Here is a 115,343-nt window from a genome sequence, read left to right on the forward strand (position 1 = left end):
CTCCAATTGAATAACCTTTTTAAGGTATTCAAAACCAGTCATAGACGCATCAAACTCAAATGGTTTCACTAAAATATCCCCATAGAACGTACCAATTAGGGCTTTTTGAGTGAATTTCGCTGCATCAATCGCCACCATCAACAAATTTTCAGTCCCTGTTTCTCGTACAAACTCTGCCCATCGACTTCCATTTTTACCTTGAATATGGTTAAATAATGAATATGCCATCGTTTTCAACTCCTTGGTGGGGGTAGTAAATTAGAAGTTCTGTGATAGGTACTTCCATTTTACAATGAAAACGGTGGCCTTTTTCTATTTATTTGACCTATTTACTATACTAGGCACCATGGATACCATTAACATGTAAACAAACAATAATCATATAAGCGGCGTTGCAATTAATTTACTAGTCTTTATTGATCGACAGACTGGTTAATTAATAAAGGCATGCCATTACTTTTGTCAGTTTAGCACACCTTTTTTTAATCTTCCTTCTATTTTGCAAATACGTGATCACCGATTGTCTCTACTGTTTTACGAGAACGAATCCAATTATCTGTGGCAATTTCCGGGTTATAGAAATAAAAAGAATCATCTAAAGTATCTTCTCTTTTTAGTGATTCTTCTACTGCCTTAATGGACTCTTTTGATGCTGAATTATTAATTGCGCCATTTTGAACAGGTGAAAAGGCATAGGCATGCCCGACTACTTGATTAATTACTTTTGTCACTGTATCTGGAAAATGAGGAGATTCCACTCGATTTAACACAACGGTTGCAACGGCTACTTTTCCTTGATAGGTCTCGCCTTTTGCCTCAGCTTCTACTAATCTGGCTAATAAGTCTTTTTCTTTATCTGAAATAGAAATTGCAGGTTTTGCAATCTCTTTAACTGGAACTTTCACTTCTGGGTCATTTGGTTGATCCGCTTTTTCTGCCTCTATTTTCAAATTATTAGTAGTCATAGCTTCTGAGTTTGATGGGTCTGCTAGTAATTTCTCTTCTTCGGCAGTTACATTTATCGCAGGTTTTGCTAATCGGATGGATACGCTCTGCGGTTGTAAGATTTCTTCAATAGAATTATTTTGTTTTACCACTTTATTCTTAATGGTTAAACTCTTTTGTATATCATGTATCGGAAGGCTGTGTTCATTTTGATTGAAAGTTTGGGTGATCGCCTCAGCCATATTATTGTGGACACTTAAGACAATTGTAGCTACACAAGCTACTACAATTGATTTAAAAGAATTCTTCATGCTGTGTGCTACCTCCTGTAAAATTCTTATGATATTACCCTAACACGGCATATACTTCATATACAGAACGATAGCATTACAATTCATTTTATTTAGATGAACAGCATTACAGTAAAAGAGGATTTATGACAATACTCCTCTAGAAATGTCATAAACTAGGAAAAAGTACGAAGTGGAGGAATAATTACCCATGATATTTGCTTAAAACCTATACACTTATGGGTACTGACAGGAAACTTTACCAAAGTGAGACTCCTGGTACATATGGCGGTCATAAAAAAACCAAAGTATACGGGCGAATGGATTGTCTTGCAGCTCTCCGCGCCATCGCTAAAGGCGGATATGTTAAAGAAAGAGTATTTTTTGCGGATGAGGAAACGGTTAATAAAGCAGGATTTAGACCCTTCGCCTCATGCCAGAGAGAGAAATATAAAATTTGGAAAACGTTGCAGGAAAAGGATTAAAACTAATTGGAAAATCTTCCTATTAGTTTTTTTTATGTGCTGAATTATACGAAATATTTAAAATAATCTATACTTGTAATTAGGATTTAGGGATGATGATTGTAGAATGTGCCTTCTGTTTAATTATAGATAAATAGATAAACAACAAAAGGGTGATAGAAATTGGAGCATTGGTTAATGAGCATTGTCGACATTTTAAAAGAAGGTGTGTTAGTGCTCGATCAAAATTTATCCTTTATTTATGCAAATAAAGCTGTAAAAACGATTGGCTTGGATCATGAAAAAATAATGGGACTTAATCTTTTTGAAGTTTTTCCAAACCTATCCTATGAAACTAGTGTATTTTGCCAAGTCATGAAAACGGGAAAACCCGTGATTGATCGGGAACAATCCTTTTTTACCTATCGCGGCGAAATGAAGACGACACTTACGTCTACTTATCCTCTATTTAATAATGGAAAGATAATCGGTGCGTTTGAAACATTTCAGGATATTTCGAATGTCCAAAATGTTACAGAACAACTTCATCAGCTTCAATTGAGACAGAAAAAAACGAATACCATAAAACCATACTCAAAAACATTTGCTGATCCTTTTGAAGATTTTATTGGCAATGATAAGACCATTCTGGATATCAAGTCAAAACTGTGTATCATCGCGAATAGCCCATCACCTATTTTTATTTATGGAGAAACGGGTACAGGAAAAGAAGTTCTTGTTCAATCGATCCATAAAGCATCCCATCATTCTATCATTCCTTTAGTCAGTCAGAATTGTGCTGCCATTCCAGAAAATCTTCTAGAATCTTATTTGTTTGGAACAACAAAAGGGAGTTATACAGGGGCGGAGGATCGTGAAGGGTTATTTGAGATTGCAGATGGCGGCATTCTATTTTTAGATGAAATTAATTCCCTGCCAAAAAATCTTCAAGCAAAACTACTACGTGTGCTTCAGGATCATAAAATAAGGAGAGTTGGCGGGACGAAGGAGATTTCCGTAAATGTTCGATTAATCGTCGCAACCAATACCCATCCGAAAAATCTTCTAATGAAGAACGAAATGAGGTCGGATTTGTATTATCGCCTAAATGTACTAAACATCGAGCTTCCTCCACTACGTGAACGAATGAATGATATTCCATTACTAGCGGAGTATTTTATTCTACATTATAATCAAATATTTGATAAGCAGATTACGGGTCTTACAGAAAAGGCTCTAGAAAAATTATTGAGCTACCCATGGCCTGGGAACATTAGAGAATTGAAGAATTGTATCGAAAGAATCATGAATCTAAAAACAAGTGGATGTATTGAAGAAAAGGATATTGATTTACAGGATCTTTATCAAATTTCAGGAACATTTCTAGATGCAACACATCCATTAATAGATGTTAATAACCATTTAAGCTTTAAAGAGATGATCGAAGAAACGGAGACGAAAATCATTAAACAGGAGCTTGCACGAACAGGTGGAAACATTTCACAGGCTTCTCGTAATCTAGACATTCCACAACAAACATTGAGCAATAAAATAAAAAAATATCATTTAGAGAATTATATCCTAAAAATCAAGTTACTCAAAAATGGGTAATTACCCGTTATACACATACTTTTTTGGGTGAATGGTAAAATGAGAACTCTCTGGACCTCTAATTATCTGACTTCTCAATATTGGCATATTTTTTGCAATATTATAAATAACAAATAAAGGAGGATGATGAAAATGTCCAAGTACGAATATACCATTTTACCAGAATACTCACCGTTATACCCAGCACTTCCTTATCATTATGAAGATTATCAAAAGGTTAGTGTGTATTGCCAAGGAGATATAGAAGCTTTACAAAGATTCCTTCCAAAAGAGTTTAAAGTAACATCGGATGTGTTTGAGGTTTTTGTTTTAACCAATATTAAAATTCAAGGGTTAGATTTATACAGTGAAGGCGGTATCGTAATTCCATGTTCCTTTAAAGATATCGAAGGAGCATGTGTTGCGTTTGAATATGTGGATACGGATGGCGCTCTTTGTGCAGGAAGGGAAATTTGGGGGTATCCTAAAAAATTAGCAGAGGTTCAATTTAAAAAGGATGAAACCTCCATTAGGGGTGTCATCACGAGAAAAGGAAAAAAAATTATCGATGTCACATTTGAAAAGGATCAGGGAAGTTTCTATGAACCACCTATTCTGTCACCTCGACTTCAAGTGAAACGTATGCCAAATCCAGAAGTGTATGGGACAGATACCAATTTCGTCATTAAAAATGTATTGCAGAATGCAGAAACGAAGAAAAAAGTATATGGTCAGGCAACAATAAACATCGAACCATCAGCTGAGGATCCATTGAGTGAGTTAGGGATAAAAAAAGTATTAGGCGCAATGTACATGGAAGGTGCCTTTACACTAACGTATGGAGAAATCGTTGAAAATCTAAATAAATAAAGGGGTGTGCCATATGGAAAATGCCTTTCTCATTTGGTTCTTATATGTGATTGTGCCCGTGTTGGGATTTGTTGCTACCTTCTTCCTTACAAAAACATTGAATAATAGGGGGGAGGAATAAAATGCTCATCGTTTTTGCCCTTTATTTAGTGGCTGTATTTGTTATTGGAGTAATGGCTGAGCGATACATTTCCAAAAGTGAAGAGGGCTTTTATTTAGGTGACAGAAATTTTGGTCCTTGGGCTACGGCAATCAGTGCGGGTGCAACCGATACAAGCGGATGGATTTTTATTGGTGCTGCAGGATACGCATATTCTGCAGGGGTCAGTACCATGTGGATGCTACCTGGGTTCATTATTGGCTATTTAATTAACTGGTTTGTCGTTGCGCCTAAATTAAGAAGGGAAGGAACTAAGCTTGGCGCATTAAGCCTACCCGATTATTTTAGTAAAAAGTTGAATGATAAAAAGAATGTAATAAAGATTATTTCTAGCATCGTTATTATAATATTTTTTGTCGCCTCGATGTCCTCTCAGCTGACAGCAGCCGGCAAAGCACTAGATGCTACCATTTCATTTGACTATAAACTCGGATTAATTCTTTCAGCTGCATTTGTCATTGGTTACTCCATTTTTGGCGGGTACAGATCTGTCGTATTTACCGATCTTACACAAGGAATTATTATGCTGGCCGTATTGATTATTTTTCCAGTTTACATGATCTTTTTTAAACTTGGAGGAGCTGCAACCTTTTTTAATACCCTTCATTCTATTGATCCCATCTTAACTTCTTCGCTAGGTGGTGCAACTGGTGCTGCGGCATTTGGTGTATTTGCCGGATTATTCTTTTTTGGATTTGGCGAGCCTGGTCAGCCCCATATTGTGCAAAGATTTTTAACAGCCAGGGATGATAAGACTATCACACAAGGTTCTTATATAGCCATGTTCTGGGTTATTGTTGTGATGACAGGGTCGAACCTGTTAGGGTTAATCGGAAGGATCATCTATCCAACCCTAAAAGATCCTGAGTATGTTTTTCCTAATTTATCCATTGATTTGTTACATCCTATTTTAACAGGTATTGTATTAGCTGCTATTTTTTCAGCCATCCAATCTACTTTTTCGTCACAGGTCATGGTGGCTACGCAATCATTTGCAAGCGATTTCTTAAAGGCAGTCGTGAAAAAACCTTTTACCGATAAACAAACGATGACCATTTCAAGGGTGACGATGGTTGTGTTAGGGCTTATTTCTACTGTTATTGCGCTTATGAACATCCAAACGGTGTTTCTTTTAGTCTTGTATTCTTGGGCAGGGCTGGGGGCGAGTTTTGGTCCTTTGTTAATTATGCTTCTCTATACAGATATGGTGACAAAAAAAGGAGCGATATGGGGGATCATTGTTGGTACTTTAGTGACGGTTATTTGGGTCAATACGCCTTGGGCCGCCTACTTGTATGAATTGATCCCAGCTACCGTTGCTTCTACGCTTACCATTTTCATAGTAAGTAAGTATACAAGAAAAGAAAAGGTATCATTGGAACCAACTATACCAATTAAATAATAAATAGGGGGGCTTTCAATTATGCGTTCCAGTGCTTATAATGTGCCGGTACATGCGCCATTATTTCCGGATCCGTTTGTCCCGTACCAGTGTAAAGATTAGAAAGCTAGTGCCTGACCCCCAGTGCATTAACGCTTTAACTCGCTGGGGGCCAGGCACTTAAATTCATCCGAATGAGCCCATTCGGATGCCTTTTCTTTGAGATTTGTTCATAAGAGCAGATCTTAGAACTATTCGACCTATTTTTTAAGTCATAGCATGGCTTTTTAAGTCCAGTTTGTTTAAATAGGAAGGAGTGCGGTTGATAGATATCTAGTAAAGTATTCAATCCGGAGATTTAAAAAGATTTAGTTGCAGGTTCTTCCAGTGCTTTATTTTATAAATTAAAAAAGAGGTAGATGCAACATATCTTATGTTGGTTTTACCTCTTTTTATTATTTTTCGGCCGGATTATTATCAATCGCAATGGGTCATCGTTCAAGAGGCTTTAAATCATAATAGCCAAGTATATTTTTTTGTTCTATATTGGCCAATGATAAAACATATGAATATAAAAAAATAGTTTTGGATGCGGAAACCTCTGAAAACGAATATCAGAAGGTAGTCGGAAAATTTCCAAACAAACGTATTAATCCAAATTGGAAGTAACGTACCTACATCGGGAGTCAGGTACTATTTTTTTGGGGGAAGTTCAAAATAATTTTCATATTTTGTTCACAACTTGTTCATATCATGGGGTTAAAATAAAAACATGAAAAGTACTTTTTCATGTTGACCCCCTATTTAATATATTTTTGTTTATCCGGCTCCTAGCTGGATAATTTTTTTTGTAATTAGGTACGAGTATGGTAAAAATAGTATTGATCGATTGGAGAGGAGTTTTAAAATGGGAAAGGCCGGACTACTTAAAAGATTCGAAAAGAGTCATATTATCTTTTTTGCTATAGCAGTAGTGTTATTTTGGATCAAGACCTATGCAGCCTATCAAATAGAATTTAAATTAGGCATAGATAATAATCTACAAAAGTTTTTGTTAGCTATTAATCCAATTAGTTCTGGATTATTCTTTATTGGATTAGGTTTACTTTCTAAAAAGCATACCAAAAAGATCATGATTACCGTCAATTTTGTATTGTCATTTCTTTTATATGCGAATATTGTTTATTATCGATTTTTCAATGACTTTATAACAGTCCCTGTCATTATGCAAGCGAAAACGAATGCTGGACAGTTGGGCGATAGCGCCAATTCCTTAATGTCCCCATTTGATATTTTTTATTTCACAGATACCCTTATTCTAATTGTTCTTGCTCTAACGATCTTTAAAAAAGCGATTGCGAAAAATCGTAAATCCTATAAAATTGTATTTTTATTTGCTGTCACTGTTTTTCTTTTTAACCTTGGATTAGCCGAAAAGGACCGTCCGCAATTATTAACACGTTCCTTTGATCGAAACTACCTTGTTAAATATTTAGGGGCATATAATTTTACCATTTTGGATGTCATTCAAAATATCAAAACTTCTAGTCAACGGGCACTCGCTAGCAGCAGTGATATCACCACTGTAGAAAATTATCGAAAAGCCCATTATACGGCACCAAATCCAACTTACTTTGGTAAAGCAAAAGGGATGAACGTTATTTACGTTTCCTTAGAATCATTTCAAAACTTTATGATTGATTATAAAATGCCAAATGGACAAGAAGTGACGCCATTTTTAAATTCATTGGCTCATGATGGCAACACCTTCTATTTTGATAATTTCTATCATCAAACGGGACAAGGTAAAACATCAGATGCTGAATTCTTGATGGAAAATTCACTCTATCCGTTAAATCAAGGGGCCGTTTTTATCAATAAAGCACAAAATACGTATCAAGCGACTCCTGCCATTTTAGGTCAAAAAGGCTATACTTCTGCAGTCTTTCATGGAAACTATAAAACTTTCTGGAATCGGAATGTAATGTATCGAGCATTAGGCTATGATCAATTTTTCGACGCAGAATACTATAATATGTCTCCTGAAAATATTAAGAACTACGGGATGAAAGATAAGCCCTATTTCCAAGAGTCCATGTCCATGCTTGAGGGTTTAAAACAACCTTTTTATACCAAATTTATTACGTTATCCAACCATTTCCCATTTGAAATGGACAAACAAGATACAAATTTTCCTGCCGGAGACTTTGGTGACTCAGTAGTAAACAATTACTTCCAGTCAGCACATTATATGGATGAAGCTCTTAAACAGTTTTTCGATGCTTTAAAAAAGGATGGACTATATGATAAAACGGTCATTGTCCTTTATGGAGATCACTATGGTCTATCCGAAAACCACAATAAGGCAATGGCAAAAGTTCTTGGCGTTCCAAAAATTACGCCAACCATTAATGCCAAATTGCAGGAAGTACCATTATATATACATGTTCCAGGTGTAAAAGGTGGGGTTCAGCACCAATTCGGCGGTGAAGTAGATGTTCGTCCAACCCTTCTACATTTATTAGGTGTGGATACAAAAGATTACATTGAGTTCGGTTCCGATTTATTATCTAAAAATCATCGCAACTGGGCATTGTTTAGAAATGGTGATTATGTATCGCCACAAGTAACGGAAGTAAGCGGGAAATTCTATAACCCTGTCACGGGTGAATTATTACCAAATCAAAGTGCCTATAAATCCATTAATGATAAGATCTCAACAGAACTTCAAATGTCCGATGCAGTGGTCAATAAAGATTTATTACGGTTCTATACCCCAAAGGGATTTAAACCGATTGATCCTAATAATTATCAATATCTAGGTCCTAATGGAAATACGAAACAGCCTAAGGTTCAAACAACAGGGGCTCAATAGAACATTTGTTCTATTCGAGTTATTCGCCGACTTATATTCCGTATCTCTTGGAAAATAAGTCGGCTTTTTTCTTAATCGTTCCCACTTTACCATTCCTTCTAATACCTACATAAATTCTCCGTTAAGAGTTTTTTGCTCTTGCTTTTTTTATTTTTTTCTACCATTTTGCAAAATCTTACGATATACCGGCATCACCTAGAATGACAAACCGACCACGAATGGGAAACGGTTCTATCGATTTATTTTTTTAACGCTGTTTTTGTAAATATTGCTGCTGAATTATAATAAAATATAATTGACTTCAATTAACTTACAATAAAATCCAATTAAGGGGGTATTTGAATGCTAAAGAAAACTTTTTGGATTCCAACCATTGTATTTATCGTTACAACGTCTGTATTATACTTTTGCGGTCATTTATATAATATTGAATCACTAAGTTGGTTCAATTTTGAGGAAATCTCAAATGGGGGATTTACTATTGGTGGTTCATTGAATCCAATTATTTTTGGTTTTGTTGTTGGATTTATTGCGGAATGGATATATAAAAGTAGGAAAAAAAATGCATGACTTAGTATAGCATTAGGTATAAGAACATCTAAACATATCACGGTTGTATCATTTGAATTAAGAACAGCACTAAACAAAAGTTGCTTTACATTATATTCATAAGCAACTTTTGTTGGTCCATATATCGGAACCAGTATTAATTCTACAAAAGGGAACATTTGTTCTATTTTTAGTTAAAATATGATAAACTATAAATGCAATAGAATTGGATTTTACAAGGGTGGCCGGCTCACTCCCAATAGAAAGGGGGTGATGCTGAATGACAGTTTATGAAACATTAATGATTGCGATTGCTTTTGCTAGTTTAATCGTAGCCATACTGTCATTTAAACAAAAATAATCCACCCTTGAGTTTTTAGAGGCTCGGGTGGATTATCACTCAACAATAGCCGACCCCATTAAGGGAACCTTCTATTGCTAGACCGGACATGTTACCGCATGTCTGGTCTTTTTTAATTTATTCGTATTTTAATTTATTATAACCGAATTCTTACTTCACCTTCAACTTTCGAATCATTTTTTATCCTAGAAATTGTGAAACAAGCAATTCTCAGTGTGTTTCTTAATGACTATGTGACATGCTCCTTCTTCTAATACCTATATGATTAATACTGTAAACCCATAATGCATTTAGCAATAATAAAGCACTTGTAGTGAAGAACACATAATGAATCCCGAAGAATGCTGCCATTTGCCCGCCTAATACAGATCCTCCGAGAGTACCAATATACTGTGCAGATTGATTATACCCGAAAATACGACCAACAATTTCGTCTGGCGCACTTTTTCGGACAAGGTTGTTAATGGATGGCAATAATCCAGCTGTCGCAAGTCCAAGACAGAAGCGCAGTCCCATGAGTTCCCATGGTGTTTTCACAAATGCTTGTGGAATAAAGATAATTCCTGCAGCAATAAGTGCTCCAATCAATATTTTTCTTGAACCGATACGGTCAGCAAGCTTACCTAATCGTGGAGCAGCGATTATATTGGCTAAACCGGCAGCCGCCACCACCATTCCCGCAATCATAGATAAATGGGTTGCATGTGGTGACAATTCTTTCACATAAACAGTAATTAATGGCTGAATGGACATATTGGCAATTTGCAAAATAAATGTGCTAGCAAACAATGAAATTAGCAATCTCGTATCAGGAACTAGCTTCCAAACTTGGCTAAAGGCTAAAGGTGTTTTATGAACAGGTGTAAATTCTTCTTTTATCAAAAATAAAACAGCAAAAAAGGCGATTAACAATAACACGCTTGTTACGACAAAACAGCTCCGAATTCCAGAGAATTCTGCAATAAATCCCCCCATTAAAGGACCTAGAAGTCCGCCGCTAACGGAGCCTGTTGAAAGTGTACCGAGTGCCCAGCCTGAATTTTTCTTTGGTGTTTGTGTTGCCACTAATGTAACCGATGCTGAAATGTAACCGGAAACAGCCCCCATTAACATCCGTAATGCGAGTAATTGATAAACGTTTTGTACAAATGCCATCACAAAAACGACAATGGCCATTCCAAGGCTCGCACGGAGTAACATTAGTTTTCTGCCCTTTTTATCTGCCAGTCTTCCCCAAATAGGCGAAACAATGGCTGAGATTAAAAAAGTGGAACCAAAAATCAATCCAGACCATTTTTCAATATCTGAAGTTGCGTGTACTCCTAGCTGATCGATATATAAAGGCAGCATAGGGGCTATTTGACTCATCCCCGCGGCCGTCACAAATGAACCGAACCAACAAACAAATAAATTTCTTTTCCAATTCTCCATATAAACACCTTTCTTATTATTTGGAATTTATTTCGACTTCCAAAGTAATTTATATCCTTAATCATACTCCATATAATTGATAATGACTAATATATGTATTACTATTTACTTATAGGTTGAGAGCTATCAATAGAGGTGGACAAATGGATTTCTTACAATTAAGGTATTTTCAAACCGTTGCCGAATTTGAACATATAACTAGGGCTGCCAAAGAGCTTAAAATTGCACAGCCGTCACTAAGTCAAACCATTTCTCGTTTAGAGGAAGAGCTGGGTGTTTCCCTTTTTGATCGAGAGGGAAGGAATATTAAACTAAATCAATTTGGGGAAATTTTTTTAAAAGGAGTAGATAAGGCTTTTTCTGAATTGGAATTTGCCAAGCTTGAGATGGCGGAACTCGCAGGAGAGAGCAAGAATCAAATTTCACTGTCTGTCATGCATACCCCATTATTACCGAATATTATTAGTCAATTTCGTAAAGCATATCCATCCGCCAATTTTCAAGTAAGTATGCATTCTCCCTTACGACTTGCGGAACAATTGGAAAAAGGAGAAATCGATTTATGTGTTACTTACTTTCCGATTGAAAAAGAAGGAATCAGCTGGATTAATCTTATGGAGGATGAAGTATTTATCATAGTCCCGGATACCCATCATTTGGCTGGGAGAGATAGCATACAGTTAAAGGAAGTGGCAGATGAACAATTTATTCACAGAGAGCCGACGAATCCCTTCAGAATGCTAACAGATGGTTTTTGTGAAAAAGCAGGATTCACACCGAAAATCGCCTTTGAACTCGAAGAACCGGGATCCATTCATAACTTTGTAGAAGAAGGATTGGGGGTATCCTTTTTAACTGAGCATACCCTTCGCTATTCACACTATGAAAAAATTGTTCCATTGCACATTGAACAGCCTGTCTGTACAAGAACAATAGGAATGGCATGGAAAACGGAGCGGTATACTTCAAAGGTCGTTCGGGAATTCCGGGAATTTATGATTGGGTATTTTAAGGAATTAAGCTAAATGAAGCATGAGTGCTTGTATAGAAACGATGGAGTTCTTGGCTATCTGAAGGAAATGTACCCTATAGAGTGGTAGGGTACATTTTAGATTCGGTTAGAGTTTTCTTTATAGCTCCTTTTTTTCTCTTAAATATCAAAATATACATAAATATATATAAGTGTTCATCACAATACATCAATCTTATGTTTTCAACAGTATAGTGGAGTAAACGTTTACAAGGTTGGGTATATACCCAACCATTACCTGTAGAAACGTTAAAAGAAGTACAATATAATAGAAAGAAACTTAATAAAAAATTCACCGGGCCTACTAGTAAAAGTGGCTCCTTTTTCATCTATTCATAGTCAAAAATGGTCAATGTCAAAGGGAGGTTGGAAATATGATTTGTCAAAACTGTCAAACATCGCCAGCGAGTTATCAGTTAAACTTCTCATTTAATCAGGGTCAAAGCCAAATTAGTTTGTGTGCAGATTGCTATGATATCGCAAAACAAAAATTGGAAAACGGCTCCATTAAACTTGACAACCAAATTTTCAATCTGTTGGATACAGATGGCAGCCAGCCTGAGCAAAACAAAAATGTCCAAGTAACCAAGACAAAGAAACGAAAAAAAAATAGCTTTCTTGATCAACATGGACGGAACTTGACGAATGAAGCAAAAGAAGGGCGAATTGATGGCGTGATCGGTAGGGATCAAGAAATTGAACGTATCCTTCAAATATTAAACCGTCGTACAAAAAATAATCCGGTCTTAATCGGTGAGGCTGGTGTCGGGAAAACAGCAATCGTTGAAGGTCTTGCCCTTCAAATCGTCAAAGGCAAAGTACCGGCGAAACTAAAAACGAAAGAAGTATATTTGCTGGACATCAGTTCACTTGTAGCAGGTACAGCCTACAGAGGACAATTTGAAGAAAAAATGAAAAAACTTGTTGCTGAATTACAACGACGTGAAAACGTCATCTTGTTCATTGATGAACTGCACATGATGGTTGGTGCTGGAGGTACCTCTGACGGTTCAATGGATGCAGGGAATATATTAAAACCAGCGTTAGCGCGCGGTGATATTCAAATTGTTGGCGCAACAACGATTAAAGAGTATCGCATGATTGAAATAGATCCTGCACTTGAGCGTCGTTTCCAATCGGTGATTGTGAAAGAACCGTCTTTGAATGAGGCGTTTGAAATTTTAAAAGGAATTAGGCCGGCATATGAAAAGTATCACGATGTAACGTATTCGGATGAAGTCCTAAAAGCATGTGTGACACTATCAAAACGCTATATTCAAGATCGCTTCTTACCAGATAAGGCCATCGATTTAATGGATGAGGCCGGTGCAATGCTAAACCTTGCTCAAGGAGAGCTAGATATTAACTATTTAAAACAGCGCTTAAAAGAAATTATTGAAGAAAAACAACAAGCAACGGAATTAGAGCACTACGAAAAAGCCGCGATTCTTCGTGATGAAGAGAGAGAAATGAAACAAATATTATCTGAATACTCAGATAATATAACGAAAGATATTACCGTAGAAATGGTCCAAGAGATTATTGAAAAAAGTACTGGAATCCCTGTACAAAAGCTACAAAAAGCAGAGCAACAAAAAATGAAGGACTTGAAAGAAAAGCTAGCAAGTAAAATTATTGGTCAGGATAAAGCTATTGAAAAAGTAGCCAATGCAATCTTAAGGGCAAGTGTTGGATTAAAACCGAAAACACGTCCAACCGCTTCATTTTTATTCTTAGGTCCAACAGGTACAGGTAAAACCGAGTTAACGAAAACTCTTGCAGCCGAATTATTCGGCAGTAAAGATGCGATGATTCGCTTAGATATGAGTGAATATATGGAAAAACATTCTGTCTCTAAGCTCATTGGTTCACCTCCTGGCTATGTCGGACATGAGGAAGCAGGTCAATTAACGGAACAAGTTCGCCGAAACCCTTATTCCATCATTCTATTGGATGAAATCGAAAAAGCACACCCAGATGTGATGAATGTGTTTCTTCAAATCATGGAAGATGGCAGGTTAACAGATAGCCAAGGAAGAGTTGTAAGCTTTACGGAAACAATTATTATCATGACTTCAAACGCAGGTGTAGGAATCAAAACTTTTGCGCCAATTGGTTTTGGCGGCGATGAACAGCAAGGAGCGGAATCAAATATTGTCGATAAAATCGGAAATCACTTTAAACTTGAATTCTTAAACCGTATTGATTCGATTATTGAGTTTAACCATTTACAAAAAGAGAACCTTGTGGAAATTATCGAGATTATGATGACCGAACTTAAAGAAACATTAGAAGACCAAGGGATTTCCATTGAAATCGATAAAGAAGCAAAAGTAAAGATTGCCGAATTAGGATATAGCAATGTGTTTGGTGCTCGTCCACTTCGACGCGTCATTCAAGAGCAACTTGAAGATAAAATCACTTCTTTAATTATTAATAGCGAAAACGTAACTGCGATCACTGTATCAGTAGAAAATAATAAAATTAACGTAGCATAAGGATAGATGATCTTCATCTATCCTTTTAGCTTGTAGGGAAACAATGTTGGAACAAAAAACGATTCCTATAAAGAGGATTGCAAACCAGCTCATACTTTAATTAAAGAAATGAACGTTTGTTTGGATTTACCTGATAAATCTGCTGAAACTCTCAAGAAGTAAAAATCTGATTCCGATATTCTTTAGGTGTTAAGCCATATGTTTTCTGAAACATTTTCGTGAAATATTTAGGGTCAGTATATCCCACTTGCTGGCTGATTTGATAATATTTAAGGTTCGGATTTTTCAACAGGTGACAAGCTTTTTCCATTCTTACTCGGGTAAGAAATTGATTGAAGGATTCGTTCGTTGTAGCTTTGAAAATTTGCCCGAAGTAATGCTCTGTTAGGTGAACGCGCTTCGCAACATCTTTTAAAGAAATCGGATTCATATAGTTTGCGTTTATGTGGGATTTGGCACTCAATACTAATCTTTCATGATAGGAAGCAGATTTTTCCTCATTCGAAGGAGAATCTTGACTTGGAATTTCTGTTTCCTTTTGAATCTTATCAATCACACCAAATAGTTCATCTGTATCGATTGGTTTTAAAATGTAACCTCTTGCATTATATTTCAGTGCATTATGAGCATAGGTAAATTCCTCATAACCACTCATAATAATAACCTGAATTCTAGGTGAATTTTCATAGATATGTTTGGTTAATTCAAGGCCGTCCATATTTGGCATTCGAATATCGGTTAAGATCATGTCTATTTTTTCGTTTTCCATCCAGTACAATGCTTCGGTTCCATTTTCTGCTGTTCCAATCACGTCAATATTCCGCTCATTCCATTCATCCATGGCCATTAAACTGCTAGAGATCAGCCAATCATCATCCACAATTAACATTTTTCTCATAATCTGTATTCACCTCTTTAGGGATTTTAACCTTAATGGTTGTACCTTTGTTGATTTTGCTTTCGATACTGATTCCATAGTTACTACCGTAATGGGATTGAATCCTGGTTTGAACATTGTATAAGCCAATTTTCTTTTTATACTTGGATAAATCCTCTGAATTATTTTTTAGGCGTTCCTGAATTTGCTGGAGATGGACAGGTTCTATGCCTTTTCCATTATCTGAAACAGTGAAGATGATATTCCCATCCACCTCTTTACCCTCAATAATTAGATTCCCAGAGGATCTTAAAGGGTCAATTCCGTGGATGATGGCATTCTCCACAATCGGTTGAAGAATCAGTTTTACTGTAAGACAGAATTTTATTTCATCATTCATTACTATTGAATAATCAAGGGGATAGCGCATTCTGATTTTTTGAATTTCTAAATAACTTTCGAGGTACATAACTTCTTGATGTATGGGGATTTTCTCTTCAAAAGAGCTGATACTTAAACGTAATAATCTTCCTAAAAGAACTATTAAATGACTAATTTCGTGTTCCTTCTTCATTCGTGCTAGTGAGTTTATCGATTCCAGTGTGTTATAAAGGAAATGGGGATTAATCTGCAGTTGAAGTGCGGTGATTTCTGCAGCTTTTTTTAATTTCTCTTCCTCAGCCACTGATTGGACTAACCTATTAATCTGGACAATCATTTCATTAAATCCTTGTCCGAGTTCACCAATTTCGTCCTTCGATTTAACGATAAATTTTTGATTAAGGTTACCGTTTTTAACCTTGGACATCACTCTTTGCAATATCTTAATCGGTTTGGATATTCTATGGGAGATGAACATAGCTGATAATAAACAAACGATTACACTTGTAATGATGATCATCCATACGATCCATTTCACTTGTGTGACTGGCTTATAAAAATCATTTGCTTCGAAATATTCTGCTACATACCACTTCGTTGTAGGATTATATTGTTTAAAAAGCAGATAGCTCTTATGGTCTTTGGTATGGATAGTTGACCCATTTTTTTGTTTTTGTACGGAGTCAAAGGAGATATGAGCTAAGCGTGCCGGTGCTAAGACAAAGCCTTGATTGTTATATATAAATGTTCCGGATGAAGTTTCGGAATCTAGTTCATTATTTAATATGTATTCGAGTAATTCAGGTTTAAAATCAATCACCATATAGCCGTAACTTCTTAGATTACGATCCCAAACCTTTTGAACATAGGAATATACCTTTTGATTTTTATCTAGATTGGAATAGCTTCTGGTGTGTAGATTCGTAATAAGAGGGTTCAGGTTATTTTTTTCTACATCTTTTAACCAGGGAAGTTTATTAAAATAGTCTTTTGTAAAATTCATATTAAGGGAATAACCGTAATTGTAAACAAAACCGTTATTACTAATAATGGTTATACCAACTGTTTCCGGGCGGATCGTTTGAATACTTTCCATCAGAGCATCAAGTCTTAAGTAGAACTGTGGATGCAGAGTAGGATCTTGGTTTGCTAGAAATTGTGAAAATACTGCGCTGTTCTTTATTCCAGATTGCATTCTTTCTAAATCAAATAAAAAAGTATTAAGCGCTTTCATTTTCTGACTTAAAATATAATTTGCATGATACTGCAAATTTTCATAGAGGCTTTGTGAATATTTTTTAAATGTAACCCATCCAACTAAAGAAAGTGGAATAACTGAGATGAGTATAAAGGAAATAATGAGTTTAAAGAAGATGGAGTTTAAAAACCTCATTTGGTCAAATTTTCCTCCCTTTTAATAGATTATTTTAGTTTTTTTGCTAGCCACTAAATGTCCCTTTTTTCCTACGATTTATCCCGTTGTTTAATTATTTAAAAAATTTATAATTATCAATAAGTTCAAGTTTACTATTTTTAGAATAACGAAGGGAGGAAAAAAAGTAAAATCCTTTTTATGTAAAATACTGAAAAATCAGTTAGTAGATGTTTGGGGAGGGTCAAAAGGTGAAAAATTACAGGAATTTTTTTACTTTAGTGCTAACAGTTGTTTTAGTGGTAACCCTGATCGTTGGTTGTCAGTCTCCTACAGCTAGTAATAACGCAAATAATTCAGGTAAACAGGATGAAAGTAATAGCGCAAAAGCCGAGAAGGGCAAAACGCTAGATCTTTATATTCCGAATTACTTTAACGATGTTGAAAAACAGCAATGGGCAGATGTTGTTAACAAATTTAAAGAACTGAACCCTGGTATTAACGTCAATATTGCTACCGGTGATGTACAAGTGGAATCTGGAAAACTGCCAACTCTTTTGCAGTCTGGAGTAAATCCGCCTGATGCGATTCTCATGAATGCAGGCCCCGGCAGGGTTTCTGTTTTATCAGATGTAAATTTAATTCAACCTTTAAATAAAATGTATGAAAGAAACGATTGGAAAGATAAACTGCGTCCATTTGCTTATAACCTTATCTCTGGTGAAAAAAATATTTATGAATTACCCCATATGATTGATGCCATTGGTATTTTCTATAACAAAGATATCTTCCAGAAAAACGGGCTAGAAGTCCCAAAAACAAAAGACGAATTCTTGAAAACACTTCAAAAATTAAAAGATACCGGAATCTCACCAATTACAGTAGGGGCACGTAATGGATACGCAATTGGATGGTTGTTTGGGGTTATGTTGGAATCTGTGGCTGGTACTGAAAAAGTAGAAAATCTATTATATGGAAACGGAAAGTGGAATGATCCAGAAATTGTGAAAGTAGCAGAAATGATGAACGATTGGGTGAAAAAGGGGTATATTGCTAAAGAATCTGTAACGCAAACACAAGCTGACTCGAAGTTTAGATTTTTAGGTAAAAAAGCAGCGATGGAGGCAGAAGGGACCTATTTAATTACGGACCTTGCGGCTCAAAGTTTACAAAAAAGCGTCAATATGTTTATGATGCCCTCCTTTATTGACGGAAAGACGGCTAAACCAGTTGGTGGAATTGGGTTAACCTGGGTGGTTCCGACAAAAGCGAAAGATGTTGATTTAGCTGAGAAATGGTTCAATTTTATCGTTTCAAAGGATTATAGCGATATTGTTTTACACAAGCCTGATTATAATTTTGTCCCAGCTTCAAAAGCTTCAGAAGGAATTGAACCAGTTGGCGATGTTTTAAAAACATCAATGAAAGAAATTGCGGATGGTTCTGGCTACAATCCAAGTGTATTTATTGGGGTGGAAGCAAAAGAAGCCTATTATCAAAATTTACAGGGTCTGGTTGGTGGCTTGATATCACCTAAGGAAGCTATGAATAATATTGAAGCAGCTGCAGAGAAGGATCGTGCTGCGGGATTCAAATTAAACAAGTAATTGAATATGAGGGGTTTAAAACTTTGAACCCCTCATGTAAAGGAGGGGTAAACATTGAATTTATCTGATTCTGCATCCTCTTTAAAGATTGATCAAAAGAATAGTCCCGCCATTATGAAGGGAAAAAGAAAAGTGAAGATCAAAAAGATCATTATGATTCTTTCCTTTCTATCACCAGCGCTCATTTTATACGCCATTTTTATTCTCTATCCGATGATCAATGCAATCAAACTAAGTTTTTTTGATTGGGATGGAGCAGCACCATCGATGAATTTCGTTGGTTTCGAAAACTATATAAAACTTACCGGTGACAAAATATTTTTAAAGGCACTGGGACACAATTTGTTATGGGTAGTCCTTAGTTTAATCCTAATGGTTATCCCAACCTTAATATTGGCTGTTTTAATTAGCCGGTTAAAAAAGGGAAAGACGTTCTTCCGGGCAGGCTTTTACCTGCCAAGTGTTCTATCTTTAGCCGTTGTTGGGATTTTATGGTCGAAAATTTATGACCCGAATATGGGACCCATCAACGTATTTTTAAGATCGATAGGCTTAGAAAATGCTGCGAAGAATTGGCTGGGTGAACCTCTCTTTGTTATTCCAGCATTAGTGGTCGCCAGTACTTGGGCCTTCTACGGTCTCTATTTGATTCTATTTCTAGCAGGTTTACAAAATATTAATCATGAACTATATGAGGCGGCCGACTTGGATGGAGCAGGTCCAATCAGAAAATTTTGGAGTATAACAATTCCAAGTTTACGGAATACCCTAAACGTTGTCATTAGTATGGTTATTATAAATGCGCTAAAGGGCTTTGCATTAATTTGGATTATGACCCAGGGTGGACCATTCTATATGAGTGAACTTGTTTCAACCTATGTCTATAAGGCGGCCTTTAGTATGAATAAGGTTAGCTATGCAACGGCGGGAAGTGTGGTATTGGGAATCATCGTAATCCTATTTACGGTTGCTTTTAACTATTACCGGGAAAGGAGTGAAAATTAGTGGAGTCTATTTTTAAAAGATGGAAGTCTTCACAAGTTGCCCTATGGGCGGTACTGCTCATTCTTCTCCTTTTTATTACGGCACCTATCTTTTATGCGATCATTGCAAGTTTTAAGACTAATATGGAAATTTTTGGTAGCCCTTTTTCGCTGCCAAAGTCGTGGGATTTTGATAATTATATCAATGCCTGGAATCTGGGGAACTTTAAAGTTTACTTCTTAAACAGTGCTTTTATTACGATAGGCGGGATGTTGATTGTTGCGTTGGTTGCCTGCCCTGCAGGATATGCCTTTGCCCAATTAAACTTTAAAGGAAATAACTTCATTTTCTATTTGGTGCTATTAGGGATGTCACTACCTGTACAGGCGATCATCATCCCCATCTTCTTTCAATTAAAATCGATGGGCTTAGTGAATACCTTGACAGGGGTTACTTTAGTTTCATCTGGGTTGGCGCTGCCGTTTTCCATATTCCTGATGAGAAATACTTTTCGGGATATTCCAAAGGAGCTTAAAGAATCCGCCGCCATTGATGGTGCCGGTGAATGGCGAACCTTTTGGTCTGTTATTCTGCCATTAGCCAAGCCCGGTTTAGTAGCCCTGCTGATTTTCACTTTTATGAACATCTGGAATGACTTTTTACTTCCATTAGTTTTATTGATTTCCCAAAACAAATTTACGATTTCTCTAGGATTATATTCTTTCCAGGGGGAACAGACTACAAATTTTGGATTAATCTTTGGCGGCACTGTGATTAGTATGATTCCAAGCATTATTATTTATATCATTTTCCAACGGTCATTTGTGGAAGGGATGACCGATGGGGCCAATAAGTAACTATACTTCTACGTATTTTTGAAAAATAACAAAGGAATGGAGAGATTTTTAAATGGCAACTATTACGGATTTGAATGCTGAAAAACACTTATTACCAATGGATTGGGGCGGAATTCAATGGCTCTGTGGCCAGGATATTGATCCAGAATGTGAAATGACATTTGGAATGGTATATATAAACGCCGGGGAAGCCAATGATCGTCACGTCCATCCAAATTGCGAAGAATTAATCTTTGTGTTATCCGGAGAGTGTGATCATACACTTGGGGATGAAACCTATCATCTTAAACCTGGAATGATGTTGCGTATCCCGAGAAATGTACCACATAATGCGACTGTTACTAGCTGGGAACCTTGTAGAATGATCATCGCCTATTCAGCACCAGACCGTCAGACAATCGGTGAATAATAGTTTAATAAAGGATGAAGAGGGGAGAAACAATGGAACCAATTAAATTTAATTACGAGTATTCCAATAAGATTAGGGTGGGATTTATTGGGTGCGGAGCTCATGCATTTCGAAATGTTTACCCAACGTTTGATTATGCACCAGTTGAATTAGTTGCTGTTTGTGATTTAAACCAAGAGCGAGCTGAAATTTATAAAAAAAGATTTGGAGCAGAAAAAGCTTATACAGATTATAAAGAAATGTTGAAAAAAGAGGATTTGGATGCTGTTTTTGTTGTCTTAAATTTTGATCAAAATGGTCATCCCCTGTATCCGAAAATTGTTCCAGATATTTTGAAGGCAGGGCTGCCTGCATGGATCGAAAAGCCAGTTTCCTATACTGCGAGAGAAGCAGAAGAATTAATCGAGTTGGAAGAAAAAACAGGTCAGTTTGTCCTTGTTTCAAATAAACGTTATTTTTATCCAACGTTTGTCAAAGCCAAAAAGATTCTTGAGAGTGAGCTATTTGGAGAGCCGGTCTCCATTTCAGGGAGATACCCGCTTACTTTGTCTCCATTTCAAGAGGAGCTTGGCGAACGAACTGGTTTACATTGGTTTTTAGATATTTGTCACCCAATGTCCGGCATTCATTATCTTATGGGTGAAGTAAAGGAAATGCTTTTCATTGAGCACCAACCGAGTGGGAACGTTCAGACACTTCTCTCATTTAAGTCAGGTGCAGTTGGAAATCTGGAGTTACCTTCCACTCAAGCAGATACGAGCCCTCTTGAAAGATATGAAGTGATAGGAAATAAGCAGAATGTCGTGATCGATAACGGAATGAGGCTGTCCTACTATAAGGGATCAAAAGGCAGTGGAGAATATGGGAAGGCCCCGTCCTATATTGGTGATGATCCGACGGATGGTCCAGTGCATTGGGAGCCGGAGTTTTCTTTAGGGCAAATTTATAATAAAAACCTTTTTCTGCAGGGAATGGTTCAAAGCGTCAATCACTTTTCCAATGCAGTATTAAAAGGCCGGAAAATTGAACGGGCCACATTGAAGGATTCCTTACATTTAACCAAAATCTTTGAGGCATACAAAAATAATCGCTCTGGAAAATGGATCACAATTGAATAACGGGAGGGTAAAAAATGAATTTGAGTATTTTTACGGATATGTTAGGCAGTGAGTCATTTGAAGAGGCACTTCAACATGCTAAGGATTTGGGGTTTGTCAACATTGATTTAAGAGGAAAGTTAGACGGTTCCACAATCGATAATATTCCCTTAGATAAAGCTAGAAAACTAAGTTTACAAATCGAAAATGAAAATCTAAAGGTTAGCTGTTTAAGTTCTTGGGCAGTCAACCCATGTACTTTCTCCGGGGAACCAACCTATCAGAACGATGATGAAAATCATCATAAACAAATGAGTACCGTTTTGAATCGATTATTTGATTTAGCTGATATTTTTAATACAACGTATATAAGAATTTATTCTTTATATCGCCAAGAGGATTTCAATCTCTTATCGGATGATGAAAAGCAAAGACAGTATAAACATAATGCAGAAGTTTTACTAAGACATGCAGAACATGCAAAAAATCGAGGAAAAATTTTATTGGTTGAAAATGAACCCCCTACCTTAACGAGTAATTGTGAAGAATTAGGAATTCTGATGAAATACACCAATCATCCTCATTTGAAAATTAATTGGGATATCGTCAATGGCTGGCGGGCAGGGGAATATCCAACCTTGGAAAAATATGAACTTATTAAAGGGTCTATCAATCAAACCCATTTAAAAGGAGCTTCACGCTTATCAAATTCAATCACAAAAGAAAACCCATATGGCTTGTTTGGTAATTTTGCTATTGCAGGCAAAGATGACTTTGATCATGAATCTATTATGAAGGCGCTCGCAGAATATGACCCACAGGCAATTTTAACGATTGATACCCATTATCCGTCCTTTTACCAGCAAGATAAACTCGGTGAGGTAGAAGTTGTTCGCCGTACCAAAGAATATTTCGAGATGGTTCTAAAAAAGGAGGGAGCTCATGAGTAAGAAAGTTGTTTTAGTTGGTTCTCTTGATACGAAGGAAAAAGAATTTTTATATGTGAAAGAGATTATTGAAGAATCGGGCCATGAAACCTTACTAATCAACACAGGTGTTTATGAGTCTTCTACTGTTGCTGACATTCTTAATAAGGAGGTTGCATTAGCTGGAGGTTCTTCAATTGAAGAACTAAGGAATAAAAATGATCGAGGATTTGCGGTTGCAGTTATGACAAAGGGAGCAAATGCAATTGTAAAGAAATTAGTAGATGAAGACCGTGTTTCAGGTGTTTTTGGAATGGGAGGAACGGCTGGAACAACTGTTGGAGCAGCTGCCATGAAAAATGTACCGGTTGGAATTCCAAAACTAATTGTTTCCACTGTTGCTTCAGGAAACACCAGGCCATATGTTGGTGAAAAAGATATTATGATGTTGTATTCGATTGTGGATATTGCAGGAATTAATAGTTTATCTGCTCGGATCCTACGGAATGCAGCAAATGCCCTCAGTGGGATGGTAAAAGGAAATTCCATTACTGCTGTGAATGAAGAAAAGCCAATGATAGGGGCTACCATGTTTGGAGTTACCACACCATGTGTGAACCAGACGAGAGAAATTTTAGAAAAGAATGGTTTTGACGTTCTTGTCTTTCATGCTACCGGCGCAGGTGGGGATGCGATGGAAAATTTAATAAACGATGGATTTATTCAGGGTGTGGTGGATATTACTACTACTGAGTTGGCCGATGGACTTGTTGGCGGAATTTTTTCTTCAAGTGAACAGCGTTTAGAAGTAGCTGGTGCTATGGGAATTCCTCAAGTTGTTTCAGTAGGCGCCCTTGATATGGTGAATTTCGGTCCTCCTGAAACAGTACCGGAAAAATTTAAAGATCGGAAATTCTATCAACATAATCCCACCACTACTCTTATGAGGACAACAGTGGAAGAAAACTATATATTAGGTGGAATACTAGCACGGAAATTAAGTAAGAGTCATTCATCAACAGTTGTTATCTTTCCAAAGGGCGGGGTGTCATTATTAGACAGGGCTGGTCAGCCATTTGATGGCATGGAAGAAAGGGAAGCTTTGTATACTGGTATTAAAGAGAACTTAGCACCACATATTACCTTATTAGAAGTGGAAGAGGATATCAATGATCCTCGTGTTTCTAGTTTAATAGCTAATCAATTATTGGATTTATTAAAAACAAAAATAGGTGGTGTCAAAAATGCGAATCTCTAGAGAGGAAGTATTATCTCGTTTAAATAAACAAATTGAAAACAATCAAGTCATTATCGGCGGGGGTGCAGGAACAGGTTTATCGGCAAAAAGTGCAGAAATGGGCGGAATTGATCTTATTATCATCTATAATTCAGGCCGCTATCGGATGGCTGGCCGTGGTTCGCTAGCAGGCTTAATGCCATATGGTGACGCCAACCAGATTGTGGTAGAAATGGGGCATGAAGTATTACCTGTTGTGAAAAATACTCCTGTTTTGGCGGGGGTTTGCGGCACAGATCCATTTAGAGACATGGATTACTTTTTAAAACAATTGAAGGAATTAGGATTTTCCGGTGTGCAAAACTTCCCAACCGTAGGATTATGTGATGGGCAGTTCCGCCAGAACTTAGAGGAAACCGGCATGGGCTATGATCTGGAAGTGGAAATGATTAAAAAGGCGCATGCTCTGGGATTAGTGACTTCCCCATACGTTTTTAATGAAGAGGATGCTGTGAAAATGGCAGAGGCAGGTGCTGATATATTAGTAGCCCATGTTGGTTTAACAACTAAAGGGGCCATTGGTGCGAAAACTGCTATTGATATTGATGGTGCCGTCGATTTAGTGCAGCGGATTCATGATGCTGGTAAGAGAGTGAATACAAATATTATTGTTTTGTGCCATGGTGGTCCTATCTCAGAACCAGAGGATGCTGAATATGTTTTAAGTAAAACCAATGGTGTTTCAGGATTTTTTGGAGCCTCCAGCATTGAACGTCTTCCGACTGAATTGGCTATTTCGGGGCAGGTTAAGAAGTTTAAGGAGATTAATAAGAATAAAATCTATTCATAAAAAAGAAGGCGGCAGGGTTACCTGTCGCTTTCTTTTTTAATAATTCAATTTAAAAAGCAAGAAAAGAGATTGGAGGAGACCTTTTTTATAAAATAACTTAAGAAAGAAAAGACCTCTTCAACTTGTAGGAAACTAAAATTCATAGAAGAAATATTGGACAGATGATTGCGTCATCTGTCCTTCTTTAATCGTATCTTTTTATTATAGTTTTATTTAGATAATAGGATCATACTGCTCATATCTCGGATTATAGTAATAAGGTGGCCTCGGTCCGATTTTTGGCATTTTAAAAGAATATGGATTCGCATTGTATATCAGTTCTACCTTTTCATCAGATTGTTCTACCAACAAGAGCATGACTTCCCGACTGAAATGATATGATTGCATGGCGATAGTCCTCCTTTAAACACTTCTTCTTTCCTTTGCATTATTCCATCTCATGTAATACTGAGCTCGTATGAACCATATTTTTTACATCTTAACAAGCACCCTATCAGCCCAAAAAAACGTTTGTTTACCTAGCCTCCAATGATTCCCGTTTTGTAACCGGTCAAACACTTCATGTCAACGGTGGGCAATTCATTGCATCTTAGAAAAGACCTAGGGAAGGACCAAGGGGGAACTTAGGGAACGGTTCTTTTGGCTTTTTTTGCTCAAAAGTGGCCGTAAGCACCGTCCTCATGGCACTTCGAATTGATATGACTATTGTGCACCCGCATGATTCATCTCGCTACATTTTGGGAATTGAGTGCGATGGAGCAATGTATCATAGTTCTAAGAATGCAAAGGAGCGGGACGTTTATCGTCAGCGCTTCCTAGAGAGCAGAGGCTGGACCATTGAGCGAATCTGGAGCCGGAACTGGTGGAAGAACTCTTCAGCAGAAATCGAGAGGATTGACCAGAAAGTGAAAGAATTGTTGCGGAGTGCTGGAGTTCGTGAGATGGTTAAATGAGACATAGGGGACGGTTCTAGTGGCTTTTTTAATTAAAAAGTGACCACAAGAACCGCCCCCTGGCCCACTTTTAATTTCTGAGAACACCGGAAGAGGACCTTTCAAGAAAAAAATCCGGCCCAAATAAGGAGCCGGATTTTTTAAGTCTGTTTTACTTCTAACCTTCGTGCAATGAGTGACAAAGAATAATTAACAATAAAGTACATCAACGCCAAAATGATAAAAACAGGGATCACATACGATCCTTTTTGGGCATAAATAATTTGTCCGTTGTGTAATAAATCTGGCAGAGCAATGACGACTGCTAGGGATGTATCTTTAAGCAGAGAAATAAATTGACTGACAATAGGGGGAACCATTCGTCTCAAAGCCTGGGGCATAATGATATAGCGTAATGTCTGGATATAGGTCAGTCCGGACGAACGTCCTGCTTCAATCTGGCCTTTTTCGATGGAGTTTAATCCGCTCCGGATAATTTCTGACAGCATGGCCGATTCAAAAACGGTCAATGCTGCAATCGCTGCAGTGGTTATTTCCATCTCAATTCCGATTTCGGGCAATGCAAAATAGGTAAAGAAAATGATCAGCAGCAAGGGAAGGTTACGAATCGTCTCGACAATGAAAGCAAGAACGGGTGAGACAACGGGAATCCGCGCATATCTGAGCGTACCAATAAGACCGCCAATAACAAAACTGAGGACAATTGAAATGGCAGCGACCTTAAGAGTGACCCCAAATCCTTCCAACAAAAATTTGAAATTGTCTAGTGTATATACTTCAGTGAACGGTGCCAGAAAATCCATCCTTTTACGCACCTCCTACATGGCTGCGAGCCATGCGTTTTTCTACATATCCTACACCAAGGCTTAAAGGAATGGTTAACAGTAAATAAAATAGGGCAACAAACACATAGGTATCAAAGGTTACGTAGGTTTTTGCTGAAATTAAATCCCCCTGATACATTAAATCCCCGCCAGCAACGACCGCTAACAACGATGAATTTTTAACTAAATTGATAAATTGGTTGCCAAGAGGAGGGATGACAATTTTAATCGCCTGGGGCAGGATCACCATTCTCATTGCTTGGCCGTAACTCAACCCAGTCGAGCGGGCCGCCTCCATTTGGCCTTTTGGAACCGACAAAATTCCAGCACGGATGGCTTCGGCAATGAAAGACGCCGTATAAATGGTCAATCCTATTGTTCCTGCCATCAACCCGCCAAAGTTTCCAACCAAATAGGTGAAAAAGATGATCACGAGTACCGGTATATTACGGATAAATTCAACATAGGCCGTACCGAGCCAGTTTAGTAGTTTAAACGGGCTAATTCGCATCACTGCGATCAGTGTTCCCAAAAGGAAGCTGCATAGTAAAGCAATTAAACTAGCAATAAGGGTTATTTTTAACCCTTGCAAAAATGAATCGATATTAGTGGTTAAAATCGAGAAATCCACAAGCGATCTCCTCCTAATAAATCAGGATGAGCTGGATTGTAAACATACAAACTTACAACTGCCCATCCCGACTAGAAACCTGTTAAATAGGGATTATTTTTTAATCCATTTATTCTTTATTTCATCGTACTTTCCTGAATCCTTCAGGCTTTTTAATGCTTTATTCAACGCATCGACAAGATCTTTATTGCCTTTTTTAACAGCGATACCATAGGGTTCTTTCGTGAACGTTCCACCAACCAGTTCATAAGATGGATCTTCTTCTGCCATTCCATAAAGGATTGAATCATCTGTGGTCAAGGCATCACCCTTACCTGCCTTTAAGGCTGTAAAGGCTTCCGCATAGTTTTCGAATTCTAGGACGGTTGTTTCAGGGGCTTTTTCACGAATATTGATCGTCGAGGTTGAGCCTTTAACAGCAAGCACTTTCGTCCCTTTTTTCAAATCTGCAATGCTATGAATCTTGCTGCCTTTTTTTACAAGTAAAGATTGTCCTGCATCAAAATAGACATCCGTAAAATCTACTTCTTTTTTCCGTTCATCCGTGATGGTCATAGTCGCGACAACGGCATCAACCTTGCCATTATTAAGGAGCCCAACCCTTGTTTTCGATGTAACCTCTACATACTCAGGTTTAACATCCTTTCCAAACATTTCTTCTGCAAGGGCTTTGGAGAGATCAATATCGAAACCTTCTACCTTTCCCGTCGAAGGATTTTTTAATCCAAATAAACGCGTGTCATATTTAACTCCAAATACGATTTTTTTATCTTCCTTAATTTTGGCAAGCACATCCTTGCTGCTGCCTTTCGAGTCCTTGTCCCCGCCGCAGCCGGCAAGAAGTAGGGCAGCCATTGTTGATACGACCACCATTTTTAATAATTTTTTTGTTTTGAACATTTCCTTTCCCCCTATTAATGATTTAATATACGGCTGAGAAATAAGCGAGCCCGTTCTTCACGCGGGTGCGCATAAAAATCAGCCGGAACTGCTTCTTCTAATATTCGTCCTTCATTCATAAATACGATTCGGTCTGCCACCTCTCTGGCAAAGCCCATTTCGTGAGTGACTACGACCATCGTCATACCTTCATTGGCAAGGGCCTTCATAACATCTAGAACCTCTCCAATCATTTCAGGATCAAGTGCCGAGGTTGGTTCATCGAAAAGCATGATTTCCGGTTTCATTGCAAGGCCGCGGGCTATTGCAACACGCTGCTGCTGGCCTCCGGAAAGCTGGGAAGGATAAGAGTGGGCCTTATCTAATATACCTACCTTATCGAGATAATGTTTTGCTGTATTCTTTGCTTCTTGTTCCGATAGGTTCAATACTTTCATAGGAGCAAGAGTGATATTTTCAAGCACTGTTTTGTGGGGATATAAGTTAAAATGCTGAAACACCATTCCAATATTGCGCCTAAGCGTATTGATATCTGTTTTTTTATCTCCTACAGATATCCCATTTACGGTGAGTGTACCGTCAGAGATTGTTTCAAGACGATTGATACAGCGCAGCAAAGTGCTTTTCCCTGAACCGGATGGACCTATGACTACCACAACTTCTCCTGGATTAATTGTGAGATTAATATCTTTTAAGACATGAAAATCACCATAAAACTTATTCACTTGTTTAAATTCAATCATTCTTGACCTCCTGTCCAAAATCTAAAAGCTATGCAAATTATTTTTTGGTAAATTTTAGAATCATTTAGATTATATTCTTAATTTGTTTTAATAAACTAGGACCATTTACTTGTTTTTCTAGGATTATAAACTAGTAGAACAGATAATCTAAAAGAGATTACTTAAGTATTACGCCAAGTATGGGCCAAATTAGCATAATTTCCCTGTGAATAAATAAAATGGATTGGAGAGTTTTATCCCGTTTTATTTAATTTGAACTTTTAACAGCTCTCAATTGTAAAAAACGATTTTGATTTTAATATAGGAAGGGGGATTTTATGGATGTCGTAAGTTTAGACCCGTATTTACATGTTCGTACTGCGAAAAATCCAGAATACGCTCCTGGTGGTAACAAGTTACGCTTTATTGCTGATTATACGGGTGTACCTCAAGTATGGGAGCTCAATCGAGGTGAAGGCTGGCCTGCCCAAGTCTCTTTTACACAGGATAGAATAACCCTTATTAAGTATGTAACTGGTACATCGAATGTAATTATTGGGATGGATATTAATGGGAATGAAAATGAGCAATTACACTTATTAAAGAAAGATAATAAACTAATAGCGCTAACAAACTCACCAGAACATATTCATCGTTATGGCGGAAGTTCCCCTGATGGAAAATGGATTGCCTGGTCTAGTAATCGCAGGCATCCAGCATATTTTGATCTATACATTCAAAATCTGGAAACACTAGAAATCCGCCTTGCTTATTCGGAGAATGGGCTTTTTTCATCTCTTAATTGGGCCCCGGCAGGGAATTCTCTATTAATTGAAAAAATAAATACACCGCTTGATAATGATTTAGGTATACTTGACCTTTCAACTGGGAGCGTGGACTGGATAACAAACCATTCAGGGGAAGCAAGCTTTATAGATGCCCAGTTTAATAAAGATGGAACTCATCTCTATCTATTATCCAATAAAGATAGAGAATTCTTTGGGCTTGCCTGTATTAACTTAAAAACAAAACATTTCGATTGGATGGAGCTTGGAGAGTGGGATTATGAAAATTTAGAAATGAGTCATGATAAAGAAAAGCTTGCCTATACGATAAATGAAGGGGGAATTTCCAAAGGGATCATTTTAGACCTTAACACAAGCGAACTTTATTCATGGAAGACACCAGTTGGTGTGATATCAAAAATGAAATTTTCTCCTGATAATCAAAAATTGGCATATGAATTTAATGGACCAGCCTATCCACCTGAAATATGGGAACTGGATCTTAAGACCATACAAGCTGAGAGGCTTACATATGTTTCCCGATCGCCAGTTCTGAAGGATAAATTGATTGAACCGGAAATCATAACCTTTCGATCTTTTGATAAACTTCAGATTCCAGCATTTTACTACCAACCGAAAAATATCACTAAAAAACTGCCTGTTGTCCTTTATATTCACGGAGGTCCTGAGAGCCAAAGCCGTGCTGTTTATAACTCGATCCAGCAATACTTATTAAATCAAGGGTTTGCTGTTTGTGCACCAAACGTTAGGGGCAGTACTGGCTACGGAAAAACGTACACTCATCTTGATGATGTTCAAAAAAGAATAGACGCTGTAACGGATCTGGTTTATTTAGTTAAGTGGCTAAAGACAAATCGGAACATAGATTCTGAAAGGGTTACCTTAATGGGCGGCAGCTATGGCGGGTTTATGGTTCTTGCTGCCATTAGCCATTTTCCTCAGTATTGGTCTGCTGCCATTGATATTGTAGGAATGTCAAGTCTTAGAACATTCCTCGAAACAACAAGCCCCTGGCGTAAGAAGCAGAGGGAGGCTGAATATGGAACAATAGAAAGAGATGGAAAATTTTTTGATAGAATTGATCCATTGAATCATGCAGATAGGATCACTTGCCCGCTAATGGTTCTCCATGGGGAAAATGATCCCCGTGTCCATATAAGAGAATCCGAGCAAATAGTGACGAAATTAAAGAATCGAAATCACCAAGTTGAATTTATTCGGTTTGAAGATGAAGGCCATAAATTCGGAAAACTTAAAAATAAAAGTACTGCCTATAAAGAAATGGTACAATTTCTCATTCGGCATATTGGTGAGTGATTTCTCAATGATGTTGTATGGACTAAGAGTGACCATCTACGAATGGAGCGGTCCTGATAGCAAAATAGGGAGCGGTCTTTGTGGCGACTTTAAATAAAAAAAACGCAAGAAGCGTCCCTATGGATTTCCAAGATAAAAAAATGTTAAAAAAGGGTTTAAACGATTGAAAAGGGGGTAAATCATAATCAAGGTTGCAACAATTGAGGGAGGTATAATCGATGGACTTCTTGAAAGAAACTGAAAATACCTCAATAGGCAGAAAATAAAATGAGCTTGCACAAGATTGTGCAAGCTCATTTGCAGTTAGAACCGGTTCTTTGGGACTATTGAATATATGCTATACTAAATGTATAGGTTTAGGAGGGATTGTAATGGAGCAGCCTGATTACATTATTGAATACATACGAACAAATCAGGAACAACTGGTTAAAGAATGGAAAGATAAACTGGCCAGCCTGAATGAGGAAAAAACGGACCAAAATTATGCGAGTTTTTGTAATGAATATATTAATATACTACTATCTCATTCCATGAACGATGAAGAAGGGAAAATAGCTGTGTTTGCTCAGAGATTAGTAGAATTTGGCTGGACATTAACTTCTATTATAGATAGTGTCTCTGAATTCGGAAAGATTATTTTCTTTCATATCACTGGGAATGCTTCAGAAAAGAAACAAGTTGAGTTTGTGTGGGGTTATGATCAGCGGATTAGTCCGATTAACAATCGATTGTTTAACCAATACGCATCCTCTTGGCAAAAAACAGTCTCTCAGCAGAAAATTGCCCTGCAAGAGTTATCCGCACCGCTGATTCCCGTTTTTGATAATATTTCCGTCATGCCTCTTGTCGGTACAATTGATACAGAGCGAGCGAAAAAGATTATGGAGAATTTGCTAGATGGTGTTGTCAAGTTTCGATCACAAGTGGTGTTAATTGATATAACAGGAGTCCCTGTTGTCGATACGATGGTAGCCCACCATATTATACAAGCTTCCGAAGCAGTAAGATTAGTAGGAGCTCAATGTATTATTGTAGGGATAAGAGCAGAGATTGCCCAAACGATTGTTACTTTAGGAATTAACTTAGATCAGGTTATGACAAAAAGCAGCCTGCAAAAGGGGATTTTAGCCGCATTAGAAATGACCAATCGAAAAATCGTATCAATGGAGGATTAAGAATGGCTGTCAATATACCAATTCTAAAATTATATAACTGCCTGCTTGTTTCCATTCAGTGGGAGCTAGATGATCAAACGGCATTACAGTTCCAAGAAAATTTGCTTCAAAAAATACATGAAACCGGCGCAGATGGTGTCGTAATTGATTTAACATCTGTCGATATGATCGATTCGTTTATTGCAAAAGTGCTCGGTGATGTCATTAACATGTCTAAACTGATGGGAGCAAGAGTCGTTTTGACCGGTATTCAACCGGCTGTAGCGATTACACTAGTTGAACTCGGAATACACCTTCAAGATGTCCGTACAGCATTGGATTTAGAAAAGGGGTTAGAAAGATTACAGCGGGAGTTGGAGGAGTGAGCATGGAGAACGAATCCTATGTAAAAATAATATCAGAATGGGATATCGTTGAAGCTAGGCAACTAGGAAGAAATATTGCCAAAGAGCTTGGATTTGGAACAGTTGATCAGGCAAGGATCACAACAGCGATTTCTGAGTTAGCACGAAACATCTATTTATATGCGGGAGAAGGAGAAATCCATATTGAATGTCTCCGTAAATTTGGAAGAATCGGTTTAAAAGTGACTGCCATGGATCAGGGGCCAGGTATTCGGGATATTCGAAAAGTGATGGAGGATGGATATTCCACATCAGGAGGCTTAGGGGCCGGATTACCGGGAGTGAGACGTTTAATGGACAACTTTGATCTCATCTCGTCACCCGGAAAAGGTACGACAATCCAGGTGGAGAAGTGGCTGCGTTAGGAGTGGGAGAATGGATTTTAAAGCGATTTTAGAAGCAAGTTATCGGGAAATGCTTCGAAGATACATAGAAGAATCGAGTGAAGTGGCCTTGTACCAAGGCCAAATGTTTAGCAGGAAATCTATTGAACATAAGGTATCGCCTGAGGAAATCATCCATATCCATTGTAATGTATTAAAGGATTTATTTCCTGATATTCAAAAGGAAATTCTATCCTCATTTGATTTCCTTATGGAGTTTATGATGGACTATGGCTTAGCCTATCAAGAACATCAAAGCTTAAGAAATCGACAGTTTGAAATCATTTCTGAAATTGAGACTGCGGCCAGCATTCAAGAAAACCTTTTAGAAACGCCAGTCCCGGATCATGATGAATTAGATATAGGTGCTATTAGCGTTCCGGCAAAGAAAATGAATGGAGATTTTCACCAATTTGTTCATGAGGGAGAAAGGATTAGTATTGCCATTGCTGATATCATTGGCAAAGGAATTCCTGCCGCACTTTGTATGTCTATGATCAAATATGCAATGGACAGTTTATCAGAGATCTCAAAAAATCCAAAAGATGTTCTAGAATATTTAAATAAAGTCGTAGAAGGAAATGTCGGTTCAAGTATGTTTATTACGATGTTTTATGGAATCTATGATTCCGTTAAGCATTTATTTACGTATGCTGCCGCTGGGCATGAGCAAGGGTTCTACTATCATTCTTTAACCGATACCTTTGAAGATCTTACAACAGAGGGTATCGTGTTAGGGGTAGATCAGGATGTTACATATAAGCAATATGAAAAAAGGGTGGAACCGGGGGACATGCTTGTTTTACTCTCGGATGGTGTGACGGAATCAAAGACAGACGAGGGGTTTATCGAACGCTCGGCGATCGCTGATTTAATTCAAACCTATATGCATTTATCCTCCCAAGAAATGGTGGAAAACATCTATCATGATATGGAGAGAATGCAGAATTTTGAGTTAAGGGATGATTTTACCTTAATTATTTTAAGAAGAAAGAAATAGGTAAGGAGAAATATGAATGAATTTAAAAGTAGAAAAGATTCTCGGGTGAAAAAATGCTAGAGCGTGAATCCAATCAGTATATGAAGGCTGTTGCCTATCAAATTCAAAAAAAGGGCAACGACGTTAATGGAGATAGTTTCTTTATGAAAGCAATCGATGAATATTTTATTTGCGCGGTTGCTGACGGTTTAGGGAGCGGACAGCATGCTCATGCCTCATCAAAGGCGATTTGTGAAGTGGTGGAACAACACCATGAAGAAGAGGTAGAAAGATTAATCGACTATTGTAATCAGGTTCTTAAAGATCGAAGAGGTGCAACCGTATCCATTTTAAAGATCGATTTTTCACAAAAGAAATTCACGTATGGCTCGGTGGGAAATATTGAATTTATTCTCCATAGCCCCTCAGGCCGATTCATTTATCCGATTCCAGTTATGGGGTTTTTATCAGGAAAGCCGCAAAAGTATCAATGTGAAACTTTTTCTTATGAAGAAGGTTCGAAATTTATCATTCATACGGATGGCCTTCAAATTAAAGGTATTAAATCATTAATAAGCAACTTTACGACGATTGAAGAAATTTCGAATCATTTAGAGGTCTATACACCAACAAGGAAAGATGACTTGACCTATGTGATTGGTCAACTGTTTTAACAGTTCGGATCCCCATATGCATGAGTACGTTTTTTTAAAGAAGGATCATTTTGATTATGAATGAAATCGTTGGGGAGATTCAAGATTATACTTTTACATAAGGAGGACTAACTTTGAAAACCTTTTATGACACAAGAAATATCTCAGAATATATTATCGCAAATAATGTGAAATTTCAGGAAAGGCTTTTATCAGAGGCTGTAAATGTGGCCTCTAATATTGAGGGAATTTTAAAAGCCGGAAACATTGATCTTTTGAAAAATGCTCAAAGAGTCGTTCTTTACGTTGTGGAAAATTCAATCGATGAACTCATTTCATTCGCAAAACAAGAAGGAGTTGCCTGGGCGAAACATTCATTAACGTTAGAGTTCAAACTAGAATGGGTACATGCAATAAGACGTACCTTATGGTATTTCATCGAACTTTATGATCGAGAAAATAAGAACTTTAATGATGCTGGCGTTTTTTTTGAATTGGAAAAGAGTGTAAATGATGGGATTGATGAATTTTTAAATACCTTTTTCATTAGCTATTCTCAGTATAAGGATGAATTAATTCTTTCTCAAAGGAAGTTAGTTGAACATTTATCGGCTCCAATTATACCAGTCAGTCCAACTGTCGCTGTACTGCCGTTGATTGGTCAGTTTGATTCGTATCGAATGGATATTATTGAAGAAAAAATTCTAAAGGAGATCGCAAGGTTAAAGATTCTTACATTGATTATTGATCTTTCTGGAATATCGGATATGGACGAAATGACGATTTCCCATTTTCAAAAAGTATTGATTGGCATAAACTTGATGGGGGCTAAATCAGTCATAACGGGATTACGCCCTGAACTAGTTAGACAAATGGTTAATTTAGGAATTGACCTTAAAGGTTTAACAGAAACAAAAGCAACGTTACAGCAAACACTAAATGAACATCTTGCTTAACCATCACCATTTTGAATGAATTATCGAAATGCTAAAAAGTGACCCTTCGTTCTGGTTGGTACGACGGGTACTTTTTATTTTTCCTATGGAAAACCATTTTTTTGCTTTAGTTCGATATCAAACAGTGGGAGGTGGGTTCTTATGAAAAATAATGAGTTATATCATTTTCTATTAAGGAAAACATGGCAGTTAACAGAACAATGGTATGAATCCTTGGATAAAAGCAACGCATCCGGAGTATATGCTTCCCAAGATCCTAAGGTAATTAACACGCTTAAGCAGCAAAATTATGAATTTCATTTGCAATTTTGCAATGCATTTAATGAAGAAATTTCTACTGAACAATTCTATAAAGAGTTTGAAGAATGGGTCATGACTGTTGCAGGGGACGAACAACATTTAAGGACACCTATCCCATTTATTTTAAAGGAATTTTTTAGAGTCCAAGAGCAATACTTAGACTTAGTTGAAGAATTTATTCAGTTACACGAAGATGAATATTCTGATGAACATATAAATACTTGGAATCGAACTATAGTGAAGAATTTCAATCTGATCATCGCATGGTTTACACAAGAAAGCTATCATTATGCAGAGTTAAAATTGAAATCCCAACAAGAATTAATAAATCAACTTAGTTCTCCAGTTATTTGTTTAAATGACGACGTTGCTTTACTTCCGTTGATCGGTGATATTGATCGTGAAAGAGCAACGTTTCTCCTTGAAAATACTTTAAAACAATGTACGAAACTTAACATTCATCACCTTTTGATTGATCTATCAGGGGTAGTAAAAGTGGATACCATGGTTGCCTTACAAATTTATCAATTGATTAAAGCACTGAGTTTAATAAACGTTGACAGTACCCTTTCAGGAATTAGACCTGAGATTGCAAAGACTGCTGTTCAACTTGGAATTGATTTTAATAAAATCCCGATTGTTTCTACACTTAAACGAGCGATTAAAGGTTTAGTCTAATCAAATATATTTTTTAAAAGAACTGACTTTAAAGATCGTTGAATGACGACTCGATTAAGTCAGTTTTTTATGTTTAAATCGGCAAAAGCGTTTAGGTCTCTTGGAAAGGGGTATTTAACATACCAAGGGTACCAAAGAAATAAGCAGCTGCCAATTCAGCAGAAAGCTAGAATGGAACAGCGGCTTTTTTTAAAAAAAAAGAGGAGGAGAGGAACATGGATAAAAATAAATATGATCAAAAGAATATGGAAGAAGCTGGTCTTAAAGAGGGATTACCTCCTTATTACCACCATGATAGAGAAGTTGAGAAAGGCAAAAACGATAATGATTCCGCGCAAGATCGCACTGAAAGGGATGTTAAGGCTTCGCTAGAACAGAATGGTTCGCGAGAAGGCGAAAAACAAAATAGTACATCCGGTTATCATATCGAATCCTTTAGTAGTGAGCGGAGTTAATGAACTTGTTCAAATAATTGAGCGAGAGACATGACAAGTCTCTCGCTGTTTTAGTCCATGAAAAAAATAGATACATAGACTTCCAATTAGAAAAGATGATGATGGAGGTAAACCGAGAATGGAAAGAAATCATACGATGATGCAATTCTTTGAATGGCATATTAAACCGGAGGGTACTCATTGGAATCATTTAAAAGAAGCAGCACCTCAACTAAAAGAGATCGGAATTGATTCGCTGTGGATTCCACCCGTAACAAAAGGGAAGTCAGCAGAGGATGTTGGTTATGCTGTATATGACTTATATGACATTGGTGAATTTAATCAAAAAGGAGCAATTCGTACAAAATATGGAACAAAACAAGAATTAGCAGATGCCGTTGCCGCCTGTCATAATCTAGGAATTCAAGTGATTGCAGACATCATTATGAATCATAAAGCAGGAGCAGATGATACCGAAGTATTTAAAGTCGTTGAAGTTGATCCGCAAGATCGAACGAAAGAAATTTCCGAGCCGTTTGAAATTGAGGGATGGACAAAATTCACATTCCCTGGACGAAAGGACAGATATTCCTCTTTTAAATGGAATTTTGAGCATTTTATTGGGATAGACTATGACGTTAAACAAGATAAATCGGGCATTTACCGAATAGTTGGAGAGAACAAAACGTGGAATGACAAGGTAGATGATGAATTTGGCAATTATGATTATTTAATGTTTGCTGATATTGACTATCATCATCCAGATGTACGAGACGAAATGATCCGCTGGGGAAAATGGCTGGCGAATACCTTACATTGCAATGGTTATCGATTAGACGCAATTAAACATATTAATTATGATTTTATTAAAAGTTTTGTAGAAGAGGTACGTGCGGATCTTGGTAAAAACTTTTATATGGTTGCTGAGTATTGGAACCGTAATCTCTCAGATTGTCAACAAATTTTAGAGGATGTCGATTATTCGATTCATTTATTTGACGTCCCGCTCCATTATAAATTACATGAAGCGTCAAAAGCCGGGGCTGATTTTGATTTAACGACCATTTTCAATGAAACGCTCGTGAGCACCAACCCGACTCATGCAGTAACATTTGTCGATAATCATGATACACAACCAAATCAATCTCTTGAATCTTGGGTAGATGACTGGTTTAAACAAAGCGCTTATGCTCTTATTTTACTCCGAAAGGATGGCTTTCCCTGTGTCTTTTATGGCGATTATTTTGGGATTGGCGGAGAAAATCCAATTGAAGGAAAAAAAGTAGCGATTGATCCTCTTGTTTATGCCCGGTACCATAAGGCATACGGAGAACAAGATGATTATTTTGATCACGCAAATCTAATTGGTTGGGTTCGAAGAGGGGTGAAGGAATTCGAACGGTCTGGCTGTGCAGTGGTAATCTCCAACCGTGATGGGGGAGAAAAAAGAATGTTTGTAGGTAAAGAGCGGGCAGGAGAAGTTTGGATAGACGTTACGGGAACAAGAGATGATACCATTACGATTGAAGAGGATGGATTTGCATCTTTCACGGTCAATGGAGGAAGTGTATCTGTATGGACACAGCAGCATGAATGATAGGAATCTCCACAAAAAAACACCTTTAACGTATTCCCTACGGGTTTCCTTGTAGGGTGAAAACGGTTAATCGCTGATCAAATCAAATATATTTCCCTGTCAAAAATGCTTAGGGAAGAAAAGCATTATTTTAATTTTCCTTTTTTACGAAACCACCCGTTAAGTTGTAAAAGTTCATTAGATGTTAAAGCGAGCTGGATAAATAAGCGGAGAAATTTCTGTTAATTAGGGAATAGCACTGAAAATTCCGTAAATAGGCGGAAAAATTCCGACTATTTACGGAAAAAACGCGAAAATGGGTAATTTTGCTTTGCTTAATCGGAAAATCTCCGCTTATATACCACGAACCGAGCTCTATTCTGCATTGTAACCGGAAAAACTCCTTTTATTTTAAAGATCACTGGTTACTCAATTAAGGAAAAGACTTCATATGTTTCAAAAAAAACAAGTAAACCTCATTTAGAGGTGTTGAGGGGACGGTTAAAGCAACTGCGGGTCAATCTCCTCGGCCCACTGATCCTGAATGTGTATACGTGCCCGTGTAAGTTACCTAAAAAAAATCCAACACAAAAGTTTCACACCCCTCCATTAATTATTTCATACCCTGTGATAATAATATTTAACGATATTAATTTATTGCAAAACAATAAATAATAATTTAAAATGAATTTGAATTTAATTATGTGAGGTGCTTTTATGAAACAAATTCAAGTTACGACACTCTTTTTAAAAATAACTGTTTTTATTATAGGAATCCTCGTTCTCGCCCTATGTATATTTTTAGTCCCCCATATGGCGAATTTCACAGCTAAATTGTATCCAACTATTGCCCCAATGAAATCTCTCGTTTTCATCGTGATGTATGGAGCGGCTGTGCCTTTTTACTTTGGTCTCTATCAGGCTTTTAATCTTTTACGGTACATTGACGAGAACACAGCGTTCTCGGAATTATCTGTAAAGGCGTTGAGGAACATAAAGGGCTGTGCGATTACAATCAGTGGTTTGTATATATTAGGTTTGCCACTCTTTCATTTTATAGCGAAGAAAGTTGACCCTCCTATTGGACTAATTGGATTCATCATCATTTTTGCTTCGTTGATTATCGCCGTTTTTGCTGCTATCCTCCAACGTCTTCTACAAGAAGCGATAAACATAAAATCAGAAAATGATTTGACGGTCTGAGGTGGGGGATATGCCAATTATTATTAATATTGATGTGATGTTAGCAAAACGGAAAATGAGCGTAACAGAGCTTTCAAATAGGGTTGGAATTACGATGGCGAATCTTTCCATTCTAAAAAATGGGAAAGCAAAAGCGGTTCGTTTTTCAACATTAGAAGCGATATGTAAGACTTTGGATTGTCAGCCAGGTGATATTTTGGAGTACAAAAGCGACGAAGAAACTCAATAAAAACGATAATTTAAGGGATAGCCATTAAGCTATCCCTTCTTTGCGTTTATGGATGTTATTTGCTCAAAGAATTGCATCAATTGCATTGATATTCGTGACAAAAAATAGGATGTGTATTGTTAGCACCTAAAAAGGGAACCCGATAGAGTATTCCAAAAGGCGTTTTTGTTAAGTGTTCTTGTTATTCTTAACTGGTAATAAATTGCCCGCCATTAATATGAATGATTTGTCCTGTCATATAGGAGGCATCGTTGGAAGCAAGTAAAACGTAACTTGGAGCCAGTTCTTCCGGTTGGCCTGGACGGCCCATTGGAGTGTTGCTTCCAAAGTTTTGAACCTTTTCTTCGGGAAAGGTGGATGGGATTAAAGGGGTCCATATTGGCCCAGGGGCTACACCATTTACTCGTATTCCTTTTTTAACAAGAGATTTGGCCAATGAACGAGTAAAGGAGACGATGGCCCCTTTCGTAGATGAATAATCGATTAACTGTTCGTTGCCCTCATAGGCTGTAACCGAGGCGGTATTAATAATAGCGCTCCCTTTTTTTAAATGTTCCAGTGCAGATTTGGTTAGATAAAACATCGAAAAAATATTGGTGCGGAATGTTTTTTCCAGCTGCTCTGAACTGATATCTTCTATCCTTTGCTGCGGATGCTGTTCTGCGGCATTGTTAACGAGAATATCTAAACTGCCAAGCTCATTAACTGTCTGGGAGATGGCTTCTTGACAGAAAGACTCATTTCCAATATCACCCTGAATGAGAAGGCAACGAACACCTTCCTCTTCTATTTGGGCCCGTGTTTCCTCTGCATCCCTATGTTCATCCAAATAAACAATCGCGACGTCAGCACCCTCTTTTGCATAAGCAATCGCAACTGCCTTACCGATTCCACTATCCCCGCCGGTAATAAGCGCGGTTTTCCCTTTTAATTTATAACTGCCTTTGTATGAGGAGTCCTGATCATGGGGTTTAGGATCCATTTGAGATTTTACTCCCGGCTGTTGATCTTGATGCTGGGCAGGTTGTCCATGTTGTTGGAGATTTTGGTCATTCATTTACATTTCCTCCTTTAAATTGTAATGATTCATAGACTATAACTACCCGAATATTCTAGGCATAAACATCTCCAAGAGGCCATAGGGGACGGTTCTTGTAGCTTTTTTAGTTCAAAAGTGGCCGTAGAACCGTCCAATGGTACTTGCGGAGAACTTTCCTTTTTGATGTCCATAGTGAAACCAATTGTCGAGGGCATTCTGTTTATAGCACTTATAAGTTGGTATATTAAGGAAGAAAATGAAAAATAGTATGTGTTGTACGATTTTTTTGTTAAGGAAGTGGATGGATGGATTTATTAACTTTTACTGAGGAATTTTTAAATTATATAAGGAAGTTTTTCCTTTTAAGATTTACCCTATTTGCTTTGGTTCTCTTGACCTTTTCCTTTGTCACAAACCGTATTTTAGATTGGTTCTTTAGGAAGTCAAATTTTTTTGATGAAGAAGTGGAACAAACGATTCAAAGTGTAATTCGATCCATTTTTAGGTATGGAATTGCGATCAGCCTTGTTATTTATCTAATTAGTCAATTTGTAGACATAAAAGGAATTCTTGCAGGAGCAGGTATTGCCGGAGTCGTCGTCGGTTTTGCTGCACAACAGATGCTAAAGGACGTTATTTTAGGGTTCGCGAGATTAACGGACAAAGAGTTTCGTGTCGGTGATTTTGTTACTTTCAACGGCACAATCTCAGGTACCATTGAGGAAATCAGTATTCGTTTTATGCAAATTCGTGAATGGTCGGGAAAACTCCTTACAATCCCACATGGAGAGATTAGAACTATACAAAATTTTAATAAAAGCTGGATGCGGGTTATTGAACGGATTACAGTAAGTTATCAGGAAGATCCTCAAAGAATAAAGGAATTATTAGAAAAAGTATGTGAAATCTGCAATGAAAAATTTGAACAAAACTTATTCAGACTAGAGAACGGGGCTGTTGAACCATTTCAATATATTGGTATTACAGACTTAAATCCAAACATCAAATATGTTGGGTACGAATTTTGTATTGTAGGCATGGTGAGACCGGAAGAATATTTTGAAACTTCCAGGCAAGTTAGGTTTGAACTTATGTCTTTTTTCCATAAGAATCAAGTAGAAATGCCCACTGCGAACATGTTCGTTCATACTGATAAATTACAGGAGATTCATGAAGAGCAGTCTTCACGAAGCAGGTAGAGAAAACTCGCTGATTGGAAGGCCTAGGGCGGTTCATGATGAGTGGTCTCAAGCCGATCCCTTCAAGGGAACCATCAATATTGCGCATTTTTGTAGAAGGTATTTTGCTCTTTGTTTATTTTTAGTGGTCATGATTATTGAATAAGGTTCATCGCGGAATTCATCCTAGATAACCGATAAGCTCTAATGTAATAACTAGGTCTTTTGGACTACCAAAATTTACAGCTGGCATCCAATTCGCAAAGATGATTTATTTCTTTTTGTAAGTTGTTCACGGAACATCACGATCAAGTTTTTATTACAGAGAAGTACTCAAGAGGCTGAAGAGGCGCCCCTGCTAAGGGTGTAGGTCGGGTAACCGGCGCGAGGGTTCAAATCCCTTCTTCTCTGCCATTCTATTATGGGAATGTCTTGGTATCGACAGGGATCGTTTGAGCTTATATTGCGAGTCGAGGGATTCGGCCTCGTTAAAACGATAAAGCCTAATAACTGGCAAACAAAACAACAACTTCGCTTTCGCTGCCTAAAAACAGACGTTAGCGGTTCCTCCTCCCATCGTCCATGTGGCAGGGTACGGGACTCATTCTAAGTGGACTACGCCGAAATCCACCGTCTGAGGATGAAGGAAGAGAATAATCAGACTAGCCGCTCCCATGTCTGTCAGTAGACTAAAGTAGCGGGCGAACTTAATTTTACTGACAACACTCGTAGATGTATAAGTGTCAAGATCTATGCACACGGGTTCAACTCCCGTCATTTCCACTAAGATTCATTTGATAAAGCAAATAACATAGCATTTTTCCGCAGTAGCTCAGTGGTAGAGCTATCGGCTGTTAACCGATCGGTCGTAGGTTCGAGTCCTACCTGCGGAGTTATAGTCCAACAAGGACACTAAGAACGGGTCAGGGCGGGAACGCAGCAGCCATCATTAGTGAAATTGTGTGGGCTATTACATAGTATATACAACCGAAATGATTGAATAAATAAAACGAAGGCTGACTTAGAAGGTCGTTGAATGACGATGCTTTTGAGTCAGTTTTTTATTTATTGGTAATTAATTTGACCTAAATACAACCTTTTAAAGCCTTCCTTTTTATATGATAATTATGCAAGTTTACCTTGGAACACAAAGCATCATATGAGTAAACTAAAGAAAGGAAACTAAAAATCCATTTGTAGTTTCCGGGGTGTCCAATGTTTCCAAATCAAAGGGGATCGCCTAGTGAGAAATAATCCACCTGAGCCGCTAATCAACCCCAGGATGGATTATTTTTTATGGTTAATCGTAATCATTCATTTCAAAAACTGTTCATTCAGCATCCCTATTTGATTCCACCAATTCATTGCGACATTAAGAGGTACATATCCCTCACAATATATTATTTTTCCCTCACAATGCTGGCTGATATCCAGCCTTTGATCCCGTTAGCGGTTTGAACTTTTAGCCACTTAATACCTTTAGAATCTACTTGTTCTTCATTCAAGAAGTGTATGATTTCCCCATTTTCAATCGTGTATAATCGATCCGCGCTTATTGTCGGAGCTACCCGAATATTTCCACCATCTTTATAGTATCTATTTAAAATCAATTCTTTTGCATTAGGAGAAGCAGTACCGGATACTTGTGTGTGTACCTGTTCATGGTTTAACCATGCCTCAGCTTTCTTCCAATTTTGTGTATACCACTCATTAGGATTGTTGATGGTTGCTGCAGAAAGTAAAATCGCTAAAGCTGTGGCAATATAGAAGGACCATCTTTTAATCCTTGCCTTATTCCTTTTCCGTTTCCTGAAAAGCTGAATCATTTTATTGAAAAATCGATCGAACAAGGCAAACATTCCTTCAATGATTTCAATCCAAACAGGTATGCCCGTTTTTCCTGCTTCTCTCCGGCTTTTTTGGATTGTGCAAATTCCTGCCATGATCGGATAAGAAAGGAGATAAACCATTTTTTTCAACAACCTGCACAATAAGTTGAAAAAGGGCGGAACAATGTATAACAAGATCATTCTTGCGAGCAGCAGGAGCACAAAGAGAACCAAAAGAATACGGAGCCATTCCGGAAGGAGAGAAAGCGGTGTCCACAACCAAAACAGCTGATTTATAATGGATTCCACAGTCACTACTCTCCTTTATTTAAATAGGATGGAAGTTCTCTCCTTGGATTAGAAATCTGTTTTTGCCCATTTCCTTTTTCCAGATCGATGGGAAGATAGGGGAATAGTTTCTTTAGTTTGGCTAATCTTTGTTCTGCCTGGAACTGGTCAATCGTATGATCGTTGATCAAGTTTAAAAGTTGTTTATTTACTTCAAATTTAAAGGTTTGATTTTGGATAAACTCTGATTCTACCAACCGCTTTGCCATTTCATTTTTTTCTCCAAGCTTCCCAGCCGTGATAAAATCACCTTCTTCAAGTGCTTCTTTAATCGAGGCAGAAATTCGGCGCGCTTCCTCCAAGTCATGAGCTTCTTGATAGGCAGATAGTTCTGCGTTCCGGTCTAGATCAGCGATCGTCTCATCATGGCGCTGGTCCCGAATTCCTTGCCGGATTAAAACACGAATATTTCGAACAACGATTCCAGCCTCTCTTAACACCTTGACTAATGGCGAACTCTGAAAAAATTCTTCAATATGCCTGGCAAATCTCAGTTCCTCTTCAATAGGAAAAAATCTTGCTTCTGATTCTACCCAGAAGGGCAGATTATTATTAATCATGGTGCGAAACTCTCCTGCATTTTGTTGGACCAAGCGTTCCGGGTGTTCGACGGCAATATCGATAAATAAATTGACAGAAAACCTTCTTCCTCTTGTTGCCGAAGAGACTTCCTCATTGTAGGTGATGGTTTGCTGCTGCATATTGACGGTATAAACCCTATTATATTTACCAACCCGTAATTCACTTCGTGACAAACGCTCACCATTTTTAACTGCATAGTATTCGTTGTTCTTATTTACATAAACAAATGCATAAGCCATAGACGACGCCGGCGGTTTTTCCAAAAAACTAAATTTCACGTCTTTAACATCTTCAATAAATTGCATTAGGTTATTCCCTCCAAGCTCACCTATTTTCATTGAGAGATCACTCACCCTTGTCTACATTCTATGCAGACAAGGGTAAGAAAAATCCCGATAACTTTGCAGAAATGGAGATGGAGGGAGGATTGTAGATCTCAAAAGAGAAAAGGCAACAAGGTAGTTAGTTTTTTACATCCCACATGGGGAGATTCGAACGATTCAAAATTTTGTTTAATGAGTTATAGTAAGTGCAATTTAAAAAATAACTAAAAGGGAATTAAAAATATGTTTGGGGAAATTGTAATAATATCACTATTACATATTTGAGAGGAAGTAGTATATAAGTGGAGAAAAAATTGTTAAACTTACTTACCGCACTATGCCTTGTTTCCTTCCCCTTCCTATTCAGAGGATCAAAAATGAGGGAAAATCTAGTTATTTTTTTCTCAAAAGGAGTACTTGCAACTCTAGTTGATGCTTATGTTGTGGGTACCAAAAGAATTGATTACCCCGTTCGCCCTTTTCCTAAAATTTTTAAAACCAATATTATTTATGACATGTTGTTTTTCCCAATTTTAAGTGTTATCTGGGTTAAAATATCTTATAATGACAATTTGGTTAAAATTCTTTTAAAGAGTTTAATTTTTAGTGTACCAATGAGTATCGGCCAATGGTACTTTGAAAAGAATTCCAGGTTATTCAAGTGGAAAAAATGGTCTCCATTCCATACCTTCGGAAGTGTAAACTTCACTTTATTTACAATTAGAGGATTTGTGGGATTAATAAAGAAATTGGATAATTTAAAAAGAACATAGGGGGAAGGTTCTTGTGGCTATTTTAGTCCAAAAGTGGCCGTAAGAACCTTCCAACCGTCCAAGCGGAATTCATTAATCGTTATTCTTAAATGTCAAATCATGCTTTTTCGCCAATTCCTTTAATGCGGTTTGATAATCTCTCATTAATTTTCTTGCTTCTGTTAATTTATTATTTGCTTCGTTGATTTTATTAAGATCTTGTTCTTCGATCGCACTGACAATCATAATAAAAGCGCTGTTTTGTAAATTGACCGCTTTCAGATATATTTCATGGATATCACGCACTTCTTTTGTTTCGGGTTGGATGCTTTCTACTTTGGAAATATAGTCGCGGTATTTGGGGATTACTTCTTTTACCATTGTGTTATAGGTGGTTTCGTCATTTGTATAATTTGCTCCCGTGACACTTTCATAAAGATTAATCACTTCTTTTTCTTTTTTCGCGAGCGGCTTTGTTTGCTTGTTTACATAATTTTGTAAATCATCCTTGACTGGATCATTCCCACAGGCAGTAAGAAGCATCCCTATCATTATAAAGAATAGAATGATGATGCTCTTTTTGTTCAATCTGATCACCCCCACGGACACTATATGCACCTGAAGAAATGTCCAATAACCATTTTCTGGATACAGCATGTTAAGTAGCGAAATGGATATAACAAGGGCGTGTGAGTCGGGTTCTACGAGGGAATTTATGTGGTTTGATAAAAAAGTGCCAGGTATTCCTTTAGCAGAAAGGTACCTGACACTTTTTTAGAAGGGGTTTGATGTTAATTTGTCCTAGCAAATTTATTATAGATAAAATAGTTTAACAAATTATGAACAAAGCATTGCAATCGTATTAAATATTTTTTTGCTATAATGTTCACTATATAGCATTTATTTTGGCTATCATAATGAACAATGTTGATTAGTAAACAAATTGGATGGAAGCGGAAAGCAACAACAGTTTTAACAAAGCCTTAATTTTTAATAAATAGGGGAGTGAAATATGGAAAATAACGTTTTTGAACAGATGGCAAGAAGATATGATACAGAGGAAAGAATCGAACTAGCTAAAGTGATTGTTAAGGAAGTAAGACCGGTATTACAAAATAGTAAATCAAAATCTTTACTAGACTATGGGAGCGGTACTGGACTGGTTAGTTTAGAATTATCAGATTTAGTAGATGATATTTTGTTGGTAGATTCATCAAAAGAAATGTTGGAGGTTGCGAAAGCAAAAATTTCTCACAAAGGAATTACCAACGCAAAATTGCTTTATTCCGACTTTACTCAAGAAACTCCTGAACGTAAGGCAGACATCGTTTTAATGTCACTCGTCCTTCTTCATATACCGGATACTAAAAAAATTTTACAGGAATTGTTCAACATTTTAAATAATGGTGGGATGCTGCTAATTATCGATTTTGACAAAAATGAAAAAATCTATCATCCGAGAGTTCATAACGGTTTTACGCATGTCGATCTGAAAAACAGATTATCTGAAGTTGGATTTATATCAACTGAAATTAAGACATTCTATCATGGCAATCGTATTTTTATGAATCAGGATGCCTCCATGTTTCTATCCAGTAGTATTAAGTGAGCCCTAGGGGACGGTTCTTTTGGCATTTTTTGTTCAAAAGTAGCCGCAAAAATCGTCCCATGGCACGCAGTTTGAAAATGCATATAGGGATATTACCCCTCAATGACTGGCTAAACGTTTTTCAAATTCCGCTTTAAACACCAGAATAGCATCAATATTTACAGCAAAATCGTGGTCACTGATATTAAAATTAGTTATAAACTCGTTAGACTTCTCACGAATCATAATTGTCGGAATAATATTGTCTCCAATAGCGTCCTGAGTTACACCACTTCCATAAATATACCAGTTAGTTTCAGTAGGCTTATTTGCTGCATTTTTAGATATGTCATTTTTTATTATTTCGCATAAAAGAGCCATAAAATCTTCATTAAGATTCATGACCTTTCCAAATTCACCATCAACAGATAGATTAGCATCTCCATACCAAATATTCCTGCTCGTACGCTTTCCGTCATTTGAAGTGTAAGTTTCATCAAACAAAATCTTCATTTTCATTACCACCCCGTTAAAATACAATTTCTTCAAACTATTATACATCAATTAGAAATTGTAAAATAGCGTGCTGTTCGTCTCACTAAACTTGAAAGAGTTAGGAAATCGACCTCATCGTAGGGTTCCGCCTAAGTTGTGAGTTAGAGTAGTGTCTACTCTCATATCTTACAAGGAGCCCTATTTTTTAAAAGTCGAAAAAATACCAATCTGCAGGAATGATATCGGGTGCAATTGTTAAAGAAGGGAATGCTACGGCGATACCTTTTGTTGTAATCTAAAGGGAGGTTAGTATAACAACCAAAAGTGATACACTATTAAAATAGGTCTTATTTTAAAGGAGGTAAAACATGGATTACATTTCACCGAAAGAAGCGGTATTAAAGGTGAAACGGTGGCCTAAAGATACCATAGCGGCGGGTCGTCGTCATACCGTTGGTCTTAAATCTGACGGTACGGTGACGGCTGTGGGTGATAATAAATATGGCCAATGTAATGTAAGCGGTTGGCTCGATATTGTGGCAGTCGCTGCTAGTAATGTTCATATGGCGACGAACACGGGTAATGCTCATACAATCGGTCTTAAATCTGACGGTACTGTGGAGGCTGCGGGTTGGAATAAGCATAACCAATGCGATGTAAAAGACTGGCGCGATATTGTAGCGATTGCAGCGGGTTGGCGTCGGACCGTTGGGCTAAACTCGGATGGAACGGTTACAGCTGTGGGCCGAAATAATGATGGTGAATGCAATGTAAGCGGATGGCGCGACATAGTGGCGGTTGAGGCGGGTGACTGGCATACCATTGGTCTCAAATTAGATGGCAGAGTGACGGCTGTGGGTAATAATCGGTATCGCCAATGCAATGTAAGCGACTGGAGAGGCATTGTAGCAGTTGCTGCAGGTTATCTTCATACTGTTGGGCTAAAATCGGATGGAACGGCGGTTGCTGTGGGTCAAAATAAGGTTGGTCAATGTGATGTAAGCGACTGGCGCGGTATTGTTGCGATCGCTGTGGGTAGTAATCATACTATCGGCCTTAAATCTGACGGTACTGTGGCGGCTGTGGGCTGGAATGCGTATGGTCAATGCAATGTAAGTGACTGGTGCGATATTGTACCAGTTGCGGCGGGTTGCGCTCACACCATCGGCCTTAAATCGGACGGCTCGGTGGTTGCTGCGGGTGATAATGAATATGGCCAAAGCGATGTAAGCGGCTGGCATGGCATCAAACTGTTCAGCCATTAGGTTTCGGGTAAAAAGGATACATTTCCTGCAACTAGTAAATCAAGTAAAGGATTAAACAGAAAAGGGGAAAATTCCCTTTTTAGCTAAAGTTGTAGAATCACTCTTAAGGGGGGACAAAAATGCTTCAGATATTGAAAAAATCAGGTAAATTGATTGTTGTGATACACGAAATCTATGGCATTAATCAACATATAATGGATTTTTGTGATTTATTATCAAAACAGGATTTTGATGTTATCTGTCCGGACTTATTAGAACGAGAACAACCATTTGACTATTCTGAAGAGGAAACTGCCTATCTCAATTTTATGGAGAATGTAGGGTTCTCTGCTGCTGTAGATAAAATAAAGGATTTATTATTAGTTGTGAAAAATAAATACCAAAAAATATATATTATTGGATTTAGTGTCGGGGCAACTGTTGCTTGGTTGTGTAGTGAGGAAGAGTGCCTTGATGGGGTTGTGGGATACTATGGTTCAAGAATTAGGAATTTCAATCAAATAGTACCACGATGTCCTACACTTTTATTCTTTCCTCAAGAGGAACAATCCTTTAGTGTGGATGAGTTAATTTCAAATTTAGATAAAAAGAATATAGAGATCTATAAATGTTTTGGAAAACACGGATTTAGTGACCCATACTCTACAAAATATAATGAAATATCATCCCAAAACGCTTTCAATGAAATGCTAAACTTCTTAAAGAAACATGGTGACGTTAAAGAATAATGCACCTTCCTGTGACATTTTTAGTTATAATAGAGGAATTTGTGAAGTATTACACTTAATCTTTAGGGTGCATTCTTTTTTATTTTAATCTTAATACGAGTTGATGAGATTTGTTATTTAAATATATAAATCTAATTGATGAAATATATAATTATTCAACTATATTCATATTTTGTCACTTTTCAATGTTTGTCCATGTCGTTAAGGTGATTTTTTCCATATACTTCTAGAAAGAATTTTTTCTGGAGTTGATGTTTATTATGAGTAAGACTGTACTAGTGATTGCGGCTCATCCCGATGATGAAATTCTTGGAAGCGGTGGGACGATAAAAAAATTAGTAAATAATGGGTACAGAGTCATTTCCGTCATTGCTGCCAAAGGACGAAAGGAAGAGGAGCATCACATTAAACCTCTAATGTTAAAAGCCAATAAACAAATGGGGGTGGAAGAGGTAATTTTTTTGGAGTTTCCTAATCTTTTATTAGAAACCGTACCCCTTCATGAAATCAATAAATCCATTGAAGCCTTATTGGATAAGTATGATCCATCTATTATTTTTACCCATCATTATGGTGACACCAATCGTGACCATCAAATTTTGTTTCAAGCGGTGTTAACCGCAGCACGTCCACTGCCTGGAAAAAGGCCAGTGGAAATTCTATGTTTTGAAACCGTATCCTCGAGTGAATGGAGTCAGCATACCAATGACAAAGAATTTAAACCAAATTATTTTGTCGATATAACAGACACAATTGAAGAAAAAATTAAGTCTCTAGAGCATTATGACATAGAAATGAGACCATTCCCTCATCCGCGCTCATATGAAGGTGTAAAATATTTATCTCGTGTACGAGGAATGACCGTCGGTGTAGAATATGCAGAAGCATTTGAAATCATTAGGAGAGTATGGAAATGACCAAAGCGAAAGTGAGTGATTTGCCCCCATTGCCTGCTCATTTCCCATATCTAATCAAAGCCATGGATCAATATTACGGTGTAGCTTCAAATTTTGTGGATGAACCAATTATAAAGAAAGAGAAGGCACCCGAAGAAAAAAAGGAAAAAAAAAATCTTCGAATTCTCATTACCACCTTTTGGGACTATCACGTTATCGGAGGTTTGCAAAACTATATTGCCAATCTTAAAGACGGATTCGAAAAACTAGGGTATCGGGTAGATATTTTTTCACCAGAGGAGTTTCCGGTCGAAGAAACAAAAGGGATCTATTCCGAAATGCTAAATGATTTCAAAAAATTTTTTCGAAAGCGTTACGGCACTGTAAGCAAAAAAATCCTTCACAATATATGCAATCTTTCTCTTTATAAAATGATGCTAATGAATGTGGATTTCAGTAAATATGATATCATTCATGCCCAGGATCGGTTCACTTGCAATGTGCTAGGAACAATAAAAGAGGCTTCTCAAAAACCGATTCTATTCACCCCACATGGATTTATGACTCATTCCAAACTAAAGTTTAATTTAATTGAAAAGGGGTCAATCGAAGAACGTTATTTTTCCACTATTGACGAACAAGCGATTAAAAATGCAAGTCACATGATTATTCTTTGTGATGCCTTTCGACCGATTTTTAAAAAATTAGGGGCCGATAACAGCTGCATGACCACGGTTTACACAGGAATCGATTTTGAGGTTAAGGAATTTCAGAAGGAACAAAAAAAAATCATTATAACCTGTGTTTCACGCCTTCGTCCGCGTAAAGGGCATAAGTATTTATTCGAAGCGCTATCTCTTCTTAAAGACGATTTATATAATGTAGAGGTGCGGATTGTTGGTGATGGAGAGATGCGAGAAGAGCTTGAAAATCAAATTAAGGAGCTTAAATTAAAGAATGTTTACTTTTTAGGGAGCAGAAACGATATACCCAAATTGCTTAGTCAATCCGACATATTCGTTCAGCCAACCCTTAGTGATACACTACCAATCTCGATTATTGAGGCAATGTTTGCTAGGCAGGCTATTCTGGCGACCAATGTGGGGGGAATACCGGAAATCATTCAAGACAATGATACCGGACTTATTATTGAACCTGCTAATCCTAAGCAGCTAGCCGAAAAATTGTTATTACTCGTGCAGAATCAATTGTTAAGAGTAGTACTTGCTAAGCAAGCCAAGAATTTTGCTGATGAACAATTGACGGTCACCAATATGGTTAAAGAAATAGATAAAATCTACCGATCATTATTATGAAAGGAGAAGAATCCATGCGAAATGACATTCCTGCTGTTGTATTAGATTTGAGTGCAACGGGTATTGGTATCGTTCGGAGTCTTGCAAAACAAGGAATTCAGGTTTATGCGTATGATACGGAGGGAAAATATAAAATTGGTAAAACTCGATATGCCCGCTGTGGTATATGTCCAAGTCCTGTTTCGGAGGAAGCTGATCTGCTGAAATTTTTAGCCAATTTGTCACGAAACCTGGGCAAAAAAGCAGTCTTGTATGCTGGTTCCGACGATTTTGTCTATTTTATATCTAAAAATAGATACGTCTTATCACAATACTATAAATTTCTGCTGCCAGAACATTCACTCGTTGAAGCAGTCCTAGATAAACGATTAACGTATGAACTAGCCGTCCAATCAAACCTCCCCTGTCCTAAAACCTTCACGATCCAGGATGAAGAGCAATTAATGCAAATCATCGACCAAATTACATTCCCTTGTATATTAAAGCCCGTTCGTTCTTCCTATTTTCGTTCACAAATTGATAACCGATTGTATAAAAAAGCGATTGTAGTGCAGCATGCCTCCAAACTATGGGAGGAGTATCTTTTTTACCGTTCCTTTGGGGAGTTAATGATTCAGGAGATCATTCCTGGAGAGGATAATAGCATTTATTCTATTAAAACGTTTTTTGATGATCAAATGAACTTAATTGGGTTATGGATGAACCAAAAATTACACCAATTTCCTCCGCACTATGGATCCTCCGCCCTTGTTCTAAGTAAACGAAACGAAGAAGTCATTCAGACAGCTATACCTTTTCTCAAAAAAATACAGTTTAAAGGCTTAGCGATTGCTGAGTTTAAAAGAGATCCAAGAGATGGTCAATTAAAATTTATTGAAATCAATCCAAGAATTGGACTAACCCAAGCATTATCGAGTTCTGTAGGTGTTAATTTGGCCTACTTGTACTATTTATCGCTTACCGACCAAAATCCATCTCCTGTTCTAAAACAAAAAGAAGGAATAAAGTGGGTTTATTTCGTCCGAGATTTCCTATCCTTCCGTCAAAATAAAAGAAATGGTGAGATAACGTTCTTTGGGTGGATGAAAAGTCTGTCCGGAAAGAAGGTAGAGGCCTTATTTTCCTTGTATGATCCACTTCCTTTTATTCGTAGTTTTATTTCCCACATTCGAAACCTATGGGGAAGACGCTGAAAAATCTAATCGTTAAAGGGGTAACGTACCATTGAACCTTCTAGAAGAAGTTGTGCTCCAATGGCAGGAATTCAAATGGGATAAAAAATTATCAAAAGCATTTGGTAAACCGGTCGATTTAATACAAGATCAAATTGAAAACCTAAAGAATTCACGGGAAAAGACAAGTATTTGGAAGCTGGTAATGACAGATGGTTCTAAGTACTTTCCAATTGTTCTAAAAATCTTCAAATTGCCGCTAAATGAAAATCATAGGGTAGAAATCAATATGTATACAAAGGCTTATCCTGTTTACCATGAATATATGCCTAAATTGTACTGGCTTGAACCAAATGAAAGTAGTAAAGAAATATGGATGGTTACTGAATTTGTTAATCCGCTAAGGGGACAAATAAAACTTGCCCCACATCATTTGGAACGAATTATTCCTACAATCGCAAAATTTCATGCCCAAACCTTTGGAAATCGATTTTTGCAGCACTCAGACCTGATTGATATTCCTTTGCCCCAATTTGATTCGCCAGATAAAAGAAAAGAGACAAAGGAATATTTGGAGAAAACGAGAAAGTACCTCGATCAAGCAATGATCGACCCAATATTAAAAGAATTAGTTGAACCAAAATATGATGCCATTCAAAAAATACTAAATAAAGGTCCTCTTTTCTTCCCAGAAATTATCGAAACCGGACAGTGTCTTATTCATGGTGATCTCCACGTTCATAATATTTGTTGTAAAAACGCAAGTGACGACGGAAAATGGGATATTCAATTAATCGATTGGGAGTCAGTAAAATACGCGCCATGCTGGTATGATCTGGTGATTCTTGTTGAATTATTAATTGATTTTCGCTGGGATTGGCAAAAAAAGGAGGAGGAAATCCGAACTCGTTGCGTACGATTATATGTTGAGGAAATGAAAAAGCATGGAATCTTTTTTAAGGAAGATCCAGTAATTCTTTTAAAAAAGGCGTATTTGCAAAGAACGTTAGAAAAAAAACTGGCAAAACATTTGCAAAGAGCTTTAAACGGAAAAAAGAGTGCGCTTTTAAAAAGATATCTGGAGAAAGTAGTGGTTTGGGGAGAAGAACTTGGCTTAGTTTAATTGCCCAAAAGTCCGCTTCTATCATGTTGACATTACCTCACCGCAAATAGAAGCAGTCTTTGAAAAGAAGAGGGGATAAGAATTGAACAATTTTAAGAAAATTGTTTCTAGAAACAATGGGTGGGTTTATATTGAAGACCTAATCGATTATAAAAAAATTGGGAAGGGGAGTGACGGGTCTATTTTTCAACTTACCCCTGAGAAATGTATAAAAATCTTTGAGAAGGAAGAAACGTGTAGAAATGAATTAGAAGCCTACCAGGCAGGAAAATCGTCTTCCGTTATTCCGACGCTTTATGAGTATGGTCGTAACTATATTGTGATCGAGTTTATTAACGGACCATCTCTCAGACATTATCTAAAAAAAGAAAACCAGCTATCCGAATCAACCGCCCAAAAACTTTTAGTGATGCTGGATGAATTCAAAGGAATTGGTTTTACTCGACTTGACACGCAAATTCGTCATATTTTCATCAATGAATTAAGGGAAATAAAGGTAATTGATCATAAAAGAGCATTTAATAGAAAAACGAATATCCCTGTAAGATTGCTAAAGGATTTAAGTAAAATTGGATATTTAGATGAATTTTTGAAGTATGTAAAAATTTTTCGTCCGTCTCTTTACAAAGAATGGAAGGACCTAACCGACTGAGGCTCTGTCTTATCACAAGTATGTTTTCAAGGATGGGTGGAATCTAGTATATTGTTTCTTTTACAAAAGCTTATTAACAAAATCCAAGGATTTCATTGAAAATTGCTTAATTGAAGGAAAAAATATAAAGTGCACTTTGTGGTTTAACTACATTTAATATCAGTTGTTAACTTTTGGCATGGGAAAATTTATAACTGAGTTTGTAAAGAGATGTAGTTAAACTATAGGGTGTAAGAGTTAAAGAAAGTGATCGCTGTGGCGGTCCTTTTTCTTGTTGCACTAACTGGATAGTTCAAAGACTTTTATTAATGAGATTACTGGTTAAACAAGTTATTAGGGTAATATAGTATTTTCATATAATTCTAAAAATTTAAAAATATCATTTACATAAATTTTTAAGTGTGCTATATTCTGAAGAGTGTATAACAGTTTTACACACAACCGTAGTATAAATGTATCGTTAAGAGTCATGAAGGGAGGATTAGCAGGCATTATTAAGGATTATATCTCCTAAAAAGTATATATCGTTAAATTAGTGAAACTTTTTAAAATTGTTATAAAATGAGGTGAGAGGATGCAACAAAAAATTCAAGAACTGCCTTTTCAAAAAAATATCTCTTACGAAGAATTAATTCAAACGAAAGAATTCAAAGAATTGGTCAAAAGGAAAAAAACATTTATCCTCCCAACAACAATCTTTTTTCTTATCTTTTATTTTACACTACCTTTATTAGCTGCCTACACGAAGGTCCTGCACACAGAAATTATTGGACCGATTACAGGTGCATGGATTTTTGCCGGATTACAATTCTTACTAGTCTGGGTATGCGGTTTTATTTATGTTAAAAAATCAGAAAAATATGACAATTTAGCGGAAGCTATTTTACATAAATATCGAGGGGAGCTTAGTGGATGAGTACACTTTCAATCTTGCTATTTATCGGAATTATTGCATTAACATTGGCCATTACTTATTTCTCTTCAAAGAAAACCAAAAGTACCAGTGATTTTTACACAGCTGGAGGAGGACTTACTGCAACACAAAATGGCCTAGCCATAGCTGGGGATTTTATGTCGGCAGCATCCTTTTTAGGAATAACCGGAGCGATTTCCTTAATTGGATTTGATGGATTTTATATGAGTATTGGAAATCTATTGGGTTTTCTTTTCTTGCTTTATTTAGTTGCGGAACCGATGCGCAATTTAGGAAAATACACATTGGCCGATATGATTACCGCACGTTTTAAATCCAATAAGGTTCGTGGTACGGCAGCAGCTAGTACCCTCGTTATTTCAATTTTTTATATGATTGCCCAATTGGTCGGCGGCGGCGGACTGATTAGTTTAATGCTGGGGATTGATTACTGGCTTGCAGTCGTGATTGTTGGAGTCTTAATGACTATATATGTCATTTTCGGCGGGATGACAGCAACGAGCTGGGTGCAAATTACAAAGGCCGTGCTTTTGCTTGGAGGCTCGTTGGTGTTAACCTTATTAGTATTTGCAAAGTTTGACTTCAGCATCATTCAAATGTTCCATCATATTAAATCAGCCAGTCCATTTGGTGCGGAATTGGCGAATCCGGGAAATAAATACAGTAATGGATTGGACATGATCTCTCTTAACATGGCACTTGTCCTTGGAGTCGCAGGGCTACCACATCTGCTGATTCGCTTTTTTACTGTAAAAGATGCAGCAACGGCAAGAAAATCGGTGGTTTATTCCACTTGGATTATTGGAGCGTTCTTTCTAATGGTTGTCTTCCTCGGATTTGGTGCAACAGTTTTTGTCGGCTGGGACAAAATTGTGGCCGCTAATCCTGCGGGGAATTTGGCCGCGCCAATGTTAGCGCTTTCTGTAGGTGGAGACTTTCTATTCGCTTTCATTTCAGCTGTTGCTTTTGCAACCATTCTTGCCGTTGTATCGGCTCTTGTTTTAACGTCTGCCTCCGCTTTTGCGCATGATATTTATGGACAAATTATTAAAAAGGGAAAAATAACCGAGAAGCAACAAATGAAAGTAGCCCGTATTTCTTCTATTATTGTAGCACTTGCCTCCATTCTTTTAGCATTAGTTGCAAAGAATTTAAATGTTGCGTTTTTATCCGTGCTGGCCTTAGGAATTGCGGCAAGCGCCAACCTGCCTGTCATGTTATGTACAATCTACTGGAGGCGATTTAATCAGACGGGTGCCGTAACAGGAATGGTAGTTGGATTAATTAGTTCGGTTGTGCTTGTTTTGTTAAGCCCAAATGTTTGGAACCCCGAAGCGGGAAAGGCGATTTTAACAGGAGCTCCGTTATTTCCATTAGCAAATCCGACGATTTTTACCGTTCCACTTGGTTTTATTGGTGCATATTTAGGAACCGTCTTATCATCTAGGAAGAAAACGGAAAAAGGATCCTTTGAAGAAGTGTTATTTAAATCAAACACTGGATTTGGAATTAGCGTACCAAAAGAACATTAAAGGTTAAATAGACTAAAGGTGCGTTAGTTAAATAAGAAGAATAGTGAATATTTTCAACAATTGGGTATGTTACTTTAACAGCCGGCTGCTATAGCCGGCTGTTTGATTCTCCAACATAAGGTGCAGGTAAATTAAATAAGGTCACCACTAAGATTGAAGGTCTTTAGCATCTTAGTTTCTTAATGAAGTAAATGTCTTAACTGTTCGGCATTTCTTTTAAACTAACAATGGGGGTGCTGCGGCTTCCCTTAGTTCAATTATCGAAGTTAAGAATGAGGAACAAGTCCCAAAACATATCGCAGAAGATCCCGCCGTTATCACATAAAAATGACATGATTGTAGGCTTTTTTTCATACAATATTTTTGGGGTGGAAAAATGCCAAGAGTAAATTACCGAAGCTCAGATGTTGATGTAATGGCAAGGATGATGAGAGCAGAAGCCGAAGGTGAAGGAAAACAGGGAATGTTATATGTTGGAAATGTAATTGTGAATCGTCTTGCAGCAAATTGTTTAGATTTTAAAGGTTTAAGAACAGTTCCCCAAGTTATTTTTCAAGTACAAGGAGGAAATTTTTCCTTTGAAGCCGTTCAAAAAGGGAATGTTTTTTATCAAAGATCAAGAACTGCTGAAAGAAGATTAGCAAAACAGAATTTGGATTATTGGAGAGATCACCCAGCGAAATATGCCCTATGGTATTTTAATCCACATGCTCCATGCCCTCCAACATGGTACGATCAACCTCAATCTGGTCAATTTAAACAACATTGTTTTTATGAACCAAAAGCTGGAACATGTGATAGTGTATATAGCGGTTAAGCTTACTCTTGAGTAAGCTTTTTTTCATGGTTAAAATATATACATAATAAAAATTTACTAGTCACTTAAGATTTTTTGTGTAATAAAATTACTATGAAATTCTGGCAAGGGGGTAAATAATGGAATTTTTAAAAGGATATAGAGAAAATGCGGCACTTAGGAATAGCTTCAATGAGTTGGCAATGAAAACCTTTGGGATTGAATTTGAGGATTGGTACCAGGAGGGTTATTGGACGGATAAATACATACCCTATTCACTGGTTGATCATGAGAAAGTGATTGCCAATGTTTCTGTTAACCTGCTTGAGTTGGATATTGTTGGCCAGAGGGTACCAGCTATTCAAATTGGTACCGTCATGACGGACAAAGAGTATCGAAATTGCGGGTATTCGAGGCTGCTCTTGGAAAAAGTAATCGAAGACTATAATCATATTGAAGTTATGTATTTATTTGCGAACGACACAGTCCTCGACTTTTATCCCAAATTCGGTTTTGCAAGAATGGAAGAAACCCTGTTTAGTTTAGAAGTTCAGCCCAACAGCAACACTTTTCCTACTAAAATCCGAGATTTAAAGTTTATTTATGAAGCCGCTGCAAAAAGAAAACCAGTTGATCAATTCGGAACAGCGGGAACTGAAGAATTGCTGATTTTTTATGCTATGAAGGTGTTTACAGAGGATATTTACTATCTTGAACAGGAACAGGCTCTTGTTATTTGCCAGCATGAGGGGGATACACTACACCTGTATGATGTCCTCTCCGATCGCGATTTAAATCTACTACATGTAATCAGCCGTTTGAGCAATGATGAAACTACAAAAGTCGTCTTTCACTATACCCCTGAAATCGCTGAGGTTCAAAGGGGAGAATGCCAAGGAGGGAATGCCCTGTTTGTCAGAAATACTGGCAATATCAGATTTCCTAAACACTTTAAACACCCAATCACCTCACAGGCGTAAGACCTAGGGGACGGTTCTTGTGGCTTTTTTATTTCTAAAAATGCTTTAGCAGTCTATGGACCGAACAGGCAGTAATAAAACTTCCACCAATTGGAATAATATACATCATTTTGAAACATACTTTAAAAAATGATGTAAAATGGGGGTTTGAGGTGTTTATTGTTAAAGAACCGTTAAGCTCATCTGAATTAGGGACACTCTGGCTTACATACCAAGAAAAAACAATGATCCTAAGAATTTTTGAATACTTTTTAGAAAAATCAGATGACCAAGAAGCTAAAAATATCATGGGTATGTTGTGGCAAGAATTGGATTATTATGTAGAGCTGATAAAAGGTGTTTTTGAAAGTGAAGGTGCAGTTGTACCTATAGGATTTACAAAAGAGGATGTCAACTTAGAAGCACCTAATTTATTTGATCACGGATTCGACATTATGTTCCTTCGCATCCTAAAAGAAATCAGCTTGGGCATGTATACCATTAATATGAATATGGCGTACCGAATAGATGTAATGACCATCTATGAAGGTCTGACTACAGTGACTCAAAAATGTTATAAATTGGCAACGGTGTATTTGCTGAAAAAAGGGATTCTTACACATCCTCCAACTATTACCATGCCAAAAAGAACTGAATTCATTGAGAGTAAACGCTATATGAGTGGGTATAAACCATTTAGTGAAAAAAGGTCATTAAATGCTATTGAATTAGGTTTTCTTCATTATGGTATTGAAACGAATAACATTGGAATGCAACTTATTACTGGATTTGCCCAATGTGCAAAGAACAAAGAGGTTAGACAATATTTTGAAAAAGGGAAAGAACTTGCCAAAAAGCATATAAAAACATATCAAGATTTACTTTTAGAAAATAATATTCAGTTTTCGGCTACGACAGGAAGTACGGTAACGACTTCAACAGTTGCTCCCTTTTCAGACAAACTCATGATGTTTTGTATCGACTTACTGAATGGGTTCTGCATTGTTGGGGGAAGTTTCGGAACCTTTTTCACCTTAAGAAATGATATTTCTTTAAAAACCGCATTACTTGCCAAAGATGTGTATTTTTATGGTCAAGAAGGGCTTGAAATTATGTTTAAACACGGATGGTATGAAGAACCGCCACAAACAGAAGATCGAAATCATTTAATAAATAGAAATGATTCATAAATAAAGGTCATCGGACAGATACTAACATTAGTGTTAAATTTAACACTAATTTTCAATGTGGAGGATATACGATGAATATTCTTTTAAGCTTATTATCAGCCTTAATTACTTTGTTAGTTAAAGCTACATTCATAATGGAAAAGATGGATTCTAAGTTAAAACCATTTTTAAGAATGCCCATCTTAACATAAGCATAAAGTTTTCATCAAGTATGATCTCATTCACATTGTGATATGAAAAAGGTAAGCATTTTTTTGATGCTTGCCTTTTTTATATGCTAGGGATAAAGAAATAGGTCATACCATTTGCGATTCTATCCTATCTACCATATCTAGCGTCTCCCTACGGAGGTCCTTCTGAAGAATTTTTAGACAAGAGAACCATCTCCGCAGCGGTTTTAATTCATCAAAGAAACCTATAAAATCCGCATTTTAACTGATTCACTTGTCCATTCAAAAGTTTTTCAAATTAATATGATAAATTATCAACATGATTTTAATAGATTTTTATACCAAAATATAAAAATATGTTTCAAACCAAATCTTGCATAATGAATAATAAGAGTTACCATTTTTGTAACTTTCTAAAGACTAGTAAGGATTAGTAAAGAATATTGCGAAGTAAAAGGAGGGTGACAATGTTAGCAACAAAAAATTTGGATCGTCGTATTTGTGATATTGAATCGGAGTCCCAAAATACACAAACCTACCGAGAATTTATTAAACAAAGTGAAGATGAGTTTGGTTTGAGACCAAGAAATTTAGATCATATGAGTAATGAACAATTGACTCAGTATTTAGATTTCCTGGATTTCTTGTGGGGAAAGTAATCTAAGTAATCATATCAGTAGGGATCCAGGTTCAGCTAACAAGTGCAGTTTAGTTCCACAAGAGTTTAAATTTATTTAATCGCTAATACTCGACCCAATTCTACTTCTAATTTTATTCGCACATTATAAAGGAATACGTAAAATTGAAAATATGAACTAAAAATGCCTTGCTTACTATGCGAGGCATTTGTCATTTTGTTTATAAATGTAATAACAGGAACTTGGAAATGAATGAATCACAATAAAGGTACATTTTCACATAAACGATTATTTCGTTAATTGATTCCGGTCCTCAATCTGTGGAGGTTCTTCCATCCAGCCATTTTTAATCATGATTTTCCCCCCAATTTGAGCAAAATCATAAATATCTTTTGAAAGGAGAGACATTTTTGCTGGCAAGTCATTTCGTAAACTAAATGCACCTCCTAATGCATTACTTCCAAGCCCAAATGTAGCTAACAAACTGGTGTTATACATCATCAATTTATCGGAAAATGGTGTGATTTTTGACGCAGTTGCTTTACCAGCATGAGTGGCTGGTGGTTCAATAAAACTTTGGCGTAAAAAATCACCTAGCTCCATTTCAATTTTTTTGGACAATTTCATACCCTTAACAAAATAATCTTGTACTTCCTTATCTTCAGCAACTTGGGCAAATCCAATCATTAGTTGCATTCCTACAAGGTTGGTTTCAACGGCATGGTGGATAAGAGAAACTTCAATCGTATTTAGGGACCTGGTTTCATGGAATGGATTGAGGCCACCCCTATACTTTTTATCCTCTACAAAATGCACCTCTTTAGGCATTGATACAAAAGGGGGACGTACCAAAACTCCTTTTTCTAAAAGGTGCTGAGCTGATTTACAGTTCATTGTTTGGGCGTCTGCAGCTATATTGATAAAAAACTCATTAATATCTTTCCGATAGGACATACCACAAAACAATGTAAAAAGACTCATTTCCATTTTCGTCATCATATTCAAATAAAAGATATCGTAGAGGAAATCAAATAACTTTGGAGCCCCTTTATTTACATCACTTTCTGTAAAACCGATAGGAATCACGGCACCTTCTTGTTCGAATATTCCTGTAATAGCATCTATGGTTTTAGCGGCAGCATCATAATGAGTTTGCAACAGTTGCTTTTCGTCGTGATCAGCATGTTCTATAAAATGCTCTAACATTCTCATGATCATGGTTTTTTCTTGATACGTCAGCCATAAATTTGCTAATTCTGATGAAGTAATCGGAACCCCACTCATTTTCTAACCCCCTAAGTATTATTTTTTATGTAAATTTTTAAATTCGCGTATCCTTATCATGTCCTAATCAAAACTTATAAATCCTTAACCTAATTTTTATGGAATTGTTTAAAATTAGTTAACATAAAAAATACCCCTCCTTTTTGGGGAGGGGAAAGGAAATTAGAATCCAAATGGTCCAGGTGGACAGCAAGGATTAACGGGGGCACCGCACATTGTATGTGTTTCACAGCATTCATTTACACAAGATTCTGTGTGTGGAAAATAGTGTTGATGATTTACATGAAGCTTGTTGACAGTAGTGGTATGAGAAGGATGAATATGTTGTACGACTTTATTAAATAAATTGGTTTTCACATATTGTTGTCCAGGTGAAACAAGTGGTGGATCATACTGTGCAGGAAACGCTTGAGGAGGACAGTATATTGGTTGACATGGTGGTGGCGGACAGAATGGAGCTTGCATTTGTTGTACAGGAGCAACCTGATTTGGCATTGCATTTGGTGGAAACCCACCAAATCCCATATTTCTATTCATAGTTATTTAACCTCCAGGTTATTTGTCATGTTACATCAATAGTCTATGCGAACTTTGTTTGTGCGGACTAGTTCTGATACCTATTTATGTTTAAAAATGATGCAGATCACGAAAACAATGTAATAATAAAAAAGGTGCTCAATCAATAAACCTGTGCTTGAGTTAAACAATTGGCTGCCATTCTTGGTGGCTTTTCTAATTTGCAGGTAAGCTTAAGAAGGTGAGTGAAGAGAGCACAGCGAATTTATTTAATACAAAATGATTTAAATGATTCTTTTCCTCACTGGCAATGGTAGTATCTTATTATTAAAATAATCGTCCCTTTGTTAATATTGGAATTTGAATACAGGATATTGCAAAATAACAGGAACATAGGAGGTATGAAATTTGAAGATCCAAAGAATAGATCATGTAGCAGTAATCGTAAAAGATCTCTCAGCCGCTAAAGAGTTTTTTCTTGATTTTGGACTTGAGGTGAAAGGGGAATGGGAAATGGAAGGAGAGTTGATGGGATATGCAGTTGGGCTTAATGACGTTAAAGTAGCGTGTGTAGGATTGGGAACGCCAGACGGTCAGACATGGATAGAGCTAATCAAATTTTATCCACCGTCAGATGAAAAAGATATTCAGCAATCCTTTGCAAATACACTGGGTATCCGACATATTGCATTTACTGTTAAAGATATTGATGCTATTGTTGCCAAATTGAAAAACAAGGGTACGGAAATCTTTAGTGAGATACAGCAATATGAAGAAAGTTATAAATTATGCTACGTTCGAGGTCCAGAGGGAATTATTTTGGAGTTGGCTGAGGAAATCAAATGAGTTAGTTGTAATTTTAATTGTACATGCACTTTTTGATTTCATTATTAATAACCCAAATAAAAATAGTAAATAGTAAATGTATATAAGGAACAGCCCCTTTTCGGTGAGAAGGGGTTTTTTCAACATAATGAATTTTGGAATATTAAAGGATAGCCAACGTTAGCCTAATCATGTTTAATGCTTTTGATTAGAAAAAATGATAGACGAGGTGATAATAATGAAGATCCTCTTAATTTTAGCTAGTATTGTTACCCCCATTTTAATGATCATACTTCAAAGAAAATGGGTCAAGCTCCAGAATCTTTATCATGTAGTCGCAATCATTTCAGTACTTATCTTTGGTAATATTGCTTCTATTGGAATACTTAATATAATCAATGATGGTACAGTCTTTATGACCAATATTCATGCCCTATTTCTAAACCCGTTTTTCTTAATGACAGGGGGGTACTTAGGATTCTATTTGCTTTATTTAATTGTATTACGAGCATTGAATGATTATAAATAAGCAAAGACTGGGGGATCTCGGATTATCCAATGGTAAATGTAAATTTGTCCAATTCATCTATTTTTTACATACAACTGGAAACAGGTGGAGAAATTAAAATAAATTAAGGCTCTATTGGGAGGAGAAAAACATGAGGGATGGTGTAAAAGTAGGGCTAACCTCAGCTGAGGCTACTACCCTATGGGGGGCGTATATAAACGATAGTGCGATAAAGTGTAAGTTTGAACATTTTTTATCGAAAATGGAAGATATTGAAATAAAGCCACTTATGCAGCACGCTTTAGATATAGCCAATGGAAATCTTAAAACTCTAAGAGAAATTTTGAATAAAGAAAATTATCCTATCCCTTATGGATTTAACACAGATCATGATGTAGATATTTCTGCACCAAGATTATATTCAGATGTATACGTATTGAATTACCTCCATAATGCCTCACAAATTGCTTTACAAGGGTATAGCATCAATTTATCATTCGCAGTTAGGGCTGATGTTTATAGTTATTTTAATGAATGTATTACCCAACAAACAAATTTTTTAAGGGAAGTAAAAGAACTTCTGTTATTGAAAGGTCTTTATATAAGGTCTCCTTATTTACCCATTCCAAATAATATCGAATTTATAGACAATGAAAATTTCCTTACAGGCTTCTTTGGTAAGAAAAGACCATTAGTTGGTCCAGAAATCACGAATCTTTTTGCTAATTATCAAAGGAATGCTTTAGGAGTATCGACTTTAATTGGATTTAGTCAAGTTGCCCAATCAGAAGAAGTAGTTAAATATTTATTCAGGGGTATCGGAATTGCTAAAAAGCATTGCGAAGTATTTGGGGATATTTTAAAACAGGATGATCTTCCTGTTCCCACTAGCTGGGACTCTGAGGTAACAAGCTCTACAACCTTTACCTTTTCTGACAAGTTAATGATGTTTTTCACTACATCTTTAAATGCACTTAGTGTTGGATTTTACGGAATGAGTATGGCAACGAGTCCAAGAAGAGATATTGGTCTTCATTACATAAGATTATCTGCCGAAATTATGAGTTTCGCAGAGGATGGAGCAAAAATCATGATAAAAAATGGGTGGTTAGAAAAACCGCAAATGGCTCCTAATCGAAAAGAATTAGCTTTTAAAGATTTTGAATAAAGAATTAAATAATAAAATGGAATTTTTCTCTTTCGTGATTAAATAGTAGGCCCCCCCCCTAAAATTGTTATCCTTTTTTAAAAGAATATTAAAGGTGCGTTATCTTATGAGAAAGCAGATTGATATGCTTAATATGATTAATACTTTGAAACAGGATCTTCAGGAAACCAATGATTTAATTGTGCATTCATTTGAATACTTCAATCAACAAATCACATTGGTTTACCTACAAAATTTATGCGATGTAGATAAAATTAAAAGTGATATTATTCAACCTTTAATGTTGTGTGAAAGAGAAAGCAAATATCTTTTACACCTACTGTCTTTAACCACAAGTACTGAAATTCAACAGTATGAAAACCTTCAAGGCCTAATCCTAGAAGGGAATATCCTTATTTTTATATCAAATTCTATTTATTCTTATAAGGTTGTACGTATTGTCAATGACCAACCCGAAGATGCGACTGTAGAAATGTCTGTACAAGGTCCGCAAAAATCTTTTACACAGGATTTAAATGTTAACATTGCGTTAATTCGAAGCAGGTATCCTTCCAATAAAATAAAGGTTGAGTATCAAGTAGTAGGAACATTATCAAAGACAAAAATTGCGCTGCTATATGATGTCGCCTATGTAGATTTCAAGGTTTTAACTGAGTTAAAAAAGCGACTAAGTAAGATTGATATGGATGTAGTACAAGCTGCTGGTCAAATCGATAATGCTTTAAAAAAGGGTAAGATTAGTGTTTTCCCGACTACCATGATTACAGAAAGGCCTGATCGAGCAGTACTAAATCTTTCCCAGGGGAAAATTATTATCATCGTTAATGGGACTCCTTTTACATTAAGTCTCCCGGTTATTTTCTTTGATTTCATGTCATCAATGGACGATTTGTACCACTCATATTGGGTAAAGAAACTAATGCTAATTATACGATATGCAGCCCTTTTCATTACACTGATTTTACCTGCGTTATATATTGCTATTACTTCATTTAATCCTGAAATTTTAAGATCTCAACTTACCTTAACCATTGCTGGAAGCCGGGCTGGAGTTCCGTATCCTTCCTTTTACGAGGTTATATTCATGATGTTAGCAGTGGAAATGTTAATTGAGGCGAGTATAAGACTCCCAAAAGCAATAGGACCTACTGCAACAACAGTAGGTGGACTCATTTTAGGACAGGCTGCCCAACAAGCGGAGCTTGTAAGTTCCATTATGATTATCGTTACAGCATTTGTGGCAATTGCAAATTTCACCATCCCCATTAACGCAATGAGTTTTGCTATTCGATGTATCCGTTATCCATTAATCATACTAGCATCCTTTTTTGGATTGGTTGGTCTTGTAGCTGGAATAATTGTTACTCTATGTATATTAGTCGATCTCCGGAGCTTTGGAACTCCATTCTTATCCATATATTGGGGTTCTACAAAGAAAATAGAGTCCATAAGCGAGAATCCAAAGGAGGGTCATAACTAGTTGGTTCGTCATTTTTACTATACGATTATGCTAACCATGATGTTAAACATCATTATAAACGTACCATCGGTATTGATTCAGGATCGCTTTCATGGAATTGTTACCTCGATTCTTTGTAGTTTAATTATTGGCAGTGTGTTTGTTTTTTTATTCACCATAGCGATGAGTAAATTTCCGCAAAAGGGTTTACCAGAAATTTTTCACGAAAATTTACCTGCCTTTATTCGCAATCCTTATTTAGCATTTTTAGGTGTTATGTGGATGGCAGCTGGGGCATTTGCATTAATTTCATATAGTTACGTCATTAAATTATATTTAAATCCAGATATGAATTTAAAAGTCATACTGGCTTTTCTTCTGTTCGTCATTATTTTTGGTGCAACTAAAAAACAGATTCTGTACTATTTCTAGTTGAAATAATCGTGTTAATCGCTACACCTTTGGTAGTTTTTATATTATTTAAAGCTTTTACAAGTAAATATTTTTATACAGAGCATATTTTAAGAATGTTTCACGATGTGTGGCAAATGCCTAGTTATAGCTCCATATCTGCAGCCACTTATATTTTTATCGGATATATAAATTTGGCCATTATTAACCGCTATGTTGATTCGAAACGAGTTGTTAAGTTTCTATGGACTCTTCCCATAATTGGATTTCTTGTCATTAGCTCCACGTTTTTTGTTCCAATTGCTTTTTTAGGCGTTAATGGGGTTAATGATGTGGTGTTTCCTTGGATATTTATAACGGATTCCTTAAGAATGGAATTTGGGTTTATCGAGCGTGTTCTTTATTTAATCCTCTGTTTGTATCTTTTATTAATATTATTGTTTGGAATATTAACATGGCATATTGGATTAAAGCTTTTAGAGGGAATGTTTAGTAATGACAATAAGCTAAACAACAAAAAGAAAAGAGGAAAACTCTACTCTAGTGCTTTTTTGATATGTTTTGGAATCTTAACGGTTATTTTCCAAACCATTACGAATCAACGAGAATTTTTTGCTATCATTAAGGTTTGGTTAAATATTCGTTTTCCTGCAGAGTTAATGTTAGTTGCTTTAGTATTTTTCTTTTCCTGGAGGCAAAAAACATGAAGTATCGCACCATATTCATTTTAATGTTCCTTTCGTGTTTTTTGACTGGTTGTCAGTTTAATGATCTTGACAAACGTTTTTTTGTGGTTGCCATAGGAATCGATCAATCTAATGATGAAGAAAATCCTTACCGTGTAATAGTGAAATTAGCCATCCCATCAGCACACGTCGAACCTGGGAAGTCAGAATCCCAAATTATAACAAAAGAGTCAAATTCGATTCCAGAAGCCATTAGGATCATCCAATCAATGGTGGATAAAAAATTAGATTTTGGACATTGTAGGTTATTAATTTTAGATAAAAATATTTTATATAAAGATCAATCGACACTGATGAAATGGTTTATTAAACGTCCAGATATACAAGGAATTACATATGTAGCAGTGGGAAAACCTACCGCTGAGAAAGTCCTTTCCTGGAAAGTGCAATCAGAGAGATTGCCAGCAAATGCCCTTGTTTTGTCGTTTAACGAGGTTACGAATAATTCTCCTTACGTATTGTCTGAAATTCTCAATGATTACTATATGAGACTAAGGGAAGATGGAATAGATCCCTATTTACCCATTATTGAACCAATAAAAGGATCCTTTAAGATTAATTCATCCGTTGTATTAAAAGGGAAAAAATTAAAAGTGGAATTAAATCCAAATGAAACAAGAATATTAAATGAACTTCTAAACCCCGATAAAACAACTCTAATAAATGTTGGGAGCGGGAAGGAAGAGTTCTTCATAAATGCTGAACATACAAAAACGAAAATAAAGACTGTAACTCCCAAAAATGGAAAACCATTCGTAGATGTCCAAATAAAAATTCAAGGATTTGTCGAGGAGTCCGAACAAAGCCTCCATCATTTGCGTGATATCCATGAGTATGAAAAAAGAGCATCTATCTTAATTAGCTCAAGAGTAAAAAAGTTTTTTGAACATCTACAAAAACTTGAAGTGGATCCACTTGGACTTGAGCTAAAGTTTCAAGCGAGGAATGGATTGACTAAAAATGTATCTGATGAATGGAGGAACATTTACCCCACCCTTGAATTTCATGTACATTCAGAGATTAAATTAAAAGGGACCGGTTCAATGTATTAAAAAGAGAATTAAATGATGGTTGTCCAAGTAAAAGGAATGGTGAGGCCGTGAGTATTTGAAGCCCCCTTCCTTCATCTTAGGTCTTTTCTTTAAAATACTTCAATACACACTTAGACATAAGTAATGTTAATTAAAATAAAATATGACTCTTTGTTACTTTCTATTTATTTAGCTAACCTGGTGCAGGTTAGCTGAAAATGGAATTTTCACATTTTTCCTTGAATATATTCTAGGAAAAGACTATAGCTGGAGGACTATTTATGGCATTCGTTTCAATCTATACTGTTGGTAGGCTAAATCACCCTCATAACCACCCAGCCACTCGTGAATTTTTTCAAGTGGGAAATGAAGTCTATCGTCAAGCAACTAAATCAGGACTCATAGAGATGTTTTCACCTGAAGGAGTCTCTTTCCCTGAAGATACCGTAAAAGGAGAGGGTTCTCCTATTCTTACACTAACCGTATGGAGAAGCCTTCCATCTTTATATCGCTTTACGTATTCAGGAAAGCATCTGCAAGCATTACATGATAGAAGTAGATGGATAGAATCTTATCCAGAGAAACATCGTTCTTATGTAGTTTGGTGGACAGAAATGGTGAGAGATGTTTCATGGGAGGAGGCATTCAGGAGATACAACCATTATATTCAGCATGGTTCCACTCCTTTTGCATTTGATTTTAAGAATGCATTTAATGAAAAAGGGGAGACGGTATTGATTAAATAGCAGGAGAACGCTTATTAATTGGAAAATTATCCATTCAGAAAAACGAAAGCAAAATAGATTACTCTCGTTTTTAGATTTTATTGAATATATTTTTCGTACTGTGACATAAATTTAATAATTTTCAAAGGTCATTATTACTTTTTGTTGAATTAATAAATTAAAAAGAACATAAAGGTGGAATGTTAATGAATTCTATTGTGTCTCCAATTGCTTGTAAAGTAAATAATGTTTTTATTCACGTTAGTGACCTTAAAAAATCTACGGAATGGTATTGTAGTTTACTAGGATTACCCTTTAATAAGGATGAAGTAAACTCACCTGTGTACAATATCCCTGTTACTTCAGAAACTGGACTTACTTTAGATGACCACACATTTGATCCAGGCTTTAAATTGAATCCTTCAGAACATGTTTTATTTAATTTCTTCGTCAAAGATATTGATGAAGCATACAAATTTATTAAAAACAAAGGGGTAGTAGTTGTTAAAGAAATAGAGCGTATCGGTGATTTTGCTTATTTTAATTTTAAAGATTTAGATGGTAACGTTTTAATGATCTGTAATTGCTAAATGTTATGATTAAAGGGATATTACCCATTGAAGCGGTCTTTTTTCTTTTTGAGCTTCTGAAGGGTGAGAGCTCCTAGTTTAATAATAAACAAGACCTTCAATTGGCGAAAACCAAGCACAAAAGCGAACTGCTGTCATGTTAAGTTGGGGAAGTTACGGAGCATCTGTAGAATGGAGAAGAAATACGTACATTTTTTCATTTCCACCATTGCCACCATTTCTTTTGCTGGGCGGCTGCGATCTGTAATCGGACTTCTTCCTCCATCATCTTACTTCGTTCTACCATCAGGTGCTCTGAACGTTCTACAAACCTTGCAATTTGGTTTATCTTTTCTTCGAGATACGCTTCTCGTACGGCTTTCTCTTTTAAAAGTTTGATTAAATCAAGGTTTATTTGCTCCAAATGTTCCATTCTTTCCAATAGCTCAACATGGTTTCGAGACTGCTCTATTTCCCGATTATCTGTTTTCTGAACCAATTCTGTTAGGCTATCCGATCGATTCTCTTCAGAAACCCTTGGTATCTCTTCTTTAGACATCACTAAAAGCTCGTTAGGATCTTCTAGATCATTCGTGATTTCTACTGGTTCTGATGCTGTATCCGATTTTTTTTGTTCAGAAACGGACGCAATTGCTTCTTCAACAGCTCGTTCCAAAGTGATATCTTCCTGTTGACTGAATTCAATTAATTGGCGGAGGATGTTAACATCTTGATCAAAAAATCCCCGATGTCCTCTAGTATTACGATGAATGTGATACCCCTGCTTTTCCAAGAGATTGGCGTACTTGCGTAAAGTACTGCTATTAATTTTAAGCATTTTTTGTGCATCTCTGGGCGAATACATTTCACTCATAACCTTTCACCTCCGCAATACTTTAGCATCTTAATCCTATGGCTTTTAGTAGGATAACACTCTATCCATTTAAAGTATATCAAGAAAACTATGATAAAATTGTCGAACCAGCAGAGTGTAACCACATTGTAAATAGATTGTTAGGTTAATGAAAGAAACAGTTAATTTAATTGATTTGAATGTTAGATATAGTCTTTTAAACTTGAAAGAAATTTGGAATAGAAAGAGTAACTTACTCGTAGATTTTAAAAGAACTTGTAGTTTTCCTCTAATAAAATTTTTCGTAAGGAGTATTACTATATGAATCGAGCGAATCTACGTATTATTGATTTAAGTGTCCCTCTCGACAATTCTGCAAAGGAGCCCTTTCCACCGGAAATTCACTATGGATCCCATGAGGAAGCTGCACATGTTTTGGGGCTGAAACCTAGCGATTTTCCAGACAGTTCAGCTTGGGCAGTAGAAACGGTTACCTTAACTACACACACAGGGACTCATGTGGATGCCCCTTGGCACTATGCTTCAACTACTGCGGGTGAGCCTTCTAGAACCATTGATGAACTGCCACTTGAATGGTTCTACGGCCATGGAGTTCTGTTCGATTTTAGTGATAAACCACCAGGCTTTGAGATTGAAGTGGAAGATTTTGAAAAACAATTAGAAGAGATGGACTATTTATTACAGCCCTACGATATTATTCTTGTCCGAACAGATGCAGATAAAAAATATTATCAGGAAAATTACGCAGCTGTCCATGCAGGTGTTTCGGCTAAAGCAACTCGATGGCTGATTCAAAAGGGGATTAAGGTGATGGGCACGGATGGTTGGGGGTGGGATATTCCGCTGTATAAACAAGCAGAAGACTATAAAAAGAACCCTCGCGATGGGGTCCTTTGGGCCGCACATTATGTTGGAAAAGAAGCGGAGTATTGCCAAATTGAAAAACTGGCCAACTTAGAATTACTGCCGAAAAGGTTTGGTTTTAAAGTGGCTGTTTTTCCTGTAAAGATCAAAGGAGCAAGTGCAGGCTGGGCAAGACCTGTTGCTATTTTTGAGTAGAGAAATGTGATGAATAAGACTTTTGTACTACCAAAATTTACAGCTATCTTCCAAATTGGTTAGATGTTATATTGTTAATAGTCCAACAAGGACACTAAGAACGGGTCAGGGCGGGAACGCAGCAGTCATAATTCGTGAAATTGTGTGGGCTATTACATAAACTAAACTCCTAAAGTAATCCCCCTAAGTTAGACTGCTTAGGGGTTTTTTGTGTAGGTAAATTTTTCTTTAGAAGGCCGTTCAAGGCCAAATTCTTTTAGAAAAAAGAGAAAGTGTTCTTCATAAAGGCGATGAAGGCCAAATCCCTTCGAAAAAACAGAAAAAGTGGTCTTCAGAAAACAGAAGAAGACCAAATTCTTTTAGTAAAACAAAGAAAGTGGTCTTCGTAAAAGAGAATATGTAATCTGATGCGGGACCAAGATAACAAGGACTATAAGTATGTTAGCACAAAGTGCTAGTCCATCCCGCAATTATTGTGCTCCTATAAATCGATAAAGTGCTCATGAAATGGCTGTAAGCCAGGTTTTGTACTTCCATACTGCAAACGGCAGCAAGCCTCGTACAGGAAGTAGTAGTCATATAACTATCGATCAAAGACCGATTCATCCGTTAGGTTCATTTCCCGCAGGATGATGCCCCTACCTAAATTTGGGTTGCTCGCTCGTGGGGTTTACCCGTTCCACCTTTTCCGTTTCCAGAAAAGTCTCGTCACTGTGGCACTTTCAGGTTATTCTCAGCATATCCAGATAGACTTAGCATGATTTCACCGCCATCAGTCGAACATGTGCGACTGCCCACTCTTGCGAATGGCACGAACACTACAGGCATCTCAGCACTGTGCGAGCCTGGACTTTCCTCAGCTCCTGTAAAAGGAACCGCGACTACTCACCATTTCATGTTTATCCATTTTTTCAAAAGCGACAATTTCTACTATATCATTATAGATAGTAAAAATCATTAGTAGGTTCTTTCCATTGTTTCCAACCATAGTTTATAACAAACGGAAAAAACGTATTATATATAGAAGCTACCCACAATATTCATTTTAAACACATAGGTCTTTTGAACTACCAAAATTTACAGCTAGCTTCCAATTTGGATGGGTGATATAGTTACTCTTGTAAGTTCGTAACGGAGCTTATGCGAAAGGTTTTATTACAGAGAAGTACTCAAGAGGCTGAAGAGGCGCCCCTGCTAAGGGTGTAGGTCGGGTAACCGGCGCGAGGGTTCAAATCCCTTCTTCTCTGCCATAATATTATGGGAATGTCCTTGGTATCGACAGGGATTGTTTGAGCTTATATGGCGAGTCGAGGGCATCGGCCTCGTTAAAACGATAAAGCCTAATAACTGGCAAACAAAACAACAACTTCGCTTTCGCTGCTTAATAACAGACGATAGCGGTTCCACCTTCCATCGTCCATGTGGCAGGGTAAGGGACTCATTCTAAGTGGACTACGCCGAATTCCACCGTCTGAGGATGAAGGAAGAGAATAACCAGACTAGCTGCTTCCATGCCTGTCAGTAGGCTAACGAAGTGAGCCATACCTAATTTTACTGACTACACTCGTAGATGTATAAGTGTCAAGATCTTTGCACACGGGTTCAAGTCCCGTCATTTCCACTAAAATTAATTTAAAAAAGCAAATAACATAGCATTTTTCCGCAGTAGCTCAGTGGTAGAGCTATCGGCTGTTAACCGATCGGTCGTAGGTTCGAGTCCTACCTGCGGAGTTATAGTCCAACAAGGACACTATGAACGGGTCAGGGCGGGAACGCAGCAGCCATCATTAGTGAAATTGTGTGGGCTATTACATAGAAAACTGGCGAGTTTCTTTACTTAGGTTTACAAAAACCTTATTTATAAAATGCCTTACTTACTTGTGATACGGTTCAAAATGAAGTTCTTTGGATTTTTATGATTGAATGCCTTGGTCCTTAATCGATAACCAGCAAAAGTAAAATTAGCGGAGATTTTCCGGTTAAATGAAGATTGGTACTCGTTTTGGGGAAAAATAAGGGAAGATTTTCTGATTATGCAAAGAAAAATCTCCCAATTTCGCATTTTTTGAGCCAATAGGCGAAATCTCTCCGTCTATTTACGCTTTTTTTCATAATAATTTCTAATTAAGCGAAATTTTTCCACCTATTCATCAGCTCGGGTGCTTAAACTGATCAAATGACAGAAGGTTTGATCGCCTTTTTTAATTGAAAAATACTCATTTTATAATAATGATTTCAATTGCTAAGTCTAACTTAATGAAAATTCTAGAAACGTTGATAAATAAAGAAAAAGACGTATGCCAATTCATACGTCTTTTTTTGAGTCATTAAATCAAAAATGGAACCTTTATGCGAATAGAATTTAGCAATTTTCCTTTTATTATAAAAATCGTTTTTAAGTTAAGCCTTAAAACTGTCCTGCCATTTCAGTAAACGATTTTCTAACAAGCGGACAACGGAGTCCGATATTTTTCCTGCTGAGGCAAAAATAATGATTCCTACAAAAACCGTGTCTGTCTGCATAAAGGAACGTGCATCTTGAATCATGAAACCCACCCCTCGATCTGCACCAAGCAATTCAGCGACCACTAAGCACATCCAAGCCGCACTTAAAGCTAAGCGTATCCCAAGTAAGATATTGGGCAATGAGGCTGGAATCATCAGCTTTGTTATTTGCTGGGTTCGGCTGTATTCTAGGATTCGAGCAACCTCGTAGAGCTTTTTATCGACATTGCGAATGCCTAAAAAGGTTTGTAAATAGAGAGGAAAAAAGGCACCTAAAGCAATGAGTAAGATTTTTGATAATTCGCCAAAGCCGAACCACATGATAAAAAGTGGAGTGATCACAAGCAATGGGACGGTCCGCAGCATTTGAAAACTCGGGTTTAAATATTCCTCTGACTTTTTGTTCATTCCCACGATGACACCCATCAATAGGCCGAAAAATCCTCCTAAGACAAAGCCCAGAATTGCTCGGGTTAAGCTTATTTGTAAATGCTTTGCCATCTCTCCTGACTGAACCAGTTCAATAAAGCGCGAACCAATTAAAAGGGGCGAAGAAAATAATTGTGCTGGCAAAATGCCGATTGTACTTAATATCTGCCATAATATCACTACTAAAATAGGGAGGAATATCCCCCGCCAAACAGCCGTATTTTTTGATAATTTGGCTTTCTTTTTCTTCATCGAAATCGCTTTGTTCTGGGTAATCGTTTGTGTCGACATTTCCATCATCCTTTCTAAGTTTTGAGTTAAATGCTCCAATCTTCTAATTCATTGACATGGTGGTCAAGGTATTTCAATATTACGGTTCTATATTCTTGGAATGACTTACTGCTCCTTGTTCTTGGATAACGAAGATCAATCGAAACGATTCCCTTTATCCTTCCGGGCTTAGCATCCATAACAACGACTTTAGAAGATAAAAAGACGGCTTCATCAATATCATGAGTAACTAGCACCATAGTAGTTTGATTTTCGTTCCATATTTCCAACAAAGCTTCTTGAAGATGGTTGCGGGTAAAAGCATCTAGTGCCCCAAAAGGTTCATCTAACAACAGCACTTCAGGATTCCGGAGCAAGGCCCTGGCAATCGCCACTCGCTGCGACATTCCACCGGATAATTGGCGCGGATAGGCTTTTTCAAATCCTTTCAGTTTAACAAGTGAGAGTAATTGGTCCACCTTTGAACGGATTTCAGGATCCTTTAATGACAAGTTACCTGAAATATTCTGTTCTACGTTTAACCAAGGAAACAACCGATGTTCTTGAAAAATAAATCCGCGATCCTTAGAAGGACCATTCACGATTTTTTCACCGATCCTAATCTGACCTTCAAAATCCAAATCCAGCCCGGCAATTAATTTTAATAGAGTGCTTTTTCCGCAGCCGCTAGGGCCAATAATGGATAAAAACTCACCTTGCTTAATTGAGAGATCAAAATCCTCCAAGACATGAATCCTTTCCTGATCATTCCTAAATGTTTTCCTTACGTGGTCAATCTTCACAGCTGACACCATTATCATCATCCTTTCTAAAATAAAAAAAGAGATTCAGCGAAAAGACATTTCTGTCCTTTTGCTGAACCTCTAGAAGACTAGTCGATTCATGCGAATGACTTAATTTACAAAATACCTTATCATGGAATTTATTTGAACGCAACACTTTAAAACCAACTAAATTTATAGGAATAATAAAATTTTAATTGACAGATTATTTTTTTTCCTGTTAAGATGCTTTCATACACAAAACGACTTACCAATTTAATCCATAGTGATAGGAATCCACTAGGCGACTAGAGATTCAACAAAGAGAAGTGTCAACACTCTCTTCGTTGGATCTTTTTTTTATTTATTCTTAAGCCGACTATCCCTCTAGGTTAAATTGGTTATTGAGTGATAGGAGGAGATGAAAGAAGGTAAAAGGGGTTCTATGTTGCTTGAATCGAATCGCAAAGTTCTTATTCGAAAAAAAATCTAACAAACTATTGATTAGGAGGAAAAAGTAATGACAAATCTTCAAGCAAAACAATTAAAAGTAGTACCGGTAGCAGGGAGAATTGGTGCAGAAATTCAGGGTGTTCAACTAAAGGGGGATTTGGAACCAGGTATTTTAAACGAAATCAAACAAGCGCTAAACGAGTACAAGGTCGTATTTTTTAAAGGTCAAAAGCATTTAACCGATGAAAGTCAGGAAGCATTTGCGAAGTTATTAGGAGAGCCATATGTTCATCCCACAGTTCCCGTGAAAAATAATACCAACTATATCTTTGAATTAGATTCTCAGGTAGGGGCAAAAGCGAACCATTGGCATACGGATGTTACGTTTGTCCCAGAAGTTCCTAAATACTCCATCCTAAGAGGGGTGACGATCCCAGAAGTTGGCGGAGATACGGTGTGGGCCAATACCAATACAGCGTATGAAGATCTTCCAGAAGGATTGAGAAAATTAGCAGATACGTTGTGGGGAATTCATTCTAACGAGTATGATTATGCCCAATTTAAACGGAGTGATAGTGAGGTTAATGAGGTTACAAGGAAATACCGTGCTGTTTTTGAATCTACGGTTTTTAAAACAAGACATCCAGTGGTCCATGTTCACGCAGAAACAGGGAAAAAGCATTTGTTGCTAGGAGGATTTGCCGGAAAGTTAGAAGGCTATTCAACAAGTGAATCTGAAAGACTATTAAGTATCTTTGATTCTTATGTGAGTCGCCTGGAAAATACGGTCCGCTGGAAATGGACGGAGGGCGATGTAGTTATATGGGATAACTTGGCCACCCAACACTATGCGGTTGCAGACTACGGAGATTCTCATCGAGTAGTACGGCGCGTAACCGTCGGAAAAAACGTTCCTGTTAATCAAGAAAATGAAGTAAGCAGACTAATTGTTAAGAAATAAATCTCTATTGTTTTTGAAAAAAAGAATTACGGGAGGTTCTGGTGAGGACTCCACACCTTACTGAATCTCTTTTTTTATCATCGTTTGCTACATACGAGGAGGGATCGAGATGGAAAAATATCGTAAGAATGTATCTGGATTTGTATTGACTATTCTTTTCATTTTATTACTAGCAGGCTGCAGTTCATCCATAGGAAAAACAAACGCCCAAAACAAAAATGAACCAGTAGAGGTGAATATTGCGTTAAATGGGAAAATGGGACCATTAGCAATCGCCCGCGAAAAGGGATGGTTTGAAGAAGAGTTTAAGGGATTAAATGCGAAAGTGAAATGGAGTGAATTCACAAGCGGGCCCCCGCTATTAGAATCGCTTGCATCGAATCGTGTTGATTTATCGTTTTTAGGAGATGGAGCGTTAATCGCGGGTATTGATAAAAATCTGCCATTCGAGGTGATCGGGCAAACCGGTACGGGAGAATCGAATGTACGAATTTTAGTTCAAAAAAATGGGGACATCAAGAACATCCATGATTTAAAGGGGAAAACGGTGGGTGTTCCTCTTGGTACAACTGCCCAAGTGTATTTAATTAAGGCTTTGAAAGCAAATGGTTTAACGATTGATGATGTAAAATTGATTAATCTTCAACCGGATGATGCGCAAGCAGCTTTTCAATCAAAAAAATTGGATGCTTGGGCCGCATGGAATCCCTACTATTTAAATAATGTGGAAAAAGGAAATGCGATCGCTCTAGATGTAAACAAAAAAATATTTGCCCCGGGTGCCATTATTGCCCGCAGTGATTTTGCGAAAGGACATCCTGATCTTGTTCAAGCCTATCTACGAGTTTACAAAAAAGCTGCTGATTGGCAAATCGCTAACCCGAATGAAGCATCTAAGATTTATTCTGCTCAAACAAAACTCCCAGCGGATCTTATTTATAAAATCATCACAGCAGAAAAACCATCGATATTTTTTACAGAAGAGTCTATCAACGCACAACAAGAATCCATTAATACCTTGGCTGATGCCGGTTACATCAAAAAATCATTTAGTTATAAAGATCAAATCCACAATGAATTTATTGATAAAGCATTTAAAAAATAACACCAATAAATGATTTAAAAATAAATCGTATTAGCAAACAACTCGAAGTCTGATAAATAGAGGCCTCGAGTTGGGTTGCTTTTATATTCATATTGACTAAATTGTTTTAAAAAGGTTATGAAAAAACTTCCTCGGAAATTAGTTTATAGGACTCGGTCCGATCCCTAGGAGAGTGCGTAATTGTCACAATCATGATCTCATCCACTTTATAGTTAGCTTGTAACTCAATCAGTTTGTTTTTACACTCCTCGGGATTGCCAATAATCATATTCTGTTTCATTTTGGCCAATTTTTCAATTTCTTTCTCAGTGAGTTTATATTCTTTGGCCTCTTGAATGGAAGGAACATATTGCCCAACACCTTTTTCTTTTTGCAATGCCCAAATCAGATTACTCAACGCAATCTCTTCCGCATTTTCAGATGTCTCTGCACAAATCACGGAAACTGTTAATAATACTTGAGGAATTTGACCATGTTTCCTTGGTTGAAAGGAATCTAAATATTGTTGAATTATAGGTCCACCATCATTGTCGCTCATAAACTGCCCAAATGCATAGGCCAAGCCATTTTCAGCGGCAAGTAATGCACTTTTTTTACTTGTACCGAGAATCCATGGCATTGGTGTGATAACTGGTAGAGGCGCGGCAGTAACAGTTGCGTACGTATGGTCTTTAGGAAAATCATGATCAAAAAAATGAATTAATTCTTCTACTAAGTTTGGCATTTTATATACCTGTTGTAAGAAGTTATCAGATAAAGAGTTTGTGACCTCAGCTGAACCGCCTGGTGCACGGCCAATCCCAATATCGATGCGATTTGGAAACAACGTAGCCAGCATATTGTATACTTCTGCTACTTTATATGGTTTATAATGCGGCAATAATACCGCCCCCGAACCGATTCGAATCTTTTTCGTATGTGCTCCAATATAACTTAGCATCACTTCAGGTGCCGAACAGGCAAGGCCTGGTAAATCATGATGTTCGGCAATCCAATATCGAGTGTACCCAAACGATTCTCCAGCTTGCGCAAGCTTCATCGATTCAATTAACGCATCTTGCGCGGTTTGGTTGGAGGAAATGGGTGATTGATCTAATATGCTTAATTTCACCACATCATGCCACCTTTCCTAATTCTTCACTTCAAGTAAAGATAATTGAAACTCTCCAACTTGTCCTTTTTCATAAAGGTTTGTAATAGAAGTAGAATATTGTTGAATCTTTCCTCTAAACGCCAATTCCTTTTCAGGAACTTTAACATCAAAGATTCCTTTGTATAATAAAGTCGTAATGTTATGATATTCCTCACTATTCACTTTAAAATCAATGAGAATTTTAAGTAAGCCGTTCTCGGTTTCTTCTTTATAATTTTCAATATGGATCACTGAATCATATAAGATTATTTCTTTAATCAAAAAATCATCCCCCTGAATAAATATATAAAAAACCATAAAAAAACAGTTGACGAAATGAACTGTAACAATTAAATTTACAGTATAGATCTTTTGCAAATGAGTTGCTTGAGATGAAATTATATAATCTTTGTTGTTAAACTGTAAAGTTTTTTATTACATTTTATAGTCCTGTAGCGTGGAACAAAATAAATTAATTAATGGAGCGTGAAAAATGATGGTGACTTTGTATACAACTACCAGCTGTGCTTCTTGTCGAAAAGCAAAAGCTTGGCTTGAGGAACATCATATAGATTTTGAAGAAAGAAACTTATTATCTAAGCCACTTACAGTTGACGAAATTAAATCGATTCTTCGTCTGACAGAAGAGGGTACGAGCGAGATTGTTTCAACAAATTCAAAAACCTTCCAGGAATTAAATATAAATATTGAAACTCTCCCGCTTAATGAATTTTATCAATTAATCATTGAGAACCCTAAAATGTTGCGCCGGCCCATTATCATGGACGAAAAAAGATTACAGGTTGGATATAATGACGAAGAAATTCGCAGTTTTCTGCCTCGTAAACTTCGCACATTTTTGAACAACGAAATGCAAAAAATGGCGAATTGATTTAAAACAATAGTAAATATTAAATATTTGACAATCCAATCTGTAACGATTAGTATTACAGTACGAAAATGAATGGAAAATAGTTGTGATTGTTTCTTAGGAGGCAGACCATGAACAGTGATTTTACACTCGCCATCCATAGTTTAACGTTTCTTGCGCTGCAGCCGGATCGGATGTCAACCAGTGATGCTATTTCTGAAAGTGCCGGAGTTCACCCGGTACGTATCCGTAAAGTGCTAAGTCTATTAAAAAAACATGGATTTATAAAATCGAAAGAGGGAACGGGCGGCGGCTTTCTGTTTGCTCTCGATTTAAGTGATATTAATCTTTGGGATATATATAAGATTACATCTGAAGGCGCCCTGCAGCCTAAATGTCCTGAATCAAATGCGAAGTGCATTGTTGGCGCCAATATGCAGAATGTCCTATGTAGTATATTTTGGGGAGCAGAAGTACATCTGGGTGAATATCTTAAGGACTACACCATTAAAGAAATTGTTGATCTTATCAATAAAGAAAAATAAGTATCATCCTTGTGATCTTATTTTTCATTTAAATGTAATAAAAAATATTACAGTTTGTTAAAATAATTGAAGAAGGTGAGATAGATGTTATCCAATAATAAGGCAATTTTAAAAACAGGTGATTGGATTAAGGGAAAAGCACGGGATGGGGAATTATTCATTGGTTATATTGAATCACTGTCGCTCGAAATTCCAGAAGAAGTAGTGAAGGTAACAGTGGTCACTAGTGATAATAATGAAATGATCGGAAAAACCATTCCTATTTTAAGGAAGCGGGTAAATAAACTTCCGATTTCTAAAGCGATTAACAAGGAACAAATTCGATTTCTTATTGACTTGGCTTTATCGACAGGGGATGAGGAATGGTTTTTGGAGCTGTCTTCTAAATTAGCCTCAATAAAGCAGCTAGTTAAAGGAGTATATTAAAATCGTTAAATTAGATTCATTAAACCCAACAGAAAAGTTTTAAATAATTCGTTGCAAAATAGCATTTTCCATCGAGGAAAATGCTATCCTATTTTAAAAATGAACAGAGCCAAACCATGGCTCTGTTCATTTTTTCTTCCCCTTCTTCTTCAGTAACACCAGAAATAAAAGAATTGGAATATATCCATAATTCATAAAAAAGGATATACTCCCGGTGAAATTGGCGACCATGTATATTTGTTGCCTTGTTTTAAACAAATTCATTGAGACTAATATGATCAATGAAATAATAAAAACTCCATATTTTTGTTTTAAATTCACCACTCTTTTTACAATGCGGCTAGCACACCAAATAGCAATACAAAAATTAGGTAGAATGATAATAAGCCAATTTGCAACTCCAATGTATTCAAATCTCTCGACAAACGGCATTTCAATGATTTTCCACATCGTCAAAGTGGCCCATTTGTTTTTCTGCAGCTGCTCCTCTGAAAAATAAGAAAACGTTATAAACGTTAGAAGCGTATAGAGAATCGTACTAAATAGGACAGCAAGATGGGCCCATTTCTTTGATTTATCCGGTTGCTTAATGAACGGATAAACAAAAAATAATATTTCATAGCCGAGATAGGTTAGGGACATTTGATAAGATGCCTTTATTAGGTCCATGATTGAGTGGTCAAAGATAGGCAGTAAATTTCTCATATCCCCATAGGGTACCGTAAATAAAAAAGTAAAAAATAAATATGCAGGAAGAACCACTCCAAAGAATGCCACACCTGTTACGGTTCTAAATCCCCCGAAAACGATATAGATGGCTAAACCGCAGAAAGCTAGGGAAAACCAAAAGGTACTAAAATCCTCGAACATCCATACTTGTATGACCTCAATAAATATCCTAAGAGTCGTTATGGCGATCAGAATAAAATACAAAACATAGGGGATAGATAAGAGTTTACCGATTTTCTTTCCATATACGAAAGAATGAGCGGTCAGAATATCCCCATTAACCGTTTCCATAATTTTATAAAGCATCCATACTAAGATATGGATGCTTAAACCGGCAAAAAGAACCGATATCCATGCGTCATATCCTGCAATTTGGGCAATATAGCGCTGGAAACCAAGTGTTCCTACACCAAACTGCATAGAATGGACTAGAAAGAAAACTAAAAAGGGGGATATTTTTACATAATCAGGCACCGATTGTTCCATGGTTTATCCTCCGGTTCTTACATCAAAAAGCGGATAAAAAATTAGGTTTTTATTATTTCCTCAATTGGAATAATTATGAATGTCACACGTTTCTCTGGAAGGAAAAGGTATGTCCAGTTTTTTCGGATTAGTTTATCCGTTCACCCTAACCCCATATCCCGCAACTCCTCAAAATTTAGCTCATCAAGCTTTTTCTCGAGAATTTCAATAATCAAAGGTACTTACTGGAATGAAAACTATAGGCTTTTTCATCGTGAAATAGGCGCTTAAATCAGTAACAGCAACCTAATAAGAATCATAATTTGTTGAAGAGAGTTAACGTAAGATTGGTTGGTTCCATTTACACTTTGTTAAACTCTGGTTTCAGGTGTCCTTAAACCTGATTTTAAACACAAAGGGGAGGAAAAAATGCAGAATTTTCATAATGAGCTGCAAGGGTTGAGTATCGATCCTTATCAAGTTGGTGAATTAGTTCCAATGAATCTACAAAGCTATGATCCGCGCGTGTTTCGCTGTGGAGGTTTCCGCTGTGGGGGCTTTGGTCGTTGTGGGGGCTTTGGTCGTTGTGGAGGCTTTGGCTTCCGTTGTGGAGGCTGCTTCGGTTGTGGAGGCTGTGGCTTTGGTTGCGGCGGCTTTGGTTGTGTCGGATTTAGTTGTTTTGGTATTGGTTTTAGCTGTTTTGGCATTGGTTTCGGATTTATTTAATGGGTTTAGATTCTCGAAAACTGCTGAAAAAAAATATGATTTTGTGAAACAAAGTGCCCCTGCATGTACATGTGCCGCAGGGGCACTTATTTTATCCCGCATTAACGGGCAGTAAGACCCCCACTTCAAGGCTTAGTGGAAACAGGAAGCATGTGTGGGGGATCAACTGCCCGTAAAATCCCGATTGGTTCAACTAACAATCAGTGGGGGATGAAAAAAACCCCCACTGATTGAAGTTTCACCTTATCATATTGGACAAAAAATCGTACATAAACTGATAGTGCGCAAGTAGTTACGATTAGAATAAGGAGGGGCCGAATGACAAATCTTACCTCGTCCTCACGTTTGAAGGCTAAAAGGGATACATTTTTTATCCCGGATCCAAAGGGTGGAGTTTATTTTAGAAATAACCTAAATTCATTCCGATTGGAAGGTCAAACCATCTATCAATGGATTGAAAAATTGTTGCCGATGTTTAATGGGGAACAAACATTGGGAGCCTTAACGGAGGGATTAACAGGACCCTACCGTGACAGGGTATATGAGATTGCAGAAACGTTGTACAAGAATGGGTTTGTTCGTGATGTAAGCAAAGACCTTCCCCATCAATTAAGTCGTCCAGTTTTTGAAAAGTATGCTTCACAAATTGAATTCATTGAGAATTTTACGGAATCGGGTGCTTACCATTTTCAAGAATATCGACAGGCTAAGGTACTCGCTGTCGGCTCAGGGTCCATTTTGGTTTCGTTGGTTTCTGCCTTATTGGAATCAGGGCTGCCCAAATTAAATGTGCTGGTAACTGATACAGTTCCAACCAATAGGCTGCGGCTCCATGCATTGATCCAGAATGCGAGAAAAATTGATTCCGATGTGGAGTTCGAGGAAGTATCCTATCCTAAAGGAGCCGGGGAAAATTTTTGGAAACAAGTAGTTCAGCCCTATGATTGGATTCTGTATGTGTCACAGGATGGAAATCTAAATGAATTAAGGAATCTGAATCAGGTTTGCCAAGAAGAAAAGAAGACATTTCTCCCTGCTATCTGTTTAGAAAAAGTGGGAATCTCCGGTCCGTTAACCCATCCAGAAACAGAAGTATGCTTCGAGTCTGCATGGCGGAGAATTCATCCATCTCTTGTAGAAGCCGAAGGGGAAACACAGTCATTCTCTTCCACCTCTGGAGCGATTTTGGCAAATGTGTCTGCATTCGAATTTTTCAAAAAGGCTACAGGAATCGAAGGCTTAAACCAAAGTAATCAAATTTATTTGCTTAATCTTGAAACGATGGAAGGTGACTGGCTTTCATTCATTTCACATCCCTCGGTAATGTCAAAAAGTTTGAGACCAGTACTGGTTGATGATCTTGATGTAAGACTGAAACAAGAATCTGACAGGAATGAACAAAAGGATTTGCTTGAATATTTCAGTCGATTAACTTCAGAAGAAATCGGTATTTTTCATACCTGGGAGGAACGAAATTTACCACAGCTTCCGCTTTCCCAGTGCTATGTTCAGACCGTTAACCCTGTGTCAGAGGGACCTGCAGAACTACTGCCGGAAGTTGTCTGTTTAGGTCTGACACATGAAGAAGCCAGAAGAAATGCCGGATTGACCGGTATTGAAAGGTATGTTTCAAAAATGATTGATTCACCTGTTTATGGGTTTAGAAATCAGACAGGACATGTTCATGCGAGTCTTCCAGAAGGTTTTATTGGTATTGGTTCAGGAGAAAACATCGCTGAGGCTGTTTGTCGAGGGCTGCAAGCCTATCTGGATGAAGAATTGAAAAATAGAAAAGGGGATCACCTGAATACGGTTAAGGGTGTACAAATGGGAGCCATAGAAGATAAAAAATGCCGATTTTATTTGAATGCCCTTACTACCTTAAACGGTTCACCTGCCATTGGGTTAAAAGAGGACGTACTTGGATTCCCTGTGGTTTGGGTAAGATCAAAGGGCTGTTGGTACACAGGGGTAGGTTTAAATCCAACCTTGGCATTACAAAATACATTGCAGCAAGCACTTTTGGATGCGCAAAACCAGAAGAATGCCGTAGAGAGACATGAGAAGGAGTCTATGATTTACCTCAAAAAAAATGAAAATAAACTCGAAATCCCTTCTTGTGAGGAAATGACACAATTGGAGCTGTTACAATCTTCCATTCAGGTCTTAAATCGAAACAGCAAACAACTATTGGTTTATGATCTGTCGATTGAGCCGTTTTTAAAACAAGAGTTGGCAGGGGTGTATGGTGTGCAGGTACGAGAGGGGGATTCATAATGACTGCACAGATTCTCATTGACGGAGACGGTTTATTAGCAGAATATGTCTTCGAGCAATTGTCCGCTACCTATCAAGTTAGACGTCAAAGCATGAATGAAGAAATTCCCGAAGAAGCAGAATTGGCTCTAGTGCTCGACGATGCTTGGCATCCATCCAAACATCGAAAAGCGGATGAGAGATTCAAGGCCGCCGGTATCCCTTGGCTTCGGGCTTTCGTTTCGTTTGGTGAGGGAATCATAGGTCCTTTCGTACGGCCCGGGACTTCGGGATGTTCCCACTGTGCTGATAAACGGCGCTTGCTTGCCGGACCCGACCGGCTTGAAATGTCGAAGATTCAGGCAAGATTGACAGCAGGAGCGGGGGTCACGTGTGATGCATGGTCTTCTAGAACGGGATTATCGCAAATGGCCATATTCATCCATAACGAAGTGCAGAAAGTTCTACAAGGAGATTCCTCGCCCTTAGAAGAAAGGATGTTCATTACCAATCTGAAAACGTTAACGAACTCCCGTCATTTTTTCTTGCCTGATCCATTGTGCCCGATTTGCAGTCCATTACCTGAAGACTCACCAGAATTAGCTCAAATTAGGTTAGAGTCCAGTCCTAAAATAAATGGTGAAGGGTATCGCTGCCGCTCGATGGATGAATTGAAAACAGTGCTAGTAGATGACTATCTGGATTTTCGTACTGGCATCATGAATGGAAAAATAGAAGATTTCAGGCTTCCATTTGCAGATGTTTTGGTTAATATGCCGTTGTTTGGAGCGGACGAGGGAGTTGCTGGCCGTACTAATTCATATGAAATGAGTGAGTTAACAGCGATTTTGGAGGGGTTAGAGCGATATTGTGGAATTGAACCTCAAGGTAAAAGGAAGAAAGTTCGTGAAAGTTATCAGCATTTAAAGGAAGTAGCATTAAATCCAGCAAGGGTAGGATTTCATGACCAGAATCAATATGCAAAGCCTGGTTTTCCATTTAAACCGTTTCATCCTGATCAACCAATGAATTGGGTCTGGGGTTATTCCTTCATGCAAGAACGTCCTATACTTGTTCCGGAGCTGCTTGCTTACTACAGTTTGGGCAATGGGGAGGGTTTTGTTTATGAAACCTCCAATGGATGTGCATTAGGAGGGAGCTTGGAGGAAGCCATCTTCCATGGCATTATGGAGGTCGTCGAGCGCGATTCCTTCTTGTTAACCTGGTATGCACAGCTGCCCCTTTCACGTCTTGATCTCTATTCTGCTAACGACAAAGAATTAGAGTTAATGGTTGACCGTATACGTGAGGTGTCGGGATATGACTTATATTTTTATAATTCGACAATGGAAAACGAGATTCCTAGTGTTTGGGCAATAGCCAAAAACAGAAGATCAAAGGGTGTCAACCTCATTTGTGCAGCAGGTGCGAATCCTGATCCTGTAAGAGCAGTAAAAAGCGCGATTTACGAGCTCGCTGGAATGATGGTTAGGCATGACGAAATATTGGAGAAAAACCGGCAGAAATATGAAGAAATGCTCAAAAATCCATTTGCCGTCCGGAACATGGAGGACCATGGCCTGCTATACGGTCTGCAGGAGGCAGAGAAACGGCTAAGCTTTTTATTGGATGATCAGCGGCCATTACGAACGTTTGCAGAGGAATTTAAACAGCCTCCGGTGCATCCCGATTTGAAAGATGATCTCCAGGATATTCTTCAGAGGTTTCGCAGTTTAGACCTTGAGGTTATTGTGGTAGACCAAACGACACCCATTACCAAACGGAACGGTTTATACTGTGTAAAGGTGTTGATTCCTGGTATGCTGCCAATGACATTCGGACATCACCTTACTCGTTTCAAAGGGCTAGAAAGGGTCCTCCAAGTTCCAATGAAACTTGGATATTCCAAACAGCCGTTGTCGTATGAACAGCTTAATCCCTATCCTCATCCATTCCCATAATGAAAAGTAGGAGGTGTAAGAGTGAAGCTTGAAACCTTTCTGCATCATCTTCACTTTGATACGGAAAAACTTGCTCCGCCAGATTGGCAAGTGGATTGGGAGGACGCACCACTTCCCTATAAACTGTACCGCGGCTTACCAGAGATTCCCCTATCAGGAGATGTTCCGTTAACTCTCAGGGAACGAGTTGCTAAGGCAGATCCTGGACTGGAGGAGCTCGGGACTTTCTTATGGTATATATACGGGCTTACTCATTATGCACAATTCGCTCAATCTGCCTTCATAGAGGGGACTGAGGAAAATAATGCTGTAAGCTATGCCCAGTTATTCCGGAGATTTGTACCGTCTGGAGGTGCATTGTACCCGAATGAATTATATGTGTATGTAAAGCTGGAGGATGTACCACAGGGGATTTACCATTACGATGTGGCACATCACCGCCTCCTATTGTTGCGGGAAGGAAATTACGATTCCTACTTATCTAGAAGTCTTGGAAATTGTGATGTTTCAGACTGTTTCTGTACTGTTTTTGTCTCGACGGTTTTTTGGAAAAACTTCTATAAATATAATAATTTTTCCTATAGACTCCAAGGATTAGATGCCGGCGTGTTAATTGGGCAATCGTTAGAAGTCGCGGGTAGGATGGGGTTCTCTTCACGGGTATGTTACCAATTTCTTGACCGCTCTATCAATCGTTTACTTGGGCTATCTGAACAGGAAGAAAGTGTATATGCAGTGGTCCCATTATCTATTCATCCATCTATTTATTGTGTTGACAACGATCATGAAGAAGAAAGTGTTTCGGCCGTTGAATTATCCCAGGAAGTGCCCTTGCTAAAGCATGAAACCTATAACCGTTCTAAGAGAATCATTGATTACCCGATGCTAAAAGAGATGAATGAAGCATCGATGCTAGAAACGACACAGTCATTTGTAAAGATCATAAAAGAGAGAAGTCGTGGCAGCAATTCCTTAGGTGCAGAGTTCATCATGCTGCCATTTACCGAGACCCTCTCATACGATCTTGCATCCGTTTGTAGGGAGAGGCGTTCTCCCGATCTTGATTTTATAATAGGGAAAGTTAGTCAAATACAACTATCCACTTTGTTAAAAGAGACTTTTTCCTTCTCTTATCAGAATGACCTAGACGACACCCATGGGGGGCCGGAGACTCGTGTTTCTTTGTATGGCTGTTTTTATAATGTAGAAGGAGTTCCAAATGGCACTTACTCGTATGATCATAACACTCATGGACTTTGCAGAATCACGCAGGGAGATTTTCGGGAGTATTTACAAAATGGATTAACAATGCCCAATTTAAATCTGTTTCAAGTGCCGCTCTGCCTGCATGTCGTCGGAGACAAAAATCACCTCAAGGAGAAATTGGGGTATAGAGGATATCGGATCCAACAGATGGAAGCAGGCATTCTCTTACAACGTTTGCTCTTGGTTTCGTGTGCTTTAGGAATGGGGGGCCATCCACTGCTAGGATTTGATGTCAACCAGTGTGATGAACTTTACAGAATCCATTCGAAAGGAAAAACCAGCTTAATCCAAATCCCTGTCGGTCCTTACCGTCCACGTGCCTGGTTAAAGGGGAGTTTGCTTAGCTAGGTGAGACATGGGGACTGTGTAAAAAAACATAAGTGTAGTTAGGGCCTTTATAGGCTCTTTTTGTTTGGGATATTTGATATCCATGCTGCAGAAACGAGAATATGAAGAAGTAAAGGTATAAATCAAAAAAGCATGACATACATTCTAAAAAAATGTAAAATTGGAAATTGGTTACTATAATTTTGTTAGTTTAAAATAATGATAGGCAGTGAGGTATAAAAAACTTGCCATTTATTGCTTATGATTATTTGCAAATTCCGAGAGAAAAGGAGTACAGAAAATTGAATTTAAGTATTTCAGAAATCAAAAGACAGGCAAAATTATCTTTAAAAGGAAAATGGGGATTAGGTGTTTTATTAACATTCATTCTATTCCTTCTCAATTTTTTATTACCTACACTGGTTGAAATGATGATGAGCGGCGGTCCTGCTGAATGGATAAAGCAGGAGGATACATCGCCAGGAGGAAGTTTTGTAAGTACCCTCATTACGATTGCGCTCATTCCTTTTACGGTTGGTGTGTATTGGTTTTATTTGTCATTGGTAAGACTAAAAAATCCGGAAATTTCTTATGCTTTTTCGATCTATAAGGATGGAAAAACATCCTTTAAAATGATCGGTGTATCTATTTTACAAGGTCTATTTGTGTTTTTGTGGTCCTTATTACTGTTTATTCCCGGTATCATTAAAAGTATTGCTTACTCTCAAACCTATTACTTATTACGAGACCACCCAGAATATTCGGTGCTTGAGGCAATCACAGAGAGCAGAAGAAGAATGAACGGGTACAAGTGGAAATATTTCTTATTGGGACTAAGTTTTATTGGCTGGGGTATTCTTTGTTTGTTCACATTGGGAATTGGGTTCTTGTGGTTGGTTCCTTATGTCTCAACATCAATGGCTGCATTTTATAATGAAATCATTGATATTCAGGACAAAGACATAGATTATTAAGCATTCATCCTATCCTAACATCCAAGAGTGGCTGAAAAGTCATTCTTTTTTCATGCAAAAAAATCGATAGAATCAAGAATTACGAGGTGTTCGATTTTAAAATTCCTTTCATTCTTTAGGATTGTTAGAATATAAAAAAGATCTTTTATTGGAAAGGAAATAAATTATGCCATTAGAGATTGTTCGCCAGGATATAACGAAGATGAAGGTTGACGCGATTGTAAATGCTGCCAATACAGCACTGAAAATGGGCGGGGGTGTATGTGGCGCTATATTTCGTGCCGCAGGCGCTAGGGAGTTACAAGAGGCTTGTAACAAAATCGGGGAATGCAAGGTAGGAGAAGCTGTTATTACGGAGGGATTCCAACTGGATGCAAACTATATCATTCACACACCCGGTCCCATTTGGCAAGGCGGATCACGCCAGGAAGCAGCTCTGTTAAAGGCATCCTACTCTCATTCCTTGGAGCTAGCTAAAAAGTATCAATGTGAATCAATTGCCTTTCCGTTAATTTCAACCGGTATCTACGGCTATCCAAAAGAGAAAGCCTTGGAAATTGCCGTTTCCACGATCAGTTCATTTTTATTACATCATGATTTACTCGTGTATCTCGTTGTTTTTGACAAAAACTCTTTTGGTTTAAGCCAGAAGTTATTTACCTCTATTCATCAATATATTGATGAGCACTATGTAGAGGAAGTCGAAAAAGTGTTCCAACGTACCAGAGAAGAACCATACATATTCGAACAACGCCAAGTAATCGAAATTCTTCAGCAGGACGTCTATAAAGAAGCAGAGGAATCATTACTAAACCTATTGGATCAACTCGATGAATCTTTTTCCGAACGGCTGCTTCGCTTAATCGATGAAAAAAGAATGACGGATGTTGAGACCTATAAACGGGCAAATCTAGACCGGCGGTTGTTCTCAAAAATCCGGAATGCTGTTGATTATACTCCCAAAAAGAAAACGGCCGTTGCATTAGCCATTGCATTGCAACTGGATTTTGAGGAAACGAATGATCTGTTGTCTGCAGCTGGGTATACTTTGTCACGAAGCAGTAAATTTGATGTCATTATTGAATACTTTATTCATCAAGCGAATTTCAATATTCATGAAATCAATGAAGCTTTATTTGCCTTTGACCAACCCTTACTTGGTGCTTAAAATGTCGCTTTAATAATTCACCGTGTCAATTTATTGTAATATTATTAATGTTTGGTCTTTGCAACAATTCTGTTTATTTCCGCTCCAGGCACTTCGCTTTCCGCGGGCGTGCCGGGGAGCCTCCTCGTCGCTTCGCTCCTGCGGGGTCTCCCCAGCCCCGTACTCCCTCAGGAGTCTTCGTGCCTTCCGCTCCAATCAACAGGTGTATTCAACAAAGTTTTTCCAACCCCATAAATATTTATAGTAAGTGGTGAATTTAATTTTTAGGCCAAGAAGAGTTTCGCCAAAGTGAATATGAATTTGTGTCTATTGATGGATTAGATTCAGATAACCACCTTCTTTGTTTGATTGACAAATCTATTGATTTTTCGTCTCATCTTGAAAAAGTAAGTCGGAATAATGGCTTTATAAATTTATAAAAGAAAAAATTAAGTGAAGCTTCCCAGTCTCTAAGAGCTCTGTATTGACTTCCCTATTGCCGGTAACGGGGATTGAAGAAAACTAGTGAACAGGTTATTACTGCAGCCTGCCAAAAGGTATTGAAGATTACAACGCAGTTAACAAGGTTTGAAAAAGTGTGTTGTAATACTTTGTTTGCCCCCTGTTGATTGGAGCGGAGGGCACTCGACTCCTGCGGGATAAAGAGGTCACTGGAGACCCCACAGGCGCATGCGCCGAGGAGGCTCCAGGACCTCCCCGCGGAAAGCGAGTGACCGTAGCGGAAATCAACAGGCCCGTTGGCAAGGAGAATCAATAATTTAGGTTTTAGATTTGACAAAATAAAAAATTGCCGAGAAAATTACCTTTTTCGATAATCTATGTCGCTTTTAAAGCGACCATTTCTGATTGGATTATTGTTATCCTTTGTTTATCAAAGAACGGAGGATGATCAGGATGAAAAAGAATTTAACCGAGTTAGTGTTTATTTTAGATAAAAGCGGCTCCATGGCTGGGCTTGAGGCAGATACGATTGGCGGCTATAATGCGATGCTGAAGAAACAACAAAAGGCGGAAGGGGAAGCCGTTGTTACCACTGTATTATTTGATCATGATATTGAACTATTGCATGACCGGATTCATGTGAAAGGCATCTCTCCGATTACCGATGAAGATTATGAAGTGGGGGGTACGACCGCACTATTAGATGCCATCGGTTTTACGATTCAAAAAATCGTGAAGGTGCAAAAGAAAACAATGGAAGAGGAACGGGCTGAAAAGGTACTGTTTGTGATTACTACAGATGGCATGGAAAATGCCAGCAGGGAGTTCTCGAGGGAGAAAATCAAAAAAATGGTGCAGCATCAAAAAGAGAAATATGGCTGGGAATTCCTATTCCTCGGAGCCAATATTGATGCCATCTCGACTGCTGCTCAATTTGGAATCAATGAGGACTTCGCGGTTGATTATCATGCTGATAAGATCGGAACGGAAGTAAATTTTGAAGCGGTAAATGATGCCGTGAGCAACCTTCGAAGTGGCAAAAAGCTTGATCGAACCTGGAAAAAAGGAATTGAAAGTGATTTTAACGGGCGTACAAAAAGATAATTGTAAAGAAAGACCCTTTTGACTACATCTAAATATCATTTGTAAATGTCCTAACGATGTCCTATGTCCAATTCAATAAATCGACATGTCCAAAATAGTTTGGAATTTCTAAACACTTGCCCTCCACAAACTTGTACACACAGCATAGGTTATGTTGTGTAGTAAATTTAGGGAGGGTTTAGATTGTTTGATTTTAGTTCTATAGAACTTAGTCACTTTTTATTGGCCACTGCCATCTTGTTAGCATTCGCCCATTTATTCGGCTTTATTGCTGAGCGGTTAATGATTCCCCGCGTGATTGGTGAAGTGGCAGCGGGAATTATCTTGGGTCCTACATTGCTTGGCTACTTTTATCCCCATGCTTTTTCTTGGCTGTTTGCCGGGTTTCCACAGGAAGACCGTATGTTTGGGCTTATGTACCAAATTGGTCTGACACTACTTATGTTCTGTTCCGGGTTAAAATTCCACACTAAATTTAAAAAAGGTGATGGAAAAATTACATCTGTTATTATTCTTGCATCGACCATTCTACCATTTGCACTTGGTTGGTTAGCATCTTATTTAATTGATTTTGGTCAGTTTTTAGGTCCAGCCAATAGTGTGTTCGCCATCAAGATCGTCGTGGCCATTTCGATTGCTGTAACATCCATACCTGTTATCTCCAAAATTTTCAATGACCTGGGAATCATGCACTCAAGATTTGCGAAGCTTGTGATCGCGATTGCGGGTGTGCATGATACATTGCTTTGGGTGGCTCTAGGAATCGCTACTGCGGTTGCGGGGCATGGGGGACCTGTTACGGCTGGTGCTGTTTTAAAAAGTGTAGGGATTACTGTAGGGTTTATTCTTGTTACTATATTTGTTCTCCGGTTTTTGTTTAAAAACTTAACGATTCGAAACGGGAATTTTTTATTTAGAGCCTCTCATGTAGGATATTTTTTATTTATCATGTTTGTTGTCTCTTCGGTAGCAGGGTATTTGAATATCGATACGATTTTCGGTGCTCTTTTAGCTGGAATCGGCGCAAAAATGGCTTTACCACCCACCTTGTTCAAACGATTAGAGCAGTCTGTCTTGCATATTTCATTTTCATGGTTTATCCCCGTTTACTTTGCTGTGGTAGGACTTAAATTAGATTTAGCGAAACATTTTGATTTAGTATTCTTTATTCAATATTTGTTATTTGCGACACTTGCACAATCGATCATTGTATTCCTTGCTTGTAAACTGATACGTCAGGATCGGATTACAAGTTTGAACTTTGCAATGGCCATGAATGCAAGGGGAGGTCCAGGAATTGTTCTTTCAACCGTTGCCTTTTCGGCAGGGATTATTAATCAAGATTTCTTTGCCATTCTCGTAATGCTAGCGCTCATCACCTCCTGGCTTGCAGGTTCTTGGCTCCGTTTCGTCTTAAATAAAGGGTGGAGGTTAATGCCAGGGGATGAGGATATCGTTCCTGAAAAAATTAATAACGATAGTGACATTATTCATCTGCAACAACAAATTAAACGCGAAAAATTGGAGTAAACATAGTCTGTATTTGCAAAGCAGATCTTGCTTCAAAGAAAATACAAAAGAAGGTAGATAAATTTATGAGGGTGGTTCTATCTTCTTATACATAAACGATTTTGGTTTCTTATTTTTCGATGGTAGAATGATAGGTATAGAAAATAGAAATGGTGACTACATAATGAATGAAGGTAAGAAATTACAAGAAAAAGATTTATATAAACCCATTCAAAGATATTTTTCCCGAGAAGGTTATGATGTCTATGGTGAAGTGAAAGACTGTGACATGGTTGCCTTGAAAGGGGAGGAATTGGCGATTATTGAATTAAAGCTCACGTTAAGTGTTGATTTACTCATCCAGGCAGCAAAACGCCAGCGTATAACGGATCAGGTTTACATCGCAATCCCCAAACCTAAATATCGATTAAACTCAAGGCGTTGGGCAGATAAATGTCATTTTATCCGCAGACTTGAGTTAGGTCTTATTGTTGTTTCTCCTTCAGGAAAAGGCTTAAAAGCGGACCTGATTTTTCATCCATCACCATTTCATTCAAAAAAGAGCCGAGGGAAAAGCAAGGCGAAGCGGTCGGCAATTTTGAAAGAAATAAGTGGACGAAGTGCTGACTTTAATATTGGTGGTAGTAATCGGACCAAAATTATGACCGCCTATAAAGAAAATTGTATTCAAATTGCCTGCTACCTGCGCGAGTCTGGTCCCTTATCTCCAAAAGCACTCCTCCAAATGGGTTCAGGAGATAAAACCTCCTCCATCTTAACAAAAAATTATTATGGCTGGTTTGATCGTATAAAAAGAGGCACCTATTGCCTTAGTGAACAGGGAGAAAGGGATATATTGGAATACCCGGAATTACTAGATTACTATTTAAAAAACATGATAAAAGACGATGAGAGTACCTGAATTATTGAGGTTTATTTTTTCAAATGTACTTTTGGGCTTTTATTCGCCAATCTTACCTTTAATTCCATAACAATTCTTTGGGCTTGTTTATCCAAAAGACAAATTTTATTAAATTTTAGGCACTAAAATCAAATCTCCTTATATAAGAAAATAAAATTACGGATATAGAGGAAAATAGAAACTGGAGGTGAAATATAGTGCCGGAGAATCAACCAAAAGTAACCATCCCTTTTTCACCAGAGATTATTGCGGTAATGAAAGATGATCCCGTTTTTCCTCAGCTGGGGCATCAAAGCTATCCGGAAATATCAAAACGATCCAGTGAAGAAGGGAACAAAATTCCAGAAGATCAGGGTTCACCCAATTATCCTGAATGATCGAAGCTAGAAAGGGGTAAAAAAATGGCCAATAATGATAAAGTTCCGGATCTTATCCAACAACCATTAATGTCAACCGGTACCACGGAGCCTGGGTTTGACAGGAATACAAATAAGTCTAAACAGGAGACTAAACCTAAAATTGGTGAGACAATTGTTGGAGATAAGGAATAGATTGTGATATATCAGGTGACCTACTAAGTAAAGCGACGCAGCCAAAAACTTTTGGCTGTTTTTTTCGTGTGTGGATTTTACTGCACTTTTTGGACAAAAAAAGGCGTTTTTCATTCGCCCCTTTTTCAGTTAATCACTGTAAAATTTCCCCTTCCATGAATAGTCTATAGGAGGCTAAAAACTTACTGCATTTTATTTTACCGAGAGGTGTGATGGGGATGGGGAAAAGTTCAAATAACAACAAGAAACAAAATAGCAACAGCAATAACAAAAACAAAAGCAATAGTTCAAAAAACAATAACCAAAAGAATAATAAGAAAAAATAGATGCATTTTAAAAAAAGAAGAGGCGTACCTCTTCTTTTTTTGTACAACTGAAATCACAAATTAGACTGGGGGATAAATGAAATGAAAAGTCTTATTAGTGGGGGATTCTATGACAAAAAAACAGGTATATTTTTTTACTCTAAATCATCTATAGGTATTACATCGGTTATGTGGAGTGGTTCCTGAGAAAAAAGACAATACAAGTCTGTAACTCCGTTTTGTTGCTCCGAATTTCGTAGGACAAAACCTTCGAATCCTATTTTCATAAGGCTGTTTCGGAATTCAGAATTGGCCTCTTCTTTATTTAAGAGAATTGCTTGATCCTCCCAGGCTTTTTTGGCACCTAAATAATCACAGTATTTGTCACGTTCTTTCATAAATAAATCATAAGAATCCTCTGAATTCGATTTATATTCCTTAAGATTTGGTTCGTCCAAATAGACTTTATAGATAAAACCACGGACCGGCCTTTCAAACTGCACTACTTTCGGTTCTCCATCCTCCCAAAATTCCATATCGGATTTTTGAATGATAGTCTCCGTACCCATTGCGTAGGGTTTTGCCGATTGGAGATCTGATGTAAACCAATATCCAATCGTATCGATGCCATTATTTACATTTTGAACAGGTGTTTCATTATTAAAATGATCAAATTTTCTTATCGAGCCAAGATAACCAATCATATACATGACCTCCATTTTTAGTTTAGCCTAATTTTTGGGTGTTTATTGATACAATCCAGAAGGTAGCTGAAGGACGAAATTATAAAGATGATGTTGGAAAACGTCCTTCATAAGGGTGATGAAGGAAGAAATCGTAAAAAGAAGCGAGAAAACGTCCTTCATAAAGGCGATGAAGGACGAAATCGTGAGAAGAAGCGAGAAAACGTCCTTCATAAAGGCGCTGAAAGACAAAATCGTGAGAAGAAGCGAGAAAACGTCCTTCATAAAGGCGATGAAAGACAAATCGTGAGAAGAAGCGAGAAAACGTCCTTCATAAAGGTGATGAAGGACGAAATCATGAGAAGAAGCGAGAAAACGTCCTTCATAAAAGAGATGAAGAACGTTATCGTGAATGAAAGCTGGAAAATATCCTTAAAAAAGGTGATGGATTATTTCGAGGCAGGGAACCTTTCCCACTTTTTCCTTTGAAAAAAGGCCCTCCCCAAAATAGGAAGGACCTTCATAGAAATTGCATTACATATTCTGTTCTACCTTCGCCATCGTAGCATCCTGGGTGACATTCCCATTCCGCTTTAGTTTATTCCATCCAACTGTAACGCCTTTTATTGCCGAGAAGATCGATTTGATTACGACATACGTCATCAGCTGCTTGTACAAGATGCGTTGCAGAAACAAGGAAGCCAGTGGTTTCGAGCTTTCTTTTTCCAATCTGAAGGCATAAAGAGCAGTAGCGAAATCCAGTACATAAAACAGGATAAACCCAACGGTGGCTCTGCCTGGGTGTTCGCCAAAAAGGGCGAGAATAAACAAGAAATCAGCAATCGGCGAGATTGTTTGATAAAGATATTGGAATATCCACATGTTTGGCAGGCCGATATATCCTAAAGATGGATGCTTTAAATTAAATAAAGCCCCCCGATGTTTCCATAGGCATTGCAGGGTCCCATAAACCCAACGGTAACGCTGTTTTGCCAAGCTTTTAAGATCCTCCGGAACCTCTGTATAGGCGTAAGCCTTTTCTTCAAATTCAATCTTTTTCCCTTGGCGTAAAAGGGTAAGCGTGATATCGGTATCCTCTGCCAGTGTATCTTCTTGAAAGTATCCCGCTTCTACCACCGCTGTTTTTCTCCATGCCCCAATTGCACCTGGTACAACCGTAATGCAGTTGAGTGTGGCGAAGGCTCTCCTTTCCAGGTTAAAGCCGGTCACATATTCGATATGCTGCCAGTTTGTAAGGAGGTTTCCCTTATTACCTACCTTTACATTACCTGAAACAGCTGCAACCTTTTCATTTTTAAAATGGTTCACAAGCAGGGAGATGGCGTTTTCGGCAATGAGTGTATCTGCATCAAGTGCCACTACGATTTCACCTTTTGCTTCTTTAAAACCAAGATTCACGGCGGAGGATTTTCCGCCATTGCTTTTTTTAATTAATCGAACCCGAGGATGGTTAGCAAACGCTTTTTGAACCACACCAGTTGTATCATCCTTTGATCCATCGTCGATGACTAGAACCTCAAATGCAGGATAGTCACTCGATAAAATGGAATCAATTGTTTTGCAAATGACTTTTTCCTCGTTATAGGCCGCGATCACGACACTTGTAAAAGGGGTAAAGCTAGGATCTATCTCCGTTTTTTTATAGCGTTTTACCTGCCTGCTGGAAAGGAAAACAAAGAGCAGCAGACGTAAAATTCCTAAAACGATTGCGGAATAGAACAGCACGTTTAATCCTGAACGCCATCCTTGTACCAGCATAAATATTGCCCGATCATAGACAAAATAAGGTCGATCTGCATCGGCAGGGGGCATGATCTGTTGATTATTTTTCCCAATAAGATTTGAAATGGTAGTAAAGGTATAGCCTTGTTGTTTAAGTTCTTTTATCAAGATCGGCAGTGCCTCTACTGTATGAGAGCGGTCACCACCGGCATCGTGCATCAAGATAATATTCCCTTCCGGCAGTTGATCCAAGACCTGCTTTACAATCTCTTTACTTGAAGGTCTTTGCCAATCTTCCGAATCAATGGCTTCACCGACCATGGTATAACCCATTTCCTGCGCACGCCATATCGGCAGCAGTTCTTCCCTTGTGCTCGGTTCCGCATCGGCGACATAGGGCGGACGGAAAAGATTCATCGAATGCCCGGTAATTTCCTGAAACAGTCGCTGATTTGCATTGAGCTCCACTTTGGTTTGTGTTGATGTCGTGGAGGCAACATTTGGATGTGTAAAGGTATGGCTGCCGATTTCATGGCCCTCATTATACATCCTTTTCACCAGTTCCGGGTGTTGCAAGGCATTTTGGCCAACGATAAAGAAGGCCGCTTTTATATGATTCTTTTTCAGAATGTCCAATATTTCGGGTGTATATTTTGGATCCGGTCCATCATCGAAGGTCAGGACCACTTTCTTCCGTTCCACATTACCAGAACGAACCACTTCAAAAGGCATTGGTAATTTTGTATAGGATTCATTTTGAATCCAACCCTGTGAGTCAGTTTGAATCGTTCTTTTTCCATTTTGTGCTGGAGAAGCAATTTTCAAAATCTCTCCATCACCTGTATAGTGAACGGGGTCAGGACTGACAAGGGTTTCTAGTGTCTTGGAAGGATTAGCCATTTCCTTTGATGTATTGATGTATTTCCAGATTGATGGATCTTCAGAACCGAGGCGCCAAACCGCAATTCCTTTAGAACCTGTGTCCATCACTGTTTTCATTTGATTATAAAAGGTTGCTCCATCTAAAAACCAAACAATATGGTTTTTTCCCTCTATTTTGTAACGGAAATAGGGGTTGCCTGCTTGTTTATTCCAATAGATTTGCAGGTTGGTGCCGATTCCGAGATTCATGATATCCCCGAATGTCAATGTTTCAGCTGGCCATTTAGCATTTTCCTCCCAATCGTAACCAAAGCTTCCGAGACTCACAATTAATTTTTCAGGAGGGATTGGGAGCTGGTTTAAGCTCTCCTTTACCCAATCCGTTGGGGCAACAGGACCAGGTTTACTCGTCGAGTTGTGCTGGTCATAGAGCATGACAAACATCCGGTCAACTTTAGCGGCTAATGAAGCATAGTCAAAACTATTGTTCATTGGCGGAACATCCATTGTGACCATGAGATCATGTTGATGAAAAGCTTTCGAAGCTTTATCGATAAAAACAGTTAAATTCGCTTTGTCCTTTTGCTGGACGCCTTCAAAATCTATATTGATCCCGTCAAAGTGATTGGTTCTTACATACGCTAACAAATTGTTTATCAAACGATCTTCAGCCCCAGGTGTCGTAAATAACCGATGGAGAGTTTCTCCATCCCATTTATTTTTGGTGTAATTATTCACTAAAGGGAGAACCTTTATTTGGTGTTTTTTTGCCTCTGCCTTTATAGACGAGTCTGTGCTTGTCTTTACGGTGAGGTCAGAATGGAGCTGAAGCCACTCTGGAATGAGGGTTGTCATGGCATGGATGTGTTTATTGAAAGACGCTTTGCTGTTTTCATCCCAGTTGACGTAAAAACCATATATTTCTTGTTTGCTTTTTTGTTGAATCCTTTGATTATTTGTTTGAGTAAGAGGGGAAGAATTCGTTTTCTGAAACTGTGCGGCTAACTGTTCTTCACTTAAGGGTTGGTTAATCGGAACAATCCTGCTCGTTTCTGCCGTTTTACTCAATTGCAGTTCTGGAAACATTGGATCTGTAAATAGGCTATCTATAAAAATCATTGAAACTAATAGGATGAATACACTAAAGCCAGTCGTCATTCGAATGATAATCGACCAGCGCCTTTTAGCGGGATCAAGAAAAACGTGTTCTTGGTCTCGCTCATTTTTTTTCAGTCCTAAATTGTAGAACCAATGGAAGAAAAAGAAGCAGAAAAGTCCGATTAAACCTCCAAAAATCCCAGTTGTAATGGATTGGGTAAGCTGTATTTTTGTTTTGAGGGTGGAGGTTAGCCAGTCATTCATAAATCTTTCCATGGCTGCTAAATTTAGGAACGGTAAGTGACGAACCATCGGAATAAAAATGGTGATCAACGTTCCAAAGAATAAAGCAATAATATTAAGACGGAAAATGAGGGAAAAGGCAAGCATTAATGGAATTCTAGCACTATATAAAGGTATAAAACCTAAGAAAAAACCAAGTGTACTCGCCACCGCCCCGCCACTTCCCGTAACAGGCGCAAACAACGATCGAACCATCCACCTAAAAATTCGATTCATAAGACTCCTCCTTTTTTGGTGCTGGGTGACAGGCACCGTTCGTGGACTTTTTGATGAAATTGTCCGTATCCAGTGGACAGTGTTTTTTCGACAAAAAATGACTACCAACAGAAGGTTAGGATGTCGGTGTGGGATTATGGGGGTAGGGTAGGAGGTTTTCGTTTTTTGATGGTTTAGGACTATGTTTTTGGGTTTAATTACCTTGAAGAATAGAGATAAAATAAGTAAATGTGACTATACCGAATACCCCCAGAAACTCTTTGAATTGGTCGAATTTTGTAAGGCGATTGCGCGTAAAAAGCTAAGAGGAGAAACATATGAATAAACTGACTAAAGGAGCTCTCACGATGGTGTTAGTGGGATCGATTACGTTTTCTGTCACGAATGCCTTGTTTGGAGATACTATAAAACAAATCACGCAAGGTAAAGATGTAACAGAGCCTAAGAACCAAAACATTACGGACCAAATCGACAATGTCGAAAAAACGGGGAAAAATCAACCACAAAAAACAGTAAATAATGTGAACCAAGCGGAAAAATCGGTGAAAGTACAAAAAACTATGGCTGTCGGGAATCTAGAAGATAAAGCGGTGACCGTTGCAATACAAGAAACCGTAAAAGACAAAAATGTGCAGGCTCAAACAGCAAAAACACCTGTAAAGAACATAAAAATCACTGCTTCACATCCTAGTACTGCCCCAAAAACGGTTGTAACGAATGAAAAGAAGAGTGATAAAGTTGTAGCACCAATTCAAAAGAATAATCCAACAACTAGAACGACCTCTACGACTACTCATTCAACAGCCCCTGCGACTCATCCTACTGCTTCGAGTCAAAATTCCTCTGTAACGGGGTCAACAGGGAAGAGGACATCAAGCACGAAACCAGTGACCAATACTGCTTCAAAGCCCTCAACAAATACGACTACGACTAAAACTAAGACTTCAACACCCAATCATGGACAACAGGTTTCACAAGCAGCAAAAGAAAGAGCTGCGGTCCGCCAGGCTACCAAAGAAAATAATGGTAAGAACAAGTAAAGGATCGCCGAGGAGGCGATCCTTTTTCAATTATATACGCTAACGTGTCTATTTACCTTACATTCTTGCATTTTAATATTTTACACATTTAAAGATCATATCAACATTTTTCTTTGTATTTTCCATGATCTTTTTGCGGAATTCTTTTGCTTTTTTGAAGGCCTCCATCATCCCTGATGCTTCAATCTTTATCTCCCGAGGACCTACCGGTTCATCCAAGAGAAAAATATATTGTCTCATGTTGTAATCACCCTTCGAACAGTAATTTTGTATAAAGTATATCGTGTATTGTAATCGTTTACAATTGTTTTTTATAAGGTTACAGTTTTTAACAAATAGGTGAAACTGACAATTGGAAAAAGAATCGCAGGGAAGGACAAAAAAATGCCAAAGACCATAATTTATGATCTTTGACACTTTTTTAACCAAGTATATCTTTAATTAGTGGAGAAGGTTAATTGGGTCGATCCAAAAATCAAACCTTTAAAATTCGTCTTAATGATGAAGTAGCTCCCATAATTCCAATGAAAACCCCAAAAAGAAGCAGAAACAAACATGAAATGGGAATGAGGGGGAGAGGGGAGAGCAACTCAATAAAGTCCAAATCGATATATCTACTAAAATAAAGATAAACAAAATAGTATCCTGTCAGGATGAGAATGCTTGCAATGATGGCTCCTAGCAATCCAATGAAAGAACCTTCGATAAAAAAAGGAAGACGAATAAATCCGTTTGTAGCTCCAATCAATTTCCGAAGCTGAATTTCTTCTTTTCTCGCCAATACTGTAATTTGAATTGTGTTCGTTACTGAATGAACAGCAGCAAGGGTGAGACAAATAATAAATATGGTCCCAGCCATCCGGGCTATTTTTGTAGAAGTAACCAGGGGACCAACCACGTTTTTGGCGTACGCCACTTTATCCACTAGCGCTAATTTTTCTACTCTTTTGGCAACACCTGCTACATCCTTTGGCTGTTCGGTTTTAATCACCAATTCATCATTTAATGGGTTATCGTTTTTTAATGTTTGAAAAGCTGCGCCCTCATCTCCTAAATTTTTCATAAAGCTCTGAAGGCCTTCATGTTTAGAAATGAACGAAACGGATGTAACATGATCATACGTTTGAATTGTACTAGTGAGAATCTTTACGTCCTCGGAATCAATTTCCTTTAAATAGGCGTGTATTTCCACATTTTTCTCTACTTTTGTTGTCATGTGGTTTAAGTTGACCAACAGTAAGAAGGTAATCCCGATGAGGAAAATCATTAAAGTTAAAGAACTGACCGAAGCAACCGTCATCCAGCCATTCCTTTTAAAATTATTCATTCCTTCTCTAATATGTCGATTCAAGTAGGATCCTTTTTTCAACTTGTTCGCACCTTCCTTTGATGATCACGAAGAATGCTTCCATTTTCGATTAAAATCACTCGTTTCGTCGTATGTTCAACAAACTCTTTATTATGAGTGGTCATAAGGATCGTTGTCCCGAGTTTGTTGATATCTTCAAAAACCTTCATGATTTCCCATGCCGTTTTACTATCTAAATTTCCAGTCGGTTCATCCGCGATAATCATTTTTGGACGGTTTACTATTGCTCTGGCGATAGCAACCCGCTGCTGCTCGCCTCCGGATAATTCCTTTGGAAAAGCATTCACTTTCGTTTCAAGGCCAACCATTTTTAAAGCATGATAGACATTGTCCCGAATCAAGTTTATCGGTACTCCAATCGTTTCTTGGGCAAAAGCGACATTCTCATAAACGGTCATTTTCGATAACAAACGAAAGTCTTGAAAAACCATCCCAATTGATCTTCTTAACTGCGGAATTCTCTTCTCTTTAATCGATGATACCTTTATTCCATTGACCAATAACTCACCGCTCGTTACTTTTTCTTCTCTAGTTATCAGTTTATTGAGGGTCGATTTTCCTGCACCGCTCTCACCAATCATCAAGATGAATTCTCCACTTGAGATCTGCAGGTTAATGTTTTTTAATGCATGCACCCCATTGGGATAGATTTTTGTTACTTCTTGAAATTGAATCAATTTACTCAAACCCCTTTTCAGAAGGTGATGTTAATCCTTAAATTCATCTAACTTCCATAGATCATACTGGTAGATTATTTTAAGCAGTTTATTTGCATACTCTGGGTCAGTTGCATATCCTGCATCGTGAATACCATGAGCATAGTCTACGATATTGGTAACATCCTTTAAATATTTTTGATACCTAGGAGTTAATAATAAATTTGCATGATCTAGCATACTATCATAATAGGTTTTATATTTGGCAAATTCGGCTATGACCACGATTTTTTCACCTTTTACATATTCCGTTGTTTCGACTTTGACCGAACCTGCTGTGCCTGTTCCTTTTATTCCAAATAGATTTTTGGCATTATAGGCAAGTCCGGATAGACCATTATAACGACCCGAACTTTCCAGAATGATTTGGCCCAAAGTAATGGAAGCCGGAACGCCTGTAACTTGTTCAAGCTTTTGGGAATCTGGAACGAAGGGTGCGATAATCGAATTGATTTTTACCACATTCTCTTTATTTTCACTGCCATTATGATTAATTAGGTCGAGAATTTCTTCTCCCTTTTCCTGTAACAATTCAAGGGCGATCGTTTTTTCCTGTTCTTCTTTTTCTAATTGTTTTTTCTTCTTTTCAAGGAACTCAGACAATTTTTCTTTGTCCTTTTTGTTTTTCTCCTGACTGGCTTTTATTTCTTCTAATTCTGCTTTTTCTTCCATCGTTGACTCTTGTAAGGATTGAACCTTATCTTTGATACTCTTAACCTTGTTTTGGTTTGCGATGTATTCTTCAATAAATTCCTTATCTTTGTTTACAATTTTATCATAAGCAAAGAAATGGTCGATAAATTCTCCAAAACTATTAACAGATACAATTACATTTAGGAAAGATATTTCACCATCTGTTCGATAATAAGCAGCAACTCTGTCCTTAAATTCTTCTTTTCTATTATTAAGTAAGGTTGTAATTCTCTTTTCCTCTTTGTTTAAACGGTTCATTTTCACTTGGATTTTTTTCAATTCATTTTCTTTTTTTTGAATTTTTGCCTTCGATGTAGTGATTTGTTGATCAAGGGCTTTTATTTTATCTGCCGTTGCTTCTATTTCTTCTTGGACGAGAAGTTTTTGTTGTTTAATCGCTGTTAAATCGTCTTGGATTTGTTTTTGTGAATCCGTTGGGGGTTTAGGCTCAACGCTTTTGGCATTGGCCGAAATCGGAGCTGTCATGAATGTAAGAAAGCAAGCAGATAACAAAATCGTCTTTTTATCCATTGGTCAGTTCCAGCCTTTTTATAGTTTAATTGAATAAATGTTTATCAAATATGTATTATAGATACAATTCGTATGTATTTGTACTGTATTTATCTTCCTTTAGATATTAACAGAACTAGGAATAAAATACCATGTAGAAATTGTAACGCTTTTGGGACAATATTGTTTCATTTTTGAGGAGATTCCCAACTTGTATCTTAAAGATTTCATTTCAAGCGTAAGTTTCTTTAAAAATGAGAAAAATCCCTGGATCGATTTTCACAGGGATTCTTTTCAATAGAAGAATTATTCTTTATAAACAATCACATCAAACCCAGCCTTTTTTGCTTTTGCGGCGAGGTCATCGGCATTGTCTTTTGCTGCGAATGCGCCGATTTGGACTTTGTAGAGGCCATCTCGTAAAATAACGATGGCATCAAAACCTTTTGCTTTTGCTTCGGCTGAAAGGTCGTCGGCATTCGATTTTTTACTAAACGCCCCAATTTGCACTTTGTACAGAACAGTAGGCTTTTTCGTTAAATGAAAGGCTTTTGCTAATCCATTCGCATGCCCTCTGGCAATCGCTTTTAAGAAGCTTGCATCCTTAAGTTTTGCCGCATCACTCGAAGTATCAATAAACCCATTTTCTGTTAACATGGCAGGCATAAAGGATTCTCGTAAGACATGGAAGTTGGCTGTCTTTTGCCCGCGATTTGCAAGATCGACCACTTTTAGAACTTCAGTATGAATGATATCCTGATATGTGGTTGTAGGGGCGCCAACTCCCGGGTAGATATAGCTTTCGAAGCCAGTCCCGCCGCCGGCATTGATATGAATAGCAAGATAATAGTCTGCGTCCCAATTGTTTGCTGCATCCGTTCTTTCATTTAAACTAACCGTCTCATCGCCGGTTCTGCTTAATTTTACGGAAACCCCTTCATATTCATTCACTAAGATATCTCTTAAAGTCGTAGCAATTTTTAACGTAAGATTTTTTTCGAGAAGACCATTTCCTGTCGCTCCACTGTCTGCACCACCATGGCCGGGGTCGATAAAAATTTTCACCATTTTTCATCACCTCCATTAGTAGAGTATGGTAGAGATGGCGAAATGCTTGTACAAAACAACTAAAGATAGAAAATTATCCTAAAAAAAGAGACATCCCCGAATCTACTGGGATGTCTCTTTTAATAAGATTAAGCCTCTTTTTTTAAATGGAGAGGCGATTCGTTCTTTCCAAATAACTCGTCTGTGATTGGATTGGTCTTGTTTTTGATTTTACTCACAAACATAGGATTGAAGATGACCGTTACGATGATATTCGCTAATAATCCCCAGAAGCCTTCGTAAATGCCGAAAGACTTTCCGGTTGCATAAACGGTGAAGGTAACAATCAAACCGACAAGCAAACCTAAGATTGTGGCTTCTTTCGTTTGGTTTTTCCAGTAAAGGCTAAACACAATCGCCGGGAAGATTTGAACCATTCCGGATACTCCTAATAATTGAAGTGACACAAGGGCAGAAGGGAAGACCATTCCAAAAATTAACGCCAGACCGATGACGACAAATACCATCGAACGAGTGACCATCGTTAATTTAGCCGGTGTCACGTTTGGATTAATGAAATCCCGATAAATGTTATTGGCAAATAGGTTTGAAGCACCGATGGCCATAATCGAACACGGAATCAAAGAGGCCAGGGCAATCGTTGCATAGGCTAAACCTTGAACTGTTCCGCCATAGGAAACTTGAATTAAGTTTAACAAGGCAAACCGAGGATTCGTTCCCTGCGGCAAGACATGATAGGCAACAAACCCTAAGAAAATCAGCAAAATTAATACAATATTATACAGCGGTAAGAATATTGCATTCTTCCTTAGTGCATCCGCACTCTTTGCTGTAAAGACCCCAGTAGCTGCATGTGCCCACATGAATAGGGCTAAACCAGAAATGAGTGAAGCGGTTAGAAACCACGGGATCCCTTTTGGACCGGAAGTAGGGATGGTAAGTAACTGCGGTGAATCCGAAGCTACCTTGTGAATCATTGAACCCCAACTGCCAAAATGTAAGATGGGTAGATTGACAACCAAGAATAACATAATCACCCAAACCATAATGTCCTTTATCACTGCGGTATAGGTTGGTCCTTTAATGCCGCTAAAGAAGGTGTATAGTGCAACTAATAGGAAAGAGAAAACCACTACGACTTTGACATTGATAAAGCCTGTCCCAGCGACGGTTAAGGTATCTTGAATCCCGGCTAGCTGCAAATCTATGTAAGGAATCAGCATTAATACCCCAACGGCTGCAATTAATAAAGATAAAAATTTGCTATCAAATCTTACTTTTGCATAGTCAGCCAATGTAGTTAACTTATGGCTTTTCGAAAATTTCCAGAGCTTCGGTAAAAAGAAATAAGAAATAAAGTAGGCAATGATCGTATAGGGAATCGCAAAGAATGCCAAACTTCCACCTGTATAGGCTGTACTGGTTAATCCTAAAAATGTATAAGCCGTATAGAGATCCGCCCCGACTAAGAACCAAACAAGTAGTGTTCCGAATCTCCGGCCGCCGACAGACCATTCTTCAACAGAGCTCCTATTTGATTTATCACGCCCTGATAAAAATCCAATCAAAACAACCACTAAAACGATGACAGCCGTAATGACCAAAGCAGTTAAATTTCCCTTCATGATTCAGTACTCCTTTCTGATTTTTGTAGGCGAAAGATCACATAGGTGCATAAAGGAGTAATAAGCATCCCCAAAAAGAGCCAAAATGCAAGAAATGGTAATCCAAAAATAATCGGTTGGATCCGATTAACAAATGGGATCGCCACAATCATAAAAACAATAGGCACCAAGGATAGGATCGCAATGATAGTCTTTTTGCCCATTTAAAAAAACCTCCTAATGTTTAAATATTTCATCAATTCAAAAATTGACCTCAATAATAGTATCAGTAATTTCCGACTAAGACAAGCGGAATATATGAAAATGTCAAAAAATATTCTATTTTAAAATAATAATGGGATTGGTAAGCGCATACAGTCATTTTGGAGAATTACGTGAATTTTTCTAGAGGGGACAGTAAATTGGAGAAAAGTTGTTCTTTCAGGTTATTTTTGAGTATAAGTAGGGCTTTATTTGTATATAACAATGAAATGTGAAATATAATGGCTATCTCTATTCCTTCAATTCATGTAAAATAAGATGATGGACAAAGGTTTTTAAATGACGAAACAAAGCATGGAGGATTAAAGGTGACGTATCAACTGCATAAGAAATTTAAAATGTTTTCATTAAATTCAAATCCTAAGCTGGCAAATGAAGTGGCGGATCTTTTGGGCTGCGAACTGGGGAAAAACTCCACTACTCGATTTAGTGATGGTGAAATTCAAATACATGTACAAGAGAGTGTCCGTGGTGGTTATGTATATTTAGTCCAATCTACATCACAGCCAAATAATGAACATATTATGGAGCTCCTCATTATGATTGATGCCATGAAGAGAGCTTCTGCAAAAAGAATTAATGTGGTCATGCCTTATTACAGTTATGCCCGTCAAGACCGCAAAGCCCGTTCGCGGGAACCGATTACGGCGAAGCTGATTGCGAATCTTTTACAAAAAGCGGGAGCTACACGGTTGCTTACCATTGACTTCCATTCTCCACAGGAACAGGGCTTCTTTGACATTCCAGTGGATCACTTAACAGGTATTCCGATTCTTGCCGAGTATTTTATGAAAAAACAATTGGAAGATGTTGTCGTGGTTGCTCCGCATAATGGAGTAGTGGTGAAAGCGAGAAAACTAGCCAGCCCATTGAACGCACCAATTGCCTTAATTGACCGCAGGAATCCTGAATCCAATGTGTCTGAAGTCTTGAACATTATTGGGAATGTGGAAGGGAAAAATGCGATTATTATTGACGGTTTAGTCGACACGGCATCGAACATTACGTTATCAGCGAATGCATTGATAGAGGCGGGGGCCAAGGCGGTTTATGCCTGCTGCACGCATCCGGTTCTCTCAGGTCCAGCTATTAGCAGAATCGAAGCCTCACCGATTAAAGAATTAGTTGTCACGAACACCATTGATCTGCCAAAAGAAAAGCAAATTGATAAAATTACGGTTTTATCCGTTGCTCCGTTGCTTGCAGAAGCAATTGATCGGATCCACAACGAAAAAGCAGTTAGTCCGTTATTTGAATAAGTTAAAAAGGTATCCTGAAATTAAATCGGGATGCCTTTTTTAATTTGCTGTGTTAAAGGACAATAATGATTTTTGAGCAACGTTGATTGGAGCGGAAATCAACAACCAAGTTTAACAGAGTCATTAATTTAAAGCTTAAAGTAGTGGGTCAGACGCCAAAATAGTTGGAAAATTCACTTAAATAAAGTATAATAATTCAAAAAGTAGAGAAGGAGACGAGTTGAGTATGACGAGCTTGAGCACAGATAAAAAAGGGTATTTCGGGGAATTCGGAGGAAGTTTTATTCCGGAGGATCTCCAAGTGGTAATGGATCAATTAGAGGAACAATTTTTGCGCTATAAAGATGATCCTGAATTTCAGGAAGAATTTAAATTTTACCTAAAGCAATATATTGGTCGTGAAAATCCGCTTACATATGCTGAAAACCTAACGCGGAAAATTGGCGGAGCGAAAATCTACTTAAAACGGGAAGATTTAAACCATACCGGTGCCCATAAAATTAACAATGCCATTGGGCAAATTCTGCTTGCGAAACGAATGGGTGTAAAAAGAATCATCGCCGAAACAGGCGCCGGGCAGCACGGGGTTGCAACCGCAACGGCATGTGCAATGTTCGATATGGAATGTATCATCTACATGGGTAAGCTTGATACGGAGCGCCAGGCATTAAATGTTTTCCGCATGGAATTATTGGGTGCTAAAGTTGTTCCTGTCGAGAAAGGACAGGGCCGCCTTAAAGATGCAGTTGATGAAGCTTTAGGGGATTTAGTGCAAAACTATAAAAATACTTTTTACTTGCTTGGCTCTGCGGTCGGTCCGCATCCATACCCAACCATGGTGAAGCATTTCCAATCAATTATTAGTGAAGAGTCAAAACGCCAAATCCTTGAGCAGGAAGGGAAGCTGCCTACAGCTGTTATTGCCTGTGCCGGAGGTGGAAGCAATGCAATCGGAGCGTTTGCTCATTATATCGACGAAAAAGATGTGCGGTTGATTGGTGTAGAACCAAAGGAAGCTCCTACTTTAACAGAAGGAGTACCGGCGGTCATTCATGGTTTCAAATGTCTCACTTTGCTCGATGAGAAAGGGGAGCCTCAACCAACCTATTCCATTGCGGCAGGCCTGGATTATCCGGGTGTTGGACCCGAACACAGCCACTTAAAGGTTAGCGGCAGAGCTGAATATGTGACAGCAACAGGACAAGAAGCATTGGAAGCCTTCCAAACTTTATCTAAAACTGAAGGGATCATCCCTGCTTTAGAAAGCTCTCATGCTGTTGCCCATGCAATTAAATTGGCAAAGGAACTCACAAAAGATGATATTTTGATTGTGAATTTATCAGGGCGTGGCGATAAGGATGTAGAGCAAGTATTTCATATGTTGAAAAAAAACTAACAGAAATTCTAAACAAAAGGAGAATCCCAGAATAGGGATTTTTCTTTTGTTATTTATCGTTTTCATCAACAATTACAAAATTTCAGGCATTTGCTTGTAGAAAGCAACTAGTTTGACAAAATCCTATTAACCCAATATAGTAGTAAAGTTCATTTGTGTTTGGGTAACCTAACAGGGACTCGTATTCCTATAATAAAATCAAGGGGGGAATTTTTACTTGGACACCACAAAATCTTCGCAACCATCGCTTCGGACCGCACCCATTTTTGCTGTTTTGATAGCTGGAGCGTTTGTCGCTTTTTTAAATCAAACAGTCATTAATGTCGCATTGCCGCAAATTATGAATTCCTTTCAAATTTCAGCTGCTACTGCAAACTGGTTAAGTACTATTTTCATGTTAACAAACGGAATTGTAATCCCGATCACTGCATTTTTAATGCAAAGATATACAACCAGGCAATTATTTTTATTTTCAATGGGTATTTTTTCAGTTGGAACCTTTATCTGTGCGATTGCACCAGCTTTTTCCGTTATTTTAGTAGGCCGTGTTGTTCAGGCAATAGGTGCCGGAATTCTTTTTCCACTCATTACGAATGTTATTTTTACCATCTTCCCTTTGGAACGTCGTGGATTTGCCATGGGAATCTTTGGGGTTGCATTGAACTTTGCTCCAGCGATCGGTCCAACATGGGCTGGATGGATTATTGAAACGTATTCGTGGCATGTGATGTTTTATATCATTGCCCCAATTGCACTGATAGACTTTTTTATTGCGATTTTTCTTGTAAAAAATGTAACAGAAACAAGCCGTCCAAAACTCGACGTGCTCGGTGTAATTTTATCAACGATAGGATTTGGCGGAATTCTTTATGGATTCACCACTGGAGGAACAAAAGGGTGGTCTGATCCTGAGGTGATTACCTTGTTTATTGTAGGGGGAATCAGCCTAATCCTGTTTGTATGGCGTCAGCTAACAGTGGGGCATCCAATTTTAGAATTTAGAATCTTTAAGTATAAGATGTTTACATTAACGACGATTATTAACGTGATTGTGACAATGGCCATGTTCTCAGGAATGATTTTAATGCCAATCTATATGCAAAATATTCATGGCTTCAGCCCGCTTGAAGCAGGTTTTATGCTCCTCCCGGGCGGTGTGGTAATGGGGATTATGTCGCCAATCACAGGGAAGCTTTTTGATAAATATGGTGCAAGATGGTTAGCGATTGTCGGTTTAGCGATCACCATCCTTACCACCTATGCATTGACCAGACTTCATACAGATACATCGTTTTCTTATGTAATATGGGTGTATACCATCAGGATGTTTGGAATTTCGCTCTTGATGATGCCAATTTTTACAGCTGGTTTGAATGATTTAGGACTTAGTTTAAATAAATACGGCACGGCAATGGTGAATACGTTAAGAATGGTTGCCGGGGCTGTCGGAATGGCCTTTTTCGTTTCCATTATGACGAATAATGGGAAAAGCCATGTGGAGAGGATTATGAGTCAAAATCAAATTTCACCAACTGATAAAATTCATATGGCACTGGCGATCAAACAGGGAACGGTAATGGGAATTGACGATGCCTTTATGATTGCTACCTATTTAACGATTGCAGCCTTTATTTTGGCCTTCTTTATTAAAACAAGAAAACCCGGAAGAGAGCAAGAAGAGCCAATTAGAAGAAAAGTTATAAAAAAGGTTCCACAAGCACAATAATGGGTTGAAACGAAAAAAGCTTGCATCCATTGCAAGCTTTTTTATTACTTACCAAAAAGTTGTCGGGTTTTAGTATATTGAATAAAGTTGTAGGTAATATACGACATAGAAAAAACAAGAAAAGCATCAATTATGTTTAATGTTAGGTCATGGGTCATATTCCCAATGCCAAATTTGTGAAATATAAAGTCGTCGATATCAATAAATAACACATGAATCGTATAAATTCCTAAAGCGTTGCCGCCTATTTTGGTGATCAACAATCCCTTACCAACTTGTTGATTTTTGATTGTAAACAAAAACAAAAAAATGGTTAAAAGGATCGTGGAGAAAAAATACTCGCCATGCTTGGCAGCTAACACCTTTTCGAGCCAGTATCCTTCAGAAAGTTGAAGGGCAAAGAATAGGAAAAAGAAAAAAAGATAGGTTTTAATTTCTACTTTTTTAGACTGTTGGAAAGGGGAAGCAGAAGCAAACCAAAATCCAATTGTTGTATAAAATAGACCAATGAATAGTGCATCCCGGGTGCTGTCAATGGGAATTTCTAAAAATTGCGAGTATCCTTGACCAAAAAGACCCACTATATTTAAACAAAGGCTAAGGATTAATAAAATCCTAATTTTTTTTAGCCTGTAGAATAGATATAATAGGGCAATGCTCCAAGCAAGAGAGATGACAAACCACAATTGATATCCGCTTGTACCTTCGCCATAGTATAGGAGATTTAGAGGAGTTAAGTTTTCGATATATTTTTCTAATTCGTGGCTATGGTATCCTTTGTCTATATAAATTTGAAAAACATCATATAAAACATAAAAAAGTAACCAGCTGAAATAAATCTTTAGGATTTTTATAATGTATTTTTTAAAATATTCGATTGATTTAGGGTTATTTACTATTTTAAGTCCAAACAAATATCCTGAGGCTGCAAAGAAAAAAGGTACAGCAAACCTGGAAAAGTTATCTAGAATGAAGTATCCGAGCTCATGGTCACTAGGGAATGTATGAATGACAACGACGGCTGCTATTGCAAAAAATTTAATAAAGTCGATTGCATAATTTCTTTCCATTGTCATGCCCCTCTGTTCAAACAAGTAGTCCTTATATTTTGTCCAATTCAGTATGGATTATGTTTATCGTTATGGTGATGTGAGTCGAATTTGGTGAATTTATAACTTTAAAGTGATAAATTCATATTTGAAGAGGTAGTAAATTAAATAGAAAACTTTTTAAACTCAGACGATGAGAGCGAAATATAAGTAGAAAAAGCTTAGGCTGGTTCCAAAGGTATAAAGGGGAGGATAAATAATGAGAAGATTTTCACCAAAAACATTTGCAGCCATTGCAGGTTTAGTATTGATTTGGGGCTTTAGCTGGCCTCTCTATAAAGTAGCATTAGCTTATACCCCGCCAATATTATTCGCAGGAATGCGTCCTCTTATTGGAGGAATATTATTATCCACCATATTGATTCCACAATGGAAAAAAATAAAGTGGCGTGAGAACTGGAGAACTTATTGTATTTCAGCCCTATTAAATACGTTTCTCTTTTTTGGATTACAAACGATTGGCTTGAATTTTTTGCCGGGAGGATTGTTCTCCGTGCTCGTCTATTTCCAGCCGGTTTTAATTGGACTGCTGGGCTGGCTGTGGTTGGGAGAGAGAATGTCCATTATTAAAATTACCGGGCTGGTTGTGGGCTTTTTAGGTGTTGCTGCAGTTAGTTCG

At 37.6% G+C, this 115,343-nt stretch carries 109 protein-coding genes, 4 tRNA genes, 6 other RNA genes and 1 pseudogene (1 of these 120 running past the window's edge); 86 read left to right on the forward strand and 34 right to left on the reverse strand.

Annotated elements, in window-relative coordinates; translation table 11 throughout:
- Positions 1-228, reverse strand: a pseudogene (locus tag M028_RS0104470) (IS110 family transposase); the annotation flags it as partial.
- Positions 229-494: 266 nt separating this feature from the next.
- Positions 495-1,256, reverse strand: a complete 762-nt coding sequence (locus M028_RS0104475) for a cell wall hydrolase (RefSeq protein ID WP_026572841.1) — start codon at positions 1,254-1,256, stop codon at positions 495-497.
- A 641-nt stretch (positions 1,257-1,897) separates the two neighbouring features.
- On the opposite strand from M028_RS0104475, the gene M028_RS29410 reads away from it, so the two are divergent.
- From M028_RS29410 to M028_RS34025, 6 genes are all read left to right on the forward strand, one after another.
- Entirely contained in the window at positions 1,898-3,310 is a 1,413-nt protein-coding gene (locus M028_RS29410) for a sigma-54 interaction domain-containing protein (RefSeq protein ID WP_051590929.1), read from the forward strand.
- Between the two features lie 132 nt (positions 3,311-3,442).
- Positions 3,443-4,159, forward strand: coding sequence for an acetoacetate decarboxylase family protein (locus tag M028_RS0104490; RefSeq protein ID WP_026572843.1), 717 nt, complete (start codon positions 3,443-3,445; stop codon positions 4,157-4,159).
- A gap of 122 nt (positions 4,160-4,281) precedes the next feature.
- A complete protein-coding gene (locus M028_RS0104500; RefSeq protein ID WP_026572844.1) occupies positions 4,282-5,721 on the forward strand; it encodes a sodium/proline symporter in 1,440 nt (479 codons plus the stop codon).
- Between the two features lie 886 nt (positions 5,722-6,607).
- Positions 6,608-8,575 (forward strand): LTA synthase family protein, encoded by a 1,968-nt coding sequence (locus tag M028_RS0104510; RefSeq protein WP_026572845.1) that lies wholly within the window; start codon positions 6,608-6,610, stop codon positions 8,573-8,575.
- A gap of 342 nt (positions 8,576-8,917) precedes the next feature.
- Complete coding sequence (locus M028_RS0104515; protein WP_026572846.1) at positions 8,918-9,145, forward strand: hypothetical protein; 228 nt, start codon at positions 8,918-8,920, stop codon at positions 9,143-9,145.
- Positions 9,146-9,404: 259 nt separating this feature from the next.
- Entirely contained in the window at positions 9,405-9,485 is an 81-nt protein-coding gene (locus M028_RS34025) for a putative holin-like toxin (protein ID WP_442852775.1), read from the forward strand.
- Between the two features lie 222 nt (positions 9,486-9,707).
- Here the strand turns inward: M028_RS34025 and M028_RS0104525 are convergent, their stop codons facing one another.
- Positions 9,708-10,916: a multidrug efflux MFS transporter gene (locus M028_RS0104525; RefSeq protein ID WP_026572847.1), complete on the reverse strand. Its 1,209-nt coding sequence runs from the start codon at positions 10,914-10,916 to the stop codon at positions 9,708-9,710.
- Between the two features lie 143 nt (positions 10,917-11,059).
- On the opposite strand from M028_RS0104525, the gene M028_RS0104530 reads away from it, so the two are divergent.
- Entirely contained in the window at positions 11,060-11,941 is an 882-nt protein-coding gene (locus tag M028_RS0104530; RefSeq protein WP_026572848.1) for a LysR family transcriptional regulator, read from the forward strand.
- 379 nt (positions 11,942-12,320) lie between these two features.
- Entirely contained in the window at positions 12,321-14,444 is a 2,124-nt protein-coding gene (locus M028_RS0104535; RefSeq protein WP_026572849.1) for an ATP-dependent Clp protease ATP-binding subunit, read from the forward strand.
- Between the two features lie 151 nt (positions 14,445-14,595).
- On the opposite strand, the gene M028_RS0104540 is transcribed toward M028_RS0104535, so the two are convergent.
- Positions 14,596-15,342 (reverse strand): response regulator transcription factor, encoded by a 747-nt coding sequence (locus M028_RS0104540; protein ID WP_026572850.1) that lies wholly within the window; start codon positions 15,340-15,342, stop codon positions 14,596-14,598.
- A complete protein-coding gene (locus M028_RS0104545; RefSeq protein ID WP_026572851.1) occupies positions 15,317-17,095 on the reverse strand; it encodes a sensor histidine kinase in 1,779 nt (592 codons plus the stop codon). The genes M028_RS0104540 and M028_RS0104545 overlap by 26 nt, the downstream gene beginning before the upstream one ends.
- Positions 17,096-17,325: 230 nt before the next feature.
- On the opposite strand from M028_RS0104545, the gene M028_RS0104550 reads away from it, so the two are divergent.
- From M028_RS0104550 to M028_RS0104585, 8 genes are read left to right on the forward strand one after another with little or no spacing between them, the layout of a single operon-like run.
- Positions 17,326-18,681 carry an ABC transporter substrate-binding protein gene (locus tag M028_RS0104550; protein WP_026572852.1) on the forward strand — a complete coding sequence of 452 codons (1,356 nt, stop codon included), beginning with the start codon at positions 17,326-17,328 and terminating at the stop codon, positions 18,679-18,681.
- Positions 18,682-18,735: 54 nt separating this feature from the next.
- Positions 18,736-19,686: a carbohydrate ABC transporter permease gene (locus M028_RS29415; RefSeq protein WP_051590930.1), complete on the forward strand. Its 951-nt coding sequence runs from the start codon at positions 18,736-18,738 to the stop codon at positions 19,684-19,686.
- Complete coding sequence (locus tag M028_RS0104560) at positions 19,686-20,522, forward strand: carbohydrate ABC transporter permease (protein ID WP_051590931.1); 837 nt, start codon at positions 19,686-19,688, stop codon at positions 20,520-20,522. Before M028_RS29415 ends, M028_RS0104560 begins: the two co-directional genes overlap by 1 nt.
- 52 nt (positions 20,523-20,574) lie before the next feature.
- Positions 20,575-20,931, forward strand: coding sequence for a cupin domain-containing protein (locus M028_RS0104565; protein WP_026572854.1), 357 nt, complete (start codon positions 20,575-20,577; stop codon positions 20,929-20,931).
- Positions 20,932-20,963: 32 nt separating this feature from the next.
- Positions 20,964-22,049 (forward strand): Gfo/Idh/MocA family protein, encoded by a 1,086-nt coding sequence (locus tag M028_RS29420; protein ID WP_051590932.1) that lies wholly within the window; start codon positions 20,964-20,966, stop codon positions 22,047-22,049.
- A 14-nt stretch (positions 22,050-22,063) separates the two neighbouring features.
- Positions 22,064-22,978, forward strand: a complete 915-nt coding sequence (locus M028_RS0104575; protein ID WP_026572855.1) for a sugar phosphate isomerase/epimerase family protein — start codon at positions 22,064-22,066, stop codon at positions 22,976-22,978.
- Positions 22,971-24,212, forward strand: coding sequence for a Tm-1-like ATP-binding domain-containing protein (locus M028_RS0104580; protein ID WP_026572856.1), 1,242 nt, complete (start codon positions 22,971-22,973; stop codon positions 24,210-24,212). The genes M028_RS0104575 and M028_RS0104580 overlap by 8 nt, the downstream gene beginning before the upstream one ends.
- Complete coding sequence (locus M028_RS0104585; protein ID WP_026572857.1) at positions 24,199-25,041, forward strand: phosphoenolpyruvate hydrolase family protein; 843 nt, start codon at positions 24,199-24,201, stop codon at positions 25,039-25,041. Before M028_RS0104580 ends, M028_RS0104585 begins: the two co-directional genes overlap by 14 nt.
- A gap of 213 nt (positions 25,042-25,254) precedes the next feature.
- On the opposite strand, the gene M028_RS33270 is transcribed toward M028_RS0104585, so the two are convergent.
- The gene (locus M028_RS33270; RefSeq protein ID WP_197031375.1) at positions 25,255-25,428 is read right to left on the reverse strand and encodes a hypothetical protein; all 174 of its coding nucleotides are present in this window, start codon (positions 25,426-25,428) and stop codon (positions 25,255-25,257) included.
- 293 nt (positions 25,429-25,721) lie between these two features.
- On the opposite strand from M028_RS33270, the gene M028_RS29425 reads away from it, so the two are divergent.
- The gene (locus tag M028_RS29425) at positions 25,722-25,994 is read left to right on the forward strand and encodes a DUF559 domain-containing protein (protein WP_051590933.1); all 273 of its coding nucleotides are present in this window, start codon (positions 25,722-25,724) and stop codon (positions 25,992-25,994) included.
- Between the two features lie 140 nt (positions 25,995-26,134).
- On the opposite strand, the gene M028_RS0104600 is transcribed toward M028_RS29425, so the two are convergent.
- The 4 genes from M028_RS0104600 to M028_RS0104615 form a co-directional block, all read right to left on the reverse strand.
- Entirely contained in the window at positions 26,135-26,797 is a 663-nt protein-coding gene (locus tag M028_RS0104600) for an amino acid ABC transporter permease (RefSeq protein ID WP_026572858.1), read from the reverse strand.
- 4 nt (positions 26,798-26,801) lie between these two features.
- Positions 26,802-27,449 (reverse strand): amino acid ABC transporter permease, encoded by a 648-nt coding sequence (locus M028_RS0104605; RefSeq protein ID WP_026572859.1) that lies wholly within the window; start codon positions 27,447-27,449, stop codon positions 26,802-26,804.
- Between the two features lie 93 nt (positions 27,450-27,542).
- On the reverse strand, positions 27,543-28,349 hold the full coding sequence (locus tag M028_RS0104610; RefSeq protein ID WP_026572860.1) for a transporter substrate-binding domain-containing protein: 807 nt from the start codon (positions 28,347-28,349) through the stop codon (positions 27,543-27,545).
- 14 nt (positions 28,350-28,363) lie between these two features.
- A complete protein-coding gene (locus tag M028_RS0104615) occupies positions 28,364-29,092 on the reverse strand; it encodes an amino acid ABC transporter ATP-binding protein (RefSeq protein WP_026572861.1) in 729 nt (242 codons plus the stop codon).
- A gap of 317 nt (positions 29,093-29,409) precedes the next feature.
- Here M028_RS0104615 and M028_RS0104620 point away from each other — a divergent pair, with 317 nt between their 5' ends.
- The 12 genes from M028_RS0104620 (at position 29,410) to M028_RS0104680 (ending at position 40,164) form a co-directional block, all read left to right on the forward strand.
- On the forward strand, positions 29,410-31,194 hold the full coding sequence (locus tag M028_RS0104620; RefSeq protein WP_026572862.1) for a S9 family peptidase: 1,785 nt from the start codon (positions 29,410-29,412) through the stop codon (positions 31,192-31,194).
- A 371-nt stretch (positions 31,195-31,565) separates the two neighbouring features.
- Entirely contained in the window at positions 31,566-32,369 is an 804-nt protein-coding gene (locus M028_RS0104630) for an STAS domain-containing protein (protein ID WP_026572863.1), read from the forward strand.
- 2 nt (positions 32,370-32,371) lie between these two features.
- Entirely contained in the window at positions 32,372-32,734 is a 363-nt protein-coding gene (locus M028_RS0104635) for an STAS domain-containing protein (protein ID WP_026572864.1), read from the forward strand.
- 2 nt (positions 32,735-32,736) lie between these two features.
- Positions 32,737-33,138 (forward strand): anti-sigma regulatory factor, encoded by a 402-nt coding sequence (locus M028_RS0104640; RefSeq protein WP_026572865.1) that lies wholly within the window; start codon positions 32,737-32,739, stop codon positions 33,136-33,138.
- 10 nt (positions 33,139-33,148) lie between these two features.
- On the forward strand, positions 33,149-34,156 hold the full coding sequence (locus M028_RS0104645; protein WP_026572866.1) for a PP2C family protein-serine/threonine phosphatase: 1,008 nt from the start codon (positions 33,149-33,151) through the stop codon (positions 34,154-34,156).
- 53 nt (positions 34,157-34,209) lie between these two features.
- A complete protein-coding gene (locus M028_RS0104650; RefSeq protein WP_026572867.1) occupies positions 34,210-34,809 on the forward strand; it encodes a PP2C family serine/threonine-protein phosphatase in 600 nt (199 codons plus the stop codon).
- A 113-nt stretch (positions 34,810-34,922) separates the two neighbouring features.
- Positions 34,923-35,744 (forward strand): STAS domain-containing protein, encoded by an 822-nt coding sequence (locus M028_RS0104655; RefSeq protein ID WP_026572868.1) that lies wholly within the window; start codon positions 34,923-34,925, stop codon positions 35,742-35,744.
- A 141-nt stretch (positions 35,745-35,885) separates the two neighbouring features.
- The gene (locus M028_RS0104660; RefSeq protein WP_026572869.1) at positions 35,886-36,722 is read left to right on the forward strand and encodes an STAS domain-containing protein; all 837 of its coding nucleotides are present in this window, start codon (positions 35,886-35,888) and stop codon (positions 36,720-36,722) included.
- A gap of 215 nt (positions 36,723-36,937) precedes the next feature.
- A complete protein-coding gene (locus M028_RS0104665; RefSeq protein WP_026572870.1) occupies positions 36,938-37,177 on the forward strand; it encodes a hypothetical protein in 240 nt (79 codons plus the stop codon).
- Between the two features lie 118 nt (positions 37,178-37,295).
- Complete coding sequence (locus M028_RS0104670) at positions 37,296-38,753, forward strand: alpha-amylase (RefSeq protein WP_026572871.1); 1,458 nt, start codon at positions 37,296-37,298, stop codon at positions 38,751-38,753.
- A 696-nt stretch (positions 38,754-39,449) separates the two neighbouring features.
- A complete protein-coding gene (locus tag M028_RS0104675; RefSeq protein WP_026572872.1) occupies positions 39,450-39,935 on the forward strand; it encodes a DUF2975 domain-containing protein in 486 nt (161 codons plus the stop codon).
- 10 nt (positions 39,936-39,945) lie between these two features.
- A complete protein-coding gene (locus tag M028_RS0104680; RefSeq protein ID WP_026572873.1) occupies positions 39,946-40,164 on the forward strand; it encodes a helix-turn-helix domain-containing protein in 219 nt (72 codons plus the stop codon).
- Between the two features lie 187 nt (positions 40,165-40,351).
- Here the strand turns inward: M028_RS0104680 and M028_RS0104685 are convergent, their stop codons facing one another.
- The gene (locus M028_RS0104685; protein ID WP_026572874.1) at positions 40,352-41,221 is read right to left on the reverse strand and encodes an SDR family oxidoreductase; all 870 of its coding nucleotides are present in this window, start codon (positions 41,219-41,221) and stop codon (positions 40,352-40,354) included.
- 287 nt (positions 41,222-41,508) lie between these two features.
- On the opposite strand from M028_RS0104685, the gene M028_RS0104690 reads away from it, so the two are divergent.
- The 5 genes from M028_RS0104690 (at position 41,509) to ffs (M028_RS31905) (ending at position 43,358) form a co-directional block, all read left to right on the forward strand.
- On the forward strand, positions 41,509-42,402 hold the full coding sequence (locus M028_RS0104690; protein WP_026572875.1) for a mechanosensitive ion channel family protein: 894 nt from the start codon (positions 41,509-41,511) through the stop codon (positions 42,400-42,402).
- Positions 42,403-42,704: 302 nt separating this feature from the next.
- Positions 42,705-42,795, forward strand: a tRNA-Ser gene (locus tag M028_RS0104695).
- A 9-nt stretch (positions 42,796-42,804) separates the two neighbouring features.
- Positions 42,805-43,167: a transfer-messenger RNA gene (ssrA, locus tag M028_RS31900) on the forward strand.
- 35 nt (positions 43,168-43,202) lie between these two features.
- Positions 43,203-43,274 (forward strand) — tRNA-Asn (locus tag M028_RS0104700).
- An RNA gene (gene ffs, locus M028_RS31905) (signal recognition particle sRNA small type) lies at positions 43,274-43,358 on the forward strand. The genes M028_RS0104700 and ffs (M028_RS31905) overlap by 1 nt, the downstream gene beginning before the upstream one ends.
- 423 nt (positions 43,359-43,781) lie before the next feature.
- Here the strand turns inward: ffs (M028_RS31905) and M028_RS0104705 are convergent.
- Complete coding sequence (locus M028_RS0104705) at positions 43,782-44,519, reverse strand: SH3 domain-containing protein (protein ID WP_026572876.1); 738 nt, start codon at positions 44,517-44,519, stop codon at positions 43,782-43,784.
- 5 nt (positions 44,520-44,524) lie between these two features.
- The gene (locus M028_RS0104710) at positions 44,525-45,445 is read right to left on the reverse strand and encodes a hypothetical protein (RefSeq protein WP_026572877.1); all 921 of its coding nucleotides are present in this window, start codon (positions 45,443-45,445) and stop codon (positions 44,525-44,527) included.
- Between the two features lie 320 nt (positions 45,446-45,765).
- Here M028_RS0104710 and M028_RS0104715 point away from each other — a divergent pair, with 320 nt between their 5' ends.
- Positions 45,766-46,236 (forward strand): CBO0543 family protein, encoded by a 471-nt coding sequence (locus tag M028_RS0104715; protein ID WP_026572878.1) that lies wholly within the window; start codon positions 45,766-45,768, stop codon positions 46,234-46,236.
- Between the two features lie 72 nt (positions 46,237-46,308).
- On the opposite strand, the gene M028_RS0104720 is transcribed toward M028_RS0104715, so the two are convergent.
- On the reverse strand, positions 46,309-46,803 hold the full coding sequence (locus M028_RS0104720) for a hypothetical protein (RefSeq protein WP_231510770.1): 495 nt from the start codon (positions 46,801-46,803) through the stop codon (positions 46,309-46,311).
- Between the two features lie 424 nt (positions 46,804-47,227).
- On the opposite strand from M028_RS0104720, the gene M028_RS0104725 reads away from it, so the two are divergent.
- The gene (locus tag M028_RS0104725; RefSeq protein WP_026572880.1) at positions 47,228-47,824 is read left to right on the forward strand and encodes a class I SAM-dependent methyltransferase; all 597 of its coding nucleotides are present in this window, start codon (positions 47,228-47,230) and stop codon (positions 47,822-47,824) included.
- 99 nt (positions 47,825-47,923) lie between these two features.
- On the opposite strand, the gene M028_RS0104730 is transcribed toward M028_RS0104725, so the two are convergent.
- Positions 47,924-48,316: a hypothetical protein gene (locus M028_RS0104730; protein ID WP_026572881.1), complete on the reverse strand. Its 393-nt coding sequence runs from the start codon at positions 48,314-48,316 to the stop codon at positions 47,924-47,926.
- A 350-nt stretch (positions 48,317-48,666) separates the two neighbouring features.
- Here M028_RS0104730 and M028_RS0104735 point away from each other — a divergent pair, with 350 nt between their 5' ends.
- The 13 genes from M028_RS0104735 (at position 48,667) to M028_RS0104800 (ending at position 61,690) form a co-directional block, all read left to right on the forward strand.
- Entirely contained in the window at positions 48,667-49,563 is an 897-nt protein-coding gene (locus tag M028_RS0104735) for an RCC1 domain-containing protein (RefSeq protein ID WP_026572882.1), read from the forward strand.
- 119 nt (positions 49,564-49,682) lie between these two features.
- Positions 49,683-50,291, forward strand: coding sequence for a dienelactone hydrolase family protein (locus tag M028_RS0104740; RefSeq protein ID WP_026572883.1), 609 nt, complete (start codon positions 49,683-49,685; stop codon positions 50,289-50,291).
- 260 nt (positions 50,292-50,551) lie between these two features.
- Positions 50,552-51,208 (forward strand): PIG-L deacetylase family protein, encoded by a 657-nt coding sequence (locus tag M028_RS0104745; RefSeq protein WP_026572884.1) that lies wholly within the window; start codon positions 50,552-50,554, stop codon positions 51,206-51,208.
- Positions 51,205-52,503 carry a glycosyltransferase family 4 protein gene (locus M028_RS0104750; protein ID WP_051590934.1) on the forward strand — a complete coding sequence of 433 codons (1,299 nt, stop codon included), beginning with the start codon at positions 51,205-51,207 and terminating at the stop codon, positions 52,501-52,503. The genes M028_RS0104745 and M028_RS0104750 overlap by 4 nt, the downstream gene beginning before the upstream one ends.
- Before the next feature lie 14 nt (positions 52,504-52,517).
- Complete coding sequence (locus M028_RS0104755) at positions 52,518-53,696, forward strand: carboxylate--amine ligase (RefSeq protein ID WP_026572886.1); 1,179 nt, start codon at positions 52,518-52,520, stop codon at positions 53,694-53,696.
- Positions 53,697-53,727: 31 nt separating this feature from the next.
- Complete coding sequence (locus M028_RS0104760) at positions 53,728-54,798, forward strand: aminoglycoside phosphotransferase family protein (protein ID WP_026572887.1); 1,071 nt, start codon at positions 53,728-53,730, stop codon at positions 54,796-54,798.
- An 82-nt stretch (positions 54,799-54,880) separates the two neighbouring features.
- Positions 54,881-55,450, forward strand: coding sequence for a kinase (locus M028_RS0104765; protein ID WP_026572888.1), 570 nt, complete (start codon positions 54,881-54,883; stop codon positions 55,448-55,450).
- A gap of 574 nt (positions 55,451-56,024) precedes the next feature.
- Complete coding sequence (locus tag M028_RS0104770; RefSeq protein ID WP_051590935.1) at positions 56,025-56,366, forward strand: DUF485 domain-containing protein; 342 nt, start codon at positions 56,025-56,027, stop codon at positions 56,364-56,366.
- Positions 56,363-57,916 carry a solute symporter family protein gene (locus M028_RS0104775; protein WP_026572890.1) on the forward strand — a complete coding sequence of 518 codons (1,554 nt, stop codon included), beginning with the start codon at positions 56,363-56,365 and terminating at the stop codon, positions 57,914-57,916. The genes M028_RS0104770 and M028_RS0104775 overlap by 4 nt, the downstream gene beginning before the upstream one ends.
- 376 nt (positions 57,917-58,292) lie before the next feature.
- Complete coding sequence (locus tag M028_RS0104780) at positions 58,293-58,733, forward strand: cell wall hydrolase (protein WP_026572891.1); 441 nt, start codon at positions 58,293-58,295, stop codon at positions 58,731-58,733.
- A 119-nt stretch (positions 58,734-58,852) separates the two neighbouring features.
- The gene (locus tag M028_RS0104785; RefSeq protein WP_035423774.1) at positions 58,853-59,692 is read left to right on the forward strand and encodes a GNAT family N-acetyltransferase; all 840 of its coding nucleotides are present in this window, start codon (positions 58,853-58,855) and stop codon (positions 59,690-59,692) included.
- A 152-nt stretch (positions 59,693-59,844) separates the two neighbouring features.
- Positions 59,845-60,861 carry a DUF3231 family protein gene (locus M028_RS0104790; RefSeq protein WP_331280303.1) on the forward strand — a complete coding sequence of 339 codons (1,017 nt, stop codon included), beginning with the start codon at positions 59,845-59,847 and terminating at the stop codon, positions 60,859-60,861.
- Between the two features lie 637 nt (positions 60,862-61,498).
- On the forward strand, positions 61,499-61,690 hold the full coding sequence (locus tag M028_RS0104800; RefSeq protein ID WP_026572894.1) for a hypothetical protein: 192 nt from the start codon (positions 61,499-61,501) through the stop codon (positions 61,688-61,690).
- A gap of 267 nt (positions 61,691-61,957) precedes the next feature.
- Here the strand turns inward: M028_RS0104800 and M028_RS0104805 are convergent, their stop codons facing one another.
- Both M028_RS0104805 and M028_RS31910 read right to left on the reverse strand, forming a co-directional pair.
- Complete coding sequence (locus M028_RS0104805; RefSeq protein ID WP_026572895.1) at positions 61,958-62,953, reverse strand: DUF3231 family protein; 996 nt, start codon at positions 62,951-62,953, stop codon at positions 61,958-61,960.
- Between the two features lie 162 nt (positions 62,954-63,115).
- Complete coding sequence (locus tag M028_RS31910; protein WP_269320918.1) at positions 63,116-63,490, reverse strand: CotD family spore coat protein; 375 nt, start codon at positions 63,488-63,490, stop codon at positions 63,116-63,118.
- Between the two features lie 387 nt (positions 63,491-63,877).
- Here M028_RS31910 and M028_RS0104815 point away from each other — a divergent pair, with 387 nt between their 5' ends.
- The 9 genes from M028_RS0104815 (at position 63,878) to M028_RS0104855 (ending at position 70,932) form a co-directional block, all read left to right on the forward strand.
- The gene (locus tag M028_RS0104815) at positions 63,878-64,315 is read left to right on the forward strand and encodes a VOC family protein (protein WP_026572896.1); all 438 of its coding nucleotides are present in this window, start codon (positions 63,878-63,880) and stop codon (positions 64,313-64,315) included.
- Positions 64,316-64,532: 217 nt separating this feature from the next.
- Positions 64,533-64,823 carry a hypothetical protein gene (locus M028_RS0104820; protein ID WP_026572897.1) on the forward strand — a complete coding sequence of 97 codons (291 nt, stop codon included), beginning with the start codon at positions 64,533-64,535 and terminating at the stop codon, positions 64,821-64,823.
- Positions 64,824-64,953: 130 nt separating this feature from the next.
- Positions 64,954-65,970, forward strand: a complete 1,017-nt coding sequence (locus M028_RS0104825; protein WP_026572898.1) for a DUF3231 family protein — start codon at positions 64,954-64,956, stop codon at positions 65,968-65,970.
- A 106-nt stretch (positions 65,971-66,076) separates the two neighbouring features.
- Positions 66,077-67,450 (forward strand): spore germination protein, encoded by a 1,374-nt coding sequence (locus M028_RS29430; protein WP_051590936.1) that lies wholly within the window; start codon positions 66,077-66,079, stop codon positions 67,448-67,450.
- Positions 67,451-67,861: a hypothetical protein gene (locus tag M028_RS0104835; RefSeq protein ID WP_026572899.1), complete on the forward strand. Its 411-nt coding sequence runs from the start codon at positions 67,451-67,453 to the stop codon at positions 67,859-67,861.
- An 11-nt stretch (positions 67,862-67,872) separates the two neighbouring features.
- Complete coding sequence (locus M028_RS29435) at positions 67,873-68,547, forward strand: hypothetical protein (protein ID WP_026572900.1); 675 nt, start codon at positions 67,873-67,875, stop codon at positions 68,545-68,547.
- Entirely contained in the window at positions 68,544-69,638 is a 1,095-nt protein-coding gene (locus M028_RS0104845; protein ID WP_026572901.1) for a Ger(x)C family spore germination protein, read from the forward strand. The genes M028_RS29435 and M028_RS0104845 overlap by 4 nt, the downstream gene beginning before the upstream one ends.
- A gap of 260 nt (positions 69,639-69,898) precedes the next feature.
- Positions 69,899-70,363, forward strand: a complete 465-nt coding sequence (locus M028_RS0104850; protein ID WP_026572902.1) for a DUF3291 domain-containing protein — start codon at positions 69,899-69,901, stop codon at positions 70,361-70,363.
- 185 nt (positions 70,364-70,548) lie between these two features.
- The gene (locus tag M028_RS0104855; protein WP_026572903.1) at positions 70,549-70,932 is read left to right on the forward strand and encodes a VOC family protein; all 384 of its coding nucleotides are present in this window, start codon (positions 70,549-70,551) and stop codon (positions 70,930-70,932) included.
- A gap of 196 nt (positions 70,933-71,128) precedes the next feature.
- Here M028_RS0104855 and M028_RS31415 read toward each other — a convergent pair whose 3' ends face one another.
- The gene (locus M028_RS31415) at positions 71,129-71,785 is read right to left on the reverse strand and encodes a MerR family transcriptional regulator (protein ID WP_026572904.1); all 657 of its coding nucleotides are present in this window, start codon (positions 71,783-71,785) and stop codon (positions 71,129-71,131) included.
- Between the two features lie 300 nt (positions 71,786-72,085).
- On the opposite strand from M028_RS31415, the gene M028_RS0104865 reads away from it, so the two are divergent.
- Positions 72,086-72,844 (forward strand): cyclase family protein, encoded by a 759-nt coding sequence (locus M028_RS0104865; protein ID WP_026572905.1) that lies wholly within the window; start codon positions 72,086-72,088, stop codon positions 72,842-72,844.
- Between the two features lie 69 nt (positions 72,845-72,913).
- Positions 72,914-73,007, forward strand: an RNA gene (gene ffs, locus M028_RS31915) — signal recognition particle sRNA small type.
- A gap of 346 nt (positions 73,008-73,353) precedes the next feature.
- On the opposite strand, the gene rnpB is transcribed toward ffs (M028_RS31915), so the two are convergent.
- Positions 73,354-73,737, reverse strand: an RNA gene (gene rnpB, locus M028_RS31920) — RNase P RNA component class B.
- Between the two features lie 266 nt (positions 73,738-74,003).
- Here rnpB and M028_RS0104870 point away from each other — a divergent pair.
- The 4 genes from M028_RS0104870 (at position 74,004) to ffs (M028_RS31930) (ending at position 74,659) form a co-directional block, all read left to right on the forward strand.
- A tRNA-Ser gene (locus M028_RS0104870) sits at positions 74,004-74,094 on the forward strand.
- Positions 74,095-74,103: 9 nt separating this feature from the next.
- Positions 74,104-74,468, forward strand: a transfer-messenger RNA (tmRNA) gene (ssrA, locus tag M028_RS31925).
- A gap of 35 nt (positions 74,469-74,503) precedes the next feature.
- Positions 74,504-74,575 (forward strand) — tRNA-Asn (locus tag M028_RS0104875).
- Positions 74,575-74,659: signal recognition particle sRNA small type (ffs, locus tag M028_RS31930), an RNA gene on the forward strand. The genes M028_RS0104875 and ffs (M028_RS31930) overlap by 1 nt, the downstream gene beginning before the upstream one ends.
- Positions 74,660-75,244: 585 nt before the next feature.
- Here ffs (M028_RS31930) and M028_RS0104880 read toward each other — a convergent pair.
- Together M028_RS0104880 and M028_RS0104885 are read right to left on the reverse strand one after the other, a co-directional pair.
- Positions 75,245-76,069: an ABC transporter permease gene (locus tag M028_RS0104880; protein WP_026572906.1), complete on the reverse strand. Its 825-nt coding sequence runs from the start codon at positions 76,067-76,069 to the stop codon at positions 75,245-75,247.
- Between the two features lie 26 nt (positions 76,070-76,095).
- Positions 76,096-76,863 (reverse strand): ABC transporter ATP-binding protein, encoded by a 768-nt coding sequence (locus tag M028_RS0104885; RefSeq protein ID WP_081810655.1) that lies wholly within the window; start codon positions 76,861-76,863, stop codon positions 76,096-76,098.
- Positions 76,864-77,350: 487 nt separating this feature from the next.
- Here M028_RS0104885 and M028_RS0104890 point away from each other — a divergent pair, with 487 nt between their 5' ends.
- Positions 77,351-78,244 carry a TauD/TfdA dioxygenase family protein gene (locus M028_RS0104890; protein WP_026572908.1) on the forward strand — a complete coding sequence of 298 codons (894 nt, stop codon included), beginning with the start codon at positions 77,351-77,353 and terminating at the stop codon, positions 78,242-78,244.
- Between the two features lie 109 nt (positions 78,245-78,353).
- Positions 78,354-79,349: an ABC transporter substrate-binding protein gene (locus M028_RS0104895; protein WP_026572909.1), complete on the forward strand. Its 996-nt coding sequence runs from the start codon at positions 78,354-78,356 to the stop codon at positions 79,347-79,349.
- A gap of 115 nt (positions 79,350-79,464) precedes the next feature.
- On the opposite strand, the gene M028_RS0104900 is transcribed toward M028_RS0104895, so the two are convergent.
- Positions 79,465-80,460, reverse strand: a complete 996-nt coding sequence (locus M028_RS0104900; protein WP_026572910.1) for an LLM class flavin-dependent oxidoreductase — start codon at positions 80,458-80,460, stop codon at positions 79,465-79,467.
- Between the two features lie 18 nt (positions 80,461-80,478).
- Positions 80,479-80,763: a DUF3219 family protein gene (locus M028_RS0104905; protein WP_026572911.1), complete on the reverse strand. Its 285-nt coding sequence runs from the start codon at positions 80,761-80,763 to the stop codon at positions 80,479-80,481.
- 214 nt (positions 80,764-80,977) lie between these two features.
- On the opposite strand from M028_RS0104905, the gene spxA reads away from it, so the two are divergent.
- The 3 genes from spxA (at position 80,978) to M028_RS0104920 (ending at position 82,323) form a co-directional block, all read left to right on the forward strand.
- Positions 80,978-81,373 (forward strand): transcriptional regulator SpxA, encoded by a 396-nt coding sequence (gene spxA, locus M028_RS0104910; protein WP_026572912.1) that lies wholly within the window; start codon positions 80,978-80,980, stop codon positions 81,371-81,373.
- Positions 81,374-81,483: 110 nt separating this feature from the next.
- Entirely contained in the window at positions 81,484-81,897 is a 414-nt protein-coding gene (locus M028_RS0104915) for an RrF2 family transcriptional regulator (RefSeq protein ID WP_026572913.1), read from the forward strand.
- 84 nt (positions 81,898-81,981) lie between these two features.
- Entirely contained in the window at positions 81,982-82,323 is a 342-nt protein-coding gene (locus tag M028_RS0104920) for an IDEAL domain-containing protein (protein ID WP_026572914.1), read from the forward strand.
- A 126-nt stretch (positions 82,324-82,449) separates the two neighbouring features.
- Here the strand turns inward: M028_RS0104920 and M028_RS0104925 are convergent, their stop codons facing one another.
- The gene (locus M028_RS0104925) at positions 82,450-83,538 is read right to left on the reverse strand and encodes a GerAB/ArcD/ProY family transporter (protein ID WP_026572915.1); all 1,089 of its coding nucleotides are present in this window, start codon (positions 83,536-83,538) and stop codon (positions 82,450-82,452) included.
- A gap of 408 nt (positions 83,539-83,946) precedes the next feature.
- Here M028_RS0104925 and M028_RS34030 point away from each other — a divergent pair, with 408 nt between their 5' ends.
- The 11 genes from M028_RS34030 (at position 83,947) to M028_RS32610 (ending at position 96,722) form a co-directional block, all read left to right on the forward strand.
- Entirely contained in the window at positions 83,947-84,243 is a 297-nt protein-coding gene (locus tag M028_RS34030; RefSeq protein ID WP_081810656.1) for a heterocycloanthracin/sonorensin family bacteriocin, read from the forward strand.
- Between the two features lie 318 nt (positions 84,244-84,561).
- Positions 84,562-86,520 (forward strand): putative thiazole-containing bacteriocin maturation protein, encoded by a 1,959-nt coding sequence (locus M028_RS0104935; protein ID WP_026572917.1) that lies wholly within the window; start codon positions 84,562-84,564, stop codon positions 86,518-86,520.
- The gene (locus M028_RS0104940; protein ID WP_026572918.1) at positions 86,520-88,460 is read left to right on the forward strand and encodes a TOMM precursor leader peptide-binding protein; all 1,941 of its coding nucleotides are present in this window, start codon (positions 86,520-86,522) and stop codon (positions 88,458-88,460) included. The genes M028_RS0104935 and M028_RS0104940 overlap by 1 nt, the downstream gene beginning before the upstream one ends.
- A 21-nt stretch (positions 88,461-88,481) precedes the next feature.
- On the forward strand, positions 88,482-90,074 hold the full coding sequence (locus M028_RS0104945; protein ID WP_026572919.1) for a SagB family peptide dehydrogenase: 1,593 nt from the start codon (positions 88,482-88,484) through the stop codon (positions 90,072-90,074).
- 281 nt (positions 90,075-90,355) lie between these two features.
- Positions 90,356-91,027: a DUF975 family protein gene (locus M028_RS0104950; RefSeq protein ID WP_035423803.1), complete on the forward strand. Its 672-nt coding sequence runs from the start codon at positions 90,356-90,358 to the stop codon at positions 91,025-91,027.
- A gap of 166 nt (positions 91,028-91,193) precedes the next feature.
- Positions 91,194-92,195, forward strand: coding sequence for a macro domain-containing protein (locus tag M028_RS0104955; protein ID WP_026572921.1), 1,002 nt, complete (start codon positions 91,194-91,196; stop codon positions 92,193-92,195).
- A gap of 894 nt (positions 92,196-93,089) precedes the next feature.
- The gene (locus tag M028_RS0104960) at positions 93,090-93,740 is read left to right on the forward strand and encodes a vWA domain-containing protein (protein ID WP_026572922.1); all 651 of its coding nucleotides are present in this window, start codon (positions 93,090-93,092) and stop codon (positions 93,738-93,740) included.
- A 183-nt stretch (positions 93,741-93,923) separates the two neighbouring features.
- A complete protein-coding gene (locus M028_RS0104965; RefSeq protein WP_026572923.1) occupies positions 93,924-95,270 on the forward strand; it encodes a cation:proton antiporter in 1,347 nt (448 codons plus the stop codon).
- A gap of 163 nt (positions 95,271-95,433) precedes the next feature.
- Complete coding sequence (locus tag M028_RS0104970) at positions 95,434-96,171, forward strand: DUF2161 domain-containing phosphodiesterase (protein ID WP_026572924.1); 738 nt, start codon at positions 95,434-95,436, stop codon at positions 96,169-96,171.
- Positions 96,172-96,368: 197 nt separating this feature from the next.
- A complete protein-coding gene (locus M028_RS0104975; protein ID WP_026572925.1) occupies positions 96,369-96,548 on the forward strand; it encodes a hypothetical protein in 180 nt (59 codons plus the stop codon).
- 24 nt (positions 96,549-96,572) lie between these two features.
- The gene (locus tag M028_RS32610) at positions 96,573-96,722 is read left to right on the forward strand and encodes a hypothetical protein (RefSeq protein WP_155925458.1); all 150 of its coding nucleotides are present in this window, start codon (positions 96,573-96,575) and stop codon (positions 96,720-96,722) included.
- 460 nt (positions 96,723-97,182) lie between these two features.
- Here M028_RS32610 and M028_RS0104985 read toward each other — a convergent pair whose 3' ends face one another.
- The gene (locus tag M028_RS0104985) at positions 97,183-97,731 is read right to left on the reverse strand and encodes a hypothetical protein (RefSeq protein ID WP_026572926.1); all 549 of its coding nucleotides are present in this window, start codon (positions 97,729-97,731) and stop codon (positions 97,183-97,185) included.
- An 87-nt stretch (positions 97,732-97,818) separates the two neighbouring features.
- Between M028_RS0104985 and M028_RS0104990 the strand changes: the two genes are divergently transcribed.
- A complete protein-coding gene (locus M028_RS0104990; protein WP_026572927.1) occupies positions 97,819-98,199 on the forward strand; it encodes a hypothetical protein in 381 nt (126 codons plus the stop codon).
- A gap of 45 nt (positions 98,200-98,244) precedes the next feature.
- Here the strand turns inward: M028_RS0104990 and M028_RS29445 are convergent, their stop codons facing one another.
- A complete protein-coding gene (locus M028_RS29445; protein WP_442852774.1) occupies positions 98,245-101,952 on the reverse strand; it encodes a polysaccharide deacetylase family protein in 3,708 nt (1,235 codons plus the stop codon).
- Positions 101,953-102,269: 317 nt separating this feature from the next.
- On the opposite strand from M028_RS29445, the gene M028_RS0105005 reads away from it, so the two are divergent.
- On the forward strand, positions 102,270-102,992 hold the full coding sequence (locus tag M028_RS0105005) for a hypothetical protein (protein ID WP_026572928.1): 723 nt from the start codon (positions 102,270-102,272) through the stop codon (positions 102,990-102,992).
- Between the two features lie 72 nt (positions 102,993-103,064).
- On the opposite strand, the gene M028_RS32615 is transcribed toward M028_RS0105005, so the two are convergent.
- The 7 genes from M028_RS32615 to M028_RS0105040 all read right to left on the reverse strand — a co-directional run bounded on the left by M028_RS32615 (position 103,065) and on the right by M028_RS0105040 (position 109,176).
- A complete protein-coding gene (locus tag M028_RS32615) occupies positions 103,065-103,232 on the reverse strand; it encodes a hypothetical protein (RefSeq protein ID WP_155925462.1) in 168 nt (55 codons plus the stop codon).
- Positions 103,233-103,467: 235 nt separating this feature from the next.
- Entirely contained in the window at positions 103,468-104,361 is an 894-nt protein-coding gene (gene ftsX / locus M028_RS0105015) for a permease-like cell division protein FtsX (protein WP_026572929.1), read from the reverse strand.
- Positions 104,358-105,038 (reverse strand): cell division ATP-binding protein FtsE, encoded by a 681-nt coding sequence (ftsE, locus tag M028_RS32620; RefSeq protein ID WP_026572930.1) that lies wholly within the window; start codon positions 105,036-105,038, stop codon positions 104,358-104,360. Before ftsE ends, ftsX begins: the two co-directional genes overlap by 4 nt.
- A gap of 30 nt (positions 105,039-105,068) precedes the next feature.
- On the reverse strand, positions 105,069-106,301 hold the full coding sequence (locus M028_RS32625) for a glucosaminidase domain-containing protein (RefSeq protein WP_051590937.1): 1,233 nt from the start codon (positions 106,299-106,301) through the stop codon (positions 105,069-105,071).
- A gap of 285 nt (positions 106,302-106,586) precedes the next feature.
- Positions 106,587-107,348, reverse strand: coding sequence for an N-acetylmuramoyl-L-alanine amidase (locus tag M028_RS0105030; protein WP_026572931.1), 762 nt, complete (start codon positions 107,346-107,348; stop codon positions 106,587-106,589).
- A 128-nt stretch (positions 107,349-107,476) separates the two neighbouring features.
- Positions 107,477-108,973, reverse strand: coding sequence for a sodium:solute symporter family protein (locus M028_RS0105035; RefSeq protein ID WP_026572932.1), 1,497 nt, complete (start codon positions 108,971-108,973; stop codon positions 107,477-107,479).
- Positions 108,970-109,176 (reverse strand): DUF3311 domain-containing protein, encoded by a 207-nt coding sequence (locus M028_RS0105040; protein WP_026572933.1) that lies wholly within the window; start codon positions 109,174-109,176, stop codon positions 108,970-108,972. The genes M028_RS0105035 and M028_RS0105040 overlap by 4 nt, the downstream gene beginning before the upstream one ends.
- Positions 109,177-109,542: 366 nt before the next feature.
- Here M028_RS0105040 and M028_RS0105045 point away from each other — a divergent pair, with 366 nt between their 5' ends.
- The 3 genes from M028_RS0105045 (at position 109,543) to M028_RS29455 (ending at position 113,615) form a co-directional block, all read left to right on the forward strand.
- Positions 109,543-110,493, forward strand: coding sequence for a ribose-phosphate diphosphokinase (locus tag M028_RS0105045; protein WP_026572934.1), 951 nt, complete (start codon positions 109,543-109,545; stop codon positions 110,491-110,493).
- A gap of 226 nt (positions 110,494-110,719) precedes the next feature.
- Entirely contained in the window at positions 110,720-111,889 is a 1,170-nt protein-coding gene (gene trpB, locus M028_RS0105050; RefSeq protein WP_026572935.1) for a tryptophan synthase subunit beta, read from the forward strand.
- 217 nt (positions 111,890-112,106) lie between these two features.
- Positions 112,107-113,615: a DHA2 family efflux MFS transporter permease subunit gene (locus M028_RS29455; RefSeq protein ID WP_035423780.1), complete on the forward strand. Its 1,509-nt coding sequence runs from the start codon at positions 112,107-112,109 to the stop codon at positions 113,613-113,615.
- Between the two features lie 44 nt (positions 113,616-113,659).
- On the opposite strand, the gene M028_RS29460 is transcribed toward M028_RS29455, so the two are convergent.
- Positions 113,660-114,685 carry an acyltransferase family protein gene (locus M028_RS29460; RefSeq protein ID WP_051590938.1) on the reverse strand — a complete coding sequence of 342 codons (1,026 nt, stop codon included), beginning with the start codon at positions 114,683-114,685 and terminating at the stop codon, positions 113,660-113,662.
- Positions 114,686-114,923: 238 nt separating this feature from the next.
- On the opposite strand from M028_RS29460, the gene M028_RS0105065 reads away from it, so the two are divergent.
- On the forward strand, positions 114,924-115,343 hold the 5' portion of the coding sequence (locus M028_RS0105065) for a DMT family transporter (protein ID WP_026572936.1). The gene runs 492 nt beyond the window's last position; 420 of the gene's 912 nt are visible here — the first part of the coding sequence; it begins with the start codon at positions 114,924-114,926; its stop codon lies off the right edge, out of view.

This window comes from Bacillus sp. UNC438CL73TsuS30, from assembly GCF_000482325.1.
Classification (GTDB): domain Bacteria; phylum Bacillota; class Bacilli; order Bacillales; family Cytobacillaceae; genus Neobacillus.

Bases quoted from the DNA above. Each gene is read 5' to 3' on its own strand.
- M028_RS0104500 (WP_026572844.1), top strand. From the start codon at position 4,282: ATGCTCATCGTTTTTGCCCTTTATTTAGTGGCTGTATTTGTTATTGGA.
- M028_RS0104770 (WP_051590935.1), top strand. From the start codon at position 56,025: ATGCAACAAAAAATTCAAGAACTGCCTTTTCAAAAAAATATCTCTTAC.
- M028_RS32615 (WP_155925462.1), bottom strand. From the start codon at position 103,232: ATGAGACAATATATTTTTCTCTTGGATGAACCGGTAGGTCCTCGGGAG.
- M028_RS0104850 (WP_026572902.1), top strand. From the start codon at position 69,899: ATGGCATTCGTTTCAATCTATACTGTTGGTAGGCTAAATCACCCTCAT.
- M028_RS0104490 (WP_026572843.1), top strand. From the start codon at position 3,443: ATGTCCAAGTACGAATATACCATTTTACCAGAATACTCACCGTTATAC.
- M028_RS0104525 (WP_026572847.1), bottom strand. From the start codon at position 10,916: ATGGAGAATTGGAAAAGAAATTTATTTGTTTGTTGGTTCGGTTCATTT.
- M028_RS29425 (WP_051590933.1), top strand. From the start codon at position 25,722: ATGGCACTTCGAATTGATATGACTATTGTGCACCCGCATGATTCATCT.
- M028_RS0104565 (WP_026572854.1), top strand. From the start codon at position 20,575: ATGGCAACTATTACGGATTTGAATGCTGAAAAACACTTATTACCAATG.
- M028_RS34025 (WP_442852775.1), top strand. From the start codon at position 9,405: ATGACAGTTTATGAAACATTAATGATTGCGATTGCTTTTGCTAGTTTA.
- M028_RS0104960 (WP_026572922.1), top strand. From the start codon at position 93,090: ATGAAAAAGAATTTAACCGAGTTAGTGTTTATTTTAGATAAAAGCGGC.
- M028_RS0104990 (WP_026572927.1), top strand. From the start codon at position 97,819: ATGATGTTGGAAAACGTCCTTCATAAGGGTGATGAAGGAAGAAATCGT.
- M028_RS33270 (WP_197031375.1), bottom strand. From the start codon at position 25,428: ATGCAATCATATCATTTCAGTCGGGAAGTCATGCTCTTGTTGGTAGAA.
- M028_RS29445 (WP_442852774.1), bottom strand. From the start codon at position 101,952: ATGAATCGAATTTTTAGGTGGATGGTTCGATCGTTGTTTGCGCCTGTT.
- M028_RS0104510 (WP_026572845.1), top strand. From the start codon at position 6,608: ATGGGAAAGGCCGGACTACTTAAAAGATTCGAAAAGAGTCATATTATC.
- M028_RS0104855 (WP_026572903.1), top strand. From the start codon at position 70,549: ATGAATTCTATTGTGTCTCCAATTGCTTGTAAAGTAAATAATGTTTTT.
- M028_RS0104820 (WP_026572897.1), top strand. From the start codon at position 64,533: ATGAAGATCCTCTTAATTTTAGCTAGTATTGTTACCCCCATTTTAATG.
- M028_RS0104935 (WP_026572917.1), top strand. From the start codon at position 84,562: ATGACAAATCTTACCTCGTCCTCACGTTTGAAGGCTAAAAGGGATACA.
- M028_RS0104675 (WP_026572872.1), top strand. From the start codon at position 39,450: ATGAAACAAATTCAAGTTACGACACTCTTTTTAAAAATAACTGTTTTT.
- M028_RS0104545 (WP_026572851.1), bottom strand. From the start codon at position 17,095: ATGAGGTTTTTAAACTCCATCTTCTTTAAACTCATTATTTCCTTTATA.
- M028_RS0104580 (WP_026572856.1), top strand. From the start codon at position 22,971: ATGAGTAAGAAAGTTGTTTTAGTTGGTTCTCTTGATACGAAGGAAAAA.
- M028_RS0104970 (WP_026572924.1), top strand. From the start codon at position 95,434: ATGAATGAAGGTAAGAAATTACAAGAAAAAGATTTATATAAACCCATT.
- M028_RS0104740 (WP_026572883.1), top strand. From the start codon at position 49,683: ATGCTTCAGATATTGAAAAAATCAGGTAAATTGATTGTTGTGATACAC.
- M028_RS0104670 (WP_026572871.1), top strand. From the start codon at position 37,296: ATGGAAAGAAATCATACGATGATGCAATTCTTTGAATGGCATATTAAA.
- M028_RS0105040 (WP_026572933.1), bottom strand. From the start codon at position 109,176: ATGGGCAAAAAGACTATCATTGCGATCCTATCCTTGGTGCCTATTGTT.
- M028_RS0104920 (WP_026572914.1), top strand. From the start codon at position 81,982: ATGTTATCCAATAATAAGGCAATTTTAAAAACAGGTGATTGGATTAAG.
- M028_RS29420 (WP_051590932.1), top strand. From the start codon at position 20,964: ATGGAACCAATTAAATTTAATTACGAGTATTCCAATAAGATTAGGGTG.
- M028_RS0104535 (WP_026572849.1), top strand. From the start codon at position 12,321: ATGATTTGTCAAAACTGTCAAACATCGCCAGCGAGTTATCAGTTAAAC.
- M028_RS0104915 (WP_026572913.1), top strand. From the start codon at position 81,484: ATGAACAGTGATTTTACACTCGCCATCCATAGTTTAACGTTTCTTGCG.
- M028_RS0104730 (WP_026572881.1), bottom strand. From the start codon at position 48,316: ATGAAGATTTTGTTTGATGAAACTTACACTTCAAATGACGGAAAGCGT.
- M028_RS0104800 (WP_026572894.1), top strand. From the start codon at position 61,499: ATGTTAGCAACAAAAAATTTGGATCGTCGTATTTGTGATATTGAATCG.
- M028_RS0104955 (WP_026572921.1), top strand. From the start codon at position 91,194: ATGCCATTAGAGATTGTTCGCCAGGATATAACGAAGATGAAGGTTGAC.
- M028_RS0104885 (WP_081810655.1), bottom strand. From the start codon at position 76,863: ATGGTGTCAGCTGTGAAGATTGACCACGTAAGGAAAACATTTAGGAAT.
- M028_RS0104745 (WP_026572884.1), top strand. From the start codon at position 50,552: ATGAGTAAGACTGTACTAGTGATTGCGGCTCATCCCGATGATGAAATT.
- M028_RS0104665 (WP_026572870.1), top strand. From the start codon at position 36,938: ATGGATAAAAATAAATATGATCAAAAGAATATGGAAGAAGCTGGTCTT.
- M028_RS0104890 (WP_026572908.1), top strand. From the start codon at position 77,351: ATGACAAATCTTCAAGCAAAACAATTAAAAGTAGTACCGGTAGCAGGG.
- M028_RS0104805 (WP_026572895.1), bottom strand. From the start codon at position 62,953: ATGAGTGGGGTTCCGATTACTTCATCAGAATTAGCAAATTTATGGCTG.
- M028_RS0104925 (WP_026572915.1), bottom strand. From the start codon at position 83,538: ATGGAACAATCGGTGCCTGATTATGTAAAAATATCCCCCTTTTTAGTT.
- M028_RS0104475 (WP_026572841.1), bottom strand. From the start codon at position 1,256: ATGAAGAATTCTTTTAAATCAATTGTAGTAGCTTGTGTAGCTACAATT.
- M028_RS0104780 (WP_026572891.1), top strand. From the start codon at position 58,293: ATGCCAAGAGTAAATTACCGAAGCTCAGATGTTGATGTAATGGCAAGG.
- M028_RS0104985 (WP_026572926.1), bottom strand. From the start codon at position 97,731: ATGATTGGTTATCTTGGCTCGATAAGAAAATTTGATCATTTTAATAAT.
- M028_RS0104785 (WP_035423774.1), top strand. From the start codon at position 58,853: ATGGAATTTTTAAAAGGATATAGAGAAAATGCGGCACTTAGGAATAGC.
- M028_RS0104680 (WP_026572873.1), top strand. From the start codon at position 39,946: ATGCCAATTATTATTAATATTGATGTGATGTTAGCAAAACGGAAAATG.
- spxA (WP_026572912.1), top strand. From the start codon at position 80,978: ATGGTGACTTTGTATACAACTACCAGCTGTGCTTCTTGTCGAAAAGCA.
- M028_RS0104515 (WP_026572846.1), top strand. From the start codon at position 8,918: ATGCTAAAGAAAACTTTTTGGATTCCAACCATTGTATTTATCGTTACA.
- M028_RS29410 (WP_051590929.1), top strand. From the start codon at position 1,898: ATGAGCATTGTCGACATTTTAAAAGAAGGTGTGTTAGTGCTCGATCAA.
- M028_RS31910 (WP_269320918.1), bottom strand. From the start codon at position 63,490: ATGAATAGAAATATGGGATTTGGTGGGTTTCCACCAAATGCAATGCCA.
- M028_RS29460 (WP_051590938.1), bottom strand. From the start codon at position 114,685: ATGGAAAGAAATTATGCAATCGACTTTATTAAATTTTTTGCAATAGCA.
- M028_RS0104650 (WP_026572867.1), top strand. From the start codon at position 34,210: ATGCTAGAGCGTGAATCCAATCAGTATATGAAGGCTGTTGCCTATCAA.
- M028_RS29430 (WP_051590936.1), top strand. From the start codon at position 66,077: ATGAGAAAGCAGATTGATATGCTTAATATGATTAATACTTTGAAACAG.
- M028_RS32625 (WP_051590937.1), bottom strand. From the start codon at position 106,301: ATGGATAAAAAGACGATTTTGTTATCTGCTTGCTTTCTTACATTCATG.
- M028_RS0104710 (WP_026572877.1), bottom strand. From the start codon at position 45,445: ATGCAATTTATTGAAGATGTTAAAGACGTGAAATTTAGTTTTTTGGAA.
- M028_RS0104635 (WP_026572864.1), top strand. From the start codon at position 32,372: ATGGCTGTCAATATACCAATTCTAAAATTATATAACTGCCTGCTTGTT.
- M028_RS0104895 (WP_026572909.1), top strand. From the start codon at position 78,354: ATGGAAAAATATCGTAAGAATGTATCTGGATTTGTATTGACTATTCTT.
- M028_RS0104615 (WP_026572861.1), bottom strand. From the start codon at position 29,092: ATGATTGAATTTAAACAAGTGAATAAGTTTTATGGTGATTTTCATGTC.
- M028_RS34030 (WP_081810656.1), top strand. From the start codon at position 83,947: ATGCAGAATTTTCATAATGAGCTGCAAGGGTTGAGTATCGATCCTTAT.
- M028_RS0105030 (WP_026572931.1), bottom strand. From the start codon at position 107,348: ATGGTGAAAATTTTTATCGACCCCGGCCATGGTGGTGCAGACAGTGGA.
- M028_RS0104845 (WP_026572901.1), top strand. From the start codon at position 68,544: ATGAAGTATCGCACCATATTCATTTTAATGTTCCTTTCGTGTTTTTTG.
- trpB (WP_026572935.1), top strand. From the start codon at position 110,720: ATGACGAGCTTGAGCACAGATAAAAAAGGGTATTTCGGGGAATTCGGA.
- M028_RS0104620 (WP_026572862.1), top strand. From the start codon at position 29,410: ATGGATGTCGTAAGTTTAGACCCGTATTTACATGTTCGTACTGCGAAA.
- M028_RS0104940 (WP_026572918.1), top strand. From the start codon at position 86,520: ATGACTGCACAGATTCTCATTGACGGAGACGGTTTATTAGCAGAATAT.
- M028_RS0104610 (WP_026572860.1), bottom strand. From the start codon at position 28,349: ATGTTCAAAACAAAAAAATTATTAAAAATGGTGGTCGTATCAACAATG.
- M028_RS31415 (WP_026572904.1), bottom strand. From the start codon at position 71,785: ATGAGTGAAATGTATTCGCCCAGAGATGCACAAAAAATGCTTAAAATT.
- M028_RS0104725 (WP_026572880.1), top strand. From the start codon at position 47,228: ATGGAAAATAACGTTTTTGAACAGATGGCAAGAAGATATGATACAGAG.
- M028_RS0104640 (WP_026572865.1), top strand. From the start codon at position 32,737: ATGGAGAACGAATCCTATGTAAAAATAATATCAGAATGGGATATCGTT.
- M028_RS0105005 (WP_026572928.1), top strand. From the start codon at position 102,270: ATGAATAAACTGACTAAAGGAGCTCTCACGATGGTGTTAGTGGGATCG.
- M028_RS0104645 (WP_026572866.1), top strand. From the start codon at position 33,149: ATGGATTTTAAAGCGATTTTAGAAGCAAGTTATCGGGAAATGCTTCGA.
- M028_RS0104530 (WP_026572848.1), top strand. From the start codon at position 11,060: ATGGATTTCTTACAATTAAGGTATTTTCAAACCGTTGCCGAATTTGAA.
- M028_RS0104750 (WP_051590934.1), top strand. From the start codon at position 51,205: ATGACCAAAGCGAAAGTGAGTGATTTGCCCCCATTGCCTGCTCATTTC.
- M028_RS0104690 (WP_026572875.1), top strand. From the start codon at position 41,509: ATGGATTTATTAACTTTTACTGAGGAATTTTTAAATTATATAAGGAAG.
- M028_RS0104865 (WP_026572905.1), top strand. From the start codon at position 72,086: ATGAATCGAGCGAATCTACGTATTATTGATTTAAGTGTCCCTCTCGAC.
- M028_RS0104685 (WP_026572874.1), bottom strand. From the start codon at position 41,221: ATGAATGACCAAAATCTCCAACAACATGGACAACCTGCCCAGCATCAA.
- M028_RS0104880 (WP_026572906.1), bottom strand. From the start codon at position 76,069: ATGTCGACACAAACGATTACCCAGAACAAAGCGATTTCGATGAAGAAA.
- M028_RS32610 (WP_155925458.1), top strand. From the start codon at position 96,573: ATGGCCAATAATGATAAAGTTCCGGATCTTATCCAACAACCATTAATG.
- M028_RS0104735 (WP_026572882.1), top strand. From the start codon at position 48,667: ATGGATTACATTTCACCGAAAGAAGCGGTATTAAAGGTGAAACGGTGG.
- M028_RS0104660 (WP_026572869.1), top strand. From the start codon at position 35,886: ATGAAAAATAATGAGTTATATCATTTTCTATTAAGGAAAACATGGCAG.
- M028_RS0104540 (WP_026572850.1), bottom strand. From the start codon at position 15,342: ATGAGAAAAATGTTAATTGTGGATGATGATTGGCTGATCTCTAGCAGT.
- M028_RS0104755 (WP_026572886.1), top strand. From the start codon at position 52,518: ATGCGAAATGACATTCCTGCTGTTGTATTAGATTTGAGTGCAACGGGT.
- M028_RS0104775 (WP_026572890.1), top strand. From the start codon at position 56,363: ATGAGTACACTTTCAATCTTGCTATTTATCGGAATTATTGCATTAACA.
- M028_RS0105035 (WP_026572932.1), bottom strand. From the start codon at position 108,973: ATGAAGGGAAATTTAACTGCTTTGGTCATTACGGCTGTCATCGTTTTA.
- M028_RS0104825 (WP_026572898.1), top strand. From the start codon at position 64,954: ATGAGGGATGGTGTAAAAGTAGGGCTAACCTCAGCTGAGGCTACTACC.
- M028_RS0104630 (WP_026572863.1), top strand. From the start codon at position 31,566: ATGGAGCAGCCTGATTACATTATTGAATACATACGAACAAATCAGGAA.
- M028_RS0104600 (WP_026572858.1), bottom strand. From the start codon at position 26,797: ATGGATTTTCTGGCACCGTTCACTGAAGTATATACACTAGACAATTTC.
- M028_RS0104585 (WP_026572857.1), top strand. From the start codon at position 24,199: ATGCGAATCTCTAGAGAGGAAGTATTATCTCGTTTAAATAAACAAATT.
- M028_RS0104575 (WP_026572855.1), top strand. From the start codon at position 22,064: ATGAATTTGAGTATTTTTACGGATATGTTAGGCAGTGAGTCATTTGAA.